Below are 112589 nucleotides of genomic sequence, written 5' to 3'. Positions count from 1 at the left end.
TTATACGCAGTAAAAGAGGGTAGTTATCCACAAAATAAACGGCTGCAAAAGGACAAAATCAGCATCTTCCACTGGGGATCGTCACTATTTCACGATCCCCGACCAGTCTCAGATCGCGTTTTTCCAGCCCATGACCCAGGCTTCAGCCGGATCTTCAGGGATCTCATGCTCAAGCACGTCGATTTCCAGTCGATCGCCAATCCGCTGCGCGCCCTGGGCGATCAACAGTGTCTCGATCTGACGAATCGCCCCGCAAAACAGGTCATATTCATGATTGCCGAGACCGACGGCACCAAACCGGACCTGAGAGAGATCGGGCTGGCTTTCACTGATGGCCTCGAACCAGGGTTGCAGATTATCCGGAATCTCACCTGCACCATGGGTTGAACAGACCACCAGCCAGATGCCTTCCTGCGGCACCTCATCCAGCGCCGGGCCGTGCAGCATCTGCGTTGAGAAGCCTGCGTCCTGTAATTTTTCTTCCAGATGCTCAGCAACATATTCGGCGCTGCCCAAGGTACTGCCACTGATTAAGGTAATATCGGCCATCTTGCTCTCCTGGACATTAAGGCGGGCATTGTACGCTGTGATCAAGCGGTGATCCACCTGTGGAAAACAGGGTTAATAGATCAGGAGAGGTGAACGCAGCCGTTGTCAGCCGCTGCATTCGTCCGGGATAAGGTTGTGCACAGGGGAAGTGCGATCAGGGTTTGATGGTCCGCATGATCGGGTTTTGCAGCGAGATCAGGGTTTCTGTTGATTGAATTTCATCAATGGTCTGGATCTTGTTGATCAGCACCTGCTGCAGGGCATCAATCGAGCGGCACATCACTTTTATAAAGATGCTGTAGTGGCCGGTGGTGTACCAGGCCTCCACCACCTCATCCAGCGCGTCCAGTTTGCTCAGCGCTGCTGGATAATCGCGGGCACTCTTCAGGATGATGCCGATAAAACAGCAGACATCAAAGCCCAGCTGGCGCGGATCGATGTCGACGCGGGTGCCCAGTATTATGCCGGCCTGCTTCATCTTCTCCACCCGCACATGGATGGTCCCCGGGCTGACATTAAACTGTTTTGCCAGTTCGGCGTAAGCGGTACGCGCGTTATCCAGCAGGGCATTCAGGATGCCGCGATCCAGGTTATCGAGCTGCAGATGTTCGGCCATGGCCATCCTCGTTAGGCTGCTTTGAATTGAACAAGGGAGAATGTGCAGCAAAAGCGTGATTCAGGCAACAACCGGCAGCGACGGGTGCCGCTGCCAGGTAACTTAGCGTTTACGCCAGACGGTAACCTGCGCCAGCGTGTGCTGGAATTTGCGCGCCGTTTCACGGATTACAAACGGCATCTCCTGCGGCGTATCCAGCAGTTCAAAGTCGGCCGCCAGCAGCCGTTGCAGCGCCTGCAGCGTTGTCAGCGCCTCACCATTTTCGCGTATGCCGCCCAGCCAGTTCTCTTTAGGCGTGTACGCTTCCAGCCAGGTATAAGGTGAGGAGAGCAACAGGATACCGCCCGGACGCAGCATCGGCGTGACATCCTGCAGGAAGCGCGCGGGCTGGCGCAGGCGATCGATCAGGTTGGAGGCCAGCACCAGATCGTAGCGGGCGGGTTGCGGTTTGAGGTTACAGGCGTCGCCCTGCACAAACTGAATGCGCTGCGCCAGATCGCTCTCCAGCCCGAAATCTTTCAGGCGCACCTGGCGATACTCCACCAGATCGCCCTCCTGTGGTAGGACGTAGCGGAAATCTTCGCCGCTGGTCAGCTGCAGCGCCACGTCAATAAAGCGCGCCGAGTAATCCATACCGGTAACGCGTTCAAAATGGCGGGCCAGCTCAAAACTGGCGCGTCCGGTGGCGCAGCCAATATCCAGCGCTTCAGCGTGTGACGTGGTGTAGTTCAGCGCCATTTTCACCAGGCTTTCGGCGTAATTATCGACCCCGAAATAGCGTGGGCCATACTGAAAATCGAGATACTGCGACACCATGGCGTCGGTTTCATACGGATTCAGCGTCATGCTTTCCTGATGGCGGGAGACCACGTAGCGGAAACCAGCGTGCTGGAAGAAATGACGGCGGAACGCATAGCGCGCCGATTTCAGCGCTTCGTTACCGGTCGAGATCCAGCTGCCGCCTTTAATCAGCGAGTGCTTGCCATCAAAGGTCGGGGTGGAAAAGTCATCATACAGTGGATGAACTTTAAAGCCTTCAAAGCCGTTGGTCGGCGTGGTGGTCCACTGCCAGACGTTACCGACGATATCGAAGAACTCGCCCTGGGCGAACAGATCGACCGGGCTGGAAGAGGCCCAGTACGCCAGATTGATATTGCCAGGTGCCCGATCCCACTGCGGCTGATCGCCGGCGACCTGTTCACGCAGCTGATACCACTCCGCTTCGCACGGCAGCTGAATAGCCATTCCGCTCTGGTCAGCTTTCCAGCGACAGAAGGCGGATGCTTCCAGCTGGTTCACTTCCGCTGGCCAGTCCCACGGCATCGCCACTTCTTCACACATCAGACGCAGCTTAAGCTGATCGGGCATCGCGGGCGTGCCGACCCAAAATGTTGGCATCTCCGCCTCGGCAAACTGGCGCCAGCCCCAGCCTTCGTCATCCCACCAGCGGGCATCCTGATAGCCGCCTGCGCTGACAAATTCAAAAAACTCGGCGTTACTGACCAGCATTCTGCTGGCTTTGAACGGCTGCAGCGTGATCTGCTGGCGGCCATATTCGTTATCCCAGCCGTAGGTATCATCGGTTTTACCCAGCGTAACGCGGCCGCCCGGCATCGGCAGCAGGCTGTTGGCTGGCACATCCTGGCGCTGATGGCGCGCCAGCGGACAGACTGGCCAGGCCGGCTGCGGCGTCACCCAGTCAACCGGCAACTGCCGGATCAGCACGCTGGAGGTTTCCAGGTGAATACGCTCATGCTCGATCCCCATCAGGATCACCCAGGCCGGGCTGTCCCACTGGATCGGCAAGCTCAGCGGCATTGTCTGGATCAGATCGCTGACCAGCGCTTTGACCCGACCACGATAGACGCGTACCTCGTCGATGGTTGGCCACTCATAGTGGCTGTCGTTGAGATCGTCCCAGCTCATCTCATCGACGCCAATCGCCATCATCGCTTCAATGCGATCGTCGAGGCGTGCCTCAATGTAGCGTCCGGCCATCAGCTTATTAATGTAGAAGGTGGCGGTATGACCAAAATAAAAAATTAGAGGATGACGCAGCGGAATGGCTTTGGTAAACCAGGCCTGCGAATCAGTCAGACAGGTAAACAGGCTTTCGTACTGCTCCCAGGTCTGGTGGAAGTAGGTCAGCAGTTCGGCACGTTTTTGTTCAATATTGTCGCCGGAGAGCAGTAAGGTTCGCGTCGGCGCAGGCAGATCGCAATGGGGGTGGACGGTCGTCACAGGGTGCTCCAGATTGCTGTGTGAAAAAATGGCAGTGATTCACTATAGCAAATAAGCATTTCTGCCTGATGACTTAGCGCCGCCAGTGGCGCAGCAGGCGGCTTTTCATGCCGGTATCGAAGCGCCAGATATGGTCGAAGATGCGCATAATACCGGGCTTTCCGTGGGTCGACATCGCCACGGCGTGAAAACGTTGCTGATTGTGTCGCTGACGCTGTTTAATGGCGCCGATCACCTCTTCCGGCAGCCGCTGGGCGATAAAATCGGAGACAATCACCGCGTCCGCCTCCTGCCAGATCGCTCCTTCCATGCGCTTAACCACGGCCGAGAGGCAGGCCGCCAGATCGGTGCCGCCGCGAAAACGCTGGCTAAGAAAGCGAATGGCCTGCTCAAGGCCATCATCACCGGTCAGCTCATAGCCAATCACCTCATGGGCGAACAGCATAATGTAGCAGCGACGACGATCGGCCAGCGCCACCTTCAGCAGTGCCAGGCAGAATGCTTTGGCGCAGCGCTCGTTGAACCCGCCCATCGAACCGGAGGTATCGACACAGACAATAAACGGTCCGCGCGGCTGCTCTTCATGATGCTGGTGGCTGACCGGCCGCTGGGTCACTTTTTCATGCCAGGCATCGCCCTGCAGCTTGTAGGTCAGCAGGCGTTTCTCTACCAGACGGCGATAAAATTCCAGCTCCAGCTCGCTGATGCTGAGCGCAGCCAGCTCTGGTGGCAGCAGGCGCAGTACATCATCGCTCTGATGAATACCGCTGACCTCTTCCGGTACCGCCGCCGGCTCGTGGACCAGCTGATGAAATGTCTCCAGCGGTGCATCCTGTGACGGCACCGATTTCGCTTCCCGGCTGCGGCCAAGCTGTTGTGCCAGCTTCAGCAGTTCCGGCTGCTGCGCCAGAAAATCACCGTACTGCAGCATCAGCTGGTAGTCGCCTGGCTGCAGTGAAGTTTTGCTCATGTCCCACAGCCGGCCTGCCGCCGCTTCGTCATCGTCGCTCAGCATCGGTGCCAGCTGACCACTCAGCGCCATACGCTGCAGCAGTTCCGCCATCAGACGTTCGCGCTGCTGCTCCAGCAACTGCTGATTCAGCGTAAGGGTTTGCAGCGTCAGGCTGAGCCGCCAGCGCTGTAAAAACAGCGTATGCTGCGCACTGCTGAGATGATGGATGTCGGTGTGTTGCAGTAGCCGGCGGGCTTCATCAATAAATGGTGAAGGCAGGCGTTCCAGCGTTTGTAGCGTGTCATCGAGCTGCTGGCTGAACTGACGATCGCTGAGCAGCTGCACCCGCTGGAACAGCTGAAACTCCTCCGCCAGCACGGCGGGTACCGGCGTGGCCTTCAGTTCAGCGTTGATTTCCGCTTTCCAGCGCGGCACATCGCGCAGCAGTGCTTTTTTCAGGCCGGGAAATTTTTCAAAAAACAGCGCCAGTTGCGGCGACGCCAGCAGAGCGATAATCAACTCTTCAATCAGCTCCGTTTCGCCGATTGAGAGCAGCGTGCTGAGCGTCTCCAGTGAGATCATTTACGCGCCTGTTTTAGCTGTTCCGCTACATCCTGCAGGCTGGTCTCCACCCGCGCCAGCCAGTCATCGCTGATAAACAGGCAGCGCTGATGCTGGCTGAACAGGTGACGCTGGCTGCGTAGCTCACTTTCCAGCGTATCCAGCGCCTCGATAATTTCGCCGGGCAGCTGGTCGCTATTACTGGCGCCAGGCAGCGTCAGGCGTGACGATTGCAGGCTGACGTCACGTATCGCCAGGCAGTGTTGCGCATCGACCTGCAAATCCAGCGTCTGCGCAAAGCCGATACCGTTGAGCTTGCCGCGTATCTCGCCGCCTTTTTGCAGCCACTGATGCAGGGCGTCGCGGGCGATCACCAGATGCGTGACCTGCATATCGTGCAGCGTCAGTGGATGTTGCAGCATCAGCGTCAGCTGATCGTCGGAGAGATTTTCCGGCAAATCGTAATAGGGTTTGCGGCTGAACATGCCGCTGTGCTTCTCCAGCGTGATCGCCTGCGCCATGCTCTGTTGCTGCTGTAAGGCCATCCGGCGCGTTTTGATCTGTTGCAGCCTGAGCAGCATTGGCTGCTGTTGCCAGGCATGCTGGGTCATTAACAGGTCGATTTCGCGTTCCAGCAGCTGCATTGAGGCAACATCGTGCCACAGGCAATCTTTCAGCAGGATCAGGTCGATCGGCGCGATGGCGTTGCGGCCGCTGTAAAAGGCGCTGGCCTGCAGCAGGTGAATGGCTTTTTTCCAGCGCCGGTCAGAAATGTAAGGGGCCGCTGGCTGACTCTCCAGCTGCTGACGCAGTTGGTAAATCAGTTCAAACACCGCATCGGGTAAACTGACCTGGCTGATGCCGAGCTGCCACTGGGCATACTCTTCATCGCTGATGCGCAGCGATTCGGCCACCGGATTAGCATTTTCATCCTGCTGATGCGTCAGCATGCTGCGGAAGTTCTGCTTTTCATGCACGTTGTCCAGCCATAAGCGGATCAGCATCCGGTCATACAGCGCTTCCAGACCGCTGTCGGCTTCCGGCAGTTCGTTGGAGGCGGTGACCAGCAGCCGCATCGGAATTTTTTCTTCGCTGTCGCCGTTGCGGAAGCGGCGTTCGTTAATCGCGGTCAGCAGGGTATTCAGAATGGCCGGACCGGCTTTCCAGATCTCATCGAGAAACACAATCTCCGCGTCGGGCAGATAGCCTTTGGTCAGGCGCTGATAGCGGCCCTCATCTTTGAGCGCCTGGATCGACAGCGGGCCAAACACCTCTTCCGGGGTGGAGAAACGGGTCATCAGGTATTCAAAGGCGCGGGCGTGCTGGAAGGCATATTTCAGGCGGCGGGCAATCAGACTCTTGGCAATGCCAGGCGGACCCAGCAGGAATACGCTTTCACCGCTGAGCGCGGCCAGCAGGCAAAGGCGAATGGCATGATGCCGTTCATACAGGCCTTTTTCTAACGCATTGCTGAGGCGAGAAATTCTTTCTGCCAAAAGATGGGGTTGAGCCATAATCACATCAATGTCCTTACGATCGTCGGGCCGCCGCGCTTAAGCAAGCGCCTTACTCTATAGATAATGATGCGTGAAAGCGTTGATAGCTGTCAGCTTTTTTGTTGCAGAAGATTCGGTTAACGGGAAAGCGGCCCTAAGCCGCGGTTTCTGAGGTAAAAACCGCCGCATTCCGCCGGTGGTCAGGTTAACCGGGGATAGGAATTTTTGGCAATACGTGCATACTGTGCGCTTTTTGATGGCTTGAGCGAGGGGTTTTTGCGCCTCTTAGACTCCAACAAAAGATAACTCTATGAGCTCGGATAATAAGCAGTCACTTGGTGGGCTAACGCTGGCCGCTATTGGTGTTGTCTATGGGGATATCGGCACCAGTCCGCTGTATACCTTGCGGGAATGCCTCTCCGGCCAGTTTGGCTTCGGCGTGGAACGCGGCGCGGTATTTGGTTTTCTGTCGCTGATTTTCTGGCTACTGGTGCTGGTGGTTTCACTGAAATACATCAGCTATGTCATGCGGGCCGACAATGCTGGCGAAGGGGGAATATTGACCCTGATGTCGCTGGCGGGCCGTCATACCGGTGCCCGCGCCACGGCGGTGCTGGTGATTATGGGCCTGATTGGCGGCAGCTTCTTCTATGGCGAAGTGGTGATCACCCCAGCGATTTCAGTGATGTCGGCGATAGAAGGTCTGGAAATTGCCGCGCCGTCGCTTGATCCCTTTATCGTGCCGCTGTCGATTGCGGTGCTGACGCTGCTGTTTGCGATTCAGAAACACGGAACCGGCATGGTCGGCAAGCTGTTTGCGCCGGTGATGCTGCTGTGGTTTCTGGTGCTGGCGATCCTCGGCGTTAACGGCATCATCAAGAACCCGGAAGTTCTTCAGGCGCTCAATCCTGCCTATGCGGTTAACTTCTTCCTGCAATACAAATCAGTCTCCTTCTTCGCGCTGGGCGCGGTGGTGCTGGCAATTACCGGCGTGGAAGCGCTGTATGCTGATATGGGCCACTTCGGTAAAATCCCGATCCGGCTGGCGTGGTTTTCAGTGGTGCTGCCGTCACTGGTGCTGAACTATTTTGGTCAGGGCGCGCTGCTGCTCAGCGATCCTAAAGCGATTAAGAACCCCTTTTTCCTGCTGGCACCCGACTGGGCGCTGATCCCAATGCTGATTCTGGCGACCCTGGCGACGGTCATCGCCTCGCAGGCGGTGATCTCCGGCGTCTTCTCGCTGACGCGTCAGGCGGTCCGGCTCGGGTATCTGCCCGGTATGCGGATCATTCATACCTCGGAGCGTGAATCGGGCCAGATTTATATTCCGATGATCAACTGGGTGCTCTATTTCGCGGTGCTGATTGTGATCATCAGCTTTGAACACTCCAGCAATCTGGCCGCGGCCTACGGCATTGCGGTGACCGGTACTATGGTGCTGACCTCGATTCTCTCCTGCACCGTGGCGATTAAAAACTGGCACTGGCACAAGCTGGCGGTTGGCGTGATCCTGCTGCTGATGCTGTTTATCGACGTGCCGCTGTTTACCGCGAACCTGGTTAAAATCTTCTCGGGTGGCTGGTTGCCGCTCTGCCTCGGCCTGGTGATGTTTATCATTATGACGACGTGGAAAAGCGAACGTTTCCGCCTGCTGCGTCGGATGCATGAGCACGGCAATTCACTGGAGGCGATGATTGCATCACTGGAGAAATCGCCGCCGGTGCGGGTGCCGGGCACCGCGGTCTATATGTCGCGCGCACTGAACGTGATCCCGTTTGCCATGCTGCATAACCTCAAGCACAACAAAGTGCTGCACGAACGGGTGGTGCTGCTGACGCTGCGTACTGAGGATGCGCCCTACGTGCACAATGTGCGGCGGGTGACGATTGAGCAGCTATCGCCGACCTTCTGGCGCGTGGTGGCCAGCTATGGCTGGCGCGAAACGCCGAACGTGGAGGAGATTTTCCACCGTTGTGGGCTGGAAGGGCTGAACTGCCGGATGATGGAGACCTCTTTCTTTATGTCGCATGAGTCGCTGATTATCGGCAAACGGCCGTGGTATCTGCGGCTGCGTGGCAAGCTGTTCCTGGCGTTGCAGCGCAATGCGTTACGCGCCCCGGACCAGTTTGAGATCCCGCCAAACCGGGTGATTGAGTTAGGCACTCAGGTCGAGATTTAACCTGTGCAACCCGCCTGACCGGCGGGTTTTTTATGACCAGCGCAGCGTTACGCACAATCCGCCGCCCGGGCGCTGGCTGAACGCCAGCTGCATCGCGTGCAGCTGAGCGATATTGCGCACAATCGATAATCCCAGCCCGCTGCCGCTTTTCTCCTGGCCGGGCGGTCGCCAGAAACGCTCGCCTAACCGTTGCCGATCGGCTTCACTCAGACCCTCTCCGTTATCCTCGACGGACAGGCTGTTGGCCGCGAGCCGCACATCCACTTCACTGCCGGCGGGAGTATAGCGAATCGCGTTATCCAGCAGGTTGCGTACCAGCAGCGAGAGCAACAGCGGATGGCCCTGAATTACTGGTTCAGCTTCCGCGTGCAGACGCAAGGTTACGCCAGCTTTATCCGCCAGCGGCAGTTGCGCCGCCAGCGTTTCCTGCAGCGTCTGTTTTAACGACACCGGTTCAAAGGCACTGCGGGCATCATCCGCTTCCACCCGCGACAGGGTAAGCAGCTGATCCACCAGCCGGGTGGCGCGCGTAATGCCGCTATCCAGCTGTTTCAGCGCATGGGTGCGCATCGCTTCATCGTCGACGGCCAGCTGGATCACTTCGCTTTGCACCTGCAACGCAGCCAGTGGACTGCGCAGCTCATGCGCGGCATCTGAGGTAAAACGCCGTTCACGTTGCATCATTGCATTGATGCGGCTGAACAGGCCGTTCAGCGCAAAAATTAGCGGCTGCACCTCTTTCGGCACCCGTTCGGCCTGCAAAGGAGTACCGTCATCCGGCGCTCGCTGCGCCAGTTGCGTAGCCAGCTGCTTTAACGGACGTAATTCCGACCAGACCAGGCCGATCAGCAGCAGCAGCATAAAAGGCAGGGCGATCAGCCAGGGTAATACGCTGGCCTGCATCAGATCACCGGCCATCTCATCGCGATATTCCCTCTCCTGGCCGACCACCACGCGGAACTGCTTGTCTGGCGTGGTCAGCCAGACAAAACGCCAGCGGTCATCATCATTAGTGAGCTGGCCATCATGAAACCCTTGGTAGTCCGCCTCAAACGGCAGGTATCTGCCATTATCGCCATCGTTGAGCACCTGCCGGCCATCAGGGGTGAAGACAGCAAACGCCAGCGCGTCATCATCCTGATCGCCACGGTGGTGCCGCAGCAGCTGTCGGGTTTTTGGCAGTGACGGCGCGTCAAGCGAGGCGTAATCGAGGGTCAGCAGGCGCTTGGCCAGCAGCATCTGCTGGGTGTCGAACAGCTCGTTAATGGTGTCTCGCGTCTGATGCCAGGCACTGAGGCTGGCACTGGCCCAGCAGATGCCCAGCAGCAGCACAAAACCGATGCCAAGCCGCAGAAACAGACTTATCGATCGCATTCTGTCGCTCCAAGGGTGTAGCCGACGCCGTGCAGCGTGCGGATAAACTGGCTGCCGAGTTTCTTACGCAGATGATGAATATGCACTTCCACCGCATTGCTGGAGACATCGGCGTCCCAGCTATACAGTTTTTCTTCCAGCTGGCTGCGGGTCAGCACCCGTCCAGGGTTGCGCATAAACAGCTCCAGCAGCGCCAGCTCGCGGCTTTTCAACTCTATCGGCTGGCCGTCGCAGGTGACGCTGTGGCTGTCGGGCTTCAGTACCACGTTGCCATGACGCAGCTCCGGTTGCAGCTGACCATGCCGGCGGCGGATCAGCGCCTGTAAGCGGGCTGCCACTTCGGTCAGGGCGAACGGTTTGCAGAGATAATCATCCGCACCCATCTGCAGCCCTTCGACTCGCTGATCGAGCGCATCGCGCGCCGTCAGGATCAGCACCGGCACATCCTGCCCTTGCTGACGCCACTGTCGCAGGATATCCAGCCCGTCCCGTTCGGGCAGAGAAAGATCGAGGATCACCGCATCCCACGGCGCGGCGTTTAATGCCTGAAATCCGGCCTCGCCGGAGGTAAACCAGTCGACGCTAAATCCCAGCTTACCCAGTCCCGCTTTAATCCCGTCGCCAATTAAGCGATCGTCTTCTATCAGTAAAATACGCATCATTTCTCCCGGCGGTGATAGCGCTTTATACGAAGCAGACTGCCGCTTGTACAGCGCATTTCGGCGAAAATGGCTTATTTTTGCTTCTTAAGAAGCTGTTAAGAACCTTATGGTCAACTAGGCTCAACAAAACGAAACACATCATGGAAACGAGGTGACAAAATGAAAAAGCACGCTGCAATTTTAGCTGTCGTTATGCTGGCTTCTGCCCCGGTTTTTGCTGCTCAGCAAGGCGGCTTCGTCGACCCCAACGCCCCGGCGGCACAGGTTCAGAGCCGACAGGGCGGCTTTAGCGCTGACCACTCCAGTGTGGTGACGGTGAAGCAGGCAGAAGAGATGAAGGATGACAGTTGGATTACCGTACGCGGTAAGCTGGAAAAACAGATCGGCGATGAAGATTATCTGTTCCGCGATCAGACCGGTACCATGAAAGTCGAGATAGACCATAAGCACTGGAACGGCCAGACTATCTCGCCAAAAGATACCGTTGAACTGACCGGTGAGCTGGATAAAGATTTCAACAGCATCGAAATGGACGTTAAACAGGTGAAGAAACTGCCTTAAACGTCCAGCCCGGGACCGCATCAGCGGTCCTTTTTTTTGCCCTGCAGCCCGCCTTAATTCAAATTTCCCACCGCGTAAGCGAAACGTTTCGATAACGATCACAAATTTCAGCTTCGCCGATTGAGTTGCTGACGGCTTTTCATACACTCCTGTCAGCGAAACGTTTCGCTGTGGAGTGAAAAATGAAAAAAGGTCGCTTGTTAAACGCTGAACTCTCTCACGTGATTGCCCGCCTGGGTCACACTGATACGCTGACGATTGCCGACGCCGGTTTGCCGATCCCGGCAGGACCGCAACGCATCGATTTAGCCCTGACACCGGGTACGCCCGATTTTATCGAGGTGGTTAAGGCCGTCACGCTTGAGATGCAGGTAGAAAGCGCCCTGATTGCGGAGGAGATTAAGCAGCACAATCCGCCGCTCCATCGCGCACTGCTCGCCGTGCTCGAAGCCTTGCAACAGCACCAGGGGAATAGCATCACCATCCGCTACACCAGCCATGAACAATTCAAACAACAAACGCAACGCAGTCAGGCGGTCATTCGCAGCGGAGAGTGTTCTCCGTTTGCGAATGTCATCCTGAGCGCCGGTGTGACCTTCTGAGGCCGCTATGCAACCTTTACTGCAGCTCAACGGCATTGAAAAATCGTTCCCTGGGGTAAAAGCCCTGAAGGGTGCTTCGCTGAATGTCCGGGCAGGACGCGTTATGGCGCTGGTGGGTGAAAACGGTGCCGGCAAATCCACCATGATGAAAGTGCTGACCGGAATTTATCAGTTCGACGCCGGTTCGCTGCACTGGCTCGGCCAGGAGACCCGCTTCAATGGCCCTAAAGCGTCACAGGAAGCGGGCATCGGCATTATTCATCAGGAACTGAACCTGATCCCTCAGTTAACCGTGGCGGAGAATATATTTCTCGGTCGCGAATTTGTTAACCGTTTTGGCCGCATCCAGTGGACGCGCATGTATGCCGAAGCGGATGCGTTGCTTAAGCGGCTTAATCTGCGCTTCAACAGCCACAAGCTGGTCGGCGATCTGTCGATTGGCGATCAGCAAATGGTCGAAATTGCCAAAGTGCTGAGCTTTGAGTCGCAGGTGATCATCATGGATGAGCCGACCGATGCGCTGACGGATACCGAAACGCTGTCGCTGTTCCGGGTGATCAACGAACTGAAAGCGCAGGGCTGCGGCATCGTCTATATCTCACATCGTATGAAAGAGATCTTTGAGATCTGCGATGACGTCACGGTGTTCCGTGACGGCCAGTTTATTGCCGAGCGTCCGGTCAGCGAACTGACCGAAGAGAGCCTGATCGAAATGATGGTCGGTCGCAAACTGGAAGATCAGTATCCTCATCTGGATCAGGCGCCAGGCGAGGTGCGGCTTAAAGTCGACAACGTCAGCGGTCCCGGCGTGCACAACGTCAGCTTCAGCCTGCGCAAAGGTGAAATTCTGGGCATCTCCGGACTGATGGGCGCGGGCCGTACCGAACTGATGAAAGTGCTGTATGGCGCGTTGCCGCGCTATCAGGGCAGCCTGTGGCTCAGCGGTCGGGAAGTGGTGACGCGTTCGCCACAGGATGGGCTGGCTAACGGCATCGTCTATATCTCGGAAGACCGTAAGCGTGACGGCCTGGTGCTGGGCATGTCGGTCAAAGAGAACATGTCGCTGACCGCGCTGCGCTATTTCAGTCACGGCGGCGGCACGCTGAAGCATGCGGCTGAGCAGCTGGCGGTGGGTGACTTTATCCGGCTGTTCAACGTGAAAACCCCCTCTATGGCTCAGCCGATCGGGCTGCTTTCCGGCGGCAATCAGCAGAAAGTGGCGATTGCCCGCGGCCTGATGACCCGTCCCAACGTGCTGATTCTTGATGAGCCGACCCGTGGCGTCGATGTTGGCGCGAAAAAAGAGATCTACCAGCTGATTAACCAGTTTAAAGCCGAAGGGCTGAGCATCATCCTGGTCTCTTCTGAAATGCCGGAAGTATTAGGAATGAGTGACCGCATCCTGGTGATGCATGAAGGCCGTTTAAGCGGCGAATTTACCCGTGAAGAAGCCACTCAGGAGAGCCTGATGGCCGCCGCCGTAGGCAAGCAACACAGCGAGGATTTAGTGGTATGACGACCCAATCTTTACCTGCCAGCCGCCGCTGGTTTAGCAAAAGCTGGTTACTGGAACAAAAGTCGCTGATTGCGCTGATGGTGTTAATTGCCGTGGTGGCGAGTCAGAGCCCGAACTTCTTTACCGTAGCCAACCTGTTCAACATTCTGCAGCAGACTTCGGTGAACGCCATTATGGCGGTCGGCATGACGCTGGTGATTCTGACCTCGGGTATCGATCTCTCGGTGGGCTCGCTGCTGGCGCTGACCGGGGCGGTAGGCGCGTCGCTGGTTGGCATGGAAGTGAATGCGCTGGTGGCCGTGGCGGCATCTCTGGCGCTCGGCGCAGCGATCGGTGCGCTGACCGGCACCATCGTGGCGCGCGGTAAGGTGCAGGCATTTATCGCCACGCTGGTGATGATGCTGTTGTTGCGCGGCGTCACCATGGTCTACACCGACGGCAGCCCAATCAGCACCGGGTTTAATGCCAACGCCGATCTGCTGGGCTGGTTTGGTATTGGTCGTCCGCTGGGTATTCCTGCGCCGGTATGGCTGATGGCGCTGGTGTTTATCGCCGCCTGGTACATGCTGCACCACACCCGCCTCGGCCGCTACATCTATGCGCTGGGTGGCAACGAAGCCGCGACTCGCCTCTCCGGTATCAATGTTAATCGCGTCAAGGTCATCGTCTATTCACTGAGTGGCATGCTGGCCGCGCTGGCGGGCACCATTGAGGTGGCGCGTCTCTCCTCAGCGCAGCCAACGGCCGGTACTGGCTATGAGCTGGATGCAATTGCCGCCGTGGTGCTGGGCGGTACCAGCCTGGCGGGCGGTAAAGGACGTATTGTCGGCACGCTGATTGGTGCGCTGATCCTCGGTTTCCTTAATAACGGCCTGAACCTGATGGGCGTCTCTTCGTACTACCAGATGATCGTTAAAGCGGTGGTAATCCTGCTGGCGGTGCTGGTGGATAATAAAAGCAGTAAATAACTCTGACCTTTACACAGGATGAAATGATGAAAAAGTTAACCGCACTGGCCATGATCCTTGGCGCGACGCTCAGTACCAGCGCCATGGCAAAAGAGACCATCGCGCTGGTGGTATCGACCCTCAATAACCCGTTCTTTGTTTCACTGAAAGAGGGCGCACAAAAAGAAGCCGACAAACTGGGTTACAACCTGGTAGTGCTGGATTCGCAGAATAACCCGGCGAAAGAGTTGGCGAACGTGCAGGATCTGACGGTGCGCGGCACCAAACTGCTGCTGATCAACCCAACCGATTCTGATGCGGTCGGCAACGCAGTGAAGATGGCTAACCAGGCCAACATCCCGGTCATTACCCTGGACCGCGTGGCCGCGCAGGGCACGGTGGTCAGCCACGTCGCCTCTGATAACCGTTTCGGCGGGAAAATGGCCGGTGACTTCATCGCTAAAAAAGTCGGCGAAAGCGCCAAAATTATTGAACTGCAGGGCATTGCCGGCACCTCCGCAGCCCGTGAACGTGGCGAAGGATTCAAACAGGCTGCTGATGCCCACAAGTTCCAGATCCTTGCCAGCCAGCCGGCTGACTTTGATCGCACTAAAGGGCTGAACGTGATGCAGAACCTGCTGCAGGCCCACCCGGATGTGCAGGCGGTGTTTGCGCAGAATGATGAAATGGCGCTGGGTGCACTGCGTGCGCTGCAGACCGCCGGTAAAACCGATGTGATCGTGGTGGGGTTTGACGGCACCGCTGATGGCGTGAAAGCGGTAGAAGGTGGCAAACTGTCTGCGACCGTGGCACAGATGCCAGACAAAATTGGCATGATCGGCGTTGATACCGCTGATAAAGTGCTGAAGGGTGAAAAAGTGAAGGCGATCAACCCGGTCGACCTGAAGCTGGTCACTCAATAACTCAAAGAAAAGCAGGGCACTGCGCCACCCTCCCGGTGGCGCACTTATTCCGGACTCCCCTAATGAGCAAAAACGCAAAACTGGCCGTTCTTGGCAGCATCAACGCTGACCACATCCTTAATCTGGCGCACTTTCCTCGTCCCGGTGAAACGGTGATCGGGCAGGATTACCAGATTGCGTTTGGCGGTAAAGGTGCCAATCAGGCCGTGGCCGCAGGGCGTGCTGGCGCGGATATCGCTTTTATCGCCTGTGTGGGCGCGGATGACATTGGCGAACGTATTCGTCAGCAACTGGCCCGCGACAATATTGATACTGCCCCGCTAGAAGTGGTGGCGGGCGAGTCGACCGGGGTGGCGATGATTTTCGTCAACCGTGAAGGCGAGAACAATATCGGCATTTATTCAGGCGCTAACGCCGCGTTAACGCCGGACTGTGTGGCACGTCATCAACAGGTGATCGCCGAAGCTGATGCGCTACTGATGCAGCTGGAGTCTCCACTGGAAAGTGTGCTGGCGGCGGCGCGTTTCGCCAGAGAGCAACAGACTCAGGTGATCCTCAACCCGGCACCGGCTACGCCGCTCTCCGATGAACTGCTGGCGTTGATCGACATTATTACGCCGAATGAAACCGAGGCGGAAATCCTGACCGGGATTGCCGTTCACAACGATCAGGATGCGGCCCGGGCTGCGGCGGCACTGCATGCCAAAGGCATCGATACCGTACTGATTACGCTGGGCCGGCGCGGTGTCTGGCTGAGTGAACAGGGCCAGGGGCAGCGCATTCCGGGCTTTAGCGTTAAGGCGATTGATACCATTGCCGCGGGCGATACCTTTAATGGTGCCTTTATTACCGCGCGACTGGAGCAGAAACCGATGCAGGATGCGGTGCGCTTTGCGCATGCCGCTGCGGCTATCGCCGTAACCCGATCCGGCGCGCAGCCCTCCGTGCCGTGGCGCGCGGAGATCGATGACTTTTTGCAGCAGCAGGATTAAGCGCTTGGCCACCATGAAAGATGTCGCTCGCCTGGCGGGTGTCTCTACCTCCACCGTCTCGCACGTCATCAACAATAATCGCTTTGTCAGCGAGGGCGTTCGGGAGAAAGTTGAACAGGCGATCCGCAGTCTAAACTACGCTCCCTCGGCGCTGGCGCGCAGCCTGAAGATTAACCAGACCCACACCATCGGCATGCTGCTGACCACCAGTAGCAACCCGTTTTATGCAGAAGTGGTGCGCGGCGTCGAGGACAGCTGCTATCAGCGTGGCTATAGCCTGATCCTGTGTAATACCGCCGGTGATGAGGAACGGATGAATCGTAGCCTCGAAACGCTGATGCAAAAGCGCGTCGATGGACTGCTGATGATGTGTACCGAAAGTCATCTGCCGTCAGCGGACATTCTGAACCGTTATCCCTCTATCCCGACGGTGATGATGGACTGGGCGCCGTTTGAAGGTCGCGGCGACATCATTCAGGACAATGCGCTGCTGGGCGGTGAGCTGGCGACCCAGCACCTGATCGATAGCGGCTATACCCGCATCGCTTGTATCGCCGGTCCGCAGGATAAAACCACCGCGCGGATGCGGCTGGAAGGGTTTCACAATGCGATGGCGAAAAGCGGTCTGGAGGTGTTGCCGGGTTATGTGGTCAACGGTGACTTTGAATTTCAGGGCGGTTACAACGGGATGATTGAGCTGCTGGCGCTGGAAACGGTGCCGCAGGCGGTCTTCACCAGTAACGATGCGATGGCGGTTGGGGTTTATCATGCGTTATATCAGGCGGGATTACAGATTCCGCAGGATGTCGCTGTGATGGGTTATGACGATATTGAGCTGGCGCGTTACCTTTCGCCGCCGCTGAGTACCATTCATCAACCTAAAGATGAACTGGGCGAACTGGCGATTGATACCTTAATCCATCGCCTGCGCGATCCCGACGCCAGCCAGCAGACGCTGGTACTGACGCCGGAGCTGGTGGCGCGGGGCTCAGCTTAAGCCGTTTTCTTCTTTTTCTTATCGCGGTTGGTGATCAGATTCCGCCCGTCGCCGTTTTTCAGCAGCATAAAGGTCAGCGCTGACAGCACCGTTACCACGCCCATGGTCAGAAACGTTGCGTGGAACTGTGCAACGGTGCTGGTTTCAAATTCCTGATAGAAGCGCAGGACGGCGGCGCTTACCGCGACCCCAAAACTGATCGCTAACTGCTGTGTCACGGCCAGCACGCTGTTACCCCCGCTGGCGTTATCGTCATTCAGGTCGGCGAGGGTAATGGTATTCATCGCGGTGAACTGGGTCGACATCGCCATGCCGAGAATAAACAGCGGCAGTAATAACAGGATCATGCCTTCCTCTGGCGACTGCAGAGAGAAGGTGGCAATCAGAATGCCAATAATCACGGTAATAGCGACCAGCAGACGGCGATAGCCTAACCAGCGCAGCAGCTGTGTCACCGTCGACTTGGCCAGTATCGACCCCACCGCGGTAGGGGCCATCATACAACCGGCGATAATTGCCGAGTAGCCAAAGCCCACCTGCAACATCAGCGGCATCAGGAACGGCACGCAGCCGGTGCCCAGACGAGAAGCGATATTGCCGATGATGCCTACCGAGAAAGTGCGGGTTTTAAACATCGGCAGATTAATCAGCGGAGAGGGATGGCGGCGCGCGTGCACTATATAAAGAAGCAGCAGAACGATCCCGCCGAGTAATACCCCGCCAGCCAGCCAGGCTGACACAATACGCTCACCAAACAGTTCAATCCCTGTTGAGATCATCACCAGACCCAGACCAAACAGTATAAAGCCGAAGAAATCGAAGCGGCGTTTCGGCGTGGTGAAGTCCGGCATATATTTGCGGGCATAGACGATGCCGAGTATGCCGATAGGAATATTAATCAGGAAGATCCAGTGCCAGGTGGCATAGGTCACCAGCACACCGCCAAGCAGCGGACCGAGTATCGGCCCGACCAGTCCCGGCATGGTGACAAAGTTGAGCACCGGCAGCAGTTCGCTGCGCGGATAAGCACGCAACAGCGCCAGGCGCGCAACCGGCATCATCATGGCGCCGCCCACCCCCTGTACGATGCGTGAGGTCACCAGCACAGAGAGGGTGGGTGACAGGGCGCAGGCCAGCGAACCAAGCGTGAACAGCGAGACCGCAGCGATAAACACCCTGCGGGTGCCATAGCGATCGGCAAGCCAGCCGCTGACCGGGATCAGCATTGCCACAGTCAGGGTATAACTGATTACAGCGGATTGCATGGCCAGAGGAGAACGTTCGAGGCTGGTGGCGATAGCGGGCAGAGCGGTGTTGAGAATGGTGGCATCCAGTGCCTGCATGAAAAATGCCATGGCAGCAATCCATGGCAAACCGGCCATGCTGCGCGCGGATTTTATCATTGAGCGTCCTTCTTAGAGTTATCCAGCGAGAAGAATGAAAAAGAATAGCACCGCCAGCGCAACGCGGCAGGCCTGTTTTTATCGCTTTACCGGGATTTCTGCGCGTTATTCGATCATCAAATGGTGCTTTTTAATACGTTCGTTTAAAAAAAACGCGCTTAGAAAATTTATTTAAAGAAACGCTTGTCAGCCTCCGGAAACTCCCTATAATGCGCCTCCACTGACACGGAACACCGGCTTACGGAGAGACGGGTCAGCAGGCACAGGAGACTGCGCCGCCGGAGAAAAGCTTCTGAAAAAGAAGTTGACTCTGAAGGAGGAAAGCGTAATATACGCCACCTCGCGACAGACGGTTAACCCGCTGCTCGCACTGCTCTTTAACAATTTATCAGACAATCTGTGTGGGCACTCGCAGGATTGATATCAGCGTCTCCGGACGTAAAAAATATCAAGTCTCACGAGTGAACACATAATGAAATTCATTATGACGTTTTACAGATGAGCACCGCTTAACTTGTTTAAGCAAATCAAACTTAAATTGAAGAGTTTGATCATGGCTCAGATTGAACGCTGGCGGCAGGCCTAACACATGCAAGTCGGACGGTAGCACAGAGGAGCTTGCTCCTTGGGTGACGAGTGGCGGACGGGTGAGTAATGTCTGGGGATCTGCCCGATAGAGGGGGATAACCACTGGAAACGGTGGCTAATACCGCATAACGTCGCAAGACCAAAGAGGGGGACCTTCGGGCCTCTCACTATCGGATGAACCCAGATGGGATTAGCTAGTAGGCGGGGTAATGGCCCACCTAGGCGACGATCCCTAGCTGGTCTGAGAGGATGACCAGCCACACTGGAACTGAGACACGGTCCAGACTCCTACGGGAGGCAGCAGTGGGGAATATTGCACAATGGGCGCAAGCCTGATGCAGCCATGCCGCGTGTATGAAGAAGGCCTTCGGGTTGTAAAGTACTTTCAGCGGGGAGGAAGGCGATGCGGTTAATAACCGCGTCGATTGACGTTACCCGCAGAAGAAGCACCGGCTAACTCCGTGCCAGCAGCCGCGGTAATACGGAGGGTGCAAGCGTTAATCGGAATTACTGGGCGTAAAGCGCACGCAGGCGGTCTGTTAAGTCAGATGTGAAATCCCCGGGCTTAACCTGGGAACTGCATTTGAAACTGGCAGGCTTGAGTCTCGTAGAGGGGGGTAGAATTCCAGGTGTAGCGGTGAAATGCGTAGAGATCTGGAGGAATACCGGTGGCGAAGGCGGCCCCCTGGACGAAGACTGACGCTCAGGTGCGAAAGCGTGGGGAGCAAACAGGATTAGATACCCTGGTAGTCCACGCCGTAAACGATGTCGACTTGGAGGTTGTTCCCTTGAGGAGTGGCTTCCGGAGCTAACGCGTTAAGTCGACCGCCTGGGGAGTACGGCCGCAAGGTTAAAACTCAAATGAATTGACGGGGGCCCGCACAAGCGGTGGAGCATGTGGTTTAATTCGATGCAACGCGAAGAACCTTACCTACTCTTGACATCCAGCGAACTTGGCAGAGATGCCTTGGTGCCTTCGGGAACGCTGAGACAGGTGCTGCATGGCTGTCGTCAGCTCGTGTTGTGAAATGTTGGGTTAAGTCCCGCAACGAGCGCAACCCTTATCCTTTGTTGCCAGCGATTCGGTCGGGAACTCAAAGGAGACTGCCGGTGATAAACCGGAGGAAGGTGGGGATGACGTCAAGTCATCATGGCCCTTACGAGTAGGGCTACACACGTGCTACAATGGCGCATACAAAGAGAAGCGACCTCGCGAGAGCAAGCGGACCTCACAAAGTGCGTCGTAGTCCGGATCGGAGTCTGCAACTCGACTCCGTGAAGTCGGAATCGCTAGTAATCGTGGATCAGAATGCCACGGTGAATACGTTCCCGGGCCTTGTACACACCGCCCGTCACACCATGGGAGTGGGTTGCAAAAGAAGTAGGTAGCTTAACCTTCGGGAGGGCGCTTACCACTTTGTGATTCATGACTGGGGTGAAGTCGTAACAAGGTAACCGTAGGGGAACCTGCGGTTGGATCACCTCCTTACCTGAAGATACCTTCCCGCGCAGTGTCCACACAGATTGTCTGATAAAAAGTAATGAGCAAGACGGCTGCGAAGTCGTGACACCTTTGTGTCCCCTTCGTCTAGCGGTTAGGACTCCGCCCTTTCACGGCGGCAACAGGGGTTCGAATCCCCTAGGGGACGCCACTTGCTTGGTGACAGGTGAAAGGTGTCTCCACGAAGTATCTCAAAACCGATTCAGTTGCGTGAGCAGCCGAGCCGCGTTTGAGATATTTGCTCTTTAACAATCCGGAACAAGCTGAAAATTGAAACGACATGTCGTTTTCATTCTCCGTAATAAGAATGAAAGCCACGACATGTTCGAGTCTCTCAAATGCTTGCAGCACGCAGCGTTGAAAAACGCCTGTGGGTTGTGAGGTTAAGCGACTAAGCGTACACGGTGGATGCCCTGGCAGTCAGAGGCGATGAAGGACGTGCTAATCTGCGTAAAGCGACGGTAAGGTGATATGAACCGCTACAGCCGTCGATGTCCGAATGGGGAAACCCGGTGCACTCAGTGCATCATTGCAGCATGAATACATAGTGCTGCAAGGCGAACCGGGGGAACTGAAACATCTAAGTACCCCGAGGAAAAGAAATCAACCGAGATTCCCCCAGTAGCGGCGAGCGAACGGGGAGCAGCCCAGAGCCTGAATCAGCTTGTGTGTTAGTGGAAGCGTCTGGAAAGTCGCAGGGTACAGGGTGATACTCCCGTACACAAAAACACACAGGCTGTGAGCTCGATGAGTAAGGCGGGACACGTGGTATCCTGTCTGAATATGGGGGGACCATCCTCCAAGGCTAAATACTCCTGACTGACCGATAGTGAACCAGTACCGTGAGGGAAAGGCGAAAAGAACCCCGGCGAGGGGAGTGAAACAGAACCTGAAACCGTGTACGTACAAGCAGTGGGAGCCTCTTTATGGGGTGACTGCGTACCTTTTGTATAATGGGTCAGCGACTTATATTCTGTAGCAAGGTTAACCGTATAGGGGAGCCGCAGGGAAACCGAGTCTTAACTGGGCGTTAAGTTGCAGGGTATAGACCCGAAACCCGGTGATCTAGCCATGGGCAGGTTGAAGGTTGGGTAACACTAACTGGAGGACCGAACCGACTAATGTTGAAAAATTAGCGGATGACCTGTGGCTGGGGGTGAAAGGCCAATCAAACCGGGAGATAGCTGGTTCTCCCCGAAAGCTATTTAGGTAGCGCCTCGTGAACTCATCTTCGGGGGTAGAGCACTGTTTCGGCTAGGGGGCCATCCCGGCTTACCAACCCGATGCAAACTGTGAATACCGAAGAATGTTATCACGGGAGACACACGGCGGGTGCTAACGTCCGTCGTGAAGAGGGAAACAACCCAGACCGCCAGCTAAGGTCCCAAAGTCATGGTTAAGTGGGAAACGATGTGGGAAGGCACAGACAGCCAGGATGTTGGCTTAGAAGCAGCCATCATTTAAAGAAAGCGTAATAGCTCACTGGTCGAGTCGGCCTGCGCGGAAGATGTAACGGGGCTAAACCATGCACCGAAGCTGCGGCAGCGACACTATGTGTTGTTGGGTAGGGGAGCGTTCTGTAAGCCGTCGAAGGTGGCCTGTGAGGGCTGCTGGAGGTATCAGAAGTGCGAATGCTGACATAAGTAACGATAAAGCGGGTGAAAAGCCCGCTCGCCGGAAGACCAAGGGTTCCTGTTCAACGTTAATCGGAGCAGGGTGAGTCGACCCCTAAGGCGAGGCCGAAAGGCGTAGTCGATGGGAAACAGGTTAATATTCCTGTACTTGGTGTTACTGCGAAGGGGGGACGGAGAAGGCTATATCAGCCGGGCGACGGTTGTCCCGGTTTAAGCGTGTAGGTGTGTGTTCCAGGCAAATCCGGTTCACTTTACACTGAGGCGTGACGACGAGGCACTACGGTGCTGAAGTGATAAATGCCCTGCTTCCAGGAAAAGCCTCTAAGCATCAGGTAACACAAAATCGTACCCCAAACCGACACAGGTGGTCAGGTAGAGAATACCAAGGCGCTTGAGAGAACTCGGGTGAAGGAACTAGGCAAAATGGTGCCGTAACTTCGGGAGAAGGCACGCTGGCGCGTAGGTGGAGGGACTTGCTCCCCGAGCCGAAGCCAGTCGAAGATACCAGCTGGCTGCAACTGTTTATTAAAAACACAGCACTGTGCAAACACGAAAGTGGACGTATACGGTGTGACGCCTGCCCGGTGCCGGAAGGTTAATTGATGGGGTTATCCGCAAGGAGAAGCTCTTGATCGAAGCCCCGGTAAACGGCGGCCGTAACTATAACGGTCCTAAGGTAGCGAAATTCCTTGTCGGGTAAGTTCCGACCTGCACGAATGGCGTAATGATGGCCAGGCTGTCTCCACCCGAGACTCAGTGAAATTGAACTCGCTGTGAAGATGCAGTGTACCCGCGGCAAGACGGAAAGACCCCGTGAACCTTTACTACAGCTTGACACTGAACATTGAGCCTTGATGTGTAGGATAGGTGGGAGGCTTTGAAGCGCAGACGCCAGTCCGCGTGGAGCCAACCTTGAAATACCACCCTTTAATGTTTGATGTTCTAACGTGGCCCCGTGATCCGGGGTGCGGACAGTGTCTGGTGGGTAGTTTGACTGGGGCGGTCTCCTCCTAAAGCGTAACGGAGGAGCACGAAGGTCAGCTAATCACGGTCGGACATCGTGAGGTTAGTGCAATGGCATAAGCTGGCTTGACTGCGAGAGTGACGGCTCGAGCAGGTGCGAAAGCAGGTCATAGTGATCCGGTGGTTCTGAATGGAAGGGCCATCGCTCAACGGATAAAAGGTACTCCGGGGATAACAGGCTGATACCGCCCAAGAGTTCATATCGACGGCGGTGTTTGGCACCTCGATGTCGGCTCATCACATCCTGGGGCTGAAGTAGGTCCCAAGGGTACGGCTGTTCGCCGTTTAAAGTGGTACGCGAGCTGGGTTTAGAACGTCGTGAGACAGTTCGGTCCCTATCTGCCGTGGGCGCTGGAGAATTGAGGGGGGTTGCTCCTAGTACGAGAGGACCGGAGTGAACGCACCACTGGTGTTCGGGTTGTCATGCCAATGGCATTGCCCGGTAGCTAAGTGCGGAAAAGATAAGTGCTGAAAGCATCTAAGCACGAAACTTGCCCCGAGATGAGTTCTCCCTGACCCTTTAAGGGTCCTGAAGGGACGTTGAAGACGACGACGTTGATAGGCCGGGTGTGTAAGCGCAGCGATGCGTTGAGCTAACCGGTACTAATGACCCGTGAGGCTTAACCTTACAACGCCAGAGGCGTTTTTGAGGGACAGATTTTCAGCTTGTGACGGATAAAAATTAGCGGGAACGAAGGATTCTGCGGCATGGCAGCACGGTCATGACGCAAAAGATTCGTTCCGTGCACCAAGATTTGCCTGGCGGCTGTAGCGCGGTGGTCCCACCTGACCCCATGCCGAACTCAGAAGTGAAACGCCGTAGCGCCGATGGTAGTGTGGGGTCTCCCCATGCGAGAGTAGGGAACTGCCAGGCATCAAACAAGTGAAGAAGCCCCGCACGGAAGTGCGGGGTTTTTTTACGTCTGCAGATCGCTGAAATTTTTGCTGAAACGCTACAAAAAACGCGGATCAACGAGCTTTTAGCCAGTCTGCAATGAACGCCGCAATCACTACCGGCTGGTTTAAATCCAGTACCGGCACCGACAATGCAGACAATGCAAGAGTCTGATCGCTGGCGACGGCTATCACCTGTTCATCCAGCAATTCGTCTATACCCCCTTTGATACCGGCGCGCCACAACACAATTTTTGGCACAGCCTCATTTTTGAATCCTTCCACCAGCACCAGATCCAGGAGAGACTGTTCCATCCGGCTCACCAGATAATGCAGATCAATGCGCTCTTCATCGGGTGTTTCACACATTAATGCCCAGCGCTGGGAACTGGCTACGATAACCTGATTCGCTCCGGCTTTTCGAAGGAGATAGCTGTCTTTGCCGGGTGTATCCACCTCCATCTGATGATGGGTATGCTTGATCAAACCACTGCGAATACCCTGATGGCTAAGAATTGGTATAACTTGCTGTAAAAGCGTTGTTTTTCCGGTTCCACTCCAGCCGGTGATAGCCAGTAAAGGTAGCGACATATTAAACTCTCTCGTCCAGATCATCCGGGGTATTAATGTTGTGAAAGGCAGATTCGTCATCCGGTAGCAGCACCGCATGTCCGCCCTGATCGCGTAAAAAATGCATCAGGCGGCGTTCACCGGCCTGCAGATAGGCCTGCAGTGGCATAGCAACGTCGCGGTGAATCAGCGCCAGAGTGGGGTGATCGCGCGTCTGTGAGCGTACCCATACTGCTGGGGCGTCGCCGCGTTGCTGCACCAGCTGTTCAACAAAGTTAAGCGGGATAGCAGGTGTATCGCAGGAACTGAACACCGCCCAGTCTCCCTCGATAGCGCATAATGCGCTGTAGATCCCCGCCAGCGGTCCCGGATAATCAGCAAATACGTCCTGCACTACCCGACATCCGCTTAACTGATAACGATCAATATTGCGATTCGCATTAATCACCACAATGTCGACTTGTGGCCTTAACCGTTCAAGGACATGCTGATACAGCGGCTTGCCATTCAGTGGCAGCAAACCTTTGTCCTGTCCACCCATACGGCGGCCCTGACCCCCGGCCAGAATCACGCCGGTTAACATTGTCATGGCATTATCCTCGCTAATGACATACTGAAAAACGGGAGTAAGCGATATGAAATGCCATCGTCTGAACGAATTGATGGAACTGTTACAACCCGCCTGGCAAAAAGAACCCGATCTTAACCTCATCGCATTCTTACAGAAACTGGCTCAGGAAGCTGGATTCCGTGGCCCATTAAGTGAATTAACCGATGACGTATTGATTTACCATCTCAAAATGCGTGACGCAGGCAGCCATGATGAAATACCCGGCCTGAAAAAAGATCATGAAGTCGATTTCAAAACAGCGTTGCTACGCGCACGGGGTGTCATTAAAGGTGACGAGTAGTGTTATCCTTGGTGGCTAAATACACCGGCCACGACAGGTAAAATGATGAGCGACGCTGCGTTTAATTTTCAGACCTTGAATCCCGACGTGCTGCTGGATGCGCTTTGGGAAACAGGTATACGCGTCGAATCAGGACTGACAGCGCTGAATAGCTATGAGAACCGTGTTTATCAGTTCAGTGATGATGAGAAACGCCGTTACGTGGCCAAATTCTATCGCCCGCAGCGCTGGCGTGCCGAACAGATTGTCGAAGAGCATCAGTACGCGCTTGATCTGCTGGCTGACGAAGTGCCGATTGCGGCACCGCTGATTTTACAGGGTGACACCCTGCAGAGCCACGCCGGCTTCTATTTTGCGGTGTTCCCCAGCCTTGGCGGACGTCAGTATGAAACGGATAATGAAGACCAGATGGAGTGGGTTGGCCGCTTTCTGGGACGGATTCATCAGACCGGCCGTAAAACGCTGTTCAGCCAGCGGCCGACTATCGGCCTGGATGAATATCTCCATCAGCCCCGTGAGGGGCTGGAACAGTGCCTGTTAGTGCCTGCTTCACTGAAAGATGCGCTGCTTAAGTCGGTCGACAAGCTGGGGCACACGTTACAGCAACGCTGGCATAGTACGTGGCAGCCGCTACGATTACACGGTGACTGTCATCCGGGTAATATCCTGTGGCGTGACGGACCGCTGTTTGTCGATCTGGACGATGCCCGCAATGGTCCGGCAGTTCAGGATCTGTGGATGCTGATCAGCGGGGATCGGCAGGAACAGCGTATTCAGTGGGATATCCTGCTGGAGGCGTACGGTGAATTCAGTGACTTTGATATTAATGAATTGTCACTGATTGAGCCTTTACGCGCGATGCGCATGGTTTATTATCTGGCCTGGGTCATCCGACGCTGGCAGGATCCCGCTTTTCCGCGCGCCTTCCCCTGGATGACAGATGAAGATTTTTGGCGCCGGCAGATTTCGCTTTTTACCGAGCAGGAGAAGCTGTTGCAGGAACCTCCTTTGCAGCTGACCCCGCAATTTTAATGAAGTAGTCAGGAGAGTTTTTCACGATGAAAAAGATTTGGTTTGCACTGATTGGTTTAGTGCTGGCGTTCAGCGCGTCTGCTGCACCATTCACCGAGGGGAAACAGTACGTCAGTCTGCAGAAGCCGGTTGCAGGCGAACCTCAGGTGATGGAGTTTTTCTCCTTCTTCTGCCCGCACTGCTATCAGTTCGAACGTATTTATCACGTCAATGATGCGGTGAAAAAGAATCTGCCTGCTGAGACTAAGATGGTGAAATACCACGTTGATTTCCTCGGCGGCGACCTGGGAGCGGTGGTGACTCAGGCCTGGGCTGTGGCAATGGCGTTAGGCGTGGAAGACAAAGTCACCGCACCAATCTTTGATGGTATCCAGAAAACGCAGACCATCACCGATCCTGCCAGCCTGAAACAGACCTTTATCACTGCGGCCGGCATTTCAGCGGCGGATTATGATGCGGCCTGGAACAGCTTTGCGGTAAAAGCGCTGGTTGCTCAGCAGCAGAAAGCCGCGGCTGATGTTGATCTGCGCGGTGTACCGGCGATTTTCGTTAACGGCAAATACATGGTCAATAACGGCGGTCTCGACACCAGCTCTATGGATAATTTCGTTGCCGATTACGCGAACGTTGTGAAATTCCTGGTCAGCCAGAAGTAACCTGTTGTCTGATCGCTAAACGCCAGCGCTGCTGGCGTTTTTTTTGTCCTGCGATCGGTGACAGCATTTTTATCCATCTCCTGGGCATAAATTTAATATCCACACAAGGGATCACGTAATTAAAAATGGCGATCGGATCACGGAAAGAAGGTAACTGTATGAAAATAAATAACTTAAATCAGAGTCGTTTTATCTAAACGCCTAAAAAACAGCGCGTTATAATTTTTACGCACAAAGTTATCCACAGAATGATCGTTGCGATCCTTCACTCAAAAGCGTTAAAAACGCCAGACGCTGCTCGCCTTATTTCACCATTCTTGCCAAGCTGTGGCATCCTTATAGACCAATCCATGGCAACGAAGAATAGACAGACTTATGGCGCAAATCGCAGAAAATCCCCTGATTCTGGTTGATGGCTCATCCTATCTTTATCGCGCGTACCACGCGTTCCCGCCGCTGACCAATAGTGCAGGTGAACCCACAGGCGCCATGTATGGCGTGCTAAATATGCTGAAAAGCCTGCTGACGCAATATAGCCCAAGTCATGTTGCTGTGGTGTTTGATGCTAAAGGCAAAACGTTCCGCGACGAGCTGTTTGAGCATTACAAATCGCATCGGCCACCGATGCCTGACGATCTGCGCGCGCAAATCGAACCGCTGCACGAGATGGTGCGCGCGATGGGATTACCGCTGCTGGCAGTTAGTGGCGTTGAGGCTGATGATGTTATCGGTACCCTGGCGCTTGAGGCCGAGAAAAAAGGCCGGTCAGTGCTGATCAGCACCGGTGATAAAGATATGGCGCAGCTGGTGACGCCGGGTATCACCCTGATTAACACCATGACCAATACCATCCTGGGGCCGGAAGAGGTCGAGCAGAAGTATGGTGTGCCACCTGCTTTGATTATCGACTTCCTCGCCATGATGGGCGATAGCTCAGATAACATCCCTGGCGTTCCTGGCGTGGGTGAGAAGACCGCGCAGGCGCTGCTGCAGGGACTGGGCGGCATGCGTTCAATCTATGACAACCTGGATAAAGTGGCCGAACTGTCGTTCCGTGGTGCCAAAACCATGGCAGCGAAACTTGAACAGAACCGTGAAGTGGCATTCCTCTCTTACCAACTGGCAACCATCAAAACCGACGTTGAACTGGAATTGCCGTGCGAAGAACTGACGGTGACCGAACCGGACGTGGCGGCGTTGCAGACGCTGTTCAGCCGTTATGAGTTCAAACGCTGGCTGAATGATCTGCAGGATGGGAAATGGCTGCAGGGTAAAAAGAGTAATCCTCAGGCGCAAAAAGGGCTGCCTGATGAGCCGGTAGCAGTGGTTGAGACCAGCAGCATATTATCGGCGGATGGTTACGTCACTATCCTGGATCAGGCGACCTTTGATAGCTGGCTGGAGAAGTTAAAGCGCAGCGAGGTGTTCGCGTTTGATCTGGAAACCGATTCGCTGGATACCCTGAGCGCCAATATCGTCGGTATTGGTTTTGCGGTCGCGCCGGGTGAGGCTGCCTATCTGCCGGTGGCACATGACTATCTGGATGCGCCTGAACAACTCGATCGTGCCACCGTGCTGGCACAGCTTAAGCCGCTGCTGGAAGATGCCAGCGCCTGGAAGGTTGGTCAGAATCTCAAATACGATCGCGGCGTATTGAAGAACTACGATATTGAACTGGCCGGAATTAAATTCGATACCATGCTGGAGTCTTACATTCTCAACAGCGTGGTCGGCAAACACGATATGGATAGCCTGGCTGCACGCTGGCTGAACCATAAAACCGTCACCTTTGAAGAGATTGCCGGCAAGGGCAAAAATCAGCTGACGTTTAATCAAATCGCTCTGGAACAGGCGGGGCATTATGCTGCGGAAGATGCCGACGTCACCTTACAGCTGCACCTGAAAATGTGGCCAGAGCTGGAGAAAGAAGCGGGCCCGAAAAACGTGTTTGAGCAAATTGAGATGCCGCTGCTCACCGTTATCTCGCGCATTGAGCGTAATGGCGTGTTGATTGATCAGGCTATCCTGGCGCAGCATTCGAAAGAGCTTACCTCCCGGCTGGCTGAACTGGAACTCAAGGCGCATGAACTGGCGGGTGAGCCGTTTAATCTCTCTTCGACCAAACAGCTGCAGGTTATTCTGTTTGAAAAGCAGGGCATTAAACCGACTAAAAAGACCCCGGGCGGCGCACCTTCAACCAGCGAAGAAGTGTTAGCCGAGCTGGCGCTCGATTATCCGTTGCCCAAGGTGATCCTGGAACATCGCGGTTTATCTAAACTGAAGTCTACCTACACCGATAAATTACCGCTGATGATCAACCCGCTAACCGGGCGGGTTCATACCTCTTATCATCAGGCGGTTACCGCGACCGGGCGCTTATCCTCGACCGATCCTAACCTGCAGAATATTCCGGTACGTAATGACGAAGGGCGCCGTATCCGTCAGGCTTTCATTGCTGGCAAAGGGAATCGCATCGTTGCGGCTGACTACTCGCAAATTGAACTGCGTATCATGGCGCATCTCTCGCAGGATAAAGGATTGCTGGATGCCTTCGCCCAGGGCGAAGACATCCACCGTGCAACTGCGGCTGAAGTGTTTGGTGTCGCGCTGGACAAGGTCAGTGGAGAACAGCGCCGCAGCGCCAAAGCGATCAACTTCGGTCTGATCTACGGCATGAGCGCATTTGGCCTGTCTCGCCAGTTAAACATTGGTGCCGGTGAAGCGAAAAAGTATATGGATCTCTACTTTGAGCGCTATCCAGGCGTGCTGCGCTACATGGAAAACACGCGCCAGCTGGCCGCCAGCAAAGGCTATGTCGAAACTCTGGAAGGCCGCCGCCTGTGGCTGCCGGATATTAAATCCAGCAACGCAATGCGGCGTAAAGCCGCGGAGCGTGCAGCGATCAATGCACCAATGCAGGGGACGGCAGCTGACATTATCAAGCGTGCAATGATTGCAGTTGATGGCTGGTTAGAGCAGGAAAAAGAGAGCGGTGTCAGAATGATTATGCAGGTGCATGATGAACTGGTGTTTGAGATCAGGGCAGAGGCCGTTGAGGCAGCCAGTAAGAAAATCCAGGCCTTGATGGAAGGCAGCGTGCAGCTTGATGTTCCGCTGCTGGTGGAAGTGGGAGTGGGTGATAACTGGGATGAAGCCCACTAATTTGCCCTAATGCGCTGGCGCTGCGGCGTCATTGCGGGTCTGGTATGAGGCATAAGTAAATCGTTTACTTAATCGCTTCAGCCACTGGCAGTGACGCCGCGGTCTCAAGAAAATCACTAACTGCTTATCGGCTAAGCACTTTTTTTGTCATTAAACTACATCGCGACGCCATTTTTGTGACGTACATGGTAAAAAAAGACTTATTTGATGTAAGTAAGCGACAAAAAAGCCTTTGTAGCTCAGAAAAAATCAGGTAAAGTTCGAGGCGTAGGGTACAGAGGTAAGATGTTCTATCTTTCAGACCTTTTACTTCACGTAATCGGATTTGGCTGAATTTAGCCGCCCCAGTCATTCTGTGACTGGGGCGTTTTTTATTGGGCTTTTTACACCCTCAGCGGACAGAACGCGCTGGCGCGGCTTACTCTTCCGCGTCCTGATCGTCGCGGGCGGGCTCAAGGTTGGTGAACCAGCCATCGAGTTTCTGCCGTACTTTGTCCACGCCAATCTTCTTCAGCGACGAAAACAGTTCGACCTGTACATCACCCATAAACGCCAGTGACGCTTCTCGCACCATAGTCAGCTGCGCTTTACGCGCGCCCGACGCGAGCTTATCGGCCTTGGTCAGGAGCAACAGCACCGGAATACTGCTTTCCACTGCCCACTGAATCATCTGCTGATCCAGGTCCTTAAGCGGATGACGAATATCCATCAGCACTACCAGACCCTTCAGCGCCTGTCGTTTTTGCAGATATTCACCTAATGCACGTTGCCATTTCAGCTTCATCTCTTCCGGCACTTCGGCATAGCCGTAACCCGGCAGGTCGACCAGCCGTTTCCCTTCTGTGACTTCAAACAAGTTAATCAACTGGGTGCGGCCCGGCGTTTTACTGGTACGCGCCAGACTTTTCTGGTTGGTTAAGGTGTTCAATGCGCTGGATTTCCCGGCGTTGGAGCGGCCAGCAAAGGCAACTTCAATTCCGGTATCGGCGGGAAGATGGCGAATATCCGGCGCGCTCAGGACAAAATGGGTTACGTGATAATTCAGTTCAGACAAAGTGACACTCCAGAAAACGCATTAAGGCAATGGCGCCGATTATACGCGTTATGGCGCGAAAGTGCTCAACCGCTTGGCAGTCAACTTTTTTGTAAGAGATTTGCCATAGACGTTGCCCGTTATGTCGTTATTTACTTTAATTACTAAAAATAAAAATCATTATTATTCATTTGATTAAGCATATTTAGTCTTTTTTTTCAGCAACTAACCTTGCCGCTTACTTGAGGGTTTTACCAGTTGGTCTACATTAGTGTGCAGTGCATGGCAGCATACATCAGGAAGATGCGTTCAGGGATGTCAGGAAGGCAAAGAGCGGTGGAGTGGAAATGGTCAGGGATTGCGGACCAGACAGGGATAAGGAAAAGCTCAGGTGTTGAGCAGGCGCGGGATTGACCGGGATGTTACGAGCCGAAAAGGATTTAAAACATGATTCCTTCGTATGAAGGTATGAAATAAGGCGACAGCTTGAGCTGTCGCCTTTTTTCTTTGGCTACTTTCTGCTAGATTTCGCCGCAATTCTATACTGAATAAAAAAGCCGGGACCGAACACTATGAAGCAACCTGCACGAGCTGCGCACGGCAAACCTGCCGTCAAAGCCAAACGCAAATCGCGTGAAGATATTAATAACGAAGCACGCGATCGTAAACGTGATAAAAAGCATCGCGGCCATGCGTCAGGCAGCCGTGCAAATCCGACTGCGTCGGACAACAACGGCGGCGGCCAGAGCAGTAAGGCTAAAGATCCGCGTATCGGTAGCAAAAAACCGGTCGCGCTGATCGCCGATAGCCAGACTGCGCCGGCTAAGGCGAAGAAAAGCGTGGCAAAACCTGCGGCTGAGAAAAAAGCACGCCTGACGCCGGAAGAAGAGCTGGCGAAGCTGGAAAATGACGAACGTCTGGATGCACTGCTGGATCGGCTGGAAAATGGTGAAACGCTGTCGGCAGAAGACCAGGGCTGGCTGGACGCGGCACTCGATCGCATCGATGAACTGATGGAGCAGTTGGGCATCGCCATGGATGACGGCGATGACGAGCAGGCGGAAGAAGATATGTACCGTCTGCTGAAAGGCAACTAAGCCAATTTGATCGGCATGCGGTTTCCGCATGCCGCCCCTCTCAGGTAAACGACAATGTTTTGGCCTGGATCAATCTTCGCACTGCTGACGACATGTTATCTGCTGTGGTTATTGTTTAAACTACGTCGCCTGTCGCGCCTGAAGCAACGTTTACGTCGGGTTTCTTCCCGCTCACCTTTCATCCCTTCTTCATCGCGACCTTCTCTTAGACGACGTCACCGGAAGGAGTGAGCATGCCATCGCTGCAGATTGATTGGGACCAGGCGCTGATTGAGAAATACAATTACGCCGGGCCGCGTTATACCTCTTATCCTACTGCGCTGGAGTTCAGCGAGCAGTATGGAGAGCCTGACTTCCTGCGTGCGGTAGCGCGCTATCCTGAACGTCCCCTGTCGCTCTACGTCCATATTCCTTTCTGTCATCGTCTTTGCTACTTCTGTGGCTGCAATAAAATAGTCACACGTCAGCGGCATAAAGCCGACCGCTACCTGGATGTGCTTGAGCAGGAGATTATTCAGCGCGCGCCACTGTTCCGTCAGCGGCAGGTGCGGCAACTGCACTGGGGCGGCGGCACACCAACCTTTCTCGATAAGGCGCAGATTAGCCGGCTGGTAGCATTACTGAAGCAACATTTTACGGTGGCGGACGATGCCGAAATGTCGATCGAGGTTGATCCACGCGAAATTGAGCTGGATGTCATCGATCACCTGCGCGCGCTGGGATTCAATCGTCTTAGCATGGGTGTGCAGGACTTTAACAAAGCGGTGCAGCAGCGGGTCAATCGGGTACAGGATGAAGCGGTCATCTTCGGACTGATGGCACGGGCGCGCGAGCAGGGTTTCAGCTCAACCAGCATCGATCTGATCTACGGTTTGCCGCTCCAGACGCCGGCCAGCTTCGCCTTCACGCTGGAGCGGGTGCTGGCGCTGAATCCCGACCGGCTGAGCGTATTCAACTATGCGCATCTGCCCGCGCTGTTCGCTGCCCAGCGTAAAATCAAAGATGACGAACTGCCGTCGGCACAGCAAAAACTGGATATTCTGCAGCAGACCATCGCCACTCTGACGCAGCAGGGTTACCAGTTCATTGGCATGGATCATTTTGCGAAGCCGCAGGATGAACTGGCCATTGCCCAGCGCGAAGGAGAGCTGCATCGTAACTTTCAGGGCTACACCACGCAGGGCGACAGCGATTTACTCGGGCTTGGCGTCTCTGCCATCAGCATGATTGGTGACAGCTATGCCCAGAATCAGAAAGTGCTCAATAGCTGGTACAGCAGCGTGGAGCAGCAGGGCAACGGCCTGTGGCGCGGTGTGGCGTTAACCGATGATGACTGTCTGCGTCGTGAGGTGATTAAGACCCTGATCTGCAACTTCTCGCTCGACTTTGCGGCGGTTGAAACCCAGTGGGGCATCCGATTTGCCGACTACTTCGCCGAAGACCTGGCGCTGCTGAAACCGTTAGTGGCGGATGGGCTGGTGGTGCAAACGGCGACGGGCTTGCAGGTGACGGGAGTGGGACGCTTGCTGATCCGCAATATCTGCATGTGTTTTGATCGCTACCTGCGTCAGAAAGCGCGTCAGCAGCAGTTTTCGCGGGTGATCTGAACACGGGCTGAGACTCCCCAGCCCGCATCAGGATGTTTATTCCATCCCCAGTTCTTTCAGTTTGCGCGTCAGGGTATTGCGTCCCCAACCCAGCAACCGGGCTGCTTCCTGCTTATGACCCTGAGTATGGCGCAGGGCGGTTGTGAGCAGCGTGCGCTCCATCTCTGGTTGCGCTTCTGACAGCAGATTCTGATGACCGGAGCGCAGCGCGCGGTCGGCCCACTGAGCCAGCAGCGTTGCCCAGCTGTCCGGCAGCGACTGTACCGGATTTTCCGGCGTGCTGGATTCAAACAGTTCGGCAGGCAGATCCTGAATCAACACTTCCTGGCCCGCCGCCATCACGGTCAGCCAGCGACAGGTATTCTCCAGCTGACGCACGTTACCTGACCAGTGCAGGCGGGTCAGCGCGGCTTCGGTTTCCGGATGCAGGATCTTCGCCTCTACCCCCAGTTCACGTGCGGCAACCTGCAGGAAGTAACGTGCCAGCCGCGGAATATCTTCCCGGCGCTCACGCAGCGGCGGCAGGTGTACCCGGATCACATTCAGGCGATGAAACAGATCCTCACGGAACTTGCCTTCCTGTACCCGCAGCTCCAGATTCTGGTGGGTTGCAGCGATGATACGCACGTCGACTTTGACCGGCGCATAGCCGCCAACGCGATAAAACTGTCCGTCGGCCAGCACGCGCAGCAGACGAGTCTGCACATCAAGCGGCATGTCGCCGATCTCATCTAAAAACAGTGTGCCGCCATCTGCCTGCTCAAAGCGGCCCTGACGAATCTGGTTAGCGCCGGTAAATGCCCCTTTTTCATGACCGAACAGTTCTGACTCAATCAGATCTTTCGGGATGGCGGCCATATTCAGCGCGATAAACGGCGCTTTGGTCCGTGGGCTGTGGCGATGCAGCGCGTGTGCCACCAGCTCTTTACCGGTACCGGATTCGCCGTTGATCAGCACGCTAATCGACGATCGCGACAGGCGGCCAATAATGCGGAATACGTCCTGCATGGCCGGGGCTTCACCGATGATATCGGTGGTCGGCCCGCTCACCGGCTGATTACGTGGCTGCTGCTGCTCCTGATAGTGACTGATGGCACGCTCTACCAGCGCAACCGCCTCATCAATATCAAACGGTTTAGGCAGGTAATCGAACGCCCCTTGCTGGTAGGCGCTGACCGCAGCATCCAGATCGGAGTGGGCCGTCATTATGATGACCGGGAGCATCGGGTGGCGCTGTTTAATCTGCTTCAGCAGCGCCAGACCGTCCATACCGGGCATGCGGATATCTGATAATAAAACGTCCGGGGTTTTGGTCGAGAGGGCATCCAGCACCTCTTTTGCGCTGTCAAACGTGGCACAGCTTAAACCGGCTCCAGTGAGCGCGCGTTCAAGCACCCAGCGGATGGAGCTATCGTCATCGACGATCCAGACTATCCCTCGTTGCATAGAAACCTCACTGGCGAATGGGCAGGTAAACCGAAAATTCGGTATGTCCCGGCCAACTGTTAAATTCTATTTTTCCTGAATGTTGATCAATCAGGCTACGGGCGATGGAAAGGCCTAAACCGGTTCCGCCTTCACGGCCGCTGACCATCGGATAAAACAGCGTATCCTGCAGCTGGGCGGGAATGCCGGGGCCATCATCTTCAATATCAATCCGCGCCACCAGACGGTAACGCGTGCCGTGCAGCGTGAGCTGGAACGCAGTACGGGTGCGAATAATAATGGTGCCGCCGTCGTCGCCTAACGCCTGCAGCGCATTACGGACGACGTTGAGTAGCACCTGTTCAATCTGATCGGGATCGTGCGGCAGTTCCGGCAGGCTGGGATCGTAATCACGCACCAGAGAGACGTTATCCGGCAACTCCATCGACACCAGATTCACCACGCGCTCGGCCACCTGATGGATGCTTTGGGTGATATGCATGCCGGGCTGCTGCGGCCCTAACAGGCGATCAACCAGATTTCTTAACCGGTCCGCCTGTTCAATAATCACTTTGGTATATTCATTTAGCGACGGATCGGGCAGGGCGCGTGACAACAATTGCGCGGCCCCGCGTAATCCACCCAGCGGATTTTTGATTTCGTGCGCCAGTCCGCGAACCAAATCGCGTGCGGCCACCTGCTGGGCGTGCTGCAACTGTTCCTGACTGAGACGACGCTGATTATCCATCGGCGCCATTTCCAGCAAAAGTAAGCCATCGGGCAAACGCTGCGCGGTCAGCGACATGATGTGCGCGCGTCCATCGACCACCAGCGTGACTTCACTGTCGGTAAATCCCTGGCCAGCCTCAAGACTCTCGCGCATCACCTCAATATTCAGCGAAAAGTAGCCGGTCAGCTCCGGTAACGGCGTGCCAAACAATTTACGTGAGCTTTGCGCCAGTAATTGCTGCGCCGCCGGATTGGCATAGTGAATAACCAGGTCGTTATCCACCAACAAAATACTGTTGATTAACGCGTTGAGAATCTGCCCCGCATCGGGCAGAGAGCCAGTTGCCATACAGCGTTCCTCTGCACAAAATTAGTGCATTTTAGTCTTTAAGCCGAAATAAAGGCGAATGAACGGTGAATTCGCGGAGAAAAAAGCCCATCCGAAGATGGGCTGAAAGTTTCCACGGCAACAAAAACGTCTGACCAATTAAACGCTGTAGTAAAGCTCGAACTCTACCGGATGTGGCGTCATGCGGACGCGGTCCAGTTCTGCTTTACGCAGTTCGATGTAAGCATCGATGGTTTCGTCGGTGAACACGCCGCCACGAGTCAGGAACTCGCGATCTTCGTTCAGGGCGTTCAGCGCTTCTTCCAGCGAGCCAGCAACTTTTGGAATCTCAGCTTCTTCTTCCGGTGGCAGGTCATACAGGTTTTTATCCATCGCATCGCCAGGATGGATCTTGTTGATGATGCCGTCGAGGCCAGCCATCAGCAGCGCGGTGAATGCCAGGTATGGGTTAGCCGCTGGGTCCGGGAAGCGCGCTTCAATACGACGTGCTTTCGGGCTGGCAACTACCGGGATACGGATTGAGGCTGAACGGTTACGGGCAGAGTACGCCAGCATAACCGGGGCTTCGTAACCCGGGACCAGACGCTTGTAGGAGTTGGTCGTCGGGTTCGCCAGGGCGTTGATCGCTTTAGCGTGCTTGATGATACCGCCGATGTAGAACAGCGCCATTTCAGACAGGCCGCCGTATTTGTCACCGGAGAACAGGTTCTGGCCACCTTTAGACAGTGACATATGGCAGTGCATACCTGAACCGTTGTCGCCAAACATTGGCTTCGGCATAAAGGTTGCCGTTTTGCCATAGGCGTGAGCCACGTTGTGCACGACATATTTGTAGATCTGAATTTCATCGGCTTTCTTGGTCATGGTGTTGAAGCGGGTTGCCACTTCGTTCTGACCCGCGGTCGCCACTTCGTGGTGATGCGCTTCAACCACCAGACCCATCTGCTCCATAGTCAGACACATGGCAGAACGGATGTCCTGTGATGAGTCAACCGGTGGCACCGGGAAGTAGCCGCCTTTCAGACCTGGACGGTGACCTTTGTTACCGCCTTCGTACTCTTTGCCGGTGTTCCAGGCTGCTTCGATATCGTCGATAGCAACGTGTGAACCGGAAGTCGATGAACCGAAACGGATGTCATCGAACAGGAAGAATTCAGGCTCTGGCCCAAACAGCACGGTGTCAGCGATGCCGGAAGAACGCAGGAAATCTTCAGCGCGCTTGGCAATTGAGCGTGGGTCACGATCGTAGCCCTGCATGGTGCCTGGCTCGAGAATGTCACAACGGATGATCAGCGTAGAATCTTCAAAGAAAGGATCCATGACCGCCGTGGTAGCGTCAGGCATCAGCACCATGTCTGATTCGTTAATGCCTTTCCAGCCACCGATGGAGGAGCCATCGAACATTTTGCCTTCTTCGAAGAAGTCAGCGTTAACCTGGTGAGCAGGGATAGTAACGTGCTGTTCTTTACCTTTGGTATCGGTAAAACGCAGGTCAACAAACTTAACTTCATGCTCGTTCATCATCGAGAGAACGTGTTCAGCGGACATACTCAACTCTCCTGGAAATGGTCATTGTCTACATGGTGAGGGAACGTCGTTGCCGGGAATGCGTTTCTGACTACTGCCATCCCTGACCTGGCTATTCCGGCACGCTCTTCAACCGTCGTCTGACTGGCGTTTGCGCTTAAAAGAGATAAAGCGAATTCTGTGCCAACTTTATCCGTGGCGGTTAAATCGCCCTGTGATGCCCCTTTTTGTCCTGCGGGCGCTGCACCACGATAGTCTTCATGCACCATCGTGGTGCTTTTGTGCGTTCGTCAGGCACCAAAGTGGTGCAATAGCCCAACTTAGTGCATTTTCTGCACCGGGAACAGGGCAAATTTGCGGCAATGCAATAAACTTTCAGTGAAAAGTGTGATCGTGTTCAGTCTTCCGCTTAATCCGTGTACAATAGCGCGCTATTTCTAATGCCTGAGGCAAAGCTGTGATCGAAAATTTGCGTAACATCGCCATCATCGCGCACGTTGACCATGGAAAGACCACCCTGGTTGACAAACTGCTGCAACAATCCGGTACTTTTGATGCCCGTACCGAAGCAACCGAGCGCGTGATGGACTCCAATGATTTGGAGAAAGAGCGTGGGATTACCATCCTCGCAAAAAACACCGCCATTAAGTGGAATGACTACCGTATCAACATCGTTGATACCCCAGGACACGCCGACTTCGGTGGTGAAGTTGAGCGCGTCATGTCCATGGTGGACTCGGTGCTGCTGGTTGTAGATGCGATGGATGGCCCTATGCCGCAAACTCGCTTCGTGACCAAAAAAGCGTTCGCGCATGGTCTGAAGCCGATCGTGGTTATCAATAAAGTTGACCGTCCTGGCGCGCGTCCGGACTGGGTTGTGGATCAGGTATTTGACCTGTTCGTTAACCTCGACGCGACCGACGAGCAGCTCGACTTCCCTATCATTTTCGCCTCGGCGCTGAATGGTATTGCAGGTCTGGAGCACACCGATATGGCGGACGATATGACCCCGCTGTATCAGGCGATTGTTGACCACGTTTCTCCACCACAGGTTGAAGCTGAAGCGCCACTGCAGATGCAAATCTCGCAGCTGGACTACAACAACTACCTGGGTGTTATCGGTATCGGCCGTATCAAGCGCGGTAAAGTGAAGCCTAACCAGCAGGTCACCATTATCGATAGCGAAGGCAAAACCCGTAACGGTAAAGTCGGTAAAGTGCTGACTCACCTGGGTCTGGAGCGTATCGACAGCGACCTGGCTGAAGCGGGCGACATCATCGCCATCACCGGTCTGGGCGAGCTGAATATCTCTGACACCATTTGCGATCCACAAAATGTTCAGGCGCTGCCAGCGCTGAGCGTGGATGAGCCAACGGTAACCATGTTCTTTAACGTCAACACCTCACCGTTCTGCGGTAAAGAAGGTAAGTACGTGACTTCACGTCAGATCCTTGAGCGTCTGAACAAAGAACTGGTTCACAACGTGGCGCTGCGTGTTGAAGAAACCGAAGATGCTGACGCGTTCCGCGTATCAGGTCGTGGTGAGCTGCACCTGTCTGTTCTGATCGAAAACATGCGTCGTGAAGGTTTCGAACTGGCGGTATCCCGTCCGAAAGTTATCTTCCGCGAAATCGATGGCCGTAAACAAGAGCCATTTGAGAACGTAACGCTGGATATCGAAGAGAACAACCAGGGTTCAGTCATGCAAGCCATGGGTGAGCGTAAGGGCGATCTGAAAAACATGGATCCGGATGGTAAAGGCCGCGTACGTCTCGACTACGTGATCCCAAGCCGTGGCCTGATCGGCTTCCGTAACGAATTCATGACTATGACTTCAGGTACCGGTCTGCTGTACTCCACCTTCAGCCACTACGACGATATTCGTCCGGGCGAAGTGGGCCAGCGTCAGAACGGCGTACTGATCTCTAACGGTCAGGGTAAAGCAGTTGCGTTTGCGCTGTTCGGCCTGCAGGACCGCGGTAAGCTGTTCCTGGGTCACGGTGCGGAAGTATATGAAGGCCAGATCATCGGTATTCACAGCCGTTCTAACGACCTGACAGTCAACTGTCTGACCGGTAAGAAGCTGACCAACATGCGTGCTTCTGGTACGGATGAAGCGACCACTCTGGTGCCGCCAATCAAGATGACGCTGGAGCAGGCGATCGAGTTCATCGATGATGACGAACTGGTAGAAGTTACGCCACAGTCTGTACGTATTCGTAAACGTCACCTGACTGAAAACGACCGTAAACGTGCTTCACGTGGTCCTAAAGACGCATAATCTGCGCCTTTAATTGATGAAAAGCCCCGTTATCGGGGCTTTTTTTTGCCTGCTATTCCTGTCGCTGGCCACCAGGCCAGCGATAAATGGTGTCGCCTGTCAGGGCATTACGCGCCGGTCAGCGTTTCCGTTTTTCTCTCTGCGGTTAGCTGTTCAGCCTGCACTTTTGCCGCTAGAGTGAATACTCCAGGGAACCGAAGGAGGCGCACCATGTTGTACATTTTTGATTTGGGCAATGTGATCATTGATATCGATTTTAACCGCGTGTTAGGTGTCTGGAGTGACCTTAGCCGCGTGCCGCTGGCGTCACTGCAAAGTCATTTCGAGATGGGTGAGGCATTTGAACAGCACGAGCGCGGTGAAATCAGCGATGAAGATTTCGCGGTAGCGCTGTGTGAAAAGCTGGAAATCGCCCTGAGCTACGAGCAGTTCACCGCCGGCTGGCAGGCGGTATTTGTCGGCGTACGGCCAGAGACGCTGGCGCTGATGAACCGGCTACGGCTGGAAGGGCATCGGGTAGTGATCCTCTCCAATACCAACAAGCTGCATTGCGCCTTCTGGCCGACCCAGTACCCGGACGTGCAGCAAGCGGCCGATGCGCTCTATCTGTCGCAGGAGCTGGGAATGCGTAAGCCCGAAGCGCGCATCTATCAGCACGTGCTGGACGCGGAAGGCGTCAGCGCCGACCAGGCGGTGTTCTTTGACGATAACCCGCAGAATATTGACGCGGCCCGGGCGCTGGGGATTGAAAGCGTACTGGTCACTGACAATAAGACGGTGCCTGACTGGTTCGCAGGTCAGCCTTAACCCATGACGTCGCGTAAATTTCGTCCCGGGCTACATGCGTTCTGGCTGTGGCTCAAACTACTGTGGAAACGGGTTGATGAGGATGGCATGACGACCCAGGCCGGGAATCTGGCCTTCGTCTCATTGCTGGCGCTGGTGCCGCTGATTGCGGTAGTTTTCGCCCTGTTTGCGGCGTTTCCGGTGTTCTCCGATATCAGCGTGCAGTTAAAGCACTTCATCTTTACTAACCTGATGCCGGCTGCGGGTAACACGCTGCAGCGCTACCTTGAGCAGTTTGTAGCCAACGTCAATCGGATGACGGCGGTCGGTGCGGTCGGCCTGATCGTCACGGCTCTGCTGCTGATGCATTCGGTCGATACCGCACTCAATACCATCTGGCGCAGCAATAAGAAGCGGCCGATGGTCTACTCTTTTGCGGTTTACTGGATGATCCTGACGCTCGGCCCGTTGCTGGCGGGTGCCAGTCTGGCCATCAGTTCCTATCTGCTGTCGCTGCGCTGGATAAACGCCACCGGCGTGACCAGCCTGGTCGATCAGGTACTGCGCATCTTCCCGTTACTGCTCTCCTGGTTCGCCTTCTGGCTGCTCTACAGTATCGTTCCTACTCAGCGGGTGCCGCCGCGCGATGCGTTGATTGGCGCGCTGGTGGCGGGCGCGCTGTTTGAGCTGGGTAAAAAGGCTTTCGCGCTCTATGTTACTATGTTCCCCTCTTATCAGCTGATCTACGGCGTACTGGCCGTGATCCCGATTTTGTTCCTCTGGGTCTACTGGACCTGGTGTATTGTGTTGTTAGGCGCGGAAATTACTGTCGCATTAGCCGACTATCGCCAGTTAAAACAACAGCACAGAGAAAAAGAACGCGAGGAAACATGATTGCATTGATTCAACGCGTGCAGCGCGCCAGCGTCAGCGTCGATCACGTGGTGACCGGTGAAATCGGTGCCGGATTACTGGTGTTACTGGGCGTGGAAAAAGGCGATGACGCACAGCGTGCGGAACGTCTCGCAGAACGCGTACTGGGTTATCGCATCTTCAGTGATGAGCAGGGCAAAATGAACCTGAGCGTCAAACAGGCAGGCGGCAGCGTGCTGGTGGTTTCGCAGTTTACCCTGGCGGCGGATACGCAAAAGGGGATGCGTCCCTCGTTTTCCGGCGGCGCGGAACCGGCGGAAGCTGAACGCCTGTATGAGTATTTCAGCGACTGCTGTCGTCGGCAGGGCATCACGACTGAGAATGGCCGATTTGCTGCGGATATGCAGGTCGCGTTGGTGAATGATGGTCCTGTAACGTTTTGGTTGCAGGTGTGAGATCGTCAGCCGAGCGGCAAGGGATAAGCCACACAAGCTCCGAACGAGAGAAACATTTTATGTATCATCTTCGCGTGCCCCAGACGGCGGAAGAGCTGGATATCTATTACCAGTTCCGCTGGGAAATGTTACGAAAACCGCTGCGCCAGCCGCAGGGTTCCGAGCGGGATGCCTGGGATGCCTTAGCGCATCATCAGATGGTGGTGGATGAACAAGGGCAGCCGGTCGCGGTAGGACGTCTGTATATCAATGCCGACAATGAAGCGGCGATTCGCTTTATGGCGGTCCATCCCTCGGTGCAGGGCAAAGGCCTGGGCACGCTGGTGGCGATGACGCTGGAGTCGGTGGCACGTCAGGAAGGGGCCAAGCGTGTCACCTGTAGTGCGCGTGAAGATGCCGTCGCCTTCTTCGCCAAGCTGGGCTACGTCAACCAGGGTGAAATTACCGCTCCGCAGACCACGCCGGTTCGCCATTTTCTGATGATCAAGCCGGTGGTGACGCTCGACGATATTCTGCATCGCGCCGACTGGTGCGGTCAGTTGCAGCAGGCCTGGTACGCGCATATCCCGCTAAGCGAAAAAATGGGGGTGCGCATTCTGCAATATACCGGCCAGAAATTTATCACCACCATGCCGGAAGCGGGCAACCAGAATCCGCATCAGACGCTGTTCGCCGGCAGCCTGTTCTCGCTGGCGACGCTCACTGGCTGGGGATTAATCTGGCTGTTACTGCGTGAACGTCATCTCGGCGGCACCATCATTCTGGCGGATGCGCATATTCGTTACAGCCAGCCGATCAGCGGTCGTCCGGGCGCCATCGCCGATCTTGGCTCGTTGAGCGGCGATCTCGATCGTCTGGCGCGCGGCCGTAAAGCGCGTGTGCAGCTTGAAGTTGAACTGTTCGGGGATGAAGAGCGCGGGGCGGTGTTTGAAGGGGTTTACATCGTGCTGCCCGCCGATCCAGACGGGCCGCTGGAAGAGGGCGGTTCCGGCGCGCGGATTAACTGATGAACAGGGCCGGTAAAACCGGCCCTGTTTTGTTATCGCACCTGACCAGCCTGCAGGGTCTGCTGTAACTGCTGGCTGTCGGTGGTCACCGACAAACTGCCATTGGTGGTCGGCCGCAGCGGCTGACCGGCTTTTAAGGCGGCATTCAGCTGCAGCTGCAGGTTGCTGTCACCGGTTAACGGTAGCGCCGGCCATCCCCAGTTCTGCAACACATTCACCGGCACGGCACGGCCCGTCAGCTGTAACTTCAGCGGACGATCGGGTTGCTGGCCGATCGTCGCACGTCCTTCCAGCAAACCTTTGTCACTGAACGCGCTCAGCTCGGTCACCTGAATCTGCTGCGGGTCAGCACTCAGCGCAATAGAAGGATGGCGCAGGTCGGTGCGGTTAAAGGTCGATTCCGCCGCATTCAGGCTCAGTTTACCGGACCAGATGCCCCACTGATGCTGACGAGCCAGCAACAGGTTCTCGCCGCTGCCATCCAGCGACGTCAGCTGGAAAGGAAACGCCGGGTTAATATCGATAATCAGATTACGGTTTGAGGTGAAACGCGTCACCAGCACGCTGTCGAGCCAGTCAGGCAGGGTTGCCTGCCAGCGATCGCGCCAGTCCTGCGGCAGGGTATATTCCAGTCCGGCAACGGCGAGGGACTTCAGCGTCAGGCGTTTATCGGCGCGCGACCAGTCGCCGTCTGCCCGAATTACACCATTAACCCAGCGTGAACTGAACTGCGTCAGCGCGATACCCTGCGGAGAAAAGTCCAGGTTGACGATCGGATCATTAAGCTCCAGCCCGCCGTTAATGAAGTTACTCGCGTTCAGCGCCAGCGAACCGTCATTGCTCTGCCAGTCATTGCCCTGCCAGTTAAGATTGCGCAGGGTCAGATCAAGGTCGGTCACCGCCCAGTCAGGCCCCTGCAGGCGTGCATCGGTAACATCCAGCCGGGTAATCGCAATCGAAGGCACCGCCTCTGCATTTCGCAGAAACGCTTTCAGGCTGCTGGCGGTCTGCAGGCGAATATCATTCAGACGCAGCTGGTTAATTTTCCAGTTACCCTGCGCGTCGCGCTCACCGTTACCGGTCATCGAGCCTCTCGCCAGGTCGGCACCGACATTGTTGAAAACCATCCGCCCCTGCGAGACGCTGCCCTGAATCAGCACGTTTTCGCCGGGCACCTTATTCAGCGTCATGCTGCCAGCACTCATCTGGAAGCGGGCATCACGGCCCAGCATATCGCTGGCGATGGGTTTCCACGGCAGAATACCGCCGTTCACCTGCTGTGCGACCAGCGGCAGCGCACTGTTGGGACTGTCGATACGCATGTTGTTGAGTTGCAGGCGCTGAGCCTGAATCGGCAGCGCGCTTGAAGGTGCCAGGTTGGCCAGATTAACTTCGCCGTCACGCAGTTCGATGCTGCTGAAGTGCAGCGGATCGCTGAACTGCACCAGCGCCAGACCCAGATCGACGCGTTTCGCCACCAGAACCGCAGGTTGCCCGTCGTGACCAAAGCTGAAGTCATCCAGAATGACGTGAGAGGGTGAGGAGAAGTTGTGTTCAATTTTACTCAGGGAGAGATGCCACTCCGTTTTGTCGCTCACCCATCGGCTAAACCAGCCTGCACCCCACTGTGTTTGCAGCAGCACATAGATCACCACCAGGATGAACAGCAGCAGCAAAAGTAAGGTGAGGAAAAACTTTCCAAGAAATTTCATAGCATCCTTCCCGAGTTAAATCCGGTGAGAGGTTGTTATGCCTGAATTACCGTTACAGCTCAACAGCCTGGATGTAAATCCGACTAAATAGCAGACGGGCCGAAGCCCGTCATGAGCCTTATTTCTCCTGCGGAAAAATCAGGTTCAGCACAATAGCGGTAATTCCGCCCGCCGCAATGCCGGAAGAGAGCAGGGTTTTCAGCCACTCAGGCGCAAATTGCAGGATCAGCGGCTGCTGCGATACGCCCAGTCCTGCCGCCAGCGACAGCGCGATAATCATGATTGCGCGACGGTTAAGCGGCTCGCGCGACACGATGCGCACGCCGGAGGCGGCGATGGTGCCAAACATCACAATGGTGGCACCGCCCAGCACCGGCTCAGGAATGTGCTGTACCAGTCCACTGACCGCCGGGAACAGACCCAGCACAATCAGCATCAGCGCCACCACAAAGCCGACGTAGCGGCTGGCAACGCCGGTTAACTGGATGACGCCATTATTCTGGCCGAAGCAGGAGTTAGGGAACGTATTGAACAGCGCTGACACGCAGGAATTAAGGCCATTAGCCAGCACGCCGCCCTTCAGACGCTTCATGTAGAGCGGACCGCTCACCGGCTGCTCGGAGACATCCGACGTCGCGGTAATGTCGCCGATGGTCTCCAGCGAGGTCACCATAAACACCAGCATCAATGGAATCAGCAGGTTCCAGTCGAAGCCCAGCCCGTAGTAAAGCGGCGTCGGCACCGCAATCAGCGGTTGATCGGCTGTCGTGCTGGTGGCGGGCAACATATCCAGCGCCCAGGCCAGCAGATAGCCGACCGCCATCGCGATCACCAGTGAGGCGACGCGCAGATAGGGATTTTTCTGGCGATTCAGCAGCACGATCACCAGCAGCACCGCGCCTGCCAGCAGCAGATTTTTCGGTGCGCCAAAACTGTGGTCGGCGATGGCGCTAAAGCCGCCGCCAATCGACGTCAGTCCGACCTGAATCAGCGACAGGCCAATAATCATCACCACGATCCCGGAGACCAGCGGCGTAATAATCCGGCGTGCCAGATGCAGAACGCGTGACAGCACCATCTCAGTACAGGAAGCAACCATCAGGGTGCCAAACAGCGCCGCCATCATGGTGGGCACATCGGCACCGCCATTTTTCAGCGCCATCCCGCCCATAATCAGCGGCGTGACGAAGTTAAAGCTGGTGCCCTGAATCGATAACAGGCCTGAACCCACCGGACCCCAGGTTTTGATTTGCAGAATCGATGCCACACCCGACGCGAACAGCGACATGCTGATGATGTGCCGGGTATCCTGAGCGGGCAAACCCAGCGCCTGACAAATCAGCAGAGCAGGAGTGATCACCGCTACAAACATGGCTAACAGATGCTGGCCGGCGGCGAACAGCGTTTGCGGCAGCGGTGGACGATCTTCAAGACGATAGATCAGTTCACTGTGGCGGGTAGAGGGTTGATCTGGCTGCGGATTGGTGGACATCTTCTACTGTTCCCGAAAATAAGTGTGGCGATTGTAATCATCCGCCGGTTAAAAGCAATCGTTTGCCCGGCAAGGATAAAAAACGCCGGTCAGACATTGGTGTAACGGGTGTTCTCCGGCAGCCAGCGTTCAATCAGGGCGCTGGCCTGCTCGGGATAGTGCTGGTGGATATGTCGTGCCACGCGCTGGACTTCAGGCACCATCGCCTGGTCGCGCAGTAAATCCGCCACTTTGAACTCGGCGTTGCCGGTCTGGCGGGTACCCAGCAGCTCGCCAGGTCCGCGGATCTCCAGGTCAAACTGCGCAATCACGAAGCCGTCATTGCTGTCACGTAACACCTGCAACCGCTTCTGGGCGGTTTTGCTCAGCGGCGCTTTATAAAGCAACACGCAATGTGAGGCCACCGCACCACGGCCAACCCGTCCGCGCAGCTGATGCAGCTGCGCCAGGCCTAACCGCTCCGGGTTCTCGATAATCATCAGGCTGGCATTAGGTACGTCTACGCCCACTTCGATCACCGTGGTCGCCACCAGCAGTTGCAGCTGATTGGCTTTAAACGCCTGCATCACCGCCTGCTTTTCAGCCGGTTTCATCCGGCCGTGTACCAGACCGATATTGAGGTCAGGCAGTGCAGTTTTGAGCGCTTCCCAGCTGGCTTCCGCCGCCTGCGCTTCCAGCAGGTCCGACTCTTCAATTAGCGTACAGACCCAGTACGCCTGACGGCCTTCGCGACAGGCATGCTCGACCCGCGCAATAATCTCATCACGTCGGGTATCGGGAATGGCGACGGTGGTAACCGGTGTGCGGCCCGGTGGCAGCTCGTCAATCGTCGAGGTATCGAGATCGGCATACGCGGTCATCGCCAGGGTGCGGGGGATTGGCGTTGCGGTCATGATCAACTGATGCGGATGGAAACCCTGCTCCTCGCCCTTTTCCCACAGCGCCAGGCGCTGATGGACGCCAAAACGGTGTTGCTCATCGATAATCACCAGCGCCAGACCGTTAAACTGCACCTGCTCCTGGAACAGCGCATGGGTGCCGACCACCATGGCAACCTGTCCGCTGGCAATGGCGTCCTGCTGAGCCTGACGCGCTTTTCCTTTCTGTTTTCCAGCCAGCCAGCCGACTTCGATGCCCAGCGGCGCAAACCACTGGCGGAAGTTGCTGGCATGCTGTTCAGCCAGCAATTCAGTCGGGGCCATCAGGGCGACCTGTTTACCGTGCGCAATCACGTTCAGCGCAGATAATGCTGCCACCAGCGTTTTACCGGAGCCGACATCGCCCTGCACCAGCCGCATCATCGGGAAGTCATTGGCCAGGTCATGCTCGATCTCTGCCACCACCCGCTTTTGCGCTCCGGTGGGCGAGAACGGCAGCGCCGCCAGCAAGCGATCGCTCAGGTCATGGCGCGCCGGCATCGGCAAGGCGTAATAGCGCTGCGCACCGGCGCGTACCGCCAGCATGCTGAGATTATGCGCCAGCAGCTCTTCCAGAATCAGACGCCGCTGTGCCGGATGGCGACCGCTCTCCAGTTCGCTCAGCTTGAGATCGGGTGGCGGACGGTGCAGCGTGCGAAGCGCGTCGGGCAGGCTGATTAAGCCGCCGCTCAGCTCCTGGGGCAGCAGTTCGGCAATCGGGCAGCTCTCCAGCAGCGTCAGCGCCTGATCGGTAAGATTACGCAGCGTAGCCTGCCGGATGCCTTCGGTGGTGGGATAGACCGGCGTCAGCGTCTCCTCCAGCGCCACATTGCTGTGTTCGCCCTGGATACGGTACTCAGGATGGATAATCTCGGCACCGCGCTGGCCGCGTTTGATCTCACCGTAGGCGGTGACGCGACGCCCCGGTGCCAGGCTGTTTTTCATGCCGGCATTGAAGTTGAAAAAGCGCAGAGTCAGCACGCCGCTGCCATCGCTGATCTGACACACCATCATCCGGCGGCGACCAAAGGTGATGTCGGAATGCAGCACTTCACCTTCTACCGTGGCCCAGATGCCGGGCAGCAGGTCATCAATGGCGTAGAGTTGGGTACGATCTTCGTAACGCAGCGGGAGATGGAGCAGCAGATCCTGAATGGTGTGCAGGCCAATTTTGGCCAGCTTTGCTGCCTGGCTGGCACCGACGCCGGTCAGGGTACTGAGCGGGATGGCATCCAGCAGACGGCCTTTCATCTTTTACTTTTACCGGTCGATTGCATGGTGGCCCACCAGCTGGCATCAGCCTCGACTTCACCTTCGGCGTTGATGTGCGGATAAGGCAAGCCTTTCTGCCTGGCGACGCGCGCCAGCACCGGGAAACCGCCTTCGAACAGCAGACGCTGCTGCTCATCCTGATCCAGCAGGCTGTAATTACGCTGGTAAAGGCCGGCATTCTGCCGTTGTCGCTGGGCTTCATACAGGATCAGGGCGGAGGCCACCGAGACGTTCAGCGACTGCACCATACCGACCATCGGAATGATAATCTGCTGATCGGCCAGCGCCAGGGCTTCATCGGTAATACCGGTTTTTTCCTGGCCCATCAGGATGCAGGTCGGACGGGTATAATCAATCTCGCGGAAATCGACGGCGTCAGCTGACAGATGCGTGGCTAAAACCTGCATCTTCTGCTGTTTAAGCTCTGCGACTGCGTCGCCGATGGTGCGGTGCGTCACTACCTTTACCCAGCTGTTGCTGCCGGCAGAGGCAGACGCCTGAGTGCGCATCCGCTGGCTCGGCCAGACCGCATGCACTTCATGAATACCCACCGCATCGGCGGTACGGATCACCGCAGAGACGTTGTGCGGCTTATGCACCTGTTCCATGCAGACCGTGAGATCGTGCTGGCGCAGCGCCAGCATCGCCTGAATTCGGGCAAAACGTTGATCGTTCATGCACTAATTACGGTTACGGTGAACTTTGATCACATCCGGCATCACGCGAATTTTACGCATGATGTTGGCCAGATGGACGCGATCGCGGGCGGTGAGGCGGATAAAGGCGCTGTAAACCCGGCCATCGCGCTCTTCGGTGTTCAGGCTCTGAATGTTAGAACCGGCCGTGTTAATCGCCGCCGTCAGGTTGGCCAGTGCACCCTGATGGTTAAACATATCGACCTTAATTTCCGCCACAAACTCCTGCTCAGTCACTTTGTCCCATTCGACCGGCATGAATTTCTCCGGCTCTTTCTGGTAACCGCGAATGTTACGGCAGGATTCGTGGTGCACCACCAGGCCTTTGCCGGGACTGACGTGCGCAACAATCGGATCGCCGGGAATCGGTCGGCAGCATTTGGCGAAGGTAATCAGCACACCATCAGCGCCCTTGATCGGCAGCTTGCCGCGTTTGCTGTTGCTGACCGCTTTGCTGTCAGCCTGCAGCAGATTTTTCGCCACCACCACGCTCATCGCGTTACCGAGACCAATCTCCGCCAGCAGATCGTCCAGCGAGGTCAGCTTCATGCGGTCCAGTTCCTGCCTGATATTCTCAGGCGGGATCTCAGCCAGTTTACGGCTACCGCCCAGCGCATGGCTCAGCAGGCGACGGCCCAGATTGACCGAGTCTTCGCGTTTGAGGTTTTTCAGTAACTGACGGATTTTGGCGCGGGCTTTAGAGCTGACGACAAAGTTAAGCCAGGCGGCATTAGGCCGGGCGCCCGGTGCGGTGATGATCTCAATCGTCTGGCCGCTGGTCAGTGACTGCGACAGCGGATAAGGTTGGCGATCGACACGAGCACCGACGCAGGCATGGCCAATATCAGTGTGAACCGCATAAGCGAAATCCACCGGCGTGGCGCCTGTCGGCAGCTCAACGATGCGGCCTTCAGGTGTAAAGACATAGATCTCATCAGGGAAGAGATCGGACTTCACACTTTCAATAAATTCAAACGAACTGCCGGCGCTCTGTTGCAGCTCCAGCAGGCTTTGCAGCCAGCGCTGGGCACGAATCTGTGCCGTAGTGCCACTTTCGCCCGCCTGTTTGTAAGCCCAGTGCGCAGCGACCCCCATTTCCGCCATCTGATCCATATCCTCGGTGCGAATCTGCACTTCAACCGGCACGCCGTGCGGGCCGATCATTGAGGTATGGAGCGATTGATAGCCGTTGGCTTTGGGGATGGCGATGTAATCTTTGACCCGGCCCGGACGCGGCTTATATAAGCTGTGCATCTGGCCCAGAACGCGATAGCAGGTATCCAGATCTTTCACGATGACGCGAAAGGCATAGATATCCATGATCGAGTGAAAACGCTGCTCTTTCAGCGTCATTTTGCGGTAGATCGAGTAAAGATGCTTTTCACGACCGCTGACGCGACAGGGAATGCCCGCTTCCTGCAGACGGCCATCAATCTCAGAAAGAATCTTCTGGATCATCTCTTTACGGTTACCGCGTGCCGCCTTCACCACCTCTTTAATCACCCGATAACGGTTCGGATAGAGAGCTTCGAAACCGAGCTCTTCGAGTTCAGTTTTAAGGTGATGAATACCCAGACGATGCGCCAGAGGGCTGTAAATTTCCAGCGTTTCCAGCGCGATGCGGCGGCGTTTATCCGGGCGTAATGCGCCGAGGGTGCGCATGTTATGCGTACGGTCAGCCAGCTTGATGAGAATGACGCGGATATCCTGCACCATCGCCATAATCATCTTGCGGAAGTTCTCTGCCTGAGCCTCTTTCTTGTCGCGGAATTTCAGCTTATCCAGCTTAGAAACACCTTCGACCAGCTCCGCGACGCTCTTACCGAACAGCTGTTCCATATCCTGGTAAGTGGCGGGCGTATCTTCGATCACGTCATGCAGCAGCGCAGCCATCAATGTTTCATGGTCGAGCTTCATTTCCGCCAGAATACAGGCCACGGCAACCGGATGGGTGATATAAGGCTCACCGCTGGAGCGTGTCTGTCCCTCGTGGGCATCACGTGCGACAAGGTAAGCTTGCTGGAGGCGCTTGATATGCTCCTCTGGCAAGTATTTTTCAATCAGTTGATTGAGGCTTTCAAACAGATACAAGGGTGACCTGCAGGTGGCTGTTAACGACGACCTTCAGCGATAGCGGTAACGGCCTGTAACTCAGCGGCTTCCTGCTCTTGCTGTTCCTGACGATCACGCACATCTAAAATCTGATTGGTGACCAAACCTTCTTCGATTTCGCGCAGGGCGATAACGGTAGGTTTATCGTTCTCTTCCGGAACCAGCGGATCTTTGCCGCCTACCTGCATCTGACGTGCACGACGTGCAGCGACCAACACCAGGTCAAAACGATTACCAACTTTTTCTACTGCGTCCTGAACGGTTACGCGTGCCATAGGTGTGCTACTCCACAGATGAAGAAATGACTGGGCATCATACTGAAACTGAATTCAGACTGCCAACAGTTTGCTGATTAAAGCATCATGGCGCGCCTTCTGACGCGCCATACGCAGACGTTCTGCGCGAATAATGGTTTTCAGATCGGACAGCGCCAGATCAAAATCATCATTCACAATTAAATAATCATATTCGGCGTAGTGACTCATTTCCGCCACGGCTTGTGCCATGCGGCGGGTGATCACCTCTTCGCTATCCTGGCCACGGCCGCGCAGACGGCGATCGAGCTCTTCTTTCGAAGGCGGCAGAACAAAAATACTCCGCGCACCGGGCATTTTGGTGCGAATCTGCTGCGCGCCCTGCCAGTCGATGTCGAGAAAAACGTCAACACCGGTCGAGAGAACCTGCTCAATGGCCTGGCGTGAGGTGCCGTAATAATTGTCGAAAACTTTGGCATGTTCGAGGAAAGCGTCTTCCGCAATCATCTTCTCAAACTCATGTTTTTCAACAAAAAAGTAGTGTTCACCATGGGTTTCACCCGGTCGCATGCCGCGGGTGGTGTGCGAAACAGACACCTGCGTATCATATAACGGCTGGGTCTTTAACAGTGCCTGAATCAGGCTGGATTTACCTGCGCCGCTGGGAGCAGAAACAATATAGAGCGTGCCTTGAGCCATGGTTTTCTTGAATTGATTAAAAGCGGAGTCGATTTCCTGCACAGTATACACAGCTTCCCGTCAGCACGCAGCGTTTGCGCAGCGGCAGCGGCTAAACTTTTGCGTGTTGCTGCGCAAATGAGTGTCGACTGCGCGTAAAGGGTGACGGATTTTGCGGCGATCTGTTCCGGATTGAATCTCTGGCTCTGGCTGAGGCTCACATCTCTGTGTTGAATGACGCAAAACGTCAGGAGGCACATCATGAAAGGATTTAGCGGGTTGCTGGTTGCTCTTTTGATTGCGGTGATGCCCGCTTACAGCGCGATGTGCCCCGCCTGGACGCCGGCGCGGGCGGCGACCGAAATTGGCCAGCTGCAGCAGCAACTTCAGCATTGGGATCAGGCTTATTATGGGCAGGGCCTCAGTCCGGTCAGCGATACGGATTACGACAATCTGCAGTCGCGCCTGAACCAGTGGCTGCATTGCTTCCGTTCTCCACAAGCCGGTTACACGGCGCAGCTGCCTGATAGCGGTGAGCATCTGCATCCTGTCGCTCATACCGGGGTGAAAAAACTGCCTGACAAGCTGGCGGTGGCCTACTGGATGCAGGATCGCCACGATTTGTGGGTCCAGCCCAAAGTGGATGGGCTGGCGGTGACACTGGTCTATCGTCATGGCCGTCTGGTTTCACTGCTGAGTCGTGGCGATGGGTTGCGCGGTGAGGAGTGGCTGAATAAAGCCGCCCTGATTCCTGCCATTCCCCAACAAATAAACAGCGACCGCGCGGAGATTGTTTTGCAGGGAGAACTGTTCCTGACGATGACCGATCACCACCAGGCGCAGGACGGCGGTAAAAATGCCCGTTCAAAGGTCGCTGGCGCGATGATGAGCAACCAGCCTGTTCCGCTGTTATCGCGCCTCAACATTTTTATCTGGGCATGGCCGGACGGTCCGGCGCAGATGCGCGATCGGCTGGCACAGCTGAGTCAGTGGGGACTGGGCATCGCCGCGCAGTGGAGTCAGCCGGTCAGGGATGAAGAACAGGTCGCGAGCTGGCGTGAGCGCTGGTTTCATGGAGGGCTGCCGTTTGTGACCGACGGCGTGGTGATTCATCAGACGTCGCGACCTGCTGGCAAAAACTGGCGACCCGGAGAGGGAGAATGGGCGGTGGCCTGGAAATACCAGCCGCCTGAGATTGCGACCGAAGTGCTGTCGGTCGATTTTCCGATTGGGCGTACCGGAAAAATTGCCGTGGTGCTGAATCTCCGGCCGGTGCAGTTGGATGATAAAACGGTCAGACGGGTAAATGTTGGCTCACTGCGTCGCTGGCGGGAAAGCGACGTTATTGCGGGGGATCAGGTGATTGTGAGCCTGGCCGGCCAGGGTATACCCCGGCTGGATCGCGTTATCTGGCGGCTGGCTGAACGTCAGTACCCGCAGCCACCCGACGAAACGCGCTTTACCTCGCTGAGCTGTTATCGCTTCAGCGCCGGCTGTCAGAAGCAGATGCTGGCGAAACTGCACTGGCTGAGTCGAAAGTCGGTACTGAATATTGCGGACGTGCAGCGCAATACCTGGCTGAAGCTGCTGGAAAGCGGCAGCATGCCGCATCTGTTCTCCTGGCTCATCTTAACGCCGGAGCAGATCGCGACAGCAGCAGGCCTCTCTTCTGTACGTGCCGGCCAACTCTGGCACCGCTTCAATCTGACCCGGCAGCAACCGCTGCGCCGCTGGATCCGCGCACTGGGTGTTTCGCTGCCCCGCAAAGCCGTGGATGCACTGCCCGATCAACACTGGGATGACCTGATACATCGGGATGCGGCGGCATGGCAAACTTTACCGGGCGTCGGTGCTACGCTGGCTCAGCGCCTTGTTGACCAGTTTCACCATGCGGAGCTGCAATCACTGATCGCCTTTCTGCAGCAGCAGGGCATCCCTGCCGCCTTAGTGTTCCGGGTGGGGATAGTTGAAAATTGGCAGGCCGAGGCGAAAACGCAGCGCCAGTAAACGGGCAAAAAACCCGAACAGCAGCGTAATGATGATCACCGCTTCATGCGCCAGTGTGGTTTTCAGCAGCAGGATGTACATCCAGCCTGAGGCGAAGGCGATACCCGCGTACAGCTCTTTCTGAAACACCAGGGGAATGCGGTTGCAGAACATATCGCGCAGTACGCCACCGAATACGCCGGTAATCACGGCGCTGATGGCGGCGATAATCATTGCATGACCGGAATCCAGCGCCACCTGAGCGCCAATAATAGAGAAAACCACCAGCCCAAGCGCATCCAGCACCAGGAACACTTTGCGCAGATGCGTCATTAAAGGCGCAGTAAACGTAGTGACCACCGCGGCTGCGGCGACAATCATGATGTATTCAGGGTGTTTGACCCAGCCCAGCGGATAGTGACCGAGCAGGATATCGCGTACTGAACCGCCGCCAATCGCGGTGACTGAGGCAATGATGATGACGCCGAACAGATCCATTTTACGGCGGCCCGCAGCCAGCGCACCGGTCATGGCTTCGGCAGTGATGCCGATGATGTAGAGAACAGTCAGTAACATAGCAGACTCCAGTTAGACGGCGGCTAGGCTAAGGTATAGCGTAATAAACGGCGACTGAGATTTTATTGCGTCAGGCAGTTGGGATTAGCTGAGGTTATGAATGTAGCGTTAAAAAGCAGTAATATCAGTTCACTAGAAGGAGTGATTACTGATGATGGATAAGAAAAATTCAGTAGAAACATCCGCTAATTGACGCTTTACGCTTGGCGATCCGCTAAATTCTGGATGGCGGGCAGATGACGCCAGATCGTTTCTGGCACCCTGCAGATGAGAAATAATAGTGAAGATCTGCCTTATTCAACCTGGCAGTTATCCGTCCGGTTACGGCGATTGAGAATAGCGGTAACCGGACCTGCATTTTTAATGCGGGAATCCGACAAAACGGAATGAGCGAGATTTATTTAAGCCTGAAAGCGGGAGCAGGCATTTTATAATGTGATTGGTGGTGCTGCAGGTCAGAGAGAACGGTTTATTTCAGCATCAGAATAATGCGAAAAATTAAAAAGAAAAAGCGTGCTGGTTCACAGCACGCCAACGCATCCCTGAGGATGCTCAGAGCCCACCATACAGACTTGCTTTATTATTTGTTTCTTGCACGAATCTGAGAAAATTTTTTCAGGCTAAAACGGTATTCTGGCTGAAACCATGAACGACCATAGTAGCAATAAATCAGCATGCGAATCGATGCCATCGCCAGATAACCCCAGATTGCGCAGAGTACTGAGGGCGTCAGCCAGACGGTAAATAAGGTGACGCTCAGCCCGGCTAATACCGAGGAGGTCTCAGCAAATGCGATACGGGTATATTGCTTTTCACGTTGCAAAATTGCACGGTACTGCTGACCCTGCGGAATGATAATAAACACCACAGACGCCATCTCCAGCATTAAGGCCAGTTCAGGCTGGTCAAACATCCGATTAAGCAAGTGGCTGCTGACAAATAACAGACCAAACACCGCCGCACCCATCAACATATTGCCCCAATACAGGATCGAGAGATCGTTGATAGAGAGCATACAACGGCGGATTATCGTATTCGAGAAGCCCCGATCGGCCAGGGTATCGATAGCCAGTAACGCCAGCACTGCAATGGCCAGCAGGTTCAGTTCATTTGCCTGCAGAATTTGCGCCAGTAAAGAAAGCTGCAACACGCCAATGCCAATAATCTTAATCGAAGAGAGGAGAGACCATTTTGCGCTATTCAGATTGCTTTCACGTATTGCCATAATATGCTCGTTAGAGTACAGGTACTCTGTGAGAATTAAATATTTGTGTAACGGCAATGAGGTTGCTGTGACACCGTTAGTTAGTGCAACTTTTCCGGCCGAAGTCCTGAAATACCTTGCCAGGCTTGCCATGTTATTATTGATTCAATCAAATGATGCTCGGATAAAAAATAGATATCCCTGGAATATTCACGGTTTCGTGTCATGGCGGAATCTCCCGCTGTTAATAAGAAGTCCGCCAGATCACGAATAAATCCTGTTGTAGTTTTATATTCTCCTGCCAGCATCCTGCCGGCAATCTCAACAAATTCTTTTTCTGATAACAAAGGATAGGTCGAGCGGTCCATGTCTTTTTTCCTGCTTTATCATTATGGGTATTGCTGTGTGTGGAGTGATTTATACATTGTTTTATTTAAATTAACACCATAAGAAAACTCTGATAACGCGACCGCAGGAATTAATGGTTTCACTCTATGCATGATAAATATTAAATCTCTGACAACTGCGTAATAAATATTTGTTAAGGATTAATGTATAGCAGCGACAAAGGGTGACGCCAGTGTTGGCAAAACCAGCATGAAATCAGGCATTGCAAGGGAGAAGAAGGCCGCATGGCCAGGAGTTTTCCTGATGACAATGCTTAAGCATAACTGTTGATAGAGTGATAAACAGTACAGGTAATCAGCTAAGGGCTTTATGCTTTTTGGCGCAATATTTTTGTATTTTTTTTCATTAACGACCAGCCTAAAGTACAGCAGAAAAAAACAGCTAACTCCTTGATTTACTGAGTCAGCAGTTGATTGAGTTTTTCGAGATCTTTACTAACCCATTCAATATCCTGCATAAATTTTTCTTCTGAGGTAAATGGCTGGCGGTAGACGGTCACCACCACTTCGGCTCCCTGTTCGTTAGCGATCACCCGCATTGGCATATAAATCTCTTTGCCAAAACCGGTATCCACCCAGTGATCCATTACGCCAAACGGATTATGGGGAGTGAAGCGAATCTTCACCGTGCCTTGTGGTCCTTTGGCGCGCCAGCGATTTCCATCAGGTTCGAAGGTGCTACTGGTTAACCCGGATGCCCATTTTGGAAAGAACTCGGGTTTCCAGATGGTTTCATACAGATCTAACCAGTGTCGTGGAATCGTCAGGCTCAGAGTACGAGATGAGAGCATGTTACCTCCGGCAAGGTAGCGGAAAAGGGCATTAAAGCATGGGGCTACGCCAGGTAAAATATTGTGACGACAGAAGTGTGGGGTAGATAGGGTTTCGTACAAACCGCAGGCAACGTGGATTGTTGCCTGCGATGAAATCAGATGAAATTGCCGCGTGCAGAAACGGCGTGCTGCTCTGCATCACCCTGTTCATGACGCAGGATAAACGTATCTGATTGCGCCATCACCGCACAGCTGTGGTTTGGGAAGATGCGCACTAAGCTGCCAACATCAGGACGCTGCTGCGGACAGAGCAGGAAACCGTGCTCTTCGGACAGTTTAGCGATCTCATAAGTCTGGCCCATGGCATCAACTGCGATGCCGAACCCGCTGGCGTTGGTGCCGTGCGGTCCTTTATCTGAACTTAGCATTTTCGAGCCAGCGTCAATAATTGCGAAATGCTCGTTTACTGCCACCACCCGGCTGATAACACTCAGCGCTAACTGGTCGACCTGGCTCAGGCCGAGGCGGCAGGCGGTAAGATCCAGCAGTGCATAATTGCCGGGACGGATTTCATCAATGCCTGAAGCGATATCGGTCGCCAGTGCAGTAGGAGTTGAGCCGACAGAGATTGGACAGGCGGTGAAACCCGCAGCCTGAAGCGTCGCCTGTAGCTGCCGCATCAATGCCGCCTCCTGCCGGGCAATATCCGCGATGGCTGCAGGGTTGCCGGCACCATATGCGTGGCCAGCATGAGAGACCAGTCCGGCAAAGCGTAACCCTTTCTGCCGCAGAGCCTGCGCAATCACCACGGCCTGATCGGTATGTGGGTTAACGCCGATACGATGTAATCCAACGTCAACTTTGATCGCTACTGACAGGTCGCTGTCGGGTTGCAGTTGCCTGGCATCCGCGATAGCCTCAACGCCCTGTAGCGTATCGGTAATCAGGGTGATTTTCGCCTGATGCTGCACCGCCAGACGCAGTAATTCTGCCACGCTCTGCGCCTGCACAACCGGGTAGGCCAACAGCAGATCACGGATGCCGCCCCGAATAAAACTGACACCTTCACTCGGTTTAGAAACCGTTACGCCCTGGGCACCTAATGCCAGCTGACGCTGGGCAATCCAGACGCTTTTGTGGGTTTTGATATGCGGACGAAATGCGACGCCGGCTGCATCTGTTTTACGCTGCATCTGTTGCAGGTTGTGCTCCAGACGCGTTGCGTCCACTTCAATGTAAGGTGTCAGGCGGTCATCAATCAGTGGGCGCTGCCACTGTTCAGCGGTATTGATATCCATATGATCTTTCAACTCTGGCTTGCGGGTGAGTATTCATCATTCCTCAAACAGGGGTCTGATGCCAGCGCGTCATTCAAGGCTAACGGCGTGGAGGTCATACAGTGAGAAGCGGGGGAAGGGGATAAGCGCGCGGAGGTTGGCTGTGGCATAAAACAACAAAGCAGGCGCGTGGCCTGCTTGGTGATCGGTCTCAGACGTAGAGTGACGCTTCACCCGGCGGACGGGTTTTAAAGCGACGATGCAGCCAGAGATACTGTTCCGGTGCGCGCAGAATCTGGTTTTCGATCACCTTATTCATATATGCCGCCGCCGCCGATTCGTCGGTGTGAGGATAATTTTCCAGCATCGGTTCGATAATCAAATGATAACCATCGTTGCCAGGATTACGGATCAGCATAATCGGCACCATTGCGGGTTTAGCCAGACGCGATAACACGAAAGTGCCATTAGTGGTTGCTGCTTTCTCAACGGCAAACAGCGGGGCAAAGGTACTGCCTTTTGGGCCGTAATCCTGATCGGGCGCAAACCACACTGACTCACCCTGCTTCAGCGCATGTACCATTCCGCGCAGGTCGCGACGATCGATCATCGCTTTATTTGAGCGCATCCGGCCTTTGGTCTGAACATACTCCATCGCCAGATTGTTGTGTGGACGGTACATCGCCATCATCGGCTGACACAGTCCACTAATGCGGCCGCCCAGTTCCAGCGACATAAAATGCACGCCAATCAGCATCACGCCGCGCTTTTCATTTTGCGCAGCGTGTAAATTTGCCATACCGGAGACGGTAAACAGGCGTTTCACCGCGCGATCGGACCAGAACCAGGCGATGCCGGTTTCGGCCAGCGCCATGCCCAGTGAGGCAAAGTTGCCGGCGATCATCTGCTCAGTTTTTTCTTCACTGATACCGGGGAAACAAAGTTCAATGTTGCGACGGGTAATGCGCTCACGGCGCTGCAGGAAATGGCGGGAAATTTTGCCGGCACCGGCACCAAGACGCATAAGAACAGGGTAAGGAAGCTGAACCAACAGCCAGAGTATTCCCAGGCCGAACCAGGTAAACCAATAACGCGGATGCAGCAGCGAACTGCTAAATTTTCCGGTGTTTTTCATTACTAACCTTCATGAGATAAATGGATGTATCGCATAAAGAGCACTTCCATAAGTCTCCAGGCGGTACAGCTGTACTGATTTCGACCAACACTTTATCAAAAAGTGCCTTGAAAGACAGGTAATCTCAGGAATCTACAGGATTGACCTGTTTCATGGTGCCGCGTTAAAACAGTCAAAAAAAAGAAGTTTTCAGATTAATGCTAATAAAATTCAGTCGGTTAAGCGAAGCGTAAGCAAAATTTTAATTATGAATTTTTGGCTTTGCAGAAGAGTCTGGAAATTATTATTTATCTAACTTTACGCAATTCTTACGCGGGAAGTGCTGAAAAAGTGTCCGGGCAGTATGCCGTTGCTAACCAGCGGTGAAGGGAAATCCATTGAGGGAACAAAGCGCCTGGGTGGGCGCTTTGTTAAGGGAGGTTACTCGATATTCTGAATCTGCTCACGCATCTGCTCAATCAGCACCTTCAGCTCAATCGCGGAGGTGGTGATTTCTGCATTGATCGACTTCGATGCCAGCGTATTCGACTCACGATTAAACTCCTGCATCATGAAGTCCAGACGACGGCCAACCGCCTCTTTCTTTTTCAGAATGTTATAGGTTTCTTTAACGTGAGCATCCAGTCGATCCAGCTCTTCGGAGACATCAACACGCTGCGCCATCATCACCAGTTCCTGCTCCAGGCGATTATTTTCCAGCTGCACTTCAGCATCTTCCAGTTTGGCGACCAGACGTTCACGCTGCCATTTAATCACTTCCGGCATCTGCGCGCGGACTTTGCTGACTTCCTGGGAGACGCCTTCCAGACGCTGCTCAATCATCGCCTTCAGTGCCGTCCCTTCGCTTTCGCGTGCCGCAATGAAATCATCCAGCGCGCCGTCAAGCGCCTGCAATAACTGCTGATTAATCACGTCCAGGTCCTGCTCCTGAGCAGACATCACGCCCGGCCAGCGCAGGATATCCAGCGGATTAATCGCGCCTTCATCGCTTTGCATCTTCACCCAGTTAGCGGCCTGCACCAGCTGTTTCGCCAGCGCTTCGTTCAGCATCAGTTCGCCCTGCGCGCTGGGGTCAGCATCATAACGCAGATTGCACTCAATCTTGCCGCGCGTCAGACGCTGGCGAATGCGCTCGCGGATCACCGGCTCCAGTCCGCGGAACTGCTCCGGCAGACGGATATAGGTTTCCAGATAGCGTTGGTTCACGGAACGCAGCTCCCAGGCGGCGCTGCCCCATTCGCCTTTAGCTTCGCGGCGGGCATAAGCGGTCATACTGCGGATCATAAGCGGTACTCATTTTCGGAAAGATGAGGGGAAGTATAGCGAGGGCAGCCACGGCATAACAGGCATAAGCGTCTCAGGGCGAAATAACGAATCATTTCCGCTTTGTACCACGGGCACTTATGATGATGGCTGGCCGACTAAGTGAGGATGCCGATCTATGTTTCGCGTTATTGCTGTTCCCGTTGCGCTGGCTCTGTTGCTGGCGGGTTGTCAGGCGCCACCTTCACCGTCAACCAGACCCCAGCCGATTTGCGCTGGCGGTGACGTCATGATGCAGACCACGTTATGGTTTGGTCTGAGCAAGCCACAGGGGGGAACAGTGAGTTCACTCGAATGGATGAATTTCGTGGATAACGAGGTGACACCGCGCTTCAGGGCCGGGTTGTCGGTGTATGACGCTAAAGGGCAATGGCTGGGCGACAATGGCCAGCTGGCGCGTGAAAACAGCAAAGCGCTGATGCTGATCCACGGCTTTGATTCGGCGGCTAACGCGAATATCGAGGCGTTACGCAGCCTATATAAAAAGCGCTTTGGTCAGGAGTCGGTGATGCGGGTTGATGCACCCGTCTGCGTTGGGTTCTGAGACGAGAAACGGCGGCAGGATGGCCGCCGTTGATTATCAGATAAACAGACCGGCAAAGGCCGCTGACAGCAGGCTTACCAGCGTCGAGCCGTACACCAGCTTCCAGCCAAAACGTGAAACCACGTTGCCCTGCTGCTCGTTCAGTCCCTTAATCGCACCCGCTACAATGCCGATAGAGGCGACGTTAGCGAACGAGACCAGAAACACCGAAAGAATACCCAGTCCGCGAGCGCTCATGCCTGACGCGACTTTCTGCAGCTCAATCATCGCCACAAACTCATTCGCCACCAGTTTGGTTGCCATAATGCTGGCCGCCTGCAGCGCATCGGCAGTCGGAATGCCAATCAACCAGGCAAACGGATAAAACAGATAGCCGAGCAGCTGCTGGAAGCTGTAGCCGAACACGGCGGCAAACAGCGCATTCACGGCCGCGATCAGCGCAATAAAGCCGATCAGCATTGCCAGTATAATCATCGCCACTTTAAAGCCAGCCAGAATGTATTCGCCCAGCATCTCAAAGAAGCTTTGGTCTTCATGCAGCTTATCGAGAGCAATGGGCTGCTGATCCTGGCTTTTCATCGGGTTAATGATCGACAGGATAATGAAGGTGCTGAACATATTAAGCAGCAGCGCCGCGACCACATATTTGGCTTCGATCATCGACATGTACGCGCCAACAATCGACAGCGAGACGGTGGACATTGCGGTCGCCGCCATGGTGTAAAGCCGGCGCGGCGGAATATCGCCCAGAATACCTTTATACGCGATGAAGTTTTCCGACTGGCCAAGGATCAGCGTGCTGACGGCGTTAAAGGATTCCAGCTTACCCATGCCGTTAATTTTCGACAGCAGGGTCCCGACCAACCGAATCAGCAGCGGCAGAATGCGCCAGTGCTGCAATATGCCGATTAAGGCCGAAATAAACACAATCGGGCAGAGGACGCCGAGGAAAATAAATGCCAGCCCCTGTTTGCTCATCCCGCCAAAGACGAATTCTGTGCCCTGTGCGGCAAAGCCGAGCAGGGTTTCAAAAAAGCCCGCTACCGATCCGACCAGCGCCAGGCCACTGGCTGAATGAAGAAAGAACCAGCCGAGCGCGGCTTCTGCCACAATCAGCTGAACAATATAGCGCAGGCGAATCTGTTTACGGTCATGACTGACCAGTAGCGCCAGGGCGAAAATAACCCCCAGCGCCAGCAGGAAATGAAGAATGGCGGCCATAATTTATTTAATCAGAGAGAAAGGAACGCGCATTTAGCCACAGTCGGCCGGGAATTTCATCTGATGATGCGGCGGACCAGCGCAAGAGACAGCGGGCAAGGAAGTCCGTATAATGCGCAGCCAATCATTAGCAAGCCGGAGATTACCCATGCGTCCAGCAGGCCGTAGCGCACAACAGGTGCGTCCAGTCACATTGACCCGCAATTACACCAAACACGCAGAGGGTTCCGTTCTGGTGGAATTCGGTGAAACCAAAGTGCTCTGCACTGCCTCGGTAGACGAAGGGGTTCCGCGTTTCCTTAAAGGCCAGGGCCAGGGCTGGGTTACCGCCGAGTATGGCATGCTACCGCGTTCGACCCACAGCCGCATGGCGCGTGAAGCCGCAAAGGGCAAGCAGGGTGGACGTACGCTGGAGATTCAGCGCCTGATCGCCCGTTCGCTGCGCGCCGCGGTGGATTTGAAAGCGCTGGGTGAATTTACCATTACGCTCGACTGCGACGTAATCCAGGCCGATGGTGGCACCCGCACCGCCTCTATCACCGGTGCCTGCGTGGCGCTGGCCGATGCGCTGAACAAGCTGGTCGCCAGCGGCAAGCTGAAAGCTAACCCGATGAAAGGGATGGTGGCGGCCATTTCGGTCGGTATCGTTAAGGGCGAAGCGCTGTGCGATCTGGAATACGTTGAAGACTCCGCAGCAGAGACCGACATGAACGTGGTGATGATGGAAGATGGCCGCATGATTGAGGTACAAGGCACTGCCGAAGGTGAGCCGTTCAGCCATGAAGAGCTGCTGACGCTACTGGCGCTGGCACGCGGTGGAATTGAAGAGTTAATTCAGGCGCAGAAAGCAGCCCTGGAAAATTGATGTAACAGGCGACCACAGAGTCGCCTTTTCTTTATTTGAGGAGTGAGAAATGAAAGCCTGGCAGCGTCAGTTTATTGAATTCGCCCTGAACAAGCAGGTGCTGAAGTTCGGTGAGTTCACTTTAAAGTCCGGGCGTAAAAGCCCCTATTTCTTTAACGCCGGTCTGTTTAACAGCGGACGGGATTTAGCGCTGCTGGGACGCTTCTACGCGCAGGCACTGGTGGATGGCGGCGTCGATTTCGACCTGCTGTTCGGCCCGGCCTACAAAGGTATTCCGATTGCGACCACCACGGCGGTCTCGCTGGCCGATCACCACGACCGCGATGTGCCTTACTGTTTTAACCGTAAAGAGGCCAAAGACCACGGTGAGGGCGGATTACTGGTTGGCAGTCCCCTGCAGGGCAAAGTGATGCTGGTGGATGATGTGATCACCGCGGGCACCGCGATTCGTGAGTCAATGGATATCATCGGTGCGCACAACGCGACGCTGGCTGGCGTGCTGGTTTCGCTTGATCGTCAGGAGCGCGGACGCGGTGACATGTCGGCGATTCAGGAAGTGGAACGTGATTACGGCTGCAAAGTGACCGCGATTATAACGCTGGCAGACCTGATTGCCTGGCTGGAAGAGAAGCCTGAGATGGCGGATCATTTAGCCCAGGTGCGGGCGTATCAAAAAGCCTACGGCATTTAAACAGAAGGCGGGCGTGATGCCCGCCTTCTTGTTATACCAGCTGGGCAGCAATCAGCGGCCAGCGAGCCTCAAAGTCTGCGGTCGGACTAAAGCGAAACTCCGAGCGGACATAGCGCGACAGTAAACCTTCACAAAACGCCAGCAGCTGGCTCGCCAGCAGCGTCTCGTCAGACTGAAAGCCTTCACCTTCACGCATTTTGCGCTCACGCATCACCTGGCGCAGCTGCACTTCAATCCGCTCAAACAGTTGATTGATGCGGCCCTGCAGGCGGTCCTGCTCAAACATCAGCGCATGGCCGGTCAGAATACGCGTCAGCCCCGGATTACGCTCACCAAATCCCAGAATCAATTGCACGATCAGACGCAGGCGCGTCATGGTCTCTTTCTCATCTTTCAGGATCAGATTGATGCGGGTAATCAGACTGTCTTCGATAAACTCAATCAGGCTGTCGAACATCCGTGTTTTACTGGGGAAGTGACGATAGAGCGCCGCTTCTGACACGCCGACTGTGGCTGCCAGTTTGGCAGTGGTAATTCGTTGGCTGCCATCACCCGACTCCAGCATTTGCGCCAGCGCCTGCAAAATCTCTTCGCGACGATTTCGCTTCGCGACTTTTTTTTCTGCCATGACCTTAAAGACCCCTGAAATTCACCTTGAACAGGCAACACCTACGCATCTGCCACAAGCACACGTCTCATGGCGATGAGAAAAAATAATTGGCGTAAGTGAAAGTCGGTAGCGTTGGTTATTGACGGCCTGAGTGACCGAAGCCGCCTTCGCCGCGCAAGCTGGCGTCGAAGTCTTCCACCAGATTAAACTCGGCCTGCACCACCGGGACAAAAACCAGCTGTGCCATGCGGTCGCCCGGCTGCAGCGAGAAGCTTTCCTGACCACGGTTCCATACTGAAACCATCAACTGTCCCTGATAATCCGAGTCGATCAGTCCCACCAGATTACCCAGCACGATGCCGTGTTTATGGCCGAGGCCCGAGCGCGGCAGGATGACCGCAGCCAGATCAGGATCGGCAATGTGAATCGCCAGGCCGGTAGGAACCAGCGTGGTGGTGCCTGGGGCGATGTCGAGAACATCGTCGATGCAGGCACGTAAATCTAACCCAGCGGAACCCGAGGTGGCGTAGGTCGGCAGCGGAAATTCTTTGCCGACGCGCGCATCAAGGATTTTAACGTCTATTTTTTTCATCATAACGGCTGACAATCTCGTCTAATAATTGTTGGCCAAGGAGAGACTTATCGCTAAGCGGTAAGCGTTTTTCTCCATCCTGCCAAAAAAGGTGAAGAGCATTGGTGTCGCTATTGAACCCTTGTCCGGCTTTAGCAACGTCGTTAGCGCAGATCAGGTCCAGATTCTTGCGCACCCGTTTTTGCCGGGCGTATTCTTCCACATTCCGGGTTTCAGCAGCAAATCCAACCACGAAAGGCCGATGCTCCTGTAACGCGGCGACGCCGGCAACAATATCGGGATTCTTTATCAGTTGCAGCGTGACGTTATCATCGCCGCCCTGTTTCTTGATTTTTTCGGCCGCAATGTCGGCTGCCCGGTAGTCTGCCACGGCTGCGCTTGCAATGAAAATATGTTGTTTGTCTATCTCGCCCATCACCGCCGCCTGCATCTCCAGCGCACTGATGACATCGACCCGTTTTACCCCCGCAGGTGCAGGTAGCGTCACCGGCCCGCTGATCAGCGTAACGTTGGCACCGCGTCGGGCCGCTGCGGCCGCAATAGCAAAGCCCATCTTGCCGGAGCTGTGATTAGAGATGTAGCGCACCGGATCCAATGCCTCACGGGTAGGGCCGGCGGTAATCATAATGTTGAGATGTTGCAGATCGTTGACGGGAGTAGCCCACTGTACCGCATGGTCGACAATCGCCAGCGGATCGAGCATCCGGCCCGGCCCGACGTCGCCACAGGCCTGGCTGCCGCTGTCAGGCCCCCAAATCAGGATGCCGCGCTGCTGCAGCGCCTGCAGATTTTGCTGGGTTACTGCTGCACGGTACATCTGCTGATTCATCGCCGGCACCACCGCAACCGGCGATGCGGTAGCCAGTACCGCAGTGGTCACCAGATCGTTGGCCATGCCAGCGGTAATCCGGGCAATCAGGTCGGCGGTTGCCGGGGCCAGCACAATTAAATCCGCCCATTTAGCCAGTTCAATATGCCCCATTGCCGCTTCTGCCGCCGGGTCGAGCAGATCGTTAAATACCGGGTAACCGGAAACCGCCTGCAGGCTGAGCGGCGTAATAAACGCTTTAGCTCCGTCCGTCATCATCACGCGGACATCGGCGCCGCGATCGCGCAGGCGCCGCACCAGCTCAGGTGCTTTGTAGGCGGCAATCCCGCCACTCACGCCAAGAAGAATTTTTTTACCGGCTAATCCCATCATGATGTTGGCCTCACTAAACTGTCTGCCGCCTGCCGCGGCGAATGCACGGACTTTATCACAAAAGCCGTGACGCGCCTTTTCACTGCCTGCGTTTGCGAGCCATCTCGTAAAATGTCACGCTGCTGATGGTGGCGTTGCGCCAGATGGGTCACCCTGACGTTCGCCACAGGGAGAATGCAGATGAAAAGTATGGCACCACGGGAGAAACTACAGCAGCAGGGCGCACAGGCGCTGAGTGACGTCGAGCTGCTGGCCCTGTTTCTGCGCACCGGCACGCCGGGGCAAAACGTGATGGCGCTGGCGCAGCAGATTGTGCAGGAGTTTGGCTCGCTCTATCACATTATGACCGCCAGCAAAGCCGCATTCAGCGGCATTAAGGGTGTTGGTGATGCCAAACTGGCACAGCTGCACGCGATTGCGGAACTGGCGAAGCGCTTTTTTGCCAGCCAGCTGGCGCGCGAAAGTGCGATGGAAAATCCCCAGGTTACGCGCCATTACCTGCAAAGTCTGTTAGCCCAACAGGAACGTGAGATCTTTATGGTGCTGTTTCTTGATAATCAGCATCGGGTGCTGGCGGCGCAAAAGATGTTTTCGGGGTCCATCAACAGCGTAGAGGTCCACCCACGTGAGATCGTACGGGAGGCGCTGAAGGTCAATGCAGCCGCACTGATTCTGGCGCATAACCACCCTTCCGGTATGGCGGAACCGAGCCGGGCTGACCGCGATGTGACGCGAAAAGTCAGCGAAGCCTGCCAGTTACTCGACATCCGTTTGCTCGATCATCTGGTGATAGGCCATGGCGAATATGTCTCGTTTGCTGAGCGAGGCTGGCTTTAACACAGCAAAAATTCGCGCCAGGTGGCGGCTTTTTACCCGATCATTCGGGATCTTTATCTGTTCGGGACTTGAGCACTTGGGCTGAGCGGCGTATACTACGCCACCTTTGAGAATCTCGGGTTTGGCGGTTAGGCCAGCTTAGCGGGTTCCATGGAACTCGCCTGGCGGGCTGCAAGCCTGACGAGGCGGCCAAAACCTAATTTTTAAAGCTCGAGCTGATTTGATTTTTGGAGAATAGACATGTCACGAGTCTGCCAGGTAACTGGAAAGCGTCCGGTGACCGGTAACAACCGTTCCCACGCAATGAACGCGACGAAACGCCGTTTCCTTCCGAACCTGCACTCACACCGTTTTTGGGTTGAGAGCGAGAAGCGCTTCGTTACTCTGCGTGTATCTGTAAAAGGTATGCGTATTATCGATAAAAAGGGCATTGATACGGTGTTAGCCGACATGCGTGCCCGTGGTGAGAAGTACTAAGAGTACTAAGGAACTGAATCATGGCTAAAGGTATTCGTGAGAAGATCAAGCTGGTTTCCTCTGCTGGTACAGGTCACTTCTATACCACCACGAAGAACAAACGTACTAAACCAGAGAAGCTGGAACTGAAAAAGTTCGATCCGGTTGTACGTCAGCATGTGATCTACAAAGAAGCTAAAATTAAGTAATTTTAGTGTTCTGCTAAAAACCCGGCTCCGGCCGGGTTTTTTGTTTGTGCAATCTGCTGAGGAGAGGTTATGCCAGAGTTGCCAGAGGTTGAAACCAGCCGCCGCGGTATCGAACCGCATTTGGTCGGTGAAACCATCCTTCACGCCGTGGTGCGTAATTCGCGTCTGCGCTGGCCGGTTTCGCAGGAGATCCTGTCGCTGAGCGATCAGCCGGTGCTTAGCGTGCAGCGTCGGGCAAAATATCTGCTGCTGGAGCTGCCGCATGGCTGGATCATCATCCATCTCGGGATGTCCGGCAGTTTACGCGTGCTGCCAGAAGAGTTGCCGGCCGCCACCCATGACCATGTTGATCTGGTGATGAGCAATGGCAAAGTGCTGCGCTACACCGATCCGCGTCGCTTTGGTGCCTGGCTCTGGAGCAACGATCTGGCTGGCAGCAGCGTGCTGGCGCATCTGGGACCGGAGCCGCTCAGCGACCATTTTGATGGTGCTTACCTGTTCGAAAAGTCGCGCGGCAAACGGACGCTGATCAAGCAGTGGTTGATGGATAATAAAGTGGTGGTCGGCGTCGGCAATATTTACGCCAGTGAGTCGCTGTTTACCGCCGGGATCCTGCCCGATCGACCTGCCGGCAGCCTGTCGCAGTCAGAGGCCGGATTGCTGGTCAATACCATCAAAGCGGTGTTACTGCGCTCCATCGAGCAGGGCGGGACCACGCTGCGTGACTTCTTACAGAGTGATGGTAAGCCGGGGTATTTTGCGCAGCAGCTGCAGGTTTATGGTCGGGCCGGGGAACCGTGCCGGGCATGTGGTACGCCGATTGTCAGCGGCAGACACGGGCAGCGCAGCACATACTGGTGCCCGAATTGTCAGCACTAAGCTAATTTAGCCAGCAACGCCTGATAGACTGGCGCGGGCAGGAAGGCAGTGACATCGCCACCGTGACGCGCCACCTCTTTGACCAGCGAAGAGGAAACAAATGAGAAGCCTTCCGACGGCATCAGGAACACGCTCTCCAGCGTCGGCAGCAGATGACGATTCATGTGCGCCAGCTGCATCTCATATTCAAAGTCCGATACCGCACGCAGTCCACGAACCAGCACGTTAGCCTGCTGAGCACGGGCGAAATTTGCCATTAAGTCACTGAATCCGACCACCTCAACGTTAGGCAGATGCGCCACTACCTGGCTCGCCAGCGCCACGCGCTCGTCCAGACTGAACATCGGCTTCTTGCTGGGACTGGCGGCAATCGCCAGCACTACCCGATCAAACATCTGCCCGGCCCGCGTCACAATATCGAGATGTCCCAGCGTAATGGGATCGAAGGTGCCGGGATAAATGGCTTTAGTACTCATACTCGCCCTTTTGCCGATGCGTGATTCAGCGCCCACAGCGCCGAATATTTGTTAAAGGTATATTGTGCGTTAACCACCGCCAGGATCCAGCCCTGTTTGCCATCCAGAAAGCCCGCGCGTAACAGCAGGGTTTTTACAAATGCACCCAGCGTATGGCTGAAGATAGAAAACAGGCCGCAGCGTTTACCGCGCTGATGACGTTCCGTCGCCCAGGCTTCGGCATACGCCAGTTGCTTGCGCTGAAAAGCAATCAAATCACGACAGGTCAGATGTTGCAGATCTCCCTTCAGTGCCACCACCGGCGCGTCTTCGGCGTTCAGCGATTCATGCACCAGGTTGTCATTGTAGTGCAACGTCGGGGGATAGAGCCGCATGACGCGGTCAGGATACCAGCCGCTGTGGCGCATAAAGCGGCCCAGAAACAGGTTGCTGCGGCCAAGGCTGTAAACCGTGCGGCTGGGGGGGGCGATCAATACCTGCTCAATGGCGGCGCGCAGCTCAGGCGTCACGCGCTCATCCGCATCGATCATCAAAATCATGTCGCCGCTGGCGTAACGCTGCGCGCGCTGGCGTTGGATGCCATAACCCTGCCAGTCATCGCTGCGAAACACCTGCGCGCCCGCCTGGGTGGCAATGTCCACGCTGTTATCTTCGCTACCGGAATCCAGCAGGATAATCTCATCGGCCCAGCTGACGGAGGCCAGACAGTCAGGCAGCAGTTCCGCTTCGTTTTTGGCGATCATCACCACTGAAAGACGTTGGCGTGTTGGCATCAGTGGGCCCGTGGCGGTAAATGGGGTTCGAGTAACTGCAGCAGACGTTGCAGCGCGCCCTGGTTCTGATGCAGCACGTCCACCGCGTGGCGTCCGTAATAACGACGATAGTCATCATCCTGCAACAGGTTGGTGACCTCTTTTTCCAGCGAAATCACGTCGGTGACGGTAATCAGGCCCTGGCCCTGTTGCAGTTTGCTGCAGATATCTTTGAAGTTCCAGGTGTGCGGCCCCATCAGAACCGGAATCGCATGTGCAGCAGGCTCCAGTGGGTTATGGCCGCCCCGTTCAACCAGGCTGCCACCGACAAAAGCCAGATCGGCAATACCGTACAGCAGCATCAGTTCACCCATCGAGTCACCAATTACCACCTGAGTCGAGCCAGAAGGAATCTCACCGCTGCTGCGCAGGATAAAGCTGAAGTTACGCTGCTGGGTCAGTTCGCGCGCATCGTTGAAACGTTCGGGATGACGGGGAACCAGAATCAGCAGTAAATCCGGGAAGGATTGCAGCAGTCGGCGATGCGCATCGAGCACGATCGCCTCTTCGCCTTCATGGGTGCTGGTGGCAATCCACACCGGACGCCGCGGCGCCCACTGACGGCGCAGCGTGACGGCTCTGGCCGCCAGCTCTGGCGTCACTGAGATATCAAATTTCAGGCTGCCGGTAATCGCCAGCTGCGAGCGCTTCAGGCCCAGCTCAAGGAACCGGTCGCCATCTTCACTATTCTGCGCCGCAATCAGCGTGATGCTCTGCAGCAGCTGGCGCATGAATTTGCCCAGCTTGCGGTAGCCTTTTGCCGAACGCGCCGAAAGACGGGCGTTGGCGATCACCAGCGGAATATTGCGCTGATGCAGAATGCGGATGATATTGGGCCACAGCTCGGTTTCCATGATGATCACCAGCCGTGGGTTGACCGTATCGAGGAAACGATTAATCGAGCCTGGCAGGTCATAAGGCAGATAAACGTGATGCACATCTTTGCCAAACGCCGATTGCGCCCGCTCTGAACCGGTTGGTGTCATGGTGGTGACGGTAATCGGCAGGGTAGGATAACGATGACGCAACGCACGCACCAGGGGGATCGCCGCCAGCGTTTCGCCGACCGACACCGAGTGCAGCACAATACCGTCTGGCTTAACTTTGCCGACACAATAGCCATAGCGCTCTGCCCAGCGTTTGCGATAGGCCGGCGCTTTACGACCGCGCAGCCACAGGCGCAGCCAAATCAGTGGCTGAATAAGATAGAGCAGTGCGGTGTAAATGGTCGTCATAGTTACCGTTACGACACGTTCGCGTCTAAAACCAGATTAAAATCAGATGGCGGCATGTTATCAGAAACCCTGCATCCACTCATCCCACATTGTCAGTTGCTTCGCAGCACCTGTTGATACAGCGAAGTCAGCGAGCTGGCCAGTCGCTGCGGCCCATAAGGTTCAATTCTGCGCCGTGCCGCTTCGCCCATGCGTGAGTCGACTGAAAGCGACGGTATCGCCTGAATCGCCTGATTCAGTCCATTGATATCCAGCGCATCACAGACGAAACCTTGCTGACCGGCAGTAATAAATTCCGCGCCGCCGCAGCCGGTGCTGGTAATTACCGGCAGGCCACAGGCCATCGCCTCCAGCACCACATTCGGGAAAGGATCGTAGAGCGTGGGCAGCAGTAAACCATCGGCCGCATGATAGAACGGCTGTACGTCCTGCTGTACGCCGACAAAGCGCAGCCGATCCAGACAGTTGAGCTGATTGGCCAGCTGCTGATAGCGCTGCAGCTGTTTATCCTGGCCGACCACAATCAGGTAGCGATCGCTGCCGGCCAGCGCTTCAATCGCCGCTTTCAGCCCTTTGCGCTCAAAACCGGAGCCAACATAGATCAGCACGGTCGCGCTGTCGGGCAGCGATAACTGCTGACGGGTCGCGTGGCGGGTGGCGTCGGTGGCGGGCTGAAAACGGCTGCCGTCGATGGCGTTATGGATGACGTGGATTTTTTCGGCACCGAGTGAGAAGCAGCGCAGGATGTCGCGTTTTACCATCTCAGAGTTACAAATAACCGCTTTCAGCGCCGGCGAATTAAACATCTCCGCTTCCGCCTGCAGGACATAGCGATGGTAAGGGCTGAGGCTGGCGCTCAGGCGCTGCCATGGCGAAACGATCCGCGCACGCTGTTCCAGCCAGACGCGGTGGACACCATCACCGGCACGAAAAATATCACAACCGGCGATGCGCTCATGGCTTTGCACAATGTCGAACTTTTCCCGTTCCCAGCAGGCGCGGGCCGCACGGGCAAATCCACGTTCGCGAGAGACCCGTCCGAGTTTGGGTGGATTACAGATGTGCAGGTGCCAGTCAGGATTCGGCGTGCCCTGCCAGCTGCGGGTGATGATGTTGAGATCCAGCTGTTCGCTGCCCAGCGCTTCCAGCGCCCGCGAGATAAAACGCTCGGCGCCGCCATCAGGGCGGTATTTCTGCCGGACAATCGCCAGCCGTAACTTACTCATTCAGATAACTCCTTGCCGCCGCGACCACATCCTTAACCGGGATGGCCGACAGGTAACGCTGGTCAGTTTTGGTATCAATCGAGTCCGGTGACGGCAGCGGACCATAATCGCCCGCCCAGATGACGTGATTATTGTCGCCCCACGGCCGCCAGTGCTGCAGCTTGGTCGGGCCAAACAGCGCAATACAGGGTGTGTTCAGCGCGGCCGCCATATGCATCGGGGCGGAGTCGACGCCAATAAACAGCCGGGCATGATCGATCAGCGCCGCCAGCTGCGGCAGAGTGAACTGGCCAGCCAGCGACACCACATACTGCGTGGTGCACAGCGCCTGAATGCGCTCGATCATCGCCAGTTCGTGTTTATCCGGCCCGGCGGTCAGCACCACCGGACGTTCTGGCTGCGCCAGCTGGTCGATGGTGGCGGCAACGCTCTCCTCTTCCCAGCATTTAAAGCCCCAGCGGGAGGTCGGCTGCACCACGATAAACGGCGAGGCGATCTGCTTCTCCGCCAGTCTGGCGAGCACGTGTTGACGATCGGCTTCACTGTAGTGCATCGAAACCCGCGCGCTCTCGCTGCTGATGCCGAGCGGAGCCAGCGCGGACATATTCTGCTCCACGGTATGCAGTTTGCTGTGATTGAGGGTCGGGACCAGCTGGTTATGACACAGCCGCCAGAGCAGGTTGTCACGCTTTTTAAACGCGAAGCCGATGCGTATCGGCGCGGCGGAGAGCAGGGTAATCAGGGCTGCACGCCATTGATCGGCCAGATTAATCACCACGTCGTAATGACATCCCCGTACCGCACGAATCAAGGCATATTCATGGCCCAGCTTGCGCCAGCCGCCTTGCTGCTTCCACTTACGATCAATCACGTGCAGATGGCGGATATCCGGATGCGCTTCCAGCATCGGACGCGTTTCCTGATAGAGCAACACGTCGATACTGGCCTGCGGATAACGCTGGCGAAGGGCGTTGATCGCCGGCGTCGTCAGTAGCATGTCGCCATGATGGCGCAGCTTGATAAGCAATATATTTTGCGGAGAGACGTTTGCTGGGATCGGACTGGCCATAAACAATTGTTCTCAAATTTTAGTGAACCGATTGTAGGGCAAACCCTTTTTAGGATAAAGCCAGCCTCAAGGGTTATTTGTAACGCCAGCGATAGAGACGACTCAGCCACAGCAGCAGCTGATACCACTGCTTAATCCCACGGGCATTGCGTAGCATTCGCCGATGCGTCTGGCTGGCAAACAGGTCGGCGATAATCGCCCGGCGTGCGTCACTATCCGGCTCCCGACGTACGCTATGACAGACGCTGAGCGCTTCATGCGTCACCTGATAATGGAACGATGGATAGATTTTTACCTTGCCGCGGTAGCGGCGATTCAGCGCTTCCAGCATACCGGCAATCTTCAGATAGTGACGCTGGTATTCGACATTACGCTGGCCGGTGCGCTTGCGATTGCTGATCGAGGCGTCATGCATGTAGTAGCGGTACAGCACCGCATCGGTATAACGCACGCGTTTCGCCAGCAACATGAATTCAGTGGTCCACGGAATGTCCTGATGGTGCAGCCCTGGCTCAAACAGCAACTGATGCTGTTCAATCAACGCACGACGATAAATGCCCAGCCACACCACATGCATGTAGCGGTGGGTTTTTAACGCGGTATTCAGCCAGTCGGGACCGCTCAGCACGCCGGTACTGCGCAGGCGGTCCAGCGGAATCAGCGGCTTAACCCGCTGGCTATGTTTGAAATACCATTCGGCATTGCACTGTGCCGCATCAAGATTGTCCTGTTCCGCCAGCGTCACCAGCGTCTGGTACATCTCCGGTTGCATGGTGTCATCGGCATCGGGAAAGGTGACATACTTCCCCTGCGCGACCGCCAGGCCAGCATTACGCGCGCGTGAGACGCCGCCGTTTTCCTGATGAATGACCCGAACGTGGGAGTGATGTTGGGCGTAATAGTCGGCGCGCTCACCGGAACCGTCGGTTGAGCCGTCATCGACAATGATGATCTCCAGCGACGTCAGCGTTTGCGCCAGCAGCGACTGCATGAATTCATCAAACATGCTGCCCGCGTTGTACATAGGCGTAATGATACTCAACAGGGGAAGAGCACTCATGACAACGTTTGCACCTGTGCAGAGTGAAACGCGAAAGGGGTTTGCCTCATCATCATAAACCAGGTCCAGGCCAGCAAAATAAAATAGGGTGACTGACGATTATAAAACTGACTTTCGCCCATGCTGAAGTAAATCACCGGAATTGTTAACAAAAACGCACGCAGAGTCCCTTTTCCCTGAAGCAAGATGGCTGCAACGTGGAATTGTAAAAGCCAGGCGCACCGCCCGTCACGCCACAGATACGTCAGGTGACACAACCGGTAGCAAAAAATCTTCGCGCCGCGCTAACCGAAAAACTTGTGCCGGACGTAGTTCATCATCCAGCTGAAACTTTCAGCGTACTGTTTCTGATGCCACTTGATCCGGGCGAAGCGCTTCATCTCTTTATAATGTTTGGGTAAATCAAGCGACTGTGAAGCCCAGGGTGAGCGCTGGTAATAGTCGTAATAGAGCAGTGAGAGGTCGCTGCCGCCCCACGCATGCCAGGGTTTGCATTTACCGGTGTAATGAATCATCACGGTATCGTCCGGTACCCGGAAGCGGTGCCACACCTTGTTCGCGATGATGTCGTAAATGTGGTTGTAACGTTCCGGCAGGATCAGCACCTCATCTTCCAGCACAATGTTCAATGCATCCTGATCGGGAAAGCCAAACTCCGCTCCGCGGGTGACCAGCACCTCGGTAATGCGGGCCGTGGTCTGACGCGCCATCCAGCGTGGAATATTGATCAGCATAAAGCCGGAGTTGAAGTAGTTGTTGCCCTTCAGGCCGAGCTTCGGACACTGATTCTGACGCGCCCGTGGCGTATCGTTACAGGCACACAGCGTGTAATCGGCAATATCCAGGCTGAATAACGGCGAATAGTCACCCACCACCAGCGTATCGGCGTCGATGTAGATCACCCGATCGCTGAAGCGCGCCACGGTTTCGGGGATCAGAAAACGATAATGGATGCTTTTTGGATAGCGTCCGACCGCCGGCAACTGATCGACCCAGGCACTGTTGAAAATGTGCAGCGTAATCGCCAGCCGATGACCAGTTGCCAGCGAACGTAATTTTTCGACATCCTGCTCGCTTAGCGAGTCTGAAAAGATATGGGCGTGGAAAGCGGTATCAGGATGATGGCTGAGTAGTGAAAATAACGTAATGCCCAGACCACGCGCATAGGCGTGGTTGATGCCAAAGGCAACGTGCACCGGATTTGCATCCGTATCAGAGAGCGTGTTGACCAGGAGCTTACTTTGCTGAACAGCATCAGCAACAGGGGTAATTGCCATTACGCTTCACTATTCCAGATTATGAGTAATAAACGCTTGTATTCTAGTCAGTTTATCGTGATCCAGCCCAAATAATTTTTCAGCGGGCTGATCAAAGCGAAAACGCGTGGCAAAAACGAATGTCGACGCAGCAACATTATCGGGCCCGACAAACAGCACATTGTTGACCGGACGCTGTTCCCTGACTTCACAAGGGCCATAAAGCATGATCACCGGTACCTGCTGCGCATCGGCAATATAGGCATTGCCGGAGTCAGATGAGATATAGAAATCCATCTGCGCGATGGCCCAGGGCACCTCTTCCAGTTTTAGCTCACCAATCAGGCTCACGATATTTTCTTTCGGGCCGGTTAAGCTCAGCAATTCATCCAGCCACGGCTGTTCAGCAGGCGGCCCGAATACATAAAAGGTACAGGGCAGGTCGGTCAGCGCTTCCATCAGCTGCTGCCAGACGCTGGCGGGAATGGTTTTTGCCCGGTTGCCAGCGGAGATACTGATACCGATTTTAATCCCTTCACGCGGAGCCAGCAGCGCAGCAGGCGGCGCGGGCGGCTGCCACAGCGGCGACGTGGCGTGCTTAGGGAAATCGGTATAACGGTATTCCCGGTTGATCAGTTTCAGGTAGCTGTCGAGGGTTAAATCGGTCTTGGCATGATCCACAATGCCGCTGGCGCTGCGATAGAACACCGCGTGGTAGGACTTACGCACATAGGTGCGCAAAAACTGTTTGTTCGGCGCGTTACACAGCGATGCAAAAAACAGGTTTACGCTGTTGGGCTGCACCAGATAAACATTGTCGTAGCGGTTCATCAGGGTGAACGCCAGTTTAAGCTTGGCAAAGAAGCTGCGCTTCGCCTCTTCAATCAGAAAATAGCGGCTGACGGTATCATCATGGCGCACCAGCGGTTCTACCGCCTTACTGATCAGCAATTCGGACTGACCCAGCGCGCGCAGCATCGGCGTGATATTAATGAAATCACCGATTTTTGCCGTCTGAATGATTAAATTGCGCCCGGTCGGCCGGTAAAACAGCCGCATCAGCGTGCGAAACGGCACCAGCAGCAGGTAGATCAACACATAGTTCATGGCCTGTTTTCCGTAATAACGGCCTGCAGTTTTTCTGCCACCGCGTCGGCAGTCAGCTCCGCCAGATTATGATTCGGGGCGCTCAGCGCCTGTTGATTCTGACCGTAACCACCGATCAGGCCCGGATCGGTCGGTCCATACAGCGTCAGGTTAGGGCGATCCAGCGCGGCGGTCAGGTGGCTTAATCCGGTATCGACTGATACTACCGCACGCGCGCCAGCCAGCTGCCGGGCAATCGCCTCCAGCGTCAGTTTCGGCAGCACATCGACGTGCTCAAATCCTTCGGCCAGGCGCTGCGCACGCTGGTGCTCATGTTCTGCGCCCCACGGTAACTTGATCCGCAATCCGCTCGGCTGCACCCGTTCAATCAGCTGCCGCCAGTGCGACTCTGGCCAGTGCTTGTTGTCACGCGTCGTGGCGTGCAGAAACACCAGATAGTGCTGTGCATCGGCAGGCAGGTGATGCAGGAAATGTCCGGCAATCGCATAGTCGCCCTGGCCGTGCGGTTTCTCATAGCCGAGACTTTTAGCAAACAGTTCGCGCGTCCGCTCGACGGCGTGCTGTTGCTTACTGACCTCATGCCGCACGTCATACCACCAGCTGGCAAACGGTTCACGCGCGCTGCGGCTATCCTGGCCATGCTTAACGCCTTTTGACAATCGCGTCACCAGCGCCGCGCTTTTGATCAGCCCCTGCGCATCAATCACGATATCGTACTGACGTGCCTGTAACGCGCGCTTAAACAGCACGCGCTCTTCACGCTGCTGGCTGCCAAACCAGTGTTTGCGCCAGCGGCGAATCGCTACCGGTAGCACCTTATCCACTGCGGGATGCCAGCCGGGGATCTGAGCAAAGTTCTCTTCCACCACCCAGTCGAAACGGATGCCAGGAATGGCGTGCATCGCATCGGTCAGCGCTGGTAACGAATGCAGCACGTCGCCCATTGATGAGGTTTTAACGATCAGGACGTGCATGGCACCTCCTGCGGCGCGTCGAGTAATTCGGTAAGGGTCTGATGCACGCGCTCGGGTTGTATGTCGATCAGGCTCTGATGATAGCCCTGCTCGGCGTCGCCTTTGCGCACTTTGTGATAGCCGCTAATCAGGCGAATAACCCGCGCCTGGCGAGCCAGCGGTGGCGTAAAGTCAGGGCTGCTTGGGCCATAGAGCGCGACCAGCGGACGGTCCAGCGCGGCGGCGATATGCATCAGGCCGGAGTCGTTGCTGACCACTGCCCGGCACTGTGCCAGCAGAATCACTGCCTGCTCCAGCTGAGTCTCACCGGCCAGATTACGGCAGTGGACGCGGGCCGCTTCCGGCAGTGCGGCGATAATTTCCTCACCGGTTGGCCGATCTTTTGCCGAGCCAAACAGCACAATCTGAAATCCTTCCGCGATCAGCTGCTGCGCCAGTGCAGCGTAGTGATAGTGCGGCCAGCGTTTTGCCGGACCAAATTCGGCGCCGGGACAAAAACCGATCACTGGACGCGTCGCCGACAGCTGAAACTGCGCGGCGGTCTGAATTTTTTCCTGCTCTTCGACCTGTAGCTTTGGCCACAGCAGCGGTTGCGGCAGCTGCTGTGCCGACGCCACAGGCGTGTCATAGGCCAGCGCGACGTAGCGTTCAACCATCAGCGGGAAAGCCGCTTTATCCAGCACCCGCAGATCGTTCAGCAAGCCATAACGCATTTCGCCGCGCCAGCCAACGCGACGTTTGATCCCGGCGAAGAACGGCACCAGTGCCGACTTAAACGAATTCGGCAACACATAGGCGCGGTCATAGTGGCTGGCGCGCAGCGTTTTGCCTAACCGGCGTCGCTCACCAATTTCCAGCGCACCATGGCCAAGCGGCATCGCCAGCGCCTGATTCACTTCCGGCATGCGTGACAGCAGTGGACGACACCAGGCCGGTGCCATCACATCAATCACCGCATCGGGATGCTCGGCCTTGAGCGTGCGATAGAGACTTTGCGACATCATCATATCGCCGACCCACGACGGGCCGATTACCAGAATTTTCATCGCCGGAGCAGCTTCCTTTATGCGTTACGGTTAAGCCAGGCCATATATTCAGCGACGCCCTGCGCCACGGTTTTGAACGGCTTGTCATAGCCTGCGGCACGCAGCCGGGTCAGATCGGCCTGGGTGTATGCCTGATAGCGTCCTTTGAGTTTTTCCGGGAACGGTATGTACTCAATCTGGCCTTTCTGATGGAATTTCAGGACCGCATCGGCCACTTCCTGGAAGGATTCTGCGCGGCCGGTACCACAGTTATAAATGCCGGAGACGCCGTTCTCCCAGCACCACAGGTTCACCGCAGCCACGTCATCTACATGGATGAAATCGCGTTTGAAACCGTCGCTGCCTTCAAACAGTTTTGGATTTTCATCGTTGCTGATTTGGGTATTGAGATGAAAAGCGACGCTCGCCATGCTGCCTTTGTGGCCTTCTCGCGGTCCGTAGACGTTAAAGTAGCGGAAACCGCACACCGGCGAGTTCGCTTCCGGCAGCATCTGACGGACGTAGTGATCGAACAGCATCTTCGAGTAACCATAGACGTTCAGCGGCTGCTCATACTGGCGCTCTTCGATGAAATTCTCGTTGCGGCCGCCATAGGTGGCTGCTGAAGAGGCATACAGGAACGGGATTTCGCGCTCAAGACAGAAGTGCAGCAGCTCTTTGGAGTACTGATAGTTGTTCTCCATCATGTACTTGCCATCCCACTCGGTGGTGGAAGAGCAGGCGCCCTGATGAAACACCGCTTCGATCGGGCCTAAATCATCGCCCGCGATCACGCTCATCAGGAACTCTTCTTTGTCCATGTAATCGACAATATCCAGGTCGACTAAGTTGGCAAACTTGGTGCCATCCTTCAGATTATCCACCACCAGAATGTCGGTGTGACCGCGATCGTTCAGCGCTTTGACGATGTTGCTGCCAATCATTCCTGCGCCGCCAGTTACGATAATCATGTTGTTACCTTCAACGTTGTGGGGTGAAACAGGAGGTTTCACACACGAATACTTCACATCATAACATTTCATCAGGGTGCAGACAGCCAGATGACTCTGTAACAATTGGTGCGGTATCCGCCATGGCGTGAACTATGCTGCAAAAATGACATTCTGTTGGGTGATTTATCGTGGTCAGGCTTGCTGTTCAGTAAGATGTGCCAAATTTTTGCCATCTGAGGAGAGCAATAATGCCCGCGCAATTTTATCAACAACTTCGTCAGCAACTCGATACTGCCCGTCAGGAAGGCCTGTTTAAACAGGAGCGAATTATCACCTCTGCTCAGCAAACGGAAATCGCCGTCGGCAGCGATCCGGCAGTCATCAACTTCTGCGCCAACAACTACCTGGGGCTGGCCAACCATCCCGCTCTGATCCAGGCGGCAAAAGAGGGGATGGACTCGCACGGATTTGGCATGGCATCAGTGCGCTTCATCTGCGGCACCCAGGACAGCCACAAACTGCTGGAAAAACGGCTGGCGGAATTTCTGGGAATGGAAGATGCGATCCTCTACTCCTCCTGTTTCGACGCCAATGGCGGATTGTTTGAGACCCTGTTTGATGCGCAGGACGCCATCATTTCTGACGCCCTGAATCATGCCTCAATCATTGACGGGGTCCGGCTGTGTAAAGCGCAGCGCTATCGCTACGCCAATAACGATATGGAACAGCTGCGGGCGCGTTTACAGGAGGCGCGTGCTAACGGTGCCCGTCACATTGTGATCGCGACCGATGGCGTGTTCTCAATGGATGGCGTGATTGCTAACCTGCCGGCGATCTGCGATCTGGCCGACGAGTTCTCGGCGCTGGTGATGGTGGATGATTCGCATGCGGTGGGTTTTGTGGGCAATGCCGGACGCGGAACCCATGAGTATTGCGAGGTGATGGGCCGTGTCGACATCATCACCGGCACGCTGGGTAAAGCGCTGGGCGGCGCATCGGGCGGCTACACCGCAGCGAAAGCGGAAGTGGTTGAGTGGCTGCGTCAGCGTTCACGGCCTTATCTGTTTTCCAACTCACTGGCGCCTGCAATTGTTGCCGCCTCTCTGCGGGTGCTTGATCTGTTGAGCGAAGGCGACGGCCTGCGTCAGCGGCTGTGGGATAACGCCCGCTTCTTCCGTGAGCAGATGACCGCGGCTGGCTTTACTCTCGCCGGTGCCGATCACGCCATAATCCCGGTGATGCTGGGCGAAGCCAGCGTGGCGCAGGAATTTGCCCGTCTGCTGCAACAGGAAGGCATCTACGTCACCGGTTTCTTCTATCCGGTGGTGCCCAAAGGCCAGGCGCGCATTCGCACCCAGATTTCTGCTGCCCATACCCAGCAGCAGCTGGAACGCGCGGTCGCGGCCTTTACCCGAATCGGCAAACAACTGGGCGTCATCGCCTGAGGAATTAACCATGAAAGCACTCGCCAAACTGAAGAAAGAAGCGGGCATCTGGATGGTGACCGATGCGCCGGTTCCTGAGCCGGGCCATAACGATCTGCTGATAAAAATCCGTAAAACGGCCATCTGCGGGACCGACGTGCACATCTACAACTGGGATGACTGGTCGCGCAAAACCATCCCGGTGCCGATGATTGTTGGCCATGAATATGTGGGGGAAGTGGTGGCGGTCGGCCAGGAGGTCAAAGGTTTTTCTATTGGCGACCGGGTGTCAGGCGAAGGCCACATCACCTGCGGCCACTGCCGCAACTGCCGTGCCGGACGCACCCATCTGTGCCGCAATACCATCGGGGTGGGCGTTAACCGTCAGGGCTGTTTTGCCGAATATCTGGTGATCCCGGCATTCAATGCCTTCAAAATTCCTGACAACATTTCCGATGAGCTGGCGGCGATTTTTGACCCGTTCGGCAATGCGGTGCATACCGCGCTGTCGTTTGATCTGGTCGGTGAGGACGTGCTGATCTCCGGAGCCGGTCCTATCGGCATTATGGCGGCGGCGGTCTGTCGTCACGTTGGCGCGCGCAACGTGGTGATTACCGACATCAATGAATACCGGCTGGCGCTGGCGCAGAAAATGGGCGTTACCCGGGCGGTTAATGTGGCAAAAGAAGATCTGCGCGAGGTGATGCATTCGCTGGGGATGACCGAGGGATTTGATGTCGGGCTGGAAATGTCGGGCGCGCCGCCGGCCTTCCGCACGCTGCTTGAGGTGATGAACCACGGTGGACGGATCGCTCTGCTGGGTATCCCGCCGGGTGAAATGGCGATCGACTGGAACCTGGTCATTTTCAAGGGGCTGTTTATTAAGGGCATCTACGGTCGCGAGATGTTTGAAACCTGGTATAAAATGGCGGCGCTGATCCAGTCGGGACTCGACTTAACGCCGATTATTACCCATCGCTATGCGATTGATGATTTTCAGCAGGGCTTCGATGAGATGCGTTCCGGACGTTCCGGCAAAGTGATCCTCAACTGGGATTAAGCAGATGGCGGCCGTTATGCGGCCGCGTTATTACGCCTGCTTTTTCTCTTCATCGGTCAGGTAGCGCACTTTGCGGGTGTAATCCTGGCCTTTAAACATCAGCGGCTGGCGGGGATCGCGAAGGTATTTTTGCCATTCCGACAGCGGGAAGCCGCCGTGTGCACCTACCACCTCAGTCGGTATCACCGCTGACTGACCGCCTATTTTCTTCGAAACCGGCCAGTTGGCCCATTCACCCAGATTAACAGTCCTCAGATCCAGCATGTCCAGCAACACCGCCAGCGGCAGCTGATCGGTCGGTGGCTGGCTGTCATTCATCAAATGCCAGGTATCATTAAATAGCGTCAGCCACAGCGGTGAAATACGCTGCCAGACCGCGCGCGTCGCCGCCAGATAAGCGCCATTGACGTGATCAACTAGGTAAGGACGGATGCTGGACGGATAATAAGCGGGAATCACCTCTTTTGGCGCGCCTTCCAGTTTGGCAATCATTTTGCCCTGACGGAAGCTGGAGTAGAGATGGCCTGGCTTCATTCTGATGTCAGGCATCTTCAGTAGATTGAGGTCAGAATCGATCATCAGAATGCCGTCGCCTTTGGCCTGCAGGGGGGCCTGCAGTTTGATCAACCGGCTGCGATAGATCTGCTTATAGCGATAGTTTTCCTCGCGATGCGGAACGTCCAGCGTCGCCACCCGGGTTTTAGCCGGCAGCGCGCCAAAGGCCGCCGCAGGTTGATCGCTGACGATAACAATCTCTTCTATCTGCGTCGCAAAGCGTGCGGCAAACGTGGCGCTGAGCAGGGCTTCTTCAATGTAATCCGCGCCGGTGCAGGGGATTACCACCGAGGTCAGCGTCACATCTCCCTGCACGTCCGCCTGATCGTAGGGCAGGTTATGGCGCGCCCGGATATGGCGATAGCGAGGATTTAAAAAATTAAGCATGGGGTTTTTCTCTGACGACGCTCTGAAGAATATTTTCAACGCCGCTGACGTAGGTTTCAATAGCGTATTGTTCGCGCACGCGCTTGCCTGCCGCATTGATCAGTCGCTGACGTAAATCCGCATCCTGCCACAGCGCAGTAAGATGCTGGGTCAGTTGCACCACATTGCCGTAATCAAACAGCAAGCCGGTTTCATCATGACTGATCAATTCGGCAGTACCGACCACGCGCGAACCGACGACGGCGGTGTTCACCAGCATCGCTTCCAGCACCACCCGTGGCAGACCTTCACTGCGTGACGCGAGAATAAACGCATCGAAGGCGGTGAGATAATCCAGTGCATTATTCTGGAAGCCGGTAAACACCACGTGATTCTGAATATTTTCCGCCGTCGCCAGCTGCAGCAGGTGCTGTAATTCAGGTCCGGCACCAACAACGATCATTTTCCAGTCGGCATCCGGATTGGCACGTTTGAAGCGGCCCAGCGCCTGCAACGTATGATGATTGGATTTACGTAATATCAGCGAACCGATGGAGCCAAACACAAAGGTACCGGGAGCCAGTTTAAAGCGCTGACGCACCTCAAGGCGGTCGGGCAGCGGCTGGTGGATATCAATAGCGTTGCTGACGGTAAAACAGCGATCTGCCTTCACGCCGTGCTTACGTAGCGTGGCGTTAACGCCCTCGGAGACCGCAATCACCGCCTGGCAATCCTGATTAACCATTTTAACCAGCCGCGGCTCCAGCAGCGGATCGATACGACAGTGCTGGACCACCGCCACATTCAGGCCTCGCGCCGCCAGATACCCTTCGACATTGGTACTGGGCTGGTTATTCATATACAGCGTGTCGTAGTTGCCCAGCTGTAACAACGAGTTGATTTTGCTGGCGTTGGGAATGATGCGCCAGCGCTCATCAATCAGATCGATGGCGCGCTTCTTAAGTTTTTTATTGAAAAACAGCAGTGCACGCGCCACCTCTTTGACGATTTTGGCCCAGCGCGGTTGTTTGATTTGCGGAATAAAGAATACCGGAATATCCAGTGCAAGCAGTACGGACTCAATGGTTTCACCGTTGCCGCGTCCGTAGTTGTGGTAGAAGCAGCAGGTGATATCAAATTTCTGACGATCAATACGCTTCAGCAGCTCCAGCATGCTGTTGGTGCCGCCTCCCCATTCTCTGCCGTTATCCAGCAGCAGAATTTTTTGTTTATTTATCGTCATCCGTCTCAATATTCCACACAGCACCTCATGGCCCGACCCGGGATTATAGTAATTTCTGCGTAGAATTGAACGCTAAGCTGCATACTTAGCATTCATAGCAAATTCAGAACAGACTTTTTACCTGCTTAAACAGCGGACTCTGGATCACGCTTTCGCCTACCACTTCCAGTGCTCGCGTCGCCGGAACCGGTGTCAGCGGCCGTTTTGGCTTACACAGCCCAGGCGGCTGGAAGCGCGGTGAAACGGGCTTAGTGGGCGCTACCGATGTGGCTGGTGGGCGAGTGCCATTATGCAGCGGCTCGTTCAGCAACTGGCTGGGACGGACTAAGGTAATCTCAGCCGGCAGCGTGGGTAACATCTGTTGCAGCACCCGGACAGTATTGGGATGCGGATGGCCAATGGCGATGGCGTAGCCATCACGCTGCGCCAGCTTTACCGCGCGGCTGAACTGCTGGCGAATGGCGTTAATATCCTGGCTGTCATCCAGAAAAACTCTGCGCTTCAGCACCTTGACCTGGGTGCCCTGCGCCGCCGGCACTGCCTGGCTGTTCGCAATGGTCATGCTATCCAGGAAGTAGAGGTTGTAATGGTTCAGCGCCTGCATCACTTTTTGCATGCCGGGCAGGCTGGAGGTCATTCTGCTGCCCATATGGTTATTGAGACCCACCGCATAAGGCACGTTGTTGACCGCATTGCGCATGATGCGTGCTACCTCTTCACTGCTCATCTCTGGCGTTAAGGTATCTTTCTCCAGCGGCTGCTTGCTGAGCGGTGCCATCGGAAGATGGATCAACACCTCATGACCACTCTGATGGGCTTTGGTGGCCATTTCATGCGCATGCGGCGCATTAGGCAGCACCGCGACCGAGATTGCCTGCGGCATCTGCAGAACCTTGTTTTCTTCGGTCGGGCGATAACCGACATCATCAATCACAATCGCGAGTTTGCCGGCGTGGGCAGCGTAGCTGAGCAACAAACTGCTCAGCAGTACGGAGATTTTTCGAAGTTGCAGCAAAACTTATTTTCCTAACCACGGGAGTGGGTTGACGGCCTGTCCCTGACGTCGAATTTCAAAATAGAGCGACGGTGTGCCACGGCCGCCACTGGTACCAACCAGCGCAATCGGCTGACCGGCTTTCACCTGGGCGCCGACGGTCACTAGCGCACTTTGGTTGTAGCCATACAGGCTCATGTCGCCTTTACCGTGCTCCAGTACCACCACCAGACCATAGCCCTGTAACCAATCGGCCATTAGTACGCGACCGTCGGCGATGGCTTTCACCTCGGTGCCTTCGCGCGCATCAATCACCAGCCCTTTCCAGCGCAGCTCACCCTGAAGCTGTTCGCCAAAGCGATGCTCAATACGTCCGCGTACCGGCCACAGGGCCTGACCGCCGGCGCGACCCAGGCCGCCGGTTCGGGCGACCAGCTCGCGTTCACTCTGGGTCGGCTGATAACTTGATCCTTTGGCTTTCGCCTGCGCCTGACGCTGACGCACTTTTTCCGCTTCACGCGCTTCGCGGGCAGCACGTTCCCGTGCTTCACGTTCTGCCCGGGCGATTTTGTCCTGCAGACGGGTTTCGTTCTGGCGCATCTCCACCAGATCGGCCTGATCTTTTTCCAGCGCGCTTTCCAGTACCGTCAGGGTTTTCTTACGTGCTGCGCTCGCCAGCTGCAGTTTCTGCTGCTGGCTTTGCTGCTGGGCTAGCAGGCCTTTCTGCTGCTGTTGCTTCTGCTCCAGCGAGGCCCGCTGCTGGCTCAAATCCTGTCGCGTCTGCTGTAACGCTTCAATACTCTTCTGGCGTGCGGCATTCAGGTAACCGAAATAGGCCAGAATGCGTTCGCTGCGCTGGCTCTCTTCACCGCCCAGCAGCAGTTGCAGGCCATTATGCTGGCCCTGGCGAAACGCGGCGTCGAGCTGCTGCGAAAGCAGCTTTTCCTGTTGCGCCTGCTGCTTTTCAAGCCGGGCGATCGAGCTGGCGAGCTGGCTGATATCATTGTTCAATGCTGTCAGGCTATTCCGGGTTTCTCGCAGCTGGCGACTGGCCTGCGCAATAATTTTTTCCTGACTCTGCAACTGATCCAGCAACTTGCTGCGCTGTAGCTTTTGCGCTTTAACGCTTTTCTCTTTTTCAGCGATGTTTTGCTGAATTGATTGCAGCTGGGATTTGCTGTCTTCCGCACTTTGCGCGGCGGTTGGCAATAACAGTACGCCCGCGCAAAGCAGGCTAAGGGATAGGGTGGACAGATGTGTGGACAACGGCAGGTTATCGCCGTTGCGACGGGTCCTTGTGTGCGAAACGGTTATTTTTCCCTTCATAGGCCAATGATTATTCCACGATGAACCGCCGCTTACCAGCAAACCGCTCCGGCATTTGCTTTTCCAGTTATGTCCGGTTTTTACAGGACATTGCCTAAGCGTTACGCCATTTTTGTGCTTTAGCCAGATTTTTTTGGAAAATGCTACTCAAATTACCACTCTGACCGCTTAGCATCTGTACATGAGAAGTGGCGCAGGTATACTCAGAACCCTTGTTTTAGCTTATTAGCCCGGTCTGGAGTCGTTACCCCTCATGCAAGAAATTATGCAGTTTGCAAGCAATCACCCCATCCTCAGTCTGGCATGGGTTGTTTTACTCATTCTGGTGATTGTGACTACCGTTAAAGGAATGTTCTCTAAGGTAAAAACTATCAGTCGTGGTGAAGCAACCCGCCTGATTAACAAAGAGGACGCGGTAGTTGTAGACGTGCGTTCGCGCGACGATTTTCGCAGAGGGCATATCTCAGGTGCGCTGAATGTAGCAGCCGCAGAGATTAAGAAAGGCAACTTAGGCGAACTGGAAAAACATAAAGCGCAGCCGATCATCGTGGTGTGCGCGACCGGACAAAGCGCGGCCGATCCTGCTGCCCATCTGAGTGCTGCTGGCTTTACCCAGGTGTCAGTGCTGAAAGACGGCATCAGCGGCTGGAGCGGTGAAAATCTGCCGTTAATTCGCGGTAAATAATCTTACATAGGTGCTAATCATGGCAAACGTTGAGATGTACACCAAAGCGACCTGTCCTTATTGCCATCAGGCGAAGGCGCTGTTAACGCAAAAAGGCGTATCGTTCCAGGAGATTCCCATCGATGGGGACATGGCGAAACGTGAAGAGATGATTAAGCGCAGCGGCCGGACGACCGTGCCTCAGATTTTTATTGATGCGCAGCACATTGGCGGCTGCGACGACTTATTTGCACTCGATAATCGCGAAGGTTTAGATCCTTTACTGCAGGCGTAATTTTACGCCGGACATTCTCACTTATAGGACCTGGTCACATGTCAGAACACAACACTAACGAAATGCAATTCCAGATTCAGCGCGTATACACCAAAGATATCTCATTTGAAGCGCCTAACGCGCCGCAGGTTTTCCAGAAAGAGTGGGAGCCGGACGTAAAACTGGATCTGGATACTGCATCTTCTCAACTGGCTGACGAAGTTTATGAAGTCGTGCTGCGTGTGACTGTAACCGCAACCGTCGGTGAAGAGACCGCTTTCCTGTGTGAAGTTCAGCAGGCCGGTATTTTCACTATCAGCGGTATCGAAGGCACGCAGCTGGCCCATTGCCTGGGTGCTTACTGCCCGAATATCCTGTTCCCGTATGCACGCGAATGCATTACCAGCCTGGTTTCACGTGGTACTTTCCCGCAGCTGAACCTGGCGCCGGTTAACTTTGATGCGCTGTTTATGAACTACCTGCAGCAGCAGCAAGGTGAAGAAGGCGCCGAACCACATCAGGATGCCTGATGACTACTCACGCTTCGATTAGCGTCATCGGTGCCGGCTCGTACGGCACCGCTTTGGCGATTACCCTGGCCCGTAACGGCCATCCGGTGCTGTTGTGGGGACATAACCCGGCGCACCTGGCGCAACTTCAGTCTGACCGCTGTAATACCGCTTTCCTGCCCGATGTGCCGTTCCCCGATAATCTCTCTCTTGAGCCTGACCTGGCGAAAGCCATTGCGGCCAGCCGCGATCTGTTGATTGTGGTGCCGAGTCACGTATTTGGTGATGTGCTGCAACAGATCAAGCCGGAATTACGCGCCGATTCGCGCATTGTCTGGGCGACCAAAGGACTGGAAAAAGAGACCGGACGTCTGCTGCAGGATGTGGCGCGTGAGATCGTTGGCGAGGCGATACCGCTGGCGGTGATCTCCGGCCCGACCTTTGCAAAAGAGCTGGCGGCAGGTTTACCGACCGCGATTGCACTGGCAGCGACCGATGCCCGGTTTGCTGACGATTTGCAGCAGAAGCTGCACTGCGGCAAAAGTTTCCGCGTTTACAACAACCCTGACTTTATCGGCGTACAGCTGGGCGGGGCGGTTAAAAACGTAATTGCTATCGGTGCCGGTATCTCCGATGGCATCGGTTTCGGTGCCAATGCACGTACCGCATTAATTACGCGCGGGCTGGCGGAGATGAGTCGTCTCGGCGCGGCGCTAGGTGCCGATCCCACTACCTTTATGGGCATGGCGGGATTGGGTGATTTGGTCCTGACCTGTACCGATAATCAGTCGCGCAACCGTCGTTTTGGCATGATGCTGGGCCAGGGCGAGGATGTAGATAGCGCACAACGCATTATCGGACAAGTTGTAGAAGGCTACCGAAATACCAAGGAAGTCAGAGCGTTAGCCGCGCGAGTCGGCGTAGAAATGCCGATCACCGAGCAGATTTATCAGGTGCTGTATTGCGAAAAACCCGCGCGGGATGCAGCATTAAGCCTGCTGGGGCGGACAAGGAAGGACGAAAACAGCAATAGCTAAAGCAGGAAGCGTAGCGTCATCACCTGTAGCGCCCATTCAGGCGCTTTTTTTATCGGGAGAAAACAGCAATGTCGTCTGATGAGTTAGAACTGGTCTGGAATAATATCAAAGCAGAAGCGCGAGCCCTGGCTGATTGTGAGCCGATGCTGGCCAGCTTTTACCACGCGACATTGCTTAAGCATGAAAATCTCGGTAGTGCTTTGAGTTATATGCTGGCTAATAAGCTGGCCAACCCGATTATGCCGGCAATCGCTATCCGTGAGATAGTCGAAGAGGCCTATCGCGAAGACCCTACGATGATCCTGTCAGCCGCTTACGATATTCAGGCGGTCCGTCAGCGCGATCCGGCAGTGGATAAATACTCCACGCCGCTGCTCTATCTTAAAGGCTTCCACGCCTTACAGGCGTACCGTATCGGCCACTGGTTGTGGAACGAGGGACGTCGTGCGCTGGCGGTTTACCTGCAGAATGAAATTTCCGTCTCGTTTGCGGTTGATATCCATCCGGCCGCCAACATCGGTCACGGCATCATGCTCGACCATGCGACCGGGATTGTGATTGGCGAAACGGCAGTGGTTGAGAACGATGTCTCAATTTTGCAGTCGGTTACGCTTGGCGGGACCGGCAAAACCAGCGGCGATCGCCATCCAAAAATCCGTGAAGGGGTGATGATTGGTGCCGGGGCGAAAATCCTCGGCAACATTGAGGTCGGACGCGGAGCAAAAATCGGCGCCGGCTCGGTGGTCCTGCAGCCTGTGCCGCCGCATACCACCGCCGCAGGCGTGCCTGCGCGTATCGTCGGCAAGCCCGGCAGTGATAAGCCGTCAATGGATATGGATCAGCATTTCAATGGCAGCCTGGCGGGCTTTCAGTTTGGCGACGGCATCTAGTCTTTAGTCAGTGCGCCAGCGTAATCAAGCTGGCGCCACGCTTCATACACCACCACCGAGACCGCATTCGACAGATTCATACTGCGGCTTTCGGCCTGCATCGGTATACGAATCTTCTGCTGTGGCGGTAAGGCCTGCAAAATCTCAGCCGGCAGTCCGCGGCTCTCCGGACCAAACAGCAAATAATCCCCGGCCTGATACTGCACCGCGCTGTGCGCTGGCGTGCCTTTAGTGGTCAAAGCAAACAGCCGCGCGGGCGACTCTGCCGCCAGAAATGTCGCATAGTCTGAGTGGAATTTGATGGCGGTAAATTCGTGATAATCCAGTCCGGCGCGGCGTAAGCGTTTATCATCCCAGGCAAAACCGAGCGGCTCAATCAGGTGGAGCTGAAAGCCGGTATTGGCGCACAGGCGAATGATATTGCCGGTATTCGGCGGGATTTCTGGTTCAAACAACACAATGTTAAGCATATGGCCCCCGATAACGAGGGCCGAAGCATAGCAAATTATTGTCGACCGGAGGAGTAGAGCGGCAACCAGATCGTCAGGCGCAGGCCGCCAAGCGGGCTGTCATCGGCCTTAACCCAGCCGCGATGTTGCTGCACGGCGGTTTCGACGATGGCCAGACCAAGGCCGGTGCCGCCCGATTCGCGATCGCGCGCTTCATCAGTGCGATAAAACGGCCGGAATATCTGTTCGCGATCTTCCGGGCTGACGCCAGGACCATCATCATCGACATGGACCGTAATGCCGGCGATATCGACGGAGAAGCTGACGCTGATGTGGCTGTTTGAATAGCGCAGCGCGTTACGCACGATATTCTCCAGCGCACTTTCCAGCGCGTGCGGATTGCCGTAGAGCGGCCACGGACCCGGCGGATACGGGATGTCCATCTTCTTGCCCATCTGCTCGGCTTCGAAGCGGGCATCTTCCAGCACTCCGTTCCACAACTGGTTCGCCTTCATTGCCTCACTGACCAGCGCATTTTTATGCTGGGTTCGCGACAGCACCAGCAGGTCGTTAATCATGCCATCCAGACGCTGCGCTTCCATCTCAATGCGCTCCAGCTCTTTGCCCTCGCCCTGACGACGACGCAGCAACGCCGTTGCCAGCTGCAGTCGGGTAAGTGGTGTACGCAGCTCATGGCTGATATCTGACAGCAGACGTTGCTGACCGGTCATCATCCGTTCCAGCGCACTGACCATCTGATTAAAGCTGGAGCCGGCAGCCAGGAACTCCTGCGGGCCCGACTCCAGTTCCGGATGCTGACGCAGGTTACCGCTGGCGACTTCATCGGCAGCATATTTCAGCTTACGGGCCGGACGTGCCAGGCTCCAGGCCAGCCATAATAGCAGGGGTGAACTGATCAACATTGTTACGATCAGCAGCAATAAGGGGCGATCAAACAGCAGGTTGATGAAATCGAGCTGGGAACTGTTGGCAGGACGGATCATATAGAGCTGGTAGTTATCTTCACCGTCCCGAACCGCAAACGGCCCCACCAGCTCAACCCGACCATATTTCTTCTTTTGCGGATGATCCGCATTATCGGACTGGCCGATAAAATTACGAATAACCTGCATTTCATTATGCTGCGCGCCGATTACCCGGCCTTCGCTGGTCACTAACAATAGCCGCTGACCCGGCGGCGCCCATTTTTCTACTGCACGGAATAACCGGCGCCACCACATCAGATCGTTAGGCGGATCCTGTGACAGCTCGGCTTCAACATGCTGCTCGATCATGATGCCCTGCCGCTGTTCACTTTCAAGCAGCGAGGTCATCTGTCGGGAATCGAGTTTGGGGACCATCAGCACCAGCATCAACACCAACGCCAGGGTTAACCAGAAGATGGCAAAGATGCGGGTGGTCAGACTGCCAATCATGATGCCGAAACCATCAGATAGCCCCGGCCGCGTAAGGTTTTAAACCATGGGTGACCGTCACGACGCTCAGGAAGCTTACGGCGCAGGTTAGAGATATGCATATCAATTGCCCGGTCAAATGGCGTCAGGCGTTTACCCAGTACTTCCTGGCTCAGATGTTCACGCGACACCACCTGACCCAGATGCTGTGCCAGCAGATAGAGCAGGGTGAATTCGGTGCCGGTCAGGTCCAGCGTCACGTCATCAAAGCTGGCCTCCTGGCGACCCGGATTAAGCCGCAGGCAATCGACTTCCAGCGTCGGTGAGCTGTTGTCCTGCTGCTGTTGCTGTTCACTCCAGTTAGAGCGGCGCAGAATGGCACGGATACGGGCCACCAGCTCACGATCGTTAAACGGTTTAGGCAGGTAGTCATCCGCACCCAGTTCGAGACCCAGTACGCGATCCAGCTCGCTACCGCGTGCGGTCAGCATGATGACCGGTGTCTGGTGCTGCTGTCGCAGCTCCTTCAGGGTGTCGATACCGTTCTTCTTCGGCATCATCACATCCAGTAACAGCAGATCAACGGAGTTATCAAGCACGTTCAGCGCTTGTTCACCGTCGCTGGCTACCACCACTTCAAACCCTTCCATTTCTAACAGTTCTTTTAAAAGCGAAGTTAATTCGCGGTCATCATCTACCAACAGGATTTTATTCATTTTTGTAGCCCTCCGCAGGCAAAATACCGTGTTCCTGGCGCACCTATCCATCGCTTTACGTAGTTTTACACCCCCTGACGGATGTTTGCAGCTATCGCCGTACACTGGCTCTCGTTGAATCGCAAAACGGAACGAACTGGAGTAAACGATGCGCACATTAACCGCCGTCGTCCTTGCCTCAGCGATGGCTCTCAGTCTCGCCAGCGCAGGTGCAAAAGATACGACGACGATTGACGAGATGCATCATGGCGGATTGCCGACAGGCAGTATGACGCAAAATCCACAAAGCCACATGTTCGAGGGCATCGAGTTGACCGAACAGCAGCGTCAACAGATGCGTGACCTGATGCAACAGGCCCGACACGAACGCCCGGCGGTCCGTCTTGATGATATCGCCGCTCTGCATGAGTTAGTGACTGCAGACAAATTTAACGAAGCGGCCATCCGCGAAAAGGCGGAAACCATCGCCAGAGTTCAGGTTGAACAACAGGTCGAGATGGCGCGTGTACAGAATCAAATGTTTCATCTGCTAACGCCGGCCCAGCAGGCCACATTGCAGAAGAACTACCAGCAGCGACTGAATGAGCTGCGGCATTTATCGAATTTGCAGTCAGCATCATCACTGCAAGCAGTGAGTAGTACCAGCAGTAACCAGTAACATAGTATCCCTGTTTTCCTTGCCATAGACACCATCCCTGTCTTCCCCCGCATGATGCGGGGGTTTTTTTTATCAGGGGATTAACGCCACGTTATTCTGAATCACACATTTAAGAAATTCATGACGCGACATCAAGCTTTATGAAGTAATCAGAGTGTGGTCGGTAGGAAGAGACACTGGGCTTCAGTTCCCTGTTGACGGGTAAAACGCGCCTTCGCAAAAGCGGGGTTTTTATCTTTTTACGGGTTATTTTGTTTTGACAGTAATACTCACTCCGCAATAAAAATGCCCTTTCATTAACGCTTATCCAGCCTGAGCTACCACTCATCACCGTTTATGCGCCTTTAAGCATGATGACTGTGCTTAAGCGCACCGGAAACGATTTGCGCGGCGGTTAAATTAGTAATCCGTTGAAATATAAAACTTTTATTTCAATTTATGCCCGATTAACCCGGCTTTTCAACGGCCTGCGTTCCCCGCGTTGCGCTTGCTGGATTAGGTCCAGCTTCTACACTTAATCCTGTCACTGCAGGGAAGTGCAGTGTCTTCGCGAAGTCTCAGGGAGCAACAACCACATTATGTCGTCCTGAATGAATCTATTAACGGAGTAAGTTATGGCAGAGCATCGTGGTGGTTCAGGTAATTTCGCAGAAAATCCGCAAAAAGCATCTGAAGCCGGTAAAAAAGGCGGTCAGAACAGCGGCGGCGGAAATTTCAAAAACGATCGTGAAAAAGCATCAGAAGCAGGGAAAAAAGGCGGCAAAAAGTAATTGCTGTCCTGCACTCTGACACGGCTGGCAGATGAAATAAGGCTGGCACTGATGTAGTAAGCACTTTGCCCCGTCCTCCTGCTGTGGTCGGGGCTTGTTTTTATCATGACGTTCTCTCACCGACTGATCTTCCTCTCTTTGATCACAATTAAGCGGTCTGCTGACAGCAGTGTTAAACTTTAGCCACTCTTTCATTTGGGTGCGCATCACCCTCGATGCTGCATACGGAACCTGGCATGCAACCCTCATATGGCCGACTGGTAAAGCGTGCTGCACTGGCCGCGACTATCCTTGCGTCTGCGCTGTTAATCGTGAAGATTTTCGCCTGGTGGTACACCGGTTCAGTGAGCTTGCTGGCTGCGCTGGTCGATTCACTGGTCGATATCGCCGCCTCGCTGACCAACCTGCTGGTGGTGCGTTATGCGCTGCAACCGGCGGATGAAAACCACACCTTCGGACATGGCAAAGCGGAGTCGCTGGCGGCGCTGGCGCAAAGCATGTTTATCTCAGGCTCCGCGCTATTTCTGTTTCTGACCGGTCTGCAACATCTCGCTTCCCCCAACGTACTCCATGCGCCCGGCGTCGGCATTGTGGTCACTGTGGTGGCACTGACCTCGACCCTGATTCTGGTGGCATTTCAACGCTGGGTGGTGCGCAAAACCCGCAGCCAGGCAATCCGGGCCGATATGCTGCACTATCAGTCAGATGTGATTATGAACGGTGCTATCCTGATCGCGCTGGTGCTGAGCGGCTATGGCTTTGCCCGGGCGGACGCACTGTTTGCGCTGGGTATTGGCGTGTTCATTCTCTACAGCGCGCTGCGGATGGGATATGAGGCGGTTCAGGCACTGCTGGATCGGGCGCTGCCGGAAGAGGAACGACAGAGAATTCTGACGATAGCGACGCAGTGGCCACGGGTTCAGGGAGTACACGATCTGCGCACCCGCCAGTCCGGGCCTACCAAATTTATCCAGCTGCATCTGGAGTTAGAAGATCAGCTGCCGCTGGTACAGGCACACCGTGTTGCGGACCAGGTTGAGAAAGCATTACGCAAAGAATTTCCCGGTTCGGACGTAATTATCCATCAGGATCCCTGTTCTGTGGTACCGTTCGAGAGAGAAGATTCTTTAGGTTTTTAACTTAAATGAATCAAACTGATACGAAAGGCATGACGTAACGCTAACATTGCTGCAAAAAATAGTGAAAAGTTGTCTGACCTGAATCAATTCAGCAGCAAGCCTTTGATATACTATCTGCCATCACGTATCGCGCGAATCGCAAGAATGATGTTCAGCAGCGATCGACAGGCAGGATTAACCCTTAGTTTTGAACAATCCAGAGGTTGTCATGATCAAAAAAATTGGTGTATTGACCAGCGGCGGCGACGCCCCAGGCATGAACGCAGCTATTCGTGGAGTGGTACGTTCCGCGCTGAGTGAAGGACTGGAAGTTTTTGGGATCTATGACGGTTATCTGGGTTTGTATGAAGATCGCATGATCAATCTCGATCGCTATAGCGTCTCCGATATGATCAACCGCGGCGGCACCTTCCTCGGTTCTGCACGCTTTCCTGAATTCCGTAATGAAGATGTGCGTCAGGTCGCGATTGAAAACATGAAAAAGCGTGGCATTGATGCGCTGGTGGTTATTGGTGGTGACGGTTCTTATATGGGCGCTAAGCGCCTGACCGAGATGGGCTTTCCCTGCATCGGTTTACCCGGCACCATTGATAACGACGTAGCCGGTACCGATTACACCATTGGCTATTTCACCGCGCTGGAAACCGTGGTAGAAGCGATTGACCGTCTGCGTGATACCTCATCATCACATCAGCGTATTTCGATTGTTGAAGTGATGGGCCGCTATTGCGGTGACCTGACGCTGGCTGCGGCGATTGCCGGCGGCTGCGAATTCATCGTGTTGCCGGAGATCCCATACACCCGCGAAGAGTTGGTGGCGGAAATCAAAGCTGGCATTGCCAAAGGTAAAAAGCACGCTATCGTGGCGATTACCGAACATATCTGCGATATCGACGATTTGGCGCGCTTCATAGAAACCGAAACCAAGCGCGAAACCCGCTCAACCGTGCTGGGTCACATTCAGCGTGGCGGTGCGCCTTGTGCTTATGACCGTATTCTGGCGTCACGCATGGGTGCCTACTCGATTGAGCTGCTGATGCAGGGTTATGGCGGACGTTGCGTCGGCATTCAAAACGAGAAGATGGTGCATCACGACATCATCGACGCGATTGAAAATATGAAGCGTCCGTTCAAGCGCGACTGGCTGGATACCGCTAAACAGCTCTACTAATCTCTTCTCCGGGCGTGCAGCATTGCACGCCCAACCTGCCTGTCTGTATATTCCGCATGGTTATAACAGCTTATTTTTAATTCTTTTAGCTCTGTAATGGTTTATGTCACGCTTAGCCCATAACGATATTGGGAGAGTGCGTAATGAACAAGTGGAGTATCGGAATTACCCTGTTGCTGGCCTCAACCAGCGTGCTGGCGAAAGACATCCAGTTATTAAACGTTTCCTACGATCCGACACGCGAGTTGTATGAGCAATACAACAAAGCGTTCAGTGCGCACTACAAACAGGAAACCGGCGATAACGTTGTGGTCCGTCAGTCTCATGGCGGTTCCGGTAAGCAGGCTACCTCGGTCATCAACGGTATTCGTGCCGACGTCGTTACTCTGGCGTTGCAGTCAGATGTGGATGCGATTGCTGAGCGTGGCCGTATCGACAAAAACTGGCTTCAGCGCCTGCCCGAAAACTCCGCACCCTACACCTCGACCATCGTCTTCCTGGTACGCAAAGGTAATCCCAAAGGCATTCATGACTGGAGCGATCTGATCAAACCGGGCGTATCGGTAATTACCCCGAACCCGAAAACCTCGGGTGGCGCACGCTGGAACTATCTGGCCGCCTGGGGCTGGGCACTGGACCACAATAACGGCGATCAGGCCAAAGCGCTGGCCTACGTCCGGGCGCTGTTCAAAAACGTCGAAGTGCAGGATTCCGGCGCGCGCGGCGCAACCAATACCTTTGTTGAGCGCGGTATCGGTGATGTGCTGATCGCCTGGGAAAACGAAGCGTATCTGGCGGTTAACAAGCTGGGTAAAGACAAGTTTGAGATTGTGACCCCGAGCGAATCCATTCTGGCCGAACCCACCGTATCGGTCGTCGACAAAGTAGTGGATGAGAAGGGCACACGCAAGGTGGCGGATGCCTACCTCAAGTATCTCTACTCGCCAGAAGGCCAGACCATCGCCGCACAGAACTACTATCGTCCGCGTGATGCTGAAGTAGCGAAAAAATTCGCCAGCACCTTTGCGCCAGTGAAGCTGTTTACCATTCAGGATAAATTCGGCGGCTGGACCCAGGCACAAAAAGCGCACTTCGCCGATGGCGGCAGCTACGACCAGGTCATGAAACCCTAATCGGGTGCGGCCAGCACGCCCTGTGCTGGCCGCTTCACAGTTCTTCCCCCGCTCATCACCATTTCTTACTCCCGCACAGAATTCTCCGTGACATTCCCTGATCGCCAGGCGAGGATGCAGGCTGCTGAATCCCACAGGAAGCGTTGTTATGCAGCCACGTCGTCGCGCAGTCGCTCTGATTGCGTTTTTGCTGATACTGGTGATTGCGGGCATGCTGGTCGCTGCCCTTCATTTCAAAAAAAACGCCGATGCGCTGTGGCAAATCGTCAGTGAAAAGTGCCTGCCCAATCAGCTGCGCCATGGCGAGCCGGCTCCCTGCCAGCGGGTTGATCTGCAGCATCGCTACGCCACGCTGAAAGATATTAACGGCCCGCTGCAATATCTGCTGATCCCACTCGATAAAATCAGTGGCATTGAAAGCCCGCAGCTGTTGAAGACCACCACGCCCAACTATTTTTCTTTCGCCTGGCATGAACGCCAGTTACTGGCGCAACGGCATGGCGCGCCGATTGACGATCGGGTGCTTTCGCTGGCGATCAACGCACAGTACGGCCGCAGCCAGAACCAGCTGCATATCCATCTCTCCTGTTTACGGCCGGATGTGCGTCAGCAGCTTGATCAGCTGATGCCGCAGCTTACGGCACGGTGGCAGACGACCACGCTGCGTAACCATCGCTACTGGCTGCGCGCGCTGTCGCCCGCAGAGCTGGCACAGCAAAGCGTTTTCATCCGTCTGGCGGATGAGGTGCCACAGGCACGTACGGCGATGGGGAAATATGGGCTGGCGCTGGCGCCTTTATCTGACGGGCGGCTGGTGTTGATGGCGATTGAACGCAACTGGCTGCTGCTGAACCGTGGTTCAGCGGAAGAGGTGCAGGATCATCAATGTCAGCTGATCGCGCCAATAAAAAAGGCGGCTTAATAAGCCGCCTTCAGGGTGCGCATTAGCGCTTAGGCATTTTTCGCCGCTGCTGCCGCTTTAACAATCACGGCAAACGCATCGGCTTTCAGTGACGCTCCGCCAACCAGCGCGCCATCAATGTCGGGCTGGGTGAACAGCTCAGCGGCATTTTTATCGTTAACTGAACCGCCGTACTGAATGATGACCTGTTCAGCGATCGCCGCATCTTTCTTCGCGATATGATCACGAATAAATTTATGCACCGCCTGCGCCTGCGCAGGGGTCGCTGATTTACCGGTACCGATAGCCCAGACTGGCTCGTAAGCGATGACCGCGTCTTTGAACGCTTCGGCACCCTGCGTTTCCAGCACGGCATCCAGCTGACGCGCGCAGACTTCTTCAGTTTTACCCGCTTCGTTTTCTGCTTCGGTTTCGCCAATGCACAGCACCGGTACCAGACCCACAGACTTCAGCACCGCGTATTTCTTCGCAATGAATTCGTCGCTTTCTTTATGGTAGGTACGGCGTTCGGAGTGACCGATGATGATATATTTTGCACCGATATCTTTCAGCATCTCGGCAGAAACTTCACCGGTAAAGGCGCCAGACAGGTTAACGTCTACGTTCTGCGCACCCAGTGCGATGTGGCTACCAGAGATGGCATGTTTCGCCTGCTCGAGATAGACGGTTGGCGGTGCAATGGCTACGCCACACCCATCAACGCCGGACAGTTCCTTGCGCAGACCGTCGATCAGTTCGGCTGTCATCTGCTTGCTGCCATTCAACTTCCAGTTACCCATAACCAGTGGATGTCGCATTCTATCCTCCGCATAACGCGATACATGAAAAATCGCTGCCAGCTGGCAGCGTTGTCTGCCAGACAGTATAGAGATCAAATGTGGCGATGGCTTTGCTTTTCGTCATTTTTGCCCACATCATCAGGGGGTCGCGAGCGCCAGTTTGACCGGTTCAATCGCAAAGGTTAATCCCTTGTCGCCGTTGTCAGCCACCACAAAACGCAACGCGCCTTCGACGTGAGCATAGTAGGGTGATCCCTTACCTTCTTTCAGCAATTCATCCAGCTTTTTACGCCCCTCTTCAGCGCTCAATCCCGGGACGAAGAACCGCAGCGAAGCGGTCATATAGGCCAGCGCTTTCTCCTGTGACGCACTCTGATCCGGACCGGGCAGCGGCAGCCAGGTAATCTGCAGAGTTTTGATTTTTCCGGTACCCGGCTCCAGTGCCGTCGAGGCATACAGGGTTTCGTTAATTTTGCTGGCGGCGCGCGTCAGATTGCTTTTGTCACCGCGATTATCAATGGCACGATACTCCAGCAGCGGCAGAGCCGGATTCGCCAGATTGTACTTTTCGCGAAACTGGCCGATTGTCATGTCAAAGGTGGGCGCACCCGCCAGCAGGTAAGGCGCAGCGGGCGGTGCGTCGGCCCGCTCCTGCGGTTGCGGATCGGCGGCAAATGCCGGAACCGTCAGCGCAAGCGATAACAGCAGTGCGCCAGGCAAATTCTTCATTTTGTCGACCCTAACCAGTAAACTCATGCCCAAATTAGAACGGTTTTTATCCGCGAGGTCAAAAGCGCGGCGGCTTTAATTTCTGCTGGGACAATAATGCATGACATTACAACAATGGTGTTTTTCTTATCGTGGCCGGCTGGGGCGACGTGACTTCTGGATCTGGCAGGCGGTCTGGCTGTTGACGACCACCTTATTATTCGTTTTAGCGGCGAATGAGTGGCTGGATACGCAAATGGCCGCATTCGGCGTGGTATGCCTGCTGTGGCCCGCCAGCGCGGTGCTGGTAAAGCGTCTGCACGATCGTAATCGTCGCGGCTACTGGGGATTTTTACTGATTGCAGCCTGGTTGTTGGTGGCGGGAAACTGGAGCATGTTAGACGGCATCCTGCCGTGGCTGGTGGGACGGGCCATTCCATTTGTGATACTGGCTGGACTGCTACTCGATATCGGCGTGTTTCGCGGCACCCCCGGCGATAACCGGTTTGGTGCCGCGGCGCAGCCGGTGCGTTACTGGCAGGCGGCTCACCAGTAATGTTCGCTGGTGATGTGGCCCGGTTTGCGCTTCAGGTGTTTGCGCATCTCGCGCGTCTCCTTAAGCAATTGCTGGGTATCACGCACCATCTGCGGGTTGCCGCACAGCATCACGTGGCTGCTGTCGGCATCGAGCGGTAATCCCACTGCGCGTTCCAGTTCGCCATTTTCAATCAGCGCAGGCACCCGGCCGGTGAGTGAACCGGCGATCTGTTCGCGGCTGACTACCGTCTGGATATGCAGCTTGCCGTGATAAACCTGCTGTAACTGCTGCATCAGCGGCAAAAAACTCAGGTCAGCAGCGTAACGCGCCGCATGAACCAGCACGATATTTTCAAACCGGTCCAGACCTTCGCCCTGCTGGAGCATAGAAAGATAAGGACCGATGGCGGTGCCGGTCGCCAGCATCCACAAGGTCCGGCAGTCCGGTACCTCATCCAGCACAAAGAAACCGGCCGCCTCTTTGGTCACCATTACCTGATCGCCAGGACGCAGCGCCTGTAAATGCGGGCTGAGCTTGCCGTCCGGAACGGTGACCAGATAGAACTCCAGCAGGTCATCTTTAGGCGCATTGACGTAGGAGTAAGCACGCTGGACACGTTCGCCATCAATTTCTAACGCCAGCTTGGCAAACTGGCCGGCGATAAACGGATCGACTGGCGCCTGAACCCGAAGGCTGAACAGCGCATCCGTCCAGTTTTTAACTTCCTTCACTTGAGCATTGACCCACTCGGCCATAATCACTCCCTGGTTGTTGATTATTCAGGCAGATGGCTATTTTCGCGACTGTGCCGCGAGATTGCTACCCTGCGTCCGGACAAAGGCTCTAATCGACAAACTGTTGCGTTACCTTTACAAGCTGGTGCATAAACTTGACGGGCGCAAGTCCGACCCTTTTTCGCTGCCTCTCGCTTTGTCATTTAATCCTGATATTTTTCACGCCATAACGAAACACTCAGCTGGTTAACGGCTGTTTTAACCTCTTTTCTCAGACAGATATGTTACTCAATCATGATGAATAAACTGGAAAATCGCCGCTTGCTGGTGATGCTGATTGTGCTGGTGGCAGTCGGGCAGATGGCGCAGACCATCTATGTACCGGCGATGGCCGCCATGGCTGACGCGCTAAACATACGCGATGGTGCGCTGCAACGGGTGATGGCAGCCTATCTGATGACCTACGGTGGATCGCAGCTGATCTACGGTCCCCTGTCGGACAGTGTCGGACGCCGGCCGGTGATCCTGGCGGGCATGATGATCTTTATGATCGGCGCGATCACCGCATTGATGGCCACGTCGCTTAATATGCTGGTGCTTGGCAGCGCGGTGCAGGGACTGGGAACCGGCGTAGCGGGCGTAATGGCCCGTACCATGCCGCGCGATCTCTACGAGGGACACGCGCTACGCCGGGCCAACAGCCTGCTTAATATGGGGATTCTGGTCAGCCCGCTGCTGGCACCGGTGATTGGCGCTCTGCTGACCCAGCTGTTTGGCTGGCACGCCTGTTTCGCCTTCCTGCTGCTGCTGTGCCTGGCCGTCACCGCCTCTATGGCGCGCTGGCTGCCGGAAACCCGCCCTTACAGTGCGGAAGTGACGCCGTTCTTTAAGCGCTATGTCCGTTTGCTCAGCGACGCCAGTTTCGTCCGCTACCTTGTGCTGCTGATTGGCGCGCTGGCGGGGATTGCGGTGTTTGAATCAAGCTGTGGCGTACTGCTGGGCGGCGTCCTCGGCCTGAACAGCCTGACCGTCAGCATTCTGTTTATTTTGCCGATTCCGGCGGCCTTTTTCGGTGCCTGGTTCGCCGGACGCGAGCAGGGCTCGTGGCACAGCCTGATGTGGTGGGGCGTTAATAGCTGCCTGCTGGCTGGCGTGCTGATGTGGATCCCGGCCTGGTTTGGCGTGATGAATATCTGGACGCTGCTGGTGCCGGCGGCGCTGTTTTTCTTTGGTGCCGGCATGCTGTTCCCGCTGGCAACCTCGGGCGCAATGGAACCTTACGCCTGGCTGGCTGGCAGCGCGGGCGCACTGATTGGCGGGATGCAGAATCTCGGATCCGGTCTGGTGGCGTGGCTGTCGGCGCTGATGCCGCAGCACGATCAGTTCAGCCTCGGGATGCTGATGTTCTTTACTGCGCTGGTGATGCTGCTGTGTTGGTTGCCGCTCTCACGTCAGCCGGAGCGCGGCAACCAGCCGGTTACAGGATAAACGGATGGAGTGCCGGATCTTTACGGTCGAGGTAATGAATCGACTGGATGCGGCGAATGGTGCGTGACTTACCGCGAATCAGCAGGGTTTCACTGGTGGCGATATTGCCCTGACGCGTGATGCCCTTCAGCAGGTCGCCGCTGGTAATGCCGGTGGCGGCAAACACCACATTGTCGTTGCGCGCCATCTCATCCAGCGGCAGCACTTTACCCGCTTCAATACCCATCTCAGCACAGCGCTGTAGCTCCTGTTCGCCCAGCCGCCGGTTCTCTTCGCTGTCGCCTTTAACCTGATGGCGCGGCAGTAACCTGCCCTGCATATCGCCGTCGAGCGCGCGGATCACCGCCGCTGAAACCACACCTTCCGGTGCGCCGCCGATGCCATACATCACATCCACTTCGCTGTCCGGCATGCAGGTCAGGATTGAGGCCGCAACATCGCCATCCGGGAAGGTAAACACCCGCACGCCAAGCTGTTGCAGCTCGCTGATGACCGCGTCATGCCGCGGCTTCGCCAGAATCGACACGGTTAACTGTGCCAGCGGTTTATTCATCGCCGCGGCAATATTTCGCAGGTTAGTTTCCAGCGGCAGGTCGAGATTGATCTGCCCACGCGCAGCCGGACCGACAATCAGCTTTTCCATGTACATATCGGGTGCATGAAGAAAGCTGCCCTTGTCGCCGACGGCCATTACCGCCAGGGCGTTCGCCTGGCCGAGAGCGGTCATGCGGGTACCCTCGATCGGATCGACCGCGATATCGACCGCATCGCCGCGCCCGGTACCGACTTTTTCACCGATGTAGAGCATCGGCGCTTCATCAATTTCGCCTTCACCGATCACAATCTGACCGTCGATTTCAATCGAGTTCAGTACGTGGCGCATGGCATGGACAGCGGCGCCATCGGCCGCATTTTTATCGCCGCGTCCTAACCAGTGATAGCCTGCCAGCGCGGCAGCCTCGGTTACGCGGGAAAATTCAATCGCAAGTTCTCGTTTCATGGCATCTACCTGACAAAAAACAGGCAGGCAGTGTAACACAGCGGGGGAGTGCGGCGGGGAAAAGGCCCGCGACAGCAACGGTCGCGGGCGTTGATCTTACTCTTGTTCTTCCCATGCCTGCGCACGGGCAACGGCTTTCTTCCAGCCAGCATAACGGTAGTTACGCTCGGTGGTTTCCAGACTTGGGCGGAACTCACGCTCAATCACCGCTTTAGAGCGGACTTCATCCAGATCCTGCCAGAAGCCGACTGCCAGACCTGCCAGATAGGCGGAACCCAGCGCCGTAACTTCACGTACTTCCGGCCGCTCAACGCGGGTGCCGAGAATGTCAGACTGGAACTGCATCAGGAAGTTATTGGCAACTGCACCCCCATCGACGCGCAGCGCCTGCAGACGAGTATTGGCATCGTTCTGCATCGCTTCCAGCACATCGCGGGTCTGATAGGCGATAGACTCCAGCGTCGCACGGATGATGTGGTTGGCATTGGCACCACGCGTCAGGCCGAAGATAGCGCCGCGGGCATACGGATCCCAGTAAGGCGCACCCAGGCCGGTAAAGGCCGGTACCATGTAAACGCCGTTGGTATCTTTCACCTTCATAGCGAAGTATTCAGAGTCAGCCGCATCGCTGATCAGCTTCATCTCATCACGCAGCCACTGAATGGAGGCGCCGCCGATAAATACCGCGCCTTCCAGCGCATAGTTCACTTCACCGCGTGGACCGCAGGCGATGGTGGTCAGCAGGCCGTGGGTGGAGGTAACCGCTTCGGTGCCGGTGTTCATCAGCATAAAGCAGCCGGTACCGTAGGTGTTTTTCGCCATGCCAGGCTGAACGCACAGCTGGCCATACAGCGCGGCCTGCTGATCACCGGCAATCCCGGCGATAGGAATACGCGTACCGCCTTTACCGCCGATGTTGGTCTGGCCATAAACTTCTGACGATGATTTCACTTCCGGCAGCATTTCACGCGGGATATCAAGGATATCCAGCATACGCTGATCCCACTCCAGCTTGTGGATGTTGAACATCATGGTACGTGAGGCGTTGGTGTAATCGGTGATATGCACCCGGCCCTGGGTCATTTTCCATACCAGCCAGGTATCAACGGTACCGAACAGCAGTTCGCCACGTTTTGCACGCTCACGCGCGCCTTCCACATGGTCAAGGATCCACTTCACTTTGGTACCGGAGAAGTACGGGTTAATCACCAGACCGGTGGTGTGCTGGATATACTCTTCCAGACCCTCTTTCTTCAGCTTGTGGCAGTAATCAGCGGTACGTGGATCCTGCCAGACGATGGCGTTATAGATTGGCTTGCCGGTCTCTTTGTCCCAGACGATGGCGGTTTCACGCTGGTTGGTGATACCAATGGCTGCGATCTCATCGGAACGAATGTCGGCGTGCGCCAGAACTTCAACCAGCGTCGAGCTTTGTGACGCCCAGATATCCATCGGATCATGCTCAACCCAGCCCGCTTTCGGGTAGATCTGGGTGAATTCACGCTGCGATACCGCCACAATGTTGGCGTCGTGATCGAGGATCACCGCACGTGAACTGGTTGTGCCCTGATCGAGCGCGACAATATATTTTTTATCGGTGGTAGTCATAAATTCTGTCCTGATGATAAAAGGTGAAACTTACGCTTTACGCTGCTGAGTGCGCGCAACCGGTTTTTCTGCTGGAACACTGGCCGGTTCCTGAGCTGCACCTGGCAGATAACGGGCAATCAGTACGCGATAAGCCACGGCTCCCAGGCAGGCACCAACCAGCGGGCCAAAAATCGGCACGAGGAAGTAAGGGATGTCACGACCGCCGGTAAAGGCCACGTTACCCCAGCCTGCCAGCCATGCGAAGATCTTCGGTCCGAAATCACGAGCCGGGTTCAGGGCGAAGCCGGTCAGTGGACCCATCGCGCCGCCGATAATCGCTACCAGCAGGCCGATCAGCAGGGGGGCCAGCGGACCGCGTGGAATGCCGTTGCCGTCATCCGTCAGGCCCATAATGACCGCCATTAATACTGCAGTGATCACCATCTCAACCAGGAAAGCCTGACCAACACCGATGTGCGGGTTAGGGTAGGTAGAGAAGATGCCGGCCAGGTCGAGACTTTCAACCGTGCCGCGTACCATCTGATGACTCTGCTCGTAGTCGATAAACAGGCTGTAGTAGAGACCGTACACCAGTGCGGCAGCGCAGAAAGCGCCGGCAACCTGCGACACGATGTAGGGAACGACTTTACGCCCTTCAAAATTGGCGAACAGGCAAAGCGCAACGGTGATAGCCGGATTCAGATGCGCACCTGAAATGCCGGCAGTAAGGTAGGCAGCCATGGAAACACCCAGGCCCCAGATAATACAGATTTCCCACTGTCCGAAGGCGGCACCGGCGAGTTTCAGCGCAGCTACACAGCCTGCACCAAAGAAAATGATCAAGCCGGTCCCCAGAAATTCGGCAATACACTGACCTTTGAGCGTGTTAGTTGTCTGACTCATAATAATTGTTCCTGAAGCGAGGTTAAATTTTATCAGTTTTTGTTCTCAGTCCATGAGTCACCCAGCTTTATTGTAGGGCTGATGTAAATTTATCGTTAACGAACATAAACGAGAAATAGCGAAATCGTTTTTTGTGTACTGCGTCATAAAAATGCGCGTTTTCGCGTATTCTGGCTTTCTTAAATCATCATTCGGCACTTACTGCCGCGGCCAATACGGATGGCAAAAGCAGAGCCGCGCTAAGCGCAGCGGAATCTTAGGGATTGGCTGAAAAGTGTTACAGACTGCGCCCGGCGCGCCCGCGTTGCTGGACTTGCGGGGTGAGGCTACATACAATCGGGACAACGTTGCTGGCTTACGCTGGCATCATCAACGCCTTGCAGGAATTTAGGAGAGGTCAGAAAGATGTCATTTGAAGTGTTTGAGAAACTGGAAGCGAAAGTACAGCAGGCGATTGATACCATCACCCTGTTGCAGATGGAAATCGAAGAGCTGAAAGAGCAGAACAACGCGCTGCGTAACGATGCGCAACAAGTCGCGGGCAACCACGATGCGCTGATGCGTGAAAATCAGCACCTGAAAGAAGAGCAACACGTGTGGCAGGAACGTCTGCGTGCATTGCTGGGAAAAATGGAAGAGGTTTGAAGCCTCAGCTGACGTGAAAACGGGTGCTCAGGCACCCGTTTTTCATGGCTGGCGTTATTCGAGGTCCAGCGCGTCTTCTGACAGGATAATACCGGTGTTATCGGCATAGAGATGGTCGCCGGAAAAGAAGGTGACGCCGCCAAAATTGACGCGCACATCGCTTTCACCAATCCCTTCACCCGCTGCACCAGCCGGAATCGCCGCGATCGCCTGAATGCCGATCTCCAGCTCTTCCAGCTCATCAACCTGACGAACTGAACCGTAAATCACCAGGCCTTCCCACTCGTTAGTGGCCGCCAGGCGCGCCAGCTGGGCATCGACCAGCGCCCGACGCACCGAGCCGCCGCCGTCAATCACCAGCACCCGGCCCCGGCCATTTTCTTCCAGCAGGTCATAAAGTAAACCGTTGTCTTCAAAGCATTTCACTGTGGTAATCTGACCACCGAATGAAGTGCGCCCACCAAAGTTTGAAAAAAGCGGTTCAACAACATTCACTTCTTCATGGTAGATATCGCAGAGTTCAGATGTATCGTATTTCATAAGGGTTTCGTCTGTTTGCCACAGGAGCGGTAAGTATATCGCTTTATGCTGATTGTTGGCAAAATCATCAGTGGAAAAAAGCAGCGTTGCATCAAGAGCATGCATAAAAAAGCCCAACCTGATGGCTGGGCTTGAGAAAAGTAGTGATCGACCCGATTAGAGGATAAAGCGGCTCAGGTCTTCGTCGGCCACCAGTTCATCCAGATGTTTACCGACATAGTCAGCATCAATGGTGACGGACTCGCCGTGGCGATCGCTGGCGTCATAAGAGATATCTTCCATCAGACGCTCCAGCACGGTATGCAGACGACGCGCACCGATGTTTTCGGTGGTCTCGTTCACCTGCCAGGCCGCTTCAGCGATACGACGGATACCGTCGGCGGTGAAGTCGATGTTAACGCCTTCGGTGTTCATCAACGCTTTATACTGCACGGTGACCGACGCGTTCGGTTCAGTCAGAATGCGCTCGAAATCGTTCACGGTCAGCGCCTGTAGTTCAACACGAATCGGCAGACGACCCTGCAGTTCCGGGATCAGATCGGACGGACTGGCCACCTGGAAAGCGCCAGAGGCGATAAACAGAATGTGGTCAGTTTTCACCATGCCGTGTTTAGTCGAAACGGTACAGCCTTCAACCAGCGGCAGCAGGTCGCGCTGAACCCCTTCACGTGACACATCCGGGCCGCCGGCATTCTGGCCGCCGCGCTTACAGATTTTGTCGATCTCATCGATAAACACGATACCGTGCTGCTCGACCGCCTCAATCGCTTCCTGCTTCAGCTCTTCCGGATTGACCAGTTTGGCCGCTTCTTCTTCCACCAGCAGCTTCATCGCTTCTTTAATCTTCAGCTTGCGTGGCTTCTGTTTCTGGCCGCCGAGGTTCTGGAACATCGACTGCAGCTGGCTGGTCATCTCTTCCATGCCTGGAGGTGCCATGATCTCAACACCCGGACCGCTGGCGGCCAGGTCGATCTCAATTTCTTTGTCGTCCAGCTGGCCTTCACGCAGTTTTTTGCGGAAAGACTGGCGGGCGGCTGATGGCTCGGGTGCCTGTTCTGGCTGGCCCCAGTTATTTTTCGCCGGTGGGATCAGCACATCAAGGATGCGCTCTTCCGCCATCTCTTCGGCGCGGTATTTGTTCTTTTCAATCGCCTGACTGCGGACCATTTTAATCGCAGAGTCGGTCAGGTCGCGGATGATCGAGTCTACTTCTTTACCGACGTAACCCACTTCGGTGAATTTGGTCGCTTCAACTTTAATAAATGGCGCATTCGCCAGTTTAGCCAGTCGACGGGCGATCTCGGTTTTACCGACACCGGTCGGGCCGATCATCAGAATGTTTTTCGGTGTTACTTCATGGCGCAGCTCTTCGTCAAGCTGCATGCGGCGCCAGCGGTTACGCAGCGCGATAGCCACGGCGCGCTTAGCGCTATCCTGGCCAATGATAAAACGGTTCAGCTCGCTGACGATTTCGCGCGGAGTCATCTCAGACATGTTTTAATCCTTACGCCTTGGACGGTAATTCTTCGAAATTAACGTTATGGTTAGTGTAGATGCAGATATCACCCGCGATGTTCAGCGATTTTTCAACGATGTCGCGTGCACCCATCTCAGTATTTTCCAGCAGCGCACGGGCGGCTGCCTGGGCGAAAGGACCACCGGAACCGATGGCGATCAGATCATTTTCAGGCTGGATGACATCACCGTTGCCGCTGATGATCAGCGACGCTGACTCATCGGCGACCGCCAGTAATGCTTCAAGGCGGCGCAGCATGCGGTCAGTACGCCAGTCTTTGGCCAGCTCAACCGCGGCTTTCACCAGGTGACCCTGATGCATTTCCAGTTTACGTTCGAAGAGTTCAAACAGGGTGAAGGCATCTGCAGTGCCGCCAGCAAACCCGGCGATCACTTTATCGTTGTATAAACGACGCACTTTTTTAACGTTGCCTTTCATCACGGTATTGCCGAGCGTAGCCTGGCCATCACCGCCAATCACTACCTGGCCGTTGCGTCGTACACTTACTATTGTTGTCACGGGCAGACCCCTTGTTGCATTCGGAAAAAGGCTCCGCGCACCGGGCGCGGAGGTTCATGCAAACAGATATGGGGCGGGTTTGACGGGTTTCAACCCCCGACGGCGAGCGGAATACAGCTGGAGTGACCGGAACTGCGCAGGCGTTTCAGAGTGCTGTCGGCGGTGGCGCGGTCTTTATAAGGGCCGATAACCACACGATTCCAGCCGCCGCCGGTAGTAATCCGGCTTTCAAAACCTTCGAAGGCTAAGCCAGCACGTACCGATTCCGCCTGGTCAGTGCCTTTGAAGGAGCCACACTGCACCATCCAGCGCTGAGAAGAGGCTTTCTCGGCGGGTTTGGCTTTCGCGGTTTCCTGCGGTTTCGGTTGTGACACCGGTTCACGCGTAATCGGTGCAGGCTGCGTCTGGCGCTGTACGTTTTGCTGCTGCTGCTGCTGCTGCTGCTGCTGCTGACGCTGTTGTTGCTGCTGCAATTGTTGCTGACGTTGCTGCTGTTGCTGCGCCTGCAACTGCTGGCGTTGTTGCTGCTGCTGTACCTGCTGCTGTTGGCGTTGCAGTTGCTGCAACTGCTGCTGATGTTGCAGCGTCTGCTGACGCTGGGCCGGCGTCTGCTCGTTCCACGGCACTTCGTTCAGCTGCGTTGGCTGCTGACGCATGTCGGCCTGCATCTGCTCCAGCAACTGGCGTTGCTCGTCGGTCAGCTGAGTCTGCGATTTCACTTCGCCGCCTGAAGAGGGCTCGATAGGCGTCGGCACGGTGACCTGACGATTTTCCAGCTCTTTGATGTACTTCCAGCGCTCTTCTGGCTTAGGCGGTAAGCCATTACCGTTGGCTTTATGATCCGTAATGACCGGCACGTCCTCTTTCTTGTGATGCGCCAGGAACCATAAACCACCGGCAAAGGTCACCAACACCGCAACCGCCAGTACAATCATCAATTTTGATGTTCCCGAACCGCCTTTACTCTTCTTGCCACGGCTGGGGCTTTTTTTGCGACGCGTCCCTGTTGAACGCCCGCGGCCTACATAATCTTTTTGTGCCACTCTCGTTCTGATACCCTTCAAAAAATAGTGCCAAATGGGCGAATCGATGGTTCTTATGCGCCCGGCAAGGAGTCCGCCATGTTACTTAAGGGTCGGAACTTTGACCAGCAGTGTTCGCCTTAAGAATCTACTGAAAAAAATGCCAGATTTCGCTTATTTTTCACGCTTTTTTGCTGGCGCCGTGCTGCCACGAATGGTTAGCCCGGCATCCAGCAGCCGCGATCCACTGCTGACGCGTTTGCCCTGCAGCTCATCCAGTAGCAGTAACATCGCTTCCCGGCCGATCTGATAACGCGGTTGCGTCACGGTGGTCAACGGCGGCTCGCAGTAACGCGACAGCTCAATATCATCAAACCCGACCACCGACAGATCTTCGGGTATCCGCAGTCCGCTGCGTCTGGCCTGATTCATCGCCCCGAGCGCCATAATATCACTGTGGCAGAACAGGGCGCGCGGCGGCTGTGGCAGCGACAGCAGCTGCTTCATCGCCGCCACGCCCGCTTCAAAGGTAAAATCGCCCCGTACAATATAGGTGGGATCAACGGTTAACCCGCTGCGGCGCATCGCCTGGACATAACCCTGCAGGCGATACTGACAGAGCGGCATCTCTTCCGGCCCGGCAATACAGGCGATTTGCCGGTGTCCCAACTGCAGCAGATGATTGACCGCCTCAAACGCGGCGGTCAGGTTATCGATGTGTACGGTGGGCAGTGACATTTCCGGCGCAAACTCATTTGCCATCACCATCGGTGGCAGATTGCGCTGTTCATCGACGCTGGCATCAAAGGGGAGCTGGGATCCCAGCAGCACCATGCCATCGATCTGCCGCGTCAGCATCAGGTTCAGAAAGGTTCTTTCCTGCTGATTCTGGTGCGCGCAGTCGCCAATCAGGACCAGATAGCCCTCTGCGGCCGCCGTGACTTCGACGCCGCGAATGATTTCGCTGAAGAAGGGATCGCAGATGTCGGGAACAATCACCAGAATGGTCTGGGTATCGTTACGGCGCGCGTTGCGGGTCAGCCCATGCGGCGCATATCCCACCGCCGCAA

General features: G+C 55.4%; 105 protein-coding genes, 1 tRNA gene and 3 rRNA genes (1 of these 109 cut by a window edge). 48 read left to right on the top strand and 61 right to left on the bottom strand.

Annotation, left to right across the window (positions count from 1 at the left end):
• Nucleotides 1–108 precede the first annotated feature (108 nt).
• The 5 genes from mioC to ravA all read right to left on the bottom strand — a co-directional run bounded on the left by mioC (nucleotide 109) and on the right by ravA (nucleotide 6433).
• Nucleotides 109–549, bottom strand: coding sequence for an FMN-binding protein MioC (gene mioC / locus AC6I8I_RS19900; protein ID WP_312054960.1), 441 nt, complete (start codon nucleotides 547–549; stop codon nucleotides 109–111).
• A gap of 154 nt (nucleotides 550–703) precedes the next feature.
• Nucleotides 704–1165 carry a transcriptional regulator AsnC gene (asnC, locus tag AC6I8I_RS19895; protein WP_003849496.1) on the bottom strand — a complete coding sequence of 154 codons (462 nt, stop codon included), beginning with the start codon at nucleotides 1163–1165 and terminating at the stop codon, nucleotides 704–706.
• 102 nt (nucleotides 1166–1267) lie between these two features.
• Nucleotides 1268–3406 (bottom strand): 5-histidylcysteine sulfoxide synthase, encoded by a 2139-nt coding sequence (gene ovoA, locus AC6I8I_RS19890; RefSeq protein ID WP_497828213.1) that lies wholly within the window; start codon nucleotides 3404–3406, stop codon nucleotides 1268–1270.
• 73 nt (nucleotides 3407–3479) lie between these two features.
• Nucleotides 3480–4940, bottom strand: coding sequence for an ATPase RavA stimulator ViaA (gene viaA / locus AC6I8I_RS19885; protein WP_497828212.1), 1461 nt, complete (start codon nucleotides 4938–4940; stop codon nucleotides 3480–3482).
• A complete protein-coding gene (ravA, locus tag AC6I8I_RS19880) occupies nucleotides 4937–6433 on the bottom strand; it encodes an ATPase RavA (protein ID WP_312054965.1) in 1497 nt (498 codons plus the stop codon). The genes viaA and ravA overlap by 4 nt, the downstream gene beginning before the upstream one ends.
• Nucleotides 6434–6725: 292 nt before the next feature.
• Here ravA and kup point away from each other — a divergent pair, with 292 nt between their 5' ends.
• A complete protein-coding gene (kup, locus tag AC6I8I_RS19875; protein WP_312054967.1) occupies nucleotides 6726–8594 on the top strand; it encodes a low affinity potassium transporter Kup in 1869 nt (622 codons plus the stop codon).
• A gap of 30 nt (nucleotides 8595–8624) precedes the next feature.
• On the opposite strand, the gene qseC is transcribed toward kup, so the two are convergent.
• Together qseC and qseB are read right to left on the bottom strand one after the other, a co-directional pair.
• On the bottom strand, nucleotides 8625–9968 hold the full coding sequence (gene qseC / locus AC6I8I_RS19870; RefSeq protein WP_312054969.1) for a quorum sensing histidine kinase QseC: 1344 nt from the start codon (nucleotides 9966–9968) through the stop codon (nucleotides 8625–8627).
• Nucleotides 9956–10627 (bottom strand): quorum sensing response regulator transcription factor QseB, encoded by a 672-nt coding sequence (gene qseB, locus AC6I8I_RS19865; RefSeq protein ID WP_312759281.1) that lies wholly within the window; start codon nucleotides 10625–10627, stop codon nucleotides 9956–9958. Before qseB ends, qseC begins: the two co-directional genes overlap by 13 nt.
• A 162-nt stretch (nucleotides 10628–10789) precedes the next feature.
• On the opposite strand from qseB, the gene AC6I8I_RS19860 reads away from it, so the two are divergent.
• The 7 genes from AC6I8I_RS19860 (at nucleotide 10790) to rbsR (ending at nucleotide 17168) form a co-directional block, all read left to right on the top strand.
• Entirely contained in the window at nucleotides 10790–11191 is a 402-nt protein-coding gene (locus tag AC6I8I_RS19860) for a YgiW/YdeI family stress tolerance OB fold protein (protein ID WP_497828211.1), read from the top strand.
• Nucleotides 11192–11373: 182 nt separating this feature from the next.
• On the top strand, nucleotides 11374–11793 hold the full coding sequence (rbsD, locus tag AC6I8I_RS19855; protein WP_497828210.1) for a D-ribose pyranase: 420 nt from the start codon (nucleotides 11374–11376) through the stop codon (nucleotides 11791–11793).
• A gap of 7 nt (nucleotides 11794–11800) precedes the next feature.
• A complete protein-coding gene (rbsA, locus tag AC6I8I_RS19850; protein WP_312054974.1) occupies nucleotides 11801–13309 on the top strand; it encodes a ribose ABC transporter ATP-binding protein RbsA in 1509 nt (502 codons plus the stop codon).
• Nucleotides 13306–14277, top strand: coding sequence for a ribose ABC transporter permease (gene rbsC, locus AC6I8I_RS19845; protein WP_031376180.1), 972 nt, complete (start codon nucleotides 13306–13308; stop codon nucleotides 14275–14277). The genes rbsA and rbsC overlap by 4 nt, the downstream gene beginning before the upstream one ends.
• A 26-nt stretch (nucleotides 14278–14303) precedes the next feature.
• Complete coding sequence (gene rbsB, locus AC6I8I_RS19840; RefSeq protein WP_031376181.1) at nucleotides 14304–15179, top strand: ribose ABC transporter substrate-binding protein RbsB; 876 nt, start codon at nucleotides 14304–14306, stop codon at nucleotides 15177–15179.
• Nucleotides 15180–15241: 62 nt separating this feature from the next.
• On the top strand, nucleotides 15242–16171 hold the full coding sequence (rbsK, locus tag AC6I8I_RS19835) for a ribokinase (protein ID WP_497828209.1): 930 nt from the start codon (nucleotides 15242–15244) through the stop codon (nucleotides 16169–16171).
• Nucleotides 16172–16184: 13 nt separating this feature from the next.
• Entirely contained in the window at nucleotides 16185–17168 is a 984-nt protein-coding gene (gene rbsR, locus AC6I8I_RS19830) for a ribose operon transcriptional repressor RbsR (protein ID WP_312054985.1), read from the top strand.
• Here rbsR and mdtD read toward each other — a convergent pair.
• Entirely contained in the window at nucleotides 17165–18571 is a 1407-nt protein-coding gene (gene mdtD / locus AC6I8I_RS19825; protein WP_312054979.1) for a multidrug transporter subunit MdtD, read from the bottom strand. The two genes, rbsR and mdtD, sit on opposite strands and share 4 nt — an antisense overlap.
• 535 nt (nucleotides 18572–19106) lie before the next feature.
• Here mdtD and AC6I8I_RS19820 point away from each other — a divergent pair.
• The 4 genes from AC6I8I_RS19820 to rrf all read left to right on the top strand — a co-directional run bounded on the left by AC6I8I_RS19820 (nucleotide 19107) and on the right by rrf (nucleotide 24191).
• Nucleotides 19107–20648, top strand: a 16S ribosomal RNA gene (locus AC6I8I_RS19820).
• Between the two features lie 88 nt (nucleotides 20649–20736).
• A tRNA-Glu gene (locus tag AC6I8I_RS19815) sits at nucleotides 20737–20811 on the top strand.
• A gap of 230 nt (nucleotides 20812–21041) precedes the next feature.
• Nucleotides 21042–23945: ribosomal RNA gene (locus AC6I8I_RS19810) — 23S ribosomal RNA — on the top strand.
• A gap of 130 nt (nucleotides 23946–24075) precedes the next feature.
• Nucleotides 24076–24191: ribosomal RNA gene (gene rrf, locus AC6I8I_RS19805) — 5S ribosomal RNA — on the top strand.
• Together the 16S, 23S and 5S rRNA genes with 1 tRNA gene alongside form the textbook arrangement of a ribosomal RNA operon.
• Before the next feature lie 95 nt (nucleotides 24192–24286).
• On the opposite strand, the gene mobB is transcribed toward rrf, so the two are convergent.
• Entirely contained in the window at nucleotides 24287–24802 is a 516-nt protein-coding gene (gene mobB, locus AC6I8I_RS19800) for a molybdopterin-guanine dinucleotide biosynthesis protein MobB (protein WP_312055920.1), read from the bottom strand.
• Nucleotide 24803: 1 nt separating this feature from the next.
• Complete coding sequence (gene mobA, locus AC6I8I_RS19795; RefSeq protein WP_312055921.1) at nucleotides 24804–25370, bottom strand: molybdenum cofactor guanylyltransferase MobA; 567 nt, start codon at nucleotides 25368–25370, stop codon at nucleotides 24804–24806.
• Nucleotides 25371–25416: 46 nt separating this feature from the next.
• On the opposite strand from mobA, the gene AC6I8I_RS19790 reads away from it, so the two are divergent.
• From AC6I8I_RS19790 to spfP, 5 genes are all read left to right on the top strand, one after another.
• Nucleotides 25417–25692, top strand: coding sequence for a YihD family protein (locus tag AC6I8I_RS19790; protein ID WP_497820629.1), 276 nt, complete (start codon nucleotides 25417–25419; stop codon nucleotides 25690–25692).
• A gap of 45 nt (nucleotides 25693–25737) precedes the next feature.
• A complete protein-coding gene (locus tag AC6I8I_RS19785) occupies nucleotides 25738–26724 on the top strand; it encodes a serine/threonine protein kinase (protein ID WP_497828675.1) in 987 nt (328 codons plus the stop codon).
• A 26-nt stretch (nucleotides 26725–26750) separates the two neighbouring features.
• Complete coding sequence (dsbA, locus tag AC6I8I_RS19780) at nucleotides 26751–27380, top strand: thiol:disulfide interchange protein DsbA (protein WP_497828208.1); 630 nt, start codon at nucleotides 26751–26753, stop codon at nucleotides 27378–27380.
• 375 nt (nucleotides 27381–27755) lie between these two features.
• Nucleotides 27756–30542, top strand: a complete 2787-nt coding sequence (gene polA, locus AC6I8I_RS19775) for a DNA polymerase I (RefSeq protein WP_497820628.1) — start codon at nucleotides 27756–27758, stop codon at nucleotides 30540–30542.
• 285 nt (nucleotides 30543–30827) lie between these two features.
• Nucleotides 30828–30875, top strand: coding sequence for a small protein SpfP (spfP, locus tag AC6I8I_RS19770; protein ID WP_071892919.1), 48 nt, complete (start codon nucleotides 30828–30830; stop codon nucleotides 30873–30875).
• An 85-nt stretch (nucleotides 30876–30960) separates the two neighbouring features.
• Here the strand turns inward: spfP and yihA are convergent, their stop codons facing one another.
• Nucleotides 30961–31596 carry a ribosome biogenesis GTP-binding protein YihA/YsxC gene (gene yihA, locus AC6I8I_RS19765; RefSeq protein WP_312055924.1) on the bottom strand — a complete coding sequence of 212 codons (636 nt, stop codon included), beginning with the start codon at nucleotides 31594–31596 and terminating at the stop codon, nucleotides 30961–30963.
• A 551-nt stretch (nucleotides 31597–32147) separates the two neighbouring features.
• Between yihA and yihI the strand changes: the two genes are divergently transcribed.
• Entirely contained in the window at nucleotides 32148–32672 is a 525-nt protein-coding gene (gene yihI, locus AC6I8I_RS19760; protein WP_312055925.1) for a Der GTPase-activating protein YihI, read from the top strand.
• A 233-nt stretch (nucleotides 32673–32905) separates the two neighbouring features.
• A complete protein-coding gene (gene hemN, locus AC6I8I_RS19755; RefSeq protein ID WP_312055926.1) occupies nucleotides 32906–34279 on the top strand; it encodes an oxygen-independent coproporphyrinogen III oxidase in 1374 nt (457 codons plus the stop codon).
• 36 nt (nucleotides 34280–34315) lie between these two features.
• On the opposite strand, the gene glnG is transcribed toward hemN, so the two are convergent.
• The 3 genes from glnG to glnA form a co-directional block, all read right to left on the bottom strand.
• A complete protein-coding gene (gene glnG / locus AC6I8I_RS19750; protein WP_031377264.1) occupies nucleotides 34316–35725 on the bottom strand; it encodes a nitrogen regulation protein NR(I) in 1410 nt (469 codons plus the stop codon).
• 7 nt (nucleotides 35726–35732) lie between these two features.
• On the bottom strand, nucleotides 35733–36782 hold the full coding sequence (gene glnL / locus AC6I8I_RS19745) for a nitrogen regulation protein NR(II) (RefSeq protein ID WP_312055927.1): 1050 nt from the start codon (nucleotides 36780–36782) through the stop codon (nucleotides 35733–35735).
• A gap of 138 nt (nucleotides 36783–36920) precedes the next feature.
• Complete coding sequence (gene glnA / locus AC6I8I_RS19740) at nucleotides 36921–38330, bottom strand: glutamate--ammonia ligase (RefSeq protein ID WP_031377263.1); 1410 nt, start codon at nucleotides 38328–38330, stop codon at nucleotides 36921–36923.
• 436 nt (nucleotides 38331–38766) lie between these two features.
• Here glnA and typA point away from each other — a divergent pair, with 436 nt between their 5' ends.
• The 5 genes from typA (at nucleotide 38767) to fabY (ending at nucleotide 43711) form a co-directional block, all read left to right on the top strand.
• The gene (typA, locus tag AC6I8I_RS19735) at nucleotides 38767–40590 is read left to right on the top strand and encodes a ribosome-dependent GTPase TypA (RefSeq protein WP_046289508.1); all 1824 of its coding nucleotides are present in this window, start codon (nucleotides 38767–38769) and stop codon (nucleotides 40588–40590) included.
• 210 nt (nucleotides 40591–40800) lie between these two features.
• Nucleotides 40801–41397, top strand: coding sequence for a glucose-1-phosphatase (yihX, locus tag AC6I8I_RS19730; RefSeq protein ID WP_312055928.1), 597 nt, complete (start codon nucleotides 40801–40803; stop codon nucleotides 41395–41397).
• 3 nt (nucleotides 41398–41400) lie between these two features.
• Nucleotides 41401–42270, top strand: a complete 870-nt coding sequence (locus AC6I8I_RS19725) for a virulence factor BrkB family protein (protein WP_312055929.1) — start codon at nucleotides 41401–41403, stop codon at nucleotides 42268–42270.
• Entirely contained in the window at nucleotides 42267–42704 is a 438-nt protein-coding gene (dtd, locus tag AC6I8I_RS19720; RefSeq protein ID WP_031375168.1) for a D-aminoacyl-tRNA deacylase, read from the top strand. The genes AC6I8I_RS19725 and dtd overlap by 4 nt, the downstream gene beginning before the upstream one ends.
• A 59-nt stretch (nucleotides 42705–42763) precedes the next feature.
• Nucleotides 42764–43711 carry a fatty acid biosynthesis protein FabY gene (gene fabY / locus AC6I8I_RS19715; RefSeq protein WP_046289509.1) on the top strand — a complete coding sequence of 316 codons (948 nt, stop codon included), beginning with the start codon at nucleotides 42764–42766 and terminating at the stop codon, nucleotides 43709–43711.
• A 32-nt stretch (nucleotides 43712–43743) separates the two neighbouring features.
• Here fabY and AC6I8I_RS19710 read toward each other — a convergent pair whose 3' ends face one another.
• From AC6I8I_RS19710 to gmk, 7 genes are all read right to left on the bottom strand, one after another.
• Nucleotides 43744–45423: an AsmA family protein gene (locus AC6I8I_RS19710; protein WP_497828207.1), complete on the bottom strand. Its 1680-nt coding sequence runs from the start codon at nucleotides 45421–45423 to the stop codon at nucleotides 43744–43746.
• Nucleotides 45424–45541: 118 nt separating this feature from the next.
• Nucleotides 45542–46915 carry a nucleobase:cation symporter-2 family protein gene (locus tag AC6I8I_RS19705; RefSeq protein ID WP_312055931.1) on the bottom strand — a complete coding sequence of 458 codons (1374 nt, stop codon included), beginning with the start codon at nucleotides 46913–46915 and terminating at the stop codon, nucleotides 45542–45544.
• Between the two features lie 89 nt (nucleotides 46916–47004).
• Nucleotides 47005–49083, bottom strand: coding sequence for an ATP-dependent DNA helicase RecG (recG, locus tag AC6I8I_RS19700; RefSeq protein WP_031375165.1), 2079 nt, complete (start codon nucleotides 49081–49083; stop codon nucleotides 47005–47007).
• On the bottom strand, nucleotides 49080–49781 hold the full coding sequence (trmH, locus tag AC6I8I_RS19695; protein WP_312760464.1) for a tRNA (guanosine(18)-2'-O)-methyltransferase TrmH: 702 nt from the start codon (nucleotides 49779–49781) through the stop codon (nucleotides 49080–49082). The genes recG and trmH overlap by 4 nt, the downstream gene beginning before the upstream one ends.
• 3 nt (nucleotides 49782–49784) lie before the next feature.
• Nucleotides 49785–51890, bottom strand: coding sequence for a bifunctional GTP diphosphokinase/guanosine-3',5'-bis pyrophosphate 3'-pyrophosphohydrolase (gene spoT, locus AC6I8I_RS19690; protein WP_312055933.1), 2106 nt, complete (start codon nucleotides 51888–51890; stop codon nucleotides 49785–49787).
• A 20-nt stretch (nucleotides 51891–51910) separates the two neighbouring features.
• Nucleotides 51911–52186 carry a DNA-directed RNA polymerase subunit omega gene (rpoZ, locus tag AC6I8I_RS19685; protein WP_003851346.1) on the bottom strand — a complete coding sequence of 92 codons (276 nt, stop codon included), beginning with the start codon at nucleotides 52184–52186 and terminating at the stop codon, nucleotides 51911–51913.
• Nucleotides 52187–52240: 54 nt separating this feature from the next.
• Nucleotides 52241–52864, bottom strand: a complete 624-nt coding sequence (gene gmk, locus AC6I8I_RS19680; protein ID WP_312055934.1) for a guanylate kinase — start codon at nucleotides 52862–52864, stop codon at nucleotides 52241–52243.
• Nucleotides 52865–53104: 240 nt separating this feature from the next.
• On the opposite strand from gmk, the gene ligB reads away from it, so the two are divergent.
• A complete protein-coding gene (gene ligB / locus AC6I8I_RS19675) occupies nucleotides 53105–54850 on the top strand; it encodes an NAD-dependent DNA ligase LigB (protein WP_312055935.1) in 1746 nt (581 codons plus the stop codon).
• Here the strand turns inward: ligB and AC6I8I_RS19670 are convergent.
• The 7 genes from AC6I8I_RS19670 to AC6I8I_RS19640 all read right to left on the bottom strand — a co-directional run bounded on the left by AC6I8I_RS19670 (nucleotide 54788) and on the right by AC6I8I_RS19640 (nucleotide 61485).
• On the bottom strand, nucleotides 54788–55405 hold the full coding sequence (locus tag AC6I8I_RS19670; RefSeq protein ID WP_312055936.1) for a trimeric intracellular cation channel family protein: 618 nt from the start codon (nucleotides 55403–55405) through the stop codon (nucleotides 54788–54790). The two genes, ligB and AC6I8I_RS19670, sit on opposite strands and share 63 nt — an antisense overlap.
• Nucleotides 55406–55985: 580 nt before the next feature.
• A complete protein-coding gene (locus AC6I8I_RS19665) occupies nucleotides 55986–56630 on the bottom strand; it encodes an oligosaccharide flippase family protein (protein WP_312055937.1) in 645 nt (214 codons plus the stop codon).
• Nucleotides 56631–56710: 80 nt separating this feature from the next.
• A complete protein-coding gene (locus tag AC6I8I_RS19660) occupies nucleotides 56711–56977 on the bottom strand; it encodes a hypothetical protein (protein ID WP_031375158.1) in 267 nt (88 codons plus the stop codon).
• A gap of 434 nt (nucleotides 56978–57411) precedes the next feature.
• Entirely contained in the window at nucleotides 57412–57807 is a 396-nt protein-coding gene (locus tag AC6I8I_RS19655) for a polyketide cyclase (RefSeq protein WP_312760469.1), read from the bottom strand.
• Between the two features lie 137 nt (nucleotides 57808–57944).
• The gene (locus AC6I8I_RS19650) at nucleotides 57945–59087 is read right to left on the bottom strand and encodes an alanine racemase (protein WP_312055939.1); all 1143 of its coding nucleotides are present in this window, start codon (nucleotides 59085–59087) and stop codon (nucleotides 57945–57947) included.
• A gap of 190 nt (nucleotides 59088–59277) precedes the next feature.
• On the bottom strand, nucleotides 59278–60201 hold the full coding sequence (gene lpxP / locus AC6I8I_RS19645) for a kdo(2)-lipid IV(A) palmitoleoyltransferase (RefSeq protein WP_312055940.1): 924 nt from the start codon (nucleotides 60199–60201) through the stop codon (nucleotides 59278–59280).
• A gap of 420 nt (nucleotides 60202–60621) precedes the next feature.
• Nucleotides 60622–61485 (bottom strand): YicC/YloC family endoribonuclease, encoded by an 864-nt coding sequence (locus AC6I8I_RS19640; RefSeq protein WP_031375155.1) that lies wholly within the window; start codon nucleotides 61483–61485, stop codon nucleotides 60622–60624.
• A gap of 157 nt (nucleotides 61486–61642) precedes the next feature.
• On the opposite strand from AC6I8I_RS19640, the gene AC6I8I_RS19635 reads away from it, so the two are divergent.
• Nucleotides 61643–62068, top strand: a complete 426-nt coding sequence (locus tag AC6I8I_RS19635; RefSeq protein ID WP_312055941.1) for a DUF3574 domain-containing protein — start codon at nucleotides 61643–61645, stop codon at nucleotides 62066–62068.
• 36 nt (nucleotides 62069–62104) lie between these two features.
• Here the strand turns inward: AC6I8I_RS19635 and AC6I8I_RS19630 are convergent, their stop codons facing one another.
• Nucleotides 62105–63289, bottom strand: a complete 1185-nt coding sequence (locus AC6I8I_RS19630; protein WP_497820622.1) for a NupC/NupG family nucleoside CNT transporter — start codon at nucleotides 63287–63289, stop codon at nucleotides 62105–62107.
• Between the two features lie 148 nt (nucleotides 63290–63437).
• On the opposite strand from AC6I8I_RS19630, the gene rph reads away from it, so the two are divergent.
• Together rph and pyrE are read left to right on the top strand one after the other, a co-directional pair.
• On the top strand, nucleotides 63438–64154 hold the full coding sequence (rph, locus tag AC6I8I_RS19625; protein WP_003851334.1) for a ribonuclease PH: 717 nt from the start codon (nucleotides 63438–63440) through the stop codon (nucleotides 64152–64154).
• A 49-nt stretch (nucleotides 64155–64203) separates the two neighbouring features.
• Entirely contained in the window at nucleotides 64204–64845 is a 642-nt protein-coding gene (gene pyrE / locus AC6I8I_RS19620; RefSeq protein WP_497828206.1) for an orotate phosphoribosyltransferase, read from the top strand.
• A gap of 31 nt (nucleotides 64846–64876) precedes the next feature.
• Here the strand turns inward: pyrE and slmA are convergent, their stop codons facing one another.
• From slmA to coaBC, 3 genes are all read right to left on the bottom strand, one after another.
• Nucleotides 64877–65473 carry a nucleoid occlusion factor SlmA gene (gene slmA / locus AC6I8I_RS19615; RefSeq protein WP_312055944.1) on the bottom strand — a complete coding sequence of 199 codons (597 nt, stop codon included), beginning with the start codon at nucleotides 65471–65473 and terminating at the stop codon, nucleotides 64877–64879.
• A gap of 118 nt (nucleotides 65474–65591) precedes the next feature.
• Nucleotides 65592–66050, bottom strand: a complete 459-nt coding sequence (dut, locus tag AC6I8I_RS19610) for a dUTP diphosphatase (protein WP_031375149.1) — start codon at nucleotides 66048–66050, stop codon at nucleotides 65592–65594.
• On the bottom strand, nucleotides 66028–67245 hold the full coding sequence (gene coaBC, locus AC6I8I_RS19605; RefSeq protein WP_497820698.1) for a bifunctional phosphopantothenoylcysteine decarboxylase/phosphopantothenate--cysteine ligase CoaBC: 1218 nt from the start codon (nucleotides 67243–67245) through the stop codon (nucleotides 66028–66030). Before coaBC ends, dut begins: the two co-directional genes overlap by 23 nt.
• 183 nt (nucleotides 67246–67428) lie before the next feature.
• On the opposite strand from coaBC, the gene radC reads away from it, so the two are divergent.
• From radC to mutM, 4 genes are all read left to right on the top strand, one after another.
• A complete protein-coding gene (radC, locus tag AC6I8I_RS19600) occupies nucleotides 67429–68085 on the top strand; it encodes a RadC family protein (protein WP_312055946.1) in 657 nt (218 codons plus the stop codon).
• A gap of 240 nt (nucleotides 68086–68325) precedes the next feature.
• Nucleotides 68326–68562, top strand: a complete 237-nt coding sequence (gene rpmB, locus AC6I8I_RS19595; protein WP_006121249.1) for a 50S ribosomal protein L28 — start codon at nucleotides 68326–68328, stop codon at nucleotides 68560–68562.
• Nucleotides 68563–68582: 20 nt separating this feature from the next.
• Nucleotides 68583–68750, top strand: coding sequence for a 50S ribosomal protein L33 (gene rpmG, locus AC6I8I_RS19590; protein ID WP_001051798.1), 168 nt, complete (start codon nucleotides 68583–68585; stop codon nucleotides 68748–68750).
• Nucleotides 68751–68819: 69 nt separating this feature from the next.
• Nucleotides 68820–69629: a bifunctional DNA-formamidopyrimidine glycosylase/DNA-(apurinic or apyrimidinic site) lyase gene (gene mutM, locus AC6I8I_RS19585; protein ID WP_312055947.1), complete on the top strand. Its 810-nt coding sequence runs from the start codon at nucleotides 68820–68822 to the stop codon at nucleotides 69627–69629.
• Here mutM and coaD read toward each other — a convergent pair.
• The 11 genes from coaD to rfaD all read right to left on the bottom strand — a co-directional run bounded on the left by coaD (nucleotide 69626) and on the right by rfaD (nucleotide 80840).
• Nucleotides 69626–70105 carry a pantetheine-phosphate adenylyltransferase gene (coaD, locus tag AC6I8I_RS19580; protein WP_312055948.1) on the bottom strand — a complete coding sequence of 160 codons (480 nt, stop codon included), beginning with the start codon at nucleotides 70103–70105 and terminating at the stop codon, nucleotides 69626–69628. The two genes, mutM and coaD, sit on opposite strands and share 4 nt — an antisense overlap.
• Nucleotides 70102–70878 (bottom strand): glycosyltransferase family 2 protein, encoded by a 777-nt coding sequence (locus tag AC6I8I_RS19575; protein ID WP_497820621.1) that lies wholly within the window; start codon nucleotides 70876–70878, stop codon nucleotides 70102–70104. Before AC6I8I_RS19575 ends, coaD begins: the two co-directional genes overlap by 4 nt.
• Nucleotides 70878–72152, bottom strand: a complete 1275-nt coding sequence (gene waaA, locus AC6I8I_RS19570) for a lipid IV(A) 3-deoxy-D-manno-octulosonic acid transferase (protein WP_031375144.1) — start codon at nucleotides 72150–72152, stop codon at nucleotides 70878–70880. Before waaA ends, AC6I8I_RS19575 begins: the two co-directional genes overlap by 1 nt.
• Nucleotides 72153–72244: 92 nt before the next feature.
• A complete protein-coding gene (locus AC6I8I_RS19565; protein WP_312760479.1) occupies nucleotides 72245–73378 on the bottom strand; it encodes a glycosyltransferase family 4 protein in 1134 nt (377 codons plus the stop codon).
• Complete coding sequence (gene rfaQ / locus AC6I8I_RS19560) at nucleotides 73371–74447, bottom strand: putative lipopolysaccharide heptosyltransferase III (RefSeq protein WP_497820620.1); 1077 nt, start codon at nucleotides 74445–74447, stop codon at nucleotides 73371–73373. The genes AC6I8I_RS19565 and rfaQ overlap by 8 nt, the downstream gene beginning before the upstream one ends.
• A gap of 73 nt (nucleotides 74448–74520) precedes the next feature.
• Nucleotides 74521–75570, bottom strand: a complete 1050-nt coding sequence (locus AC6I8I_RS19555) for a glycosyltransferase (RefSeq protein WP_409519834.1) — start codon at nucleotides 75568–75570, stop codon at nucleotides 74521–74523.
• A gap of 221 nt (nucleotides 75571–75791) precedes the next feature.
• On the bottom strand, nucleotides 75792–76784 hold the full coding sequence (locus AC6I8I_RS19550) for a glycosyltransferase family 8 protein (protein ID WP_497820619.1): 993 nt from the start codon (nucleotides 76782–76784) through the stop codon (nucleotides 75792–75794).
• Between the two features lie 9 nt (nucleotides 76785–76793).
• Nucleotides 76794–77870, bottom strand: coding sequence for a glycosyltransferase family 9 protein (locus AC6I8I_RS19545; protein WP_312055953.1), 1077 nt, complete (start codon nucleotides 77868–77870; stop codon nucleotides 76794–76796).
• A complete protein-coding gene (rfaC, locus tag AC6I8I_RS19540; RefSeq protein ID WP_312055954.1) occupies nucleotides 77867–78844 on the bottom strand; it encodes a lipopolysaccharide heptosyltransferase RfaC in 978 nt (325 codons plus the stop codon). The genes AC6I8I_RS19545 and rfaC overlap by 4 nt, the downstream gene beginning before the upstream one ends.
• Nucleotides 78832–79890: an ADP-heptose--LPS heptosyltransferase RfaF gene (gene rfaF / locus AC6I8I_RS19535; protein WP_312055955.1), complete on the bottom strand. Its 1059-nt coding sequence runs from the start codon at nucleotides 79888–79890 to the stop codon at nucleotides 78832–78834. The genes rfaC and rfaF overlap by 13 nt, the downstream gene beginning before the upstream one ends.
• Before the next feature lie 17 nt (nucleotides 79891–79907).
• Nucleotides 79908–80840 (bottom strand): ADP-glyceromanno-heptose 6-epimerase, encoded by a 933-nt coding sequence (gene rfaD / locus AC6I8I_RS19530; protein ID WP_069729264.1) that lies wholly within the window; start codon nucleotides 80838–80840, stop codon nucleotides 79908–79910.
• A 230-nt stretch (nucleotides 80841–81070) separates the two neighbouring features.
• Here rfaD and AC6I8I_RS19525 point away from each other — a divergent pair, with 230 nt between their 5' ends.
• Together AC6I8I_RS19525 and tdh are read left to right on the top strand one after the other, a co-directional pair.
• Nucleotides 81071–82267: a glycine C-acetyltransferase gene (locus AC6I8I_RS19525; RefSeq protein WP_031375591.1), complete on the top strand. Its 1197-nt coding sequence runs from the start codon at nucleotides 81071–81073 to the stop codon at nucleotides 82265–82267.
• A 10-nt stretch (nucleotides 82268–82277) separates the two neighbouring features.
• Nucleotides 82278–83306 (top strand): L-threonine 3-dehydrogenase, encoded by a 1029-nt coding sequence (tdh, locus tag AC6I8I_RS19520; RefSeq protein ID WP_069729266.1) that lies wholly within the window; start codon nucleotides 82278–82280, stop codon nucleotides 83304–83306.
• 30 nt (nucleotides 83307–83336) lie between these two features.
• Here tdh and AC6I8I_RS19515 read toward each other — a convergent pair whose 3' ends face one another.
• From AC6I8I_RS19515 to envC, 4 genes are all read right to left on the bottom strand, one after another.
• Complete coding sequence (locus tag AC6I8I_RS19515; protein WP_312055956.1) at nucleotides 83337–84248, bottom strand: hypothetical protein; 912 nt, start codon at nucleotides 84246–84248, stop codon at nucleotides 83337–83339.
• Nucleotides 84241–85470, bottom strand: coding sequence for a glycosyltransferase (locus tag AC6I8I_RS19510; RefSeq protein ID WP_312055957.1), 1230 nt, complete (start codon nucleotides 85468–85470; stop codon nucleotides 84241–84243). Before AC6I8I_RS19510 ends, AC6I8I_RS19515 begins: the two co-directional genes overlap by 8 nt.
• 103 nt (nucleotides 85471–85573) lie before the next feature.
• Entirely contained in the window at nucleotides 85574–86485 is a 912-nt protein-coding gene (locus AC6I8I_RS19505) for a divergent polysaccharide deacetylase family protein (protein ID WP_312055958.1), read from the bottom strand.
• A 3-nt stretch (nucleotides 86486–86488) separates the two neighbouring features.
• Nucleotides 86489–87790, bottom strand: a complete 1302-nt coding sequence (envC, locus tag AC6I8I_RS19500; protein ID WP_312055959.1) for a murein hydrolase activator EnvC — start codon at nucleotides 87788–87790, stop codon at nucleotides 86489–86491.
• Between the two features lie 253 nt (nucleotides 87791–88043).
• On the opposite strand from envC, the gene AC6I8I_RS19495 reads away from it, so the two are divergent.
• The 5 genes from AC6I8I_RS19495 to cysE all read left to right on the top strand — a co-directional run bounded on the left by AC6I8I_RS19495 (nucleotide 88044) and on the right by cysE (nucleotide 91164).
• Nucleotides 88044–88475, top strand: a complete 432-nt coding sequence (locus AC6I8I_RS19495; RefSeq protein ID WP_031375596.1) for a rhodanese-like domain-containing protein — start codon at nucleotides 88044–88046, stop codon at nucleotides 88473–88475.
• 19 nt (nucleotides 88476–88494) lie between these two features.
• Entirely contained in the window at nucleotides 88495–88749 is a 255-nt protein-coding gene (grxC, locus tag AC6I8I_RS19490; RefSeq protein WP_312055960.1) for a glutaredoxin 3, read from the top strand.
• A gap of 38 nt (nucleotides 88750–88787) precedes the next feature.
• Nucleotides 88788–89258 (top strand): protein-export chaperone SecB, encoded by a 471-nt coding sequence (gene secB, locus AC6I8I_RS19485; RefSeq protein WP_312055961.1) that lies wholly within the window; start codon nucleotides 88788–88790, stop codon nucleotides 89256–89258.
• Nucleotides 89258–90274: an NAD(P)H-dependent glycerol-3-phosphate dehydrogenase gene (gene gpsA / locus AC6I8I_RS19480; protein WP_312055962.1), complete on the top strand. Its 1017-nt coding sequence runs from the start codon at nucleotides 89258–89260 to the stop codon at nucleotides 90272–90274. The genes secB and gpsA overlap by 1 nt, the downstream gene beginning before the upstream one ends.
• 68 nt (nucleotides 90275–90342) lie before the next feature.
• Nucleotides 90343–91164 carry a serine O-acetyltransferase gene (gene cysE, locus AC6I8I_RS19475; RefSeq protein WP_046289519.1) on the top strand — a complete coding sequence of 274 codons (822 nt, stop codon included), beginning with the start codon at nucleotides 90343–90345 and terminating at the stop codon, nucleotides 91162–91164.
• Here the strand turns inward: cysE and trmL are convergent.
• From trmL to cpxR, 3 genes are read right to left on the bottom strand one after another with little or no spacing between them, the layout of a single operon-like run.
• Complete coding sequence (gene trmL / locus AC6I8I_RS19470) at nucleotides 91161–91634, bottom strand: tRNA (uridine(34)/cytosine(34)/5-carboxymethylaminomethyluridine(34)-2'-O)-methyltransferase TrmL (protein WP_312055963.1); 474 nt, start codon at nucleotides 91632–91634, stop codon at nucleotides 91161–91163. The genes cysE and trmL overlap by 4 nt on opposite strands.
• A 35-nt stretch (nucleotides 91635–91669) precedes the next feature.
• Entirely contained in the window at nucleotides 91670–93049 is a 1380-nt protein-coding gene (gene cpxA / locus AC6I8I_RS19465) for an envelope stress sensor histidine kinase CpxA (RefSeq protein ID WP_031375600.1), read from the bottom strand.
• Nucleotides 93046–93744: an envelope stress response regulator transcription factor CpxR gene (gene cpxR, locus AC6I8I_RS19460; protein WP_312055964.1), complete on the bottom strand. Its 699-nt coding sequence runs from the start codon at nucleotides 93742–93744 to the stop codon at nucleotides 93046–93048. The genes cpxA and cpxR overlap by 4 nt, the downstream gene beginning before the upstream one ends.
• Before the next feature lie 148 nt (nucleotides 93745–93892).
• On the opposite strand from cpxR, the gene cpxP reads away from it, so the two are divergent.
• The 6 genes from cpxP (at nucleotide 93893) to AC6I8I_RS19430 (ending at nucleotide 99537) form a co-directional block, all read left to right on the top strand.
• On the top strand, nucleotides 93893–94402 hold the full coding sequence (gene cpxP / locus AC6I8I_RS19455; protein WP_312055965.1) for a cell-envelope stress modulator CpxP: 510 nt from the start codon (nucleotides 93893–93895) through the stop codon (nucleotides 94400–94402).
• A gap of 614 nt (nucleotides 94403–95016) precedes the next feature.
• Entirely contained in the window at nucleotides 95017–95172 is a 156-nt protein-coding gene (locus AC6I8I_RS19450; RefSeq protein ID WP_031375603.1) for a con-10 family general stress protein, read from the top strand.
• A gap of 236 nt (nucleotides 95173–95408) precedes the next feature.
• Nucleotides 95409–96311, top strand: a complete 903-nt coding sequence (gene fieF / locus AC6I8I_RS19445; protein WP_312055966.1) for a CDF family cation-efflux transporter FieF — start codon at nucleotides 95409–95411, stop codon at nucleotides 96309–96311.
• Between the two features lie 208 nt (nucleotides 96312–96519).
• Nucleotides 96520–97482: a 6-phosphofructokinase gene (gene pfkA, locus AC6I8I_RS19440; protein ID WP_046289520.1), complete on the top strand. Its 963-nt coding sequence runs from the start codon at nucleotides 96520–96522 to the stop codon at nucleotides 97480–97482.
• A gap of 143 nt (nucleotides 97483–97625) precedes the next feature.
• On the top strand, nucleotides 97626–98615 hold the full coding sequence (locus AC6I8I_RS19435) for a sulfate ABC transporter substrate-binding protein (RefSeq protein ID WP_312055967.1): 990 nt from the start codon (nucleotides 97626–97628) through the stop codon (nucleotides 98613–98615).
• 148 nt (nucleotides 98616–98763) lie between these two features.
• Complete coding sequence (locus AC6I8I_RS19430) at nucleotides 98764–99537, top strand: CDP-diacylglycerol diphosphatase (RefSeq protein WP_312055968.1); 774 nt, start codon at nucleotides 98764–98766, stop codon at nucleotides 99535–99537.
• A 29-nt stretch (nucleotides 99538–99566) separates the two neighbouring features.
• Here AC6I8I_RS19430 and tpiA read toward each other — a convergent pair whose 3' ends face one another.
• Nucleotides 99567–100334 (bottom strand): triose-phosphate isomerase, encoded by a 768-nt coding sequence (tpiA, locus tag AC6I8I_RS19425; protein WP_031375607.1) that lies wholly within the window; start codon nucleotides 100332–100334, stop codon nucleotides 99567–99569.
• A gap of 120 nt (nucleotides 100335–100454) precedes the next feature.
• Complete coding sequence (locus AC6I8I_RS19420; RefSeq protein WP_312055969.1) at nucleotides 100455–101045, bottom strand: DUF1454 family protein; 591 nt, start codon at nucleotides 101043–101045, stop codon at nucleotides 100455–100457.
• 100 nt (nucleotides 101046–101145) lie between these two features.
• Here AC6I8I_RS19420 and AC6I8I_RS19415 point away from each other — a divergent pair, with 100 nt between their 5' ends.
• Nucleotides 101146–101580: a DUF805 domain-containing protein gene (locus AC6I8I_RS19415; protein WP_312055970.1), complete on the top strand. Its 435-nt coding sequence runs from the start codon at nucleotides 101146–101148 to the stop codon at nucleotides 101578–101580.
• On the opposite strand, the gene fpr is transcribed toward AC6I8I_RS19415, so the two are convergent.
• On the bottom strand, nucleotides 101571–102317 hold the full coding sequence (gene fpr / locus AC6I8I_RS19410; protein ID WP_312055971.1) for a ferredoxin--NADP(+) reductase: 747 nt from the start codon (nucleotides 102315–102317) through the stop codon (nucleotides 101571–101573). The genes AC6I8I_RS19415 and fpr overlap by 10 nt on opposite strands.
• 273 nt (nucleotides 102318–102590) lie before the next feature.
• On the opposite strand from fpr, the gene emrD reads away from it, so the two are divergent.
• Nucleotides 102591–103784 (top strand): multidrug efflux MFS transporter EmrD, encoded by a 1194-nt coding sequence (gene emrD / locus AC6I8I_RS19405; protein WP_312055972.1) that lies wholly within the window; start codon nucleotides 102591–102593, stop codon nucleotides 103782–103784.
• Here the strand turns inward: emrD and glpX are convergent.
• From glpX to AC6I8I_RS19390, 3 genes are all read right to left on the bottom strand, one after another.
• Entirely contained in the window at nucleotides 103774–104784 is a 1011-nt protein-coding gene (gene glpX, locus AC6I8I_RS19400; RefSeq protein WP_031375612.1) for a class II fructose-bisphosphatase, read from the bottom strand. The two genes, emrD and glpX, sit on opposite strands and share 11 nt — an antisense overlap.
• Before the next feature lie 96 nt (nucleotides 104785–104880).
• Nucleotides 104881–106392, bottom strand: a complete 1512-nt coding sequence (gene glpK, locus AC6I8I_RS19395; protein ID WP_312055973.1) for a glycerol kinase GlpK — start codon at nucleotides 106390–106392, stop codon at nucleotides 104881–104883.
• Between the two features lie 30 nt (nucleotides 106393–106422).
• Complete coding sequence (locus tag AC6I8I_RS19390; protein ID WP_312055974.1) at nucleotides 106423–107277, bottom strand: MIP/aquaporin family protein; 855 nt, start codon at nucleotides 107275–107277, stop codon at nucleotides 106423–106425.
• A 405-nt stretch (nucleotides 107278–107682) separates the two neighbouring features.
• Here AC6I8I_RS19390 and zapB point away from each other — a divergent pair, with 405 nt between their 5' ends.
• On the top strand, nucleotides 107683–107922 hold the full coding sequence (gene zapB / locus AC6I8I_RS19385) for a cell division protein ZapB (protein WP_031375614.1): 240 nt from the start codon (nucleotides 107683–107685) through the stop codon (nucleotides 107920–107922).
• A 54-nt stretch (nucleotides 107923–107976) separates the two neighbouring features.
• Here the strand turns inward: zapB and rraA are convergent, their stop codons facing one another.
• The 5 genes from rraA to cytR form a co-directional block, all read right to left on the bottom strand.
• Nucleotides 107977–108462: a ribonuclease E activity regulator RraA gene (rraA, locus tag AC6I8I_RS19380; RefSeq protein ID WP_009088032.1), complete on the bottom strand. Its 486-nt coding sequence runs from the start codon at nucleotides 108460–108462 to the stop codon at nucleotides 107977–107979.
• 156 nt (nucleotides 108463–108618) lie between these two features.
• Nucleotides 108619–109956, bottom strand: a complete 1338-nt coding sequence (hslU, locus tag AC6I8I_RS19375; RefSeq protein ID WP_031377652.1) for an ATP-dependent protease ATPase subunit HslU — start codon at nucleotides 109954–109956, stop codon at nucleotides 108619–108621.
• 10 nt (nucleotides 109957–109966) lie between these two features.
• Nucleotides 109967–110497 (bottom strand): ATP-dependent protease subunit HslV, encoded by a 531-nt coding sequence (hslV, locus tag AC6I8I_RS19370; protein WP_031377651.1) that lies wholly within the window; start codon nucleotides 110495–110497, stop codon nucleotides 109967–109969.
• An 89-nt stretch (nucleotides 110498–110586) separates the two neighbouring features.
• Complete coding sequence (gene ftsN, locus AC6I8I_RS19365) at nucleotides 110587–111540, bottom strand: cell division protein FtsN (RefSeq protein ID WP_497828205.1); 954 nt, start codon at nucleotides 111538–111540, stop codon at nucleotides 110587–110589.
• 153 nt (nucleotides 111541–111693) lie between these two features.
• Nucleotides 111694–112589: the 3' portion of a DNA-binding transcriptional regulator CytR gene (cytR, locus tag AC6I8I_RS19360; RefSeq protein ID WP_497828204.1), read on the bottom strand. The gene runs 142 nt beyond the window's last position; only the last 896 of its 1038 coding nucleotides appear in the window; its start codon lies off the right edge, out of view; it ends in the stop codon at nucleotides 111694–111696.

Source organism: Pantoea sp. X-Soil-YNGN-775, from assembly GCF_059730575.1.
The sequence above is the reverse complement of the archived record's forward strand: the minus strand, read 5'-3'. Positions and strand labels throughout refer to the sequence as shown.

Excerpts from the sequence above, each read along its gene's own strand:
- mioC (WP_312054960.1), bottom strand. The coding sequence starts at position 549 with ATGGCCGATATTACCTTAATCAGTGGCAGTACCTTGGGCAGCGCCGAA.
- asnC (WP_003849496.1), bottom strand. The coding sequence starts at position 1,165 with ATGGCCGAACATCTGCAGCTCGATAACCTGGATCGCGGCATCCTGAAT.
- viaA (WP_497828212.1), bottom strand. The coding sequence starts at position 4,940 with ATGATCTCACTGGAGACGCTCAGCACGCTGCTCTCAATCGGCGAAACG.
- ravA (WP_312054965.1), bottom strand. The coding sequence starts at position 6,433 with ATGGCTCAACCCCATCTTTTGGCAGAAAGAATTTCTCGCCTCAGCAAT.
- kup (WP_312054967.1), top strand. The coding sequence starts at position 6,726 with ATGAGCTCGGATAATAAGCAGTCACTTGGTGGGCTAACGCTGGCCGCT.
- qseC (WP_312054969.1), bottom strand. The coding sequence starts at position 9,968 with ATGCGATCGATAAGTCTGTTTCTGCGGCTTGGCATCGGTTTTGTGCTG.
- qseB (WP_312759281.1), bottom strand. The coding sequence starts at position 10,627 with ATGCGTATTTTACTGATAGAAGACGATCGCTTAATTGGCGACGGGATT.
- AC6I8I_RS19860 (WP_497828211.1), top strand. The coding sequence starts at position 10,790 with ATGAAAAAGCACGCTGCAATTTTAGCTGTCGTTATGCTGGCTTCTGCC.
- rbsD (WP_497828210.1), top strand. The coding sequence starts at position 11,374 with ATGAAAAAAGGTCGCTTGTTAAACGCTGAACTCTCTCACGTGATTGCC.
- rbsA (WP_312054974.1), top strand. The coding sequence starts at position 11,801 with ATGCAACCTTTACTGCAGCTCAACGGCATTGAAAAATCGTTCCCTGGG.
- rbsC (WP_031376180.1), top strand. The coding sequence starts at position 13,306 with ATGACGACCCAATCTTTACCTGCCAGCCGCCGCTGGTTTAGCAAAAGC.
- rbsB (WP_031376181.1), top strand. The coding sequence starts at position 14,304 with ATGAAAAAGTTAACCGCACTGGCCATGATCCTTGGCGCGACGCTCAGT.
- rbsK (WP_497828209.1), top strand. The coding sequence starts at position 15,242 with ATGAGCAAAAACGCAAAACTGGCCGTTCTTGGCAGCATCAACGCTGAC.
- rbsR (WP_312054985.1), top strand. The coding sequence starts at position 16,185 with ATGAAAGATGTCGCTCGCCTGGCGGGTGTCTCTACCTCCACCGTCTCG.
- mdtD (WP_312054979.1), bottom strand. The coding sequence starts at position 18,571 with ATGATAAAATCCGCGCGCAGCATGGCCGGTTTGCCATGGATTGCTGCC.
- mobB (WP_312055920.1), bottom strand. The coding sequence starts at position 24,802 with ATGTCGCTACCTTTACTGGCTATCACCGGCTGGAGTGGAACCGGAAAA.
- mobA (WP_312055921.1), bottom strand. The coding sequence starts at position 25,370 with ATGACAATGTTAACCGGCGTGATTCTGGCCGGGGGTCAGGGCCGCCGT.
- AC6I8I_RS19790 (WP_497820629.1), top strand. The coding sequence starts at position 25,417 with ATGAAATGCCATCGTCTGAACGAATTGATGGAACTGTTACAACCCGCC.
- AC6I8I_RS19785 (WP_497828675.1), top strand. The coding sequence starts at position 25,738 with ATGAGCGACGCTGCGTTTAATTTTCAGACCTTGAATCCCGACGTGCTG.
- dsbA (WP_497828208.1), top strand. The coding sequence starts at position 26,751 with ATGAAAAAGATTTGGTTTGCACTGATTGGTTTAGTGCTGGCGTTCAGC.
- polA (WP_497820628.1), top strand. The coding sequence starts at position 27,756 with ATGGCGCAAATCGCAGAAAATCCCCTGATTCTGGTTGATGGCTCATCC.
- yihI (WP_312055925.1), top strand. The coding sequence starts at position 32,148 with ATGAAGCAACCTGCACGAGCTGCGCACGGCAAACCTGCCGTCAAAGCC.
- hemN (WP_312055926.1), top strand. The coding sequence starts at position 32,906 with ATGCCATCGCTGCAGATTGATTGGGACCAGGCGCTGATTGAGAAATAC.
- glnG (WP_031377264.1), bottom strand. The coding sequence starts at position 35,725 with ATGCAACGAGGGATAGTCTGGATCGTCGATGACGATAGCTCCATCCGC.
- glnL (WP_312055927.1), bottom strand. The coding sequence starts at position 36,782 with ATGGCAACTGGCTCTCTGCCCGATGCGGGGCAGATTCTCAACGCGTTA.
- glnA (WP_031377263.1), bottom strand. The coding sequence starts at position 38,330 with ATGTCCGCTGAACACGTTCTCTCGATGATGAACGAGCATGAAGTTAAG.
- yihX (WP_312055928.1), top strand. The coding sequence starts at position 40,801 with ATGTTGTACATTTTTGATTTGGGCAATGTGATCATTGATATCGATTTT.
- AC6I8I_RS19725 (WP_312055929.1), top strand. The coding sequence starts at position 41,401 with ATGACGTCGCGTAAATTTCGTCCCGGGCTACATGCGTTCTGGCTGTGG.
- dtd (WP_031375168.1), top strand. The coding sequence starts at position 42,267 with ATGATTGCATTGATTCAACGCGTGCAGCGCGCCAGCGTCAGCGTCGAT.
- fabY (WP_046289509.1), top strand. The coding sequence starts at position 42,764 with ATGTATCATCTTCGCGTGCCCCAGACGGCGGAAGAGCTGGATATCTAT.
- AC6I8I_RS19710 (WP_497828207.1), bottom strand. The coding sequence starts at position 45,423 with ATGAAATTTCTTGGAAAGTTTTTCCTCACCTTACTTTTGCTGCTGCTG.
- AC6I8I_RS19705 (WP_312055931.1), bottom strand. The coding sequence starts at position 46,915 with ATGTCCACCAATCCGCAGCCAGATCAACCCTCTACCCGCCACAGTGAA.
- recG (WP_031375165.1), bottom strand. The coding sequence starts at position 49,083 with ATGAAAGGCCGTCTGCTGGATGCCATCCCGCTCAGTACCCTGACCGGC.
- trmH (WP_312760464.1), bottom strand. The coding sequence starts at position 49,781 with ATGAACGATCAACGTTTTGCCCGAATTCAGGCGATGCTGGCGCTGCGC.
- rpoZ (WP_003851346.1), bottom strand. The coding sequence starts at position 52,186 with ATGGCACGCGTAACCGTTCAGGACGCAGTAGAAAAAGTTGGTAATCGT.
- gmk (WP_312055934.1), bottom strand. The coding sequence starts at position 52,864 with ATGGCTCAAGGCACGCTCTATATTGTTTCTGCTCCCAGCGGCGCAGGT.
- ligB (WP_312055935.1), top strand. The coding sequence starts at position 53,105 with ATGAAAGGATTTAGCGGGTTGCTGGTTGCTCTTTTGATTGCGGTGATG.
- AC6I8I_RS19670 (WP_312055936.1), bottom strand. The coding sequence starts at position 55,405 with ATGTTACTGACTGTTCTCTACATCATCGGCATCACTGCCGAAGCCATG.
- AC6I8I_RS19665 (WP_312055937.1), bottom strand. The coding sequence starts at position 56,630 with ATGGCAATACGTGAAAGCAATCTGAATAGCGCAAAATGGTCTCTCCTC.
- AC6I8I_RS19660 (WP_031375158.1), bottom strand. The coding sequence starts at position 56,977 with ATGGACCGCTCGACCTATCCTTTGTTATCAGAAAAAGAATTTGTTGAG.
- AC6I8I_RS19655 (WP_312760469.1), bottom strand. The coding sequence starts at position 57,807 with ATGCTCTCATCTCGTACTCTGAGCCTGACGATTCCACGACACTGGTTA.
- AC6I8I_RS19650 (WP_312055939.1), bottom strand. The coding sequence starts at position 59,087 with ATGGATATCAATACCGCTGAACAGTGGCAGCGCCCACTGATTGATGAC.
- lpxP (WP_312055940.1), bottom strand. The coding sequence starts at position 60,201 with ATGAAAAACACCGGAAAATTTAGCAGTTCGCTGCTGCATCCGCGTTAT.
- AC6I8I_RS19640 (WP_031375155.1), bottom strand. The coding sequence starts at position 61,485 with ATGATCCGCAGTATGACCGCTTATGCCCGCCGCGAAGCTAAAGGCGAA.
- AC6I8I_RS19635 (WP_312055941.1), top strand. The coding sequence starts at position 61,643 with ATGTTTCGCGTTATTGCTGTTCCCGTTGCGCTGGCTCTGTTGCTGGCG.
- AC6I8I_RS19630 (WP_497820622.1), bottom strand. The coding sequence starts at position 63,289 with ATGGCCGCCATTCTTCATTTCCTGCTGGCGCTGGGGGTTATTTTCGCC.
- rph (WP_003851334.1), top strand. The coding sequence starts at position 63,438 with ATGCGTCCAGCAGGCCGTAGCGCACAACAGGTGCGTCCAGTCACATTG.
- pyrE (WP_497828206.1), top strand. The coding sequence starts at position 64,204 with ATGAAAGCCTGGCAGCGTCAGTTTATTGAATTCGCCCTGAACAAGCAG.
- slmA (WP_312055944.1), bottom strand. The coding sequence starts at position 65,473 with ATGGCAGAAAAAAAAGTCGCGAAGCGAAATCGTCGCGAAGAGATTTTG.
- dut (WP_031375149.1), bottom strand. The coding sequence starts at position 66,050 with ATGATGAAAAAAATAGACGTTAAAATCCTTGATGCGCGCGTCGGCAAA.
- coaBC (WP_497820698.1), bottom strand. The coding sequence starts at position 67,245 with ATGGGATTAGCCGGTAAAAAAATTCTTCTTGGCGTGAGTGGCGGGATT.
- radC (WP_312055946.1), top strand. The coding sequence starts at position 67,429 with ATGAAAAGTATGGCACCACGGGAGAAACTACAGCAGCAGGGCGCACAG.
- rpmB (WP_006121249.1), top strand. The coding sequence starts at position 68,326 with ATGTCACGAGTCTGCCAGGTAACTGGAAAGCGTCCGGTGACCGGTAAC.
- rpmG (WP_001051798.1), top strand. The coding sequence starts at position 68,583 with ATGGCTAAAGGTATTCGTGAGAAGATCAAGCTGGTTTCCTCTGCTGGT.
- mutM (WP_312055947.1), top strand. The coding sequence starts at position 68,820 with ATGCCAGAGTTGCCAGAGGTTGAAACCAGCCGCCGCGGTATCGAACCG.
- coaD (WP_312055948.1), bottom strand. The coding sequence starts at position 70,105 with ATGAGTACTAAAGCCATTTATCCCGGCACCTTCGATCCCATTACGCTG.
- AC6I8I_RS19575 (WP_497820621.1), bottom strand. The coding sequence starts at position 70,878 with ATGCCAACACGCCAACGTCTTTCAGTGGTGATGATCGCCAAAAACGAA.
- waaA (WP_031375144.1), bottom strand. The coding sequence starts at position 72,152 with ATGACGACCATTTACACCGCACTGCTCTATCTTATTCAGCCACTGATT.
- AC6I8I_RS19565 (WP_312760479.1), bottom strand. The coding sequence starts at position 73,378 with ATGAGTAAGTTACGGCTGGCGATTGTCCGGCAGAAATACCGCCCTGAT.
- rfaQ (WP_497820620.1), bottom strand. The coding sequence starts at position 74,447 with ATGGCCAGTCCGATCCCAGCAAACGTCTCTCCGCAAAATATATTGCTT.
- AC6I8I_RS19550 (WP_497820619.1), bottom strand. The coding sequence starts at position 76,784 with ATGGCAATTACCCCTGTTGCTGATGCTGTTCAGCAAAGTAAGCTCCTG.
- AC6I8I_RS19545 (WP_312055953.1), bottom strand. The coding sequence starts at position 77,870 with ATGAACTATGTGTTGATCTACCTGCTGCTGGTGCCGTTTCGCACGCTG.
- rfaC (WP_312055954.1), bottom strand. The coding sequence starts at position 78,844 with ATGCACGTCCTGATCGTTAAAACCTCATCAATGGGCGACGTGCTGCAT.
- rfaF (WP_312055955.1), bottom strand. The coding sequence starts at position 79,890 with ATGAAAATTCTGGTAATCGGCCCGTCGTGGGTCGGCGATATGATGATG.
- rfaD (WP_069729264.1), bottom strand. The coding sequence starts at position 80,840 with ATGATTATCGTAACTGGCGGCGCAGGAATGATTGGCAGCAACATCGTC.
- AC6I8I_RS19525 (WP_031375591.1), top strand. The coding sequence starts at position 81,071 with ATGCCCGCGCAATTTTATCAACAACTTCGTCAGCAACTCGATACTGCC.
- tdh (WP_069729266.1), top strand. The coding sequence starts at position 82,278 with ATGAAAGCACTCGCCAAACTGAAGAAAGAAGCGGGCATCTGGATGGTG.
- AC6I8I_RS19515 (WP_312055956.1), bottom strand. The coding sequence starts at position 84,248 with ATGCTTAATTTTTTAAATCCTCGCTATCGCCATATCCGGGCGCGCCAT.
- AC6I8I_RS19510 (WP_312055957.1), bottom strand. The coding sequence starts at position 85,470 with ATGACGATAAATAAACAAAAAATTCTGCTGCTGGATAACGGCAGAGAA.
- envC (WP_312055959.1), bottom strand. The coding sequence starts at position 87,790 with ATGAAGGGAAAAATAACCGTTTCGCACACAAGGACCCGTCGCAACGGC.
- AC6I8I_RS19495 (WP_031375596.1), top strand. The coding sequence starts at position 88,044 with ATGCAAGAAATTATGCAGTTTGCAAGCAATCACCCCATCCTCAGTCTG.
- grxC (WP_312055960.1), top strand. The coding sequence starts at position 88,495 with ATGGCAAACGTTGAGATGTACACCAAAGCGACCTGTCCTTATTGCCAT.
- secB (WP_312055961.1), top strand. The coding sequence starts at position 88,788 with ATGTCAGAACACAACACTAACGAAATGCAATTCCAGATTCAGCGCGTA.
- gpsA (WP_312055962.1), top strand. The coding sequence starts at position 89,258 with ATGACTACTCACGCTTCGATTAGCGTCATCGGTGCCGGCTCGTACGGC.
- cysE (WP_046289519.1), top strand. The coding sequence starts at position 90,343 with ATGTCGTCTGATGAGTTAGAACTGGTCTGGAATAATATCAAAGCAGAA.
- trmL (WP_312055963.1), bottom strand. The coding sequence starts at position 91,634 with ATGCTTAACATTGTGTTGTTTGAACCAGAAATCCCGCCGAATACCGGC.
- cpxA (WP_031375600.1), bottom strand. The coding sequence starts at position 93,049 with ATGATTGGCAGTCTGACCACCCGCATCTTTGCCATCTTCTGGTTAACC.
- cpxR (WP_312055964.1), bottom strand. The coding sequence starts at position 93,744 with ATGAATAAAATCCTGTTGGTAGATGATGACCGCGAATTAACTTCGCTT.
- cpxP (WP_312055965.1), top strand. The coding sequence starts at position 93,893 with ATGCGCACATTAACCGCCGTCGTCCTTGCCTCAGCGATGGCTCTCAGT.
- AC6I8I_RS19450 (WP_031375603.1), top strand. The coding sequence starts at position 95,017 with ATGGCAGAGCATCGTGGTGGTTCAGGTAATTTCGCAGAAAATCCGCAA.
- fieF (WP_312055966.1), top strand. The coding sequence starts at position 95,409 with ATGCAACCCTCATATGGCCGACTGGTAAAGCGTGCTGCACTGGCCGCG.
- pfkA (WP_046289520.1), top strand. The coding sequence starts at position 96,520 with ATGATCAAAAAAATTGGTGTATTGACCAGCGGCGGCGACGCCCCAGGC.
- AC6I8I_RS19435 (WP_312055967.1), top strand. The coding sequence starts at position 97,626 with ATGAACAAGTGGAGTATCGGAATTACCCTGTTGCTGGCCTCAACCAGC.
- AC6I8I_RS19430 (WP_312055968.1), top strand. The coding sequence starts at position 98,764 with ATGCAGCCACGTCGTCGCGCAGTCGCTCTGATTGCGTTTTTGCTGATA.
- tpiA (WP_031375607.1), bottom strand. The coding sequence starts at position 100,334 with ATGCGACATCCACTGGTTATGGGTAACTGGAAGTTGAATGGCAGCAAG.
- AC6I8I_RS19420 (WP_312055969.1), bottom strand. The coding sequence starts at position 101,045 with ATGAAGAATTTGCCTGGCGCACTGCTGTTATCGCTTGCGCTGACGGTT.
- AC6I8I_RS19415 (WP_312055970.1), top strand. The coding sequence starts at position 101,146 with ATGACATTACAACAATGGTGTTTTTCTTATCGTGGCCGGCTGGGGCGA.
- fpr (WP_312055971.1), bottom strand. The coding sequence starts at position 102,317 with ATGGCCGAGTGGGTCAATGCTCAAGTGAAGGAAGTTAAAAACTGGACG.
- emrD (WP_312055972.1), top strand. The coding sequence starts at position 102,591 with ATGATGAATAAACTGGAAAATCGCCGCTTGCTGGTGATGCTGATTGTG.
- glpX (WP_031375612.1), bottom strand. The coding sequence starts at position 104,784 with ATGAAACGAGAACTTGCGATTGAATTTTCCCGCGTAACCGAGGCTGCC.
- glpK (WP_312055973.1), bottom strand. The coding sequence starts at position 106,392 with ATGACTACCACCGATAAAAAATATATTGTCGCGCTCGATCAGGGCACA.
- AC6I8I_RS19390 (WP_312055974.1), bottom strand. The coding sequence starts at position 107,277 with ATGAGTCAGACAACTAACACGCTCAAAGGTCAGTGTATTGCCGAATTT.
- zapB (WP_031375614.1), top strand. The coding sequence starts at position 107,683 with ATGTCATTTGAAGTGTTTGAGAAACTGGAAGCGAAAGTACAGCAGGCG.
- rraA (WP_009088032.1), bottom strand. The coding sequence starts at position 108,462 with ATGAAATACGATACATCTGAACTCTGCGATATCTACCATGAAGAAGTG.
- hslU (WP_031377652.1), bottom strand. The coding sequence starts at position 109,956 with ATGTCTGAGATGACTCCGCGCGAAATCGTCAGCGAGCTGAACCGTTTT.